Origin of the sequence: Labrys sp. LIt4 (assembly GCF_017813775.1) — a bacterium.
GTDB classification, from domain to species: Bacteria; Pseudomonadota; Alphaproteobacteria; order Rhizobiales; family Labraceae; genus Labrys; species Labrys okinawensis_A.
On the sequence record NZ_JAGIPY010000002.1, the window covers coordinates 230,687 to 343,140 of the forward strand.

At 64.2% G+C, this 112,454-nt stretch carries 103 protein-coding genes, 1 tRNA gene and 1 riboswitch (2 of these 105 running past the window's edge); of the genes, 57 read left to right on the forward strand and 47 right to left on the reverse strand.

Features of this window, described 5'->3' with window-relative positions; translation table 11 throughout:
• The 17 genes from J8I29_RS03990 to gmk form a co-directional block, all read left to right on the forward strand.
• Positions 1-797, forward strand: partial view of a DUF5691 domain-containing protein gene (locus J8I29_RS03990; RefSeq protein WP_209430720.1) — the 3' portion only. Its footprint begins 646 nt before the window's first position; only the last 797 of its 1,443 coding nucleotides appear in the window; the start codon falls outside the window, past its left edge; the stop codon is at positions 795-797.
• A 19-nt stretch (positions 798-816) separates the two neighbouring features.
• The gene (locus tag J8I29_RS03995; RefSeq protein WP_105861908.1) at positions 817-1,896 is read left to right on the forward strand and encodes an AAA family ATPase; all 1,080 of its coding nucleotides are present in this window, start codon (positions 817-819) and stop codon (positions 1,894-1,896) included.
• A gap of 73 nt (positions 1,897-1,969) precedes the next feature.
• Positions 1,970-4,258: a DUF5682 family protein gene (locus J8I29_RS04000; RefSeq protein WP_209430721.1), complete on the forward strand. Its 2,289-nt coding sequence runs from the start codon at positions 1,970-1,972 to the stop codon at positions 4,256-4,258.
• Positions 4,248-5,462, forward strand: coding sequence for a VWA domain-containing protein (locus tag J8I29_RS04005; protein WP_209430722.1), 1,215 nt, complete (start codon positions 4,248-4,250; stop codon positions 5,460-5,462). The genes J8I29_RS04000 and J8I29_RS04005 overlap by 11 nt, the downstream gene beginning before the upstream one ends.
• A 105-nt stretch (positions 5,463-5,567) precedes the next feature.
• A riboswitch (TPP riboswitch) is annotated at positions 5,568-5,680 on the forward strand.
• Between the two features lie 65 nt (positions 5,681-5,745).
• The gene (thiB, locus tag J8I29_RS04010; protein ID WP_245196640.1) at positions 5,746-6,747 is read left to right on the forward strand and encodes a thiamine ABC transporter substrate binding subunit; all 1,002 of its coding nucleotides are present in this window, start codon (positions 5,746-5,748) and stop codon (positions 6,745-6,747) included.
• Between the two features lie 37 nt (positions 6,748-6,784).
• Positions 6,785-8,341 (forward strand): ABC transporter permease subunit, encoded by a 1,557-nt coding sequence (locus J8I29_RS04015; protein ID WP_209430724.1) that lies wholly within the window; start codon positions 6,785-6,787, stop codon positions 8,339-8,341.
• Positions 8,325-8,957, forward strand: a complete 633-nt coding sequence (locus tag J8I29_RS04020) for an ATP-binding cassette domain-containing protein (protein WP_209430725.1) — start codon at positions 8,325-8,327, stop codon at positions 8,955-8,957. Before J8I29_RS04015 ends, J8I29_RS04020 begins: the two co-directional genes overlap by 17 nt.
• Before the next feature lie 161 nt (positions 8,958-9,118).
• Positions 9,119-10,822: an adenine deaminase gene (gene ade, locus J8I29_RS04025; protein WP_209430726.1), complete on the forward strand. Its 1,704-nt coding sequence runs from the start codon at positions 9,119-9,121 to the stop codon at positions 10,820-10,822.
• A 187-nt stretch (positions 10,823-11,009) separates the two neighbouring features.
• Entirely contained in the window at positions 11,010-11,606 is a 597-nt protein-coding gene (locus J8I29_RS04030) for an NAD(P)H-dependent oxidoreductase (RefSeq protein ID WP_209430727.1), read from the forward strand.
• 237 nt (positions 11,607-11,843) lie between these two features.
• Positions 11,844-12,788, forward strand: coding sequence for an ACP S-malonyltransferase (fabD, locus tag J8I29_RS04035; RefSeq protein WP_209430728.1), 945 nt, complete (start codon positions 11,844-11,846; stop codon positions 12,786-12,788).
• 104 nt (positions 12,789-12,892) lie between these two features.
• A complete protein-coding gene (gene fabG, locus J8I29_RS04040; protein ID WP_105861996.1) occupies positions 12,893-13,630 on the forward strand; it encodes a 3-oxoacyl-[acyl-carrier-protein] reductase in 738 nt (245 codons plus the stop codon).
• A gap of 243 nt (positions 13,631-13,873) precedes the next feature.
• Complete coding sequence (locus tag J8I29_RS04045; protein WP_068287214.1) at positions 13,874-14,110, forward strand: acyl carrier protein; 237 nt, start codon at positions 13,874-13,876, stop codon at positions 14,108-14,110.
• Positions 14,111-14,366: 256 nt separating this feature from the next.
• Complete coding sequence (gene fabF / locus J8I29_RS04050; protein WP_209430729.1) at positions 14,367-15,626, forward strand: beta-ketoacyl-ACP synthase II; 1,260 nt, start codon at positions 14,367-14,369, stop codon at positions 15,624-15,626.
• Complete coding sequence (locus tag J8I29_RS04055; RefSeq protein WP_209430730.1) at positions 15,623-15,991, forward strand: hypothetical protein; 369 nt, start codon at positions 15,623-15,625, stop codon at positions 15,989-15,991. Before fabF ends, J8I29_RS04055 begins: the two co-directional genes overlap by 4 nt.
• Before the next feature lie 79 nt (positions 15,992-16,070).
• Positions 16,071-17,501, forward strand: a complete 1,431-nt coding sequence (gene mltG, locus J8I29_RS30250; protein ID WP_209430731.1) for an endolytic transglycosylase MltG — start codon at positions 16,071-16,073, stop codon at positions 17,499-17,501.
• Between the two features lie 161 nt (positions 17,502-17,662).
• Positions 17,663-18,550, forward strand: a complete 888-nt coding sequence (locus J8I29_RS04065; RefSeq protein WP_105861998.1) for a YicC/YloC family endoribonuclease — start codon at positions 17,663-17,665, stop codon at positions 18,548-18,550.
• A complete protein-coding gene (gene gmk, locus J8I29_RS04070; RefSeq protein WP_105861918.1) occupies positions 18,547-19,212 on the forward strand; it encodes a guanylate kinase in 666 nt (221 codons plus the stop codon). The genes J8I29_RS04065 and gmk overlap by 4 nt, the downstream gene beginning before the upstream one ends.
• A gap of 8 nt (positions 19,213-19,220) precedes the next feature.
• Here gmk and rsmA read toward each other — a convergent pair whose 3' ends face one another.
• The 5 genes from rsmA to lptF all read right to left on the reverse strand — a co-directional run bounded on the left by rsmA (position 19,221) and on the right by lptF (position 25,976).
• Complete coding sequence (rsmA, locus tag J8I29_RS04075; protein WP_209430732.1) at positions 19,221-20,063, reverse strand: 16S rRNA (adenine(1518)-N(6)/adenine(1519)-N(6))-dimethyltransferase RsmA; 843 nt, start codon at positions 20,061-20,063, stop codon at positions 19,221-19,223.
• 106 nt (positions 20,064-20,169) lie between these two features.
• Complete coding sequence (gene pdxA / locus J8I29_RS04080; protein ID WP_209430733.1) at positions 20,170-21,219, reverse strand: 4-hydroxythreonine-4-phosphate dehydrogenase PdxA; 1,050 nt, start codon at positions 21,217-21,219, stop codon at positions 20,170-20,172.
• A gap of 70 nt (positions 21,220-21,289) precedes the next feature.
• The gene (locus tag J8I29_RS04085) at positions 21,290-23,734 is read right to left on the reverse strand and encodes an LPS-assembly protein LptD (protein ID WP_209430734.1); all 2,445 of its coding nucleotides are present in this window, start codon (positions 23,732-23,734) and stop codon (positions 21,290-21,292) included.
• On the reverse strand, positions 23,734-24,813 hold the full coding sequence (gene lptG / locus J8I29_RS04090; RefSeq protein WP_245196641.1) for an LPS export ABC transporter permease LptG: 1,080 nt from the start codon (positions 24,811-24,813) through the stop codon (positions 23,734-23,736). The genes J8I29_RS04085 and lptG overlap by 1 nt, the downstream gene beginning before the upstream one ends.
• Positions 24,810-25,976: an LPS export ABC transporter permease LptF gene (gene lptF / locus J8I29_RS04095; RefSeq protein WP_105861922.1), complete on the reverse strand. Its 1,167-nt coding sequence runs from the start codon at positions 25,974-25,976 to the stop codon at positions 24,810-24,812. The genes lptG and lptF overlap by 4 nt, the downstream gene beginning before the upstream one ends.
• Positions 25,977-26,152: 176 nt before the next feature.
• Here lptF and J8I29_RS04100 point away from each other — a divergent pair, with 176 nt between their 5' ends.
• From J8I29_RS04100 to J8I29_RS04130, 7 genes are all read left to right on the forward strand, one after another.
• Positions 26,153-27,649, forward strand: a complete 1,497-nt coding sequence (locus J8I29_RS04100) for a leucyl aminopeptidase (RefSeq protein WP_209430735.1) — start codon at positions 26,153-26,155, stop codon at positions 27,647-27,649.
• On the forward strand, positions 27,646-28,266 hold the full coding sequence (locus J8I29_RS04105) for a glutathione S-transferase family protein (protein WP_209430736.1): 621 nt from the start codon (positions 27,646-27,648) through the stop codon (positions 28,264-28,266). Before J8I29_RS04100 ends, J8I29_RS04105 begins: the two co-directional genes overlap by 4 nt.
• Positions 28,267-28,279: 13 nt before the next feature.
• Complete coding sequence (locus J8I29_RS04110; protein ID WP_105861925.1) at positions 28,280-28,726, forward strand: DNA polymerase III subunit chi; 447 nt, start codon at positions 28,280-28,282, stop codon at positions 28,724-28,726.
• Positions 28,727-29,028: 302 nt separating this feature from the next.
• Entirely contained in the window at positions 29,029-29,847 is an 819-nt protein-coding gene (locus J8I29_RS04115; RefSeq protein WP_105861926.1) for a transporter substrate-binding domain-containing protein, read from the forward strand.
• Between the two features lie 164 nt (positions 29,848-30,011).
• The gene (locus J8I29_RS04120; RefSeq protein WP_209430737.1) at positions 30,012-30,659 is read left to right on the forward strand and encodes an amino acid ABC transporter permease; all 648 of its coding nucleotides are present in this window, start codon (positions 30,012-30,014) and stop codon (positions 30,657-30,659) included.
• Positions 30,659-31,315: an amino acid ABC transporter permease gene (locus tag J8I29_RS04125; protein ID WP_105861928.1), complete on the forward strand. Its 657-nt coding sequence runs from the start codon at positions 30,659-30,661 to the stop codon at positions 31,313-31,315. Before J8I29_RS04120 ends, J8I29_RS04125 begins: the two co-directional genes overlap by 1 nt.
• Before the next feature lie 21 nt (positions 31,316-31,336).
• Positions 31,337-32,113, forward strand: a complete 777-nt coding sequence (locus tag J8I29_RS04130) for an amino acid ABC transporter ATP-binding protein (protein ID WP_209430738.1) — start codon at positions 31,337-31,339, stop codon at positions 32,111-32,113.
• A 90-nt stretch (positions 32,114-32,203) separates the two neighbouring features.
• Here the strand turns inward: J8I29_RS04130 and J8I29_RS04135 are convergent, their stop codons facing one another.
• Entirely contained in the window at positions 32,204-32,686 is a 483-nt protein-coding gene (locus J8I29_RS04135; protein ID WP_209430739.1) for an ester cyclase, read from the reverse strand.
• Positions 32,687-32,709: 23 nt separating this feature from the next.
• Complete coding sequence (locus J8I29_RS04140) at positions 32,710-34,569, reverse strand: ABC-F family ATP-binding cassette domain-containing protein (RefSeq protein WP_209430740.1); 1,860 nt, start codon at positions 34,567-34,569, stop codon at positions 32,710-32,712.
• Between the two features lie 262 nt (positions 34,570-34,831).
• Between J8I29_RS04140 and J8I29_RS04145 the strand changes: the two genes are divergently transcribed.
• From J8I29_RS04145 to J8I29_RS04170, 6 genes are all read left to right on the forward strand, one after another.
• Positions 34,832-35,254, forward strand: coding sequence for a VOC family protein (locus J8I29_RS04145; RefSeq protein ID WP_209430741.1), 423 nt, complete (start codon positions 34,832-34,834; stop codon positions 35,252-35,254).
• 357 nt (positions 35,255-35,611) lie between these two features.
• Positions 35,612-36,304, forward strand: coding sequence for an aquaporin Z (gene aqpZ / locus J8I29_RS04150; protein WP_105865220.1), 693 nt, complete (start codon positions 35,612-35,614; stop codon positions 36,302-36,304).
• A gap of 219 nt (positions 36,305-36,523) precedes the next feature.
• The gene (gene ndk, locus J8I29_RS04155) at positions 36,524-36,946 is read left to right on the forward strand and encodes a nucleoside-diphosphate kinase (RefSeq protein ID WP_105865221.1); all 423 of its coding nucleotides are present in this window, start codon (positions 36,524-36,526) and stop codon (positions 36,944-36,946) included.
• Between the two features lie 386 nt (positions 36,947-37,332).
• A complete protein-coding gene (gene tauA / locus J8I29_RS04160; RefSeq protein ID WP_209430742.1) occupies positions 37,333-38,346 on the forward strand; it encodes a taurine ABC transporter substrate-binding protein in 1,014 nt (337 codons plus the stop codon).
• 181 nt (positions 38,347-38,527) lie between these two features.
• Positions 38,528-39,310 (forward strand): ATP-binding cassette domain-containing protein, encoded by a 783-nt coding sequence (locus J8I29_RS04165; protein WP_348535978.1) that lies wholly within the window; start codon positions 38,528-38,530, stop codon positions 39,308-39,310.
• Positions 39,307-40,152, forward strand: a complete 846-nt coding sequence (locus J8I29_RS04170) for an ABC transporter permease subunit (protein ID WP_209430744.1) — start codon at positions 39,307-39,309, stop codon at positions 40,150-40,152. Before J8I29_RS04165 ends, J8I29_RS04170 begins: the two co-directional genes overlap by 4 nt.
• A gap of 80 nt (positions 40,153-40,232) precedes the next feature.
• Here the strand turns inward: J8I29_RS04170 and J8I29_RS04175 are convergent, their stop codons facing one another.
• The 17 genes from J8I29_RS04175 to J8I29_RS04255 all read right to left on the reverse strand — a co-directional run bounded on the left by J8I29_RS04175 (position 40,233) and on the right by J8I29_RS04255 (position 57,315).
• Positions 40,233-40,616: a DUF427 domain-containing protein gene (locus J8I29_RS04175; protein WP_209430745.1), complete on the reverse strand. Its 384-nt coding sequence runs from the start codon at positions 40,614-40,616 to the stop codon at positions 40,233-40,235.
• Between the two features lie 117 nt (positions 40,617-40,733).
• Positions 40,734-42,215: an MFS transporter gene (locus J8I29_RS04180; RefSeq protein WP_245196642.1), complete on the reverse strand. Its 1,482-nt coding sequence runs from the start codon at positions 42,213-42,215 to the stop codon at positions 40,734-40,736.
• Between the two features lie 95 nt (positions 42,216-42,310).
• Positions 42,311-42,892 (reverse strand): TetR/AcrR family transcriptional regulator, encoded by a 582-nt coding sequence (locus J8I29_RS04185; protein ID WP_209430746.1) that lies wholly within the window; start codon positions 42,890-42,892, stop codon positions 42,311-42,313.
• Between the two features lie 182 nt (positions 42,893-43,074).
• Positions 43,075-44,175, reverse strand: a complete 1,101-nt coding sequence (locus tag J8I29_RS04190; RefSeq protein ID WP_245196643.1) for an amino acid ABC transporter permease — start codon at positions 44,173-44,175, stop codon at positions 43,075-43,077.
• Complete coding sequence (locus J8I29_RS04195; protein WP_245196644.1) at positions 44,172-45,362, reverse strand: ABC transporter permease subunit; 1,191 nt, start codon at positions 45,360-45,362, stop codon at positions 44,172-44,174. Before J8I29_RS04195 ends, J8I29_RS04190 begins: the two co-directional genes overlap by 4 nt.
• A 118-nt stretch (positions 45,363-45,480) precedes the next feature.
• Positions 45,481-46,524 carry an amino acid ABC transporter substrate-binding protein gene (locus J8I29_RS04200; RefSeq protein WP_209430747.1) on the reverse strand — a complete coding sequence of 348 codons (1,044 nt, stop codon included), beginning with the start codon at positions 46,522-46,524 and terminating at the stop codon, positions 45,481-45,483.
• 291 nt (positions 46,525-46,815) lie between these two features.
• On the reverse strand, positions 46,816-47,655 hold the full coding sequence (gene cysE, locus J8I29_RS04205; RefSeq protein ID WP_209430748.1) for a serine O-acetyltransferase: 840 nt from the start codon (positions 47,653-47,655) through the stop codon (positions 46,816-46,818).
• A gap of 14 nt (positions 47,656-47,669) precedes the next feature.
• Entirely contained in the window at positions 47,670-48,419 is a 750-nt protein-coding gene (locus tag J8I29_RS04210; RefSeq protein WP_209430749.1) for an ABC transporter permease, read from the reverse strand.
• Positions 48,416-49,378 (reverse strand): ABC transporter ATP-binding protein, encoded by a 963-nt coding sequence (locus J8I29_RS04215; protein WP_209430750.1) that lies wholly within the window; start codon positions 49,376-49,378, stop codon positions 48,416-48,418. Before J8I29_RS04215 ends, J8I29_RS04210 begins: the two co-directional genes overlap by 4 nt.
• Positions 49,375-50,490, reverse strand: coding sequence for an ABC transporter permease (locus J8I29_RS04220; RefSeq protein WP_209430931.1), 1,116 nt, complete (start codon positions 50,488-50,490; stop codon positions 49,375-49,377). Before J8I29_RS04220 ends, J8I29_RS04215 begins: the two co-directional genes overlap by 4 nt.
• Before the next feature lie 101 nt (positions 50,491-50,591).
• Positions 50,592-51,467 (reverse strand): ABC transporter substrate-binding protein, encoded by an 876-nt coding sequence (locus J8I29_RS04225; protein WP_209430932.1) that lies wholly within the window; start codon positions 51,465-51,467, stop codon positions 50,592-50,594.
• A gap of 217 nt (positions 51,468-51,684) precedes the next feature.
• On the reverse strand, positions 51,685-51,978 hold the full coding sequence (locus J8I29_RS04230; protein WP_209430751.1) for a hypothetical protein: 294 nt from the start codon (positions 51,976-51,978) through the stop codon (positions 51,685-51,687).
• On the reverse strand, positions 51,975-52,742 hold the full coding sequence (locus tag J8I29_RS04235; RefSeq protein WP_105865233.1) for an ABC transporter ATP-binding protein: 768 nt from the start codon (positions 52,740-52,742) through the stop codon (positions 51,975-51,977). The genes J8I29_RS04230 and J8I29_RS04235 overlap by 4 nt, the downstream gene beginning before the upstream one ends.
• A complete protein-coding gene (locus J8I29_RS04240) occupies positions 52,742-53,761 on the reverse strand; it encodes an ABC transporter permease subunit (protein WP_209430752.1) in 1,020 nt (339 codons plus the stop codon). Before J8I29_RS04240 ends, J8I29_RS04235 begins: the two co-directional genes overlap by 1 nt.
• Before the next feature lie 9 nt (positions 53,762-53,770).
• Positions 53,771-54,790 (reverse strand): ABC transporter substrate-binding protein, encoded by a 1,020-nt coding sequence (locus tag J8I29_RS04245; protein WP_245196645.1) that lies wholly within the window; start codon positions 54,788-54,790, stop codon positions 53,771-53,773.
• A gap of 106 nt (positions 54,791-54,896) precedes the next feature.
• Positions 54,897-56,228 carry a PLP-dependent transferase gene (locus tag J8I29_RS04250; protein WP_209430754.1) on the reverse strand — a complete coding sequence of 444 codons (1,332 nt, stop codon included), beginning with the start codon at positions 56,226-56,228 and terminating at the stop codon, positions 54,897-54,899.
• Positions 56,229-56,271: 43 nt separating this feature from the next.
• Positions 56,272-57,315: an isopenicillin N synthase family oxygenase gene (locus J8I29_RS04255; protein ID WP_209430755.1), complete on the reverse strand. Its 1,044-nt coding sequence runs from the start codon at positions 57,313-57,315 to the stop codon at positions 56,272-56,274.
• Positions 57,316-57,601: 286 nt separating this feature from the next.
• Here J8I29_RS04255 and J8I29_RS04260 point away from each other — a divergent pair, with 286 nt between their 5' ends.
• From J8I29_RS04260 to J8I29_RS04270, 3 genes are read left to right on the forward strand one after another with little or no spacing between them, the layout of a single operon-like run.
• Positions 57,602-58,558, forward strand: a complete 957-nt coding sequence (locus J8I29_RS04260) for a sulfonate ABC transporter substrate-binding protein (protein WP_209430756.1) — start codon at positions 57,602-57,604, stop codon at positions 58,556-58,558.
• Positions 58,559-58,572: 14 nt separating this feature from the next.
• On the forward strand, positions 58,573-59,373 hold the full coding sequence (locus J8I29_RS04265) for an ABC transporter permease subunit (RefSeq protein WP_209430757.1): 801 nt from the start codon (positions 58,573-58,575) through the stop codon (positions 59,371-59,373).
• Entirely contained in the window at positions 59,370-60,173 is an 804-nt protein-coding gene (locus J8I29_RS04270; RefSeq protein WP_209430758.1) for an ATP-binding cassette domain-containing protein, read from the forward strand. Before J8I29_RS04265 ends, J8I29_RS04270 begins: the two co-directional genes overlap by 4 nt.
• Positions 60,174-60,254: 81 nt before the next feature.
• On the opposite strand, the gene J8I29_RS04275 is transcribed toward J8I29_RS04270, so the two are convergent.
• Positions 60,255-61,550 (reverse strand): NCS2 family permease, encoded by a 1,296-nt coding sequence (locus J8I29_RS04275; protein WP_209430759.1) that lies wholly within the window; start codon positions 61,548-61,550, stop codon positions 60,255-60,257.
• 988 nt (positions 61,551-62,538) lie between these two features.
• On the opposite strand from J8I29_RS04275, the gene J8I29_RS04280 reads away from it, so the two are divergent.
• The 11 genes from J8I29_RS04280 to J8I29_RS04330 all read left to right on the forward strand — a co-directional run bounded on the left by J8I29_RS04280 (position 62,539) and on the right by J8I29_RS04330 (position 74,024).
• Positions 62,539-62,766 carry a hypothetical protein gene (locus tag J8I29_RS04280; RefSeq protein WP_068287353.1) on the forward strand — a complete coding sequence of 76 codons (228 nt, stop codon included), beginning with the start codon at positions 62,539-62,541 and terminating at the stop codon, positions 62,764-62,766.
• A 14-nt stretch (positions 62,767-62,780) separates the two neighbouring features.
• Entirely contained in the window at positions 62,781-63,866 is a 1,086-nt protein-coding gene (locus J8I29_RS04285; protein ID WP_281062589.1) for a methionine ABC transporter ATP-binding protein, read from the forward strand.
• Positions 63,856-64,521 (forward strand): methionine ABC transporter permease, encoded by a 666-nt coding sequence (locus tag J8I29_RS04290; RefSeq protein WP_105865242.1) that lies wholly within the window; start codon positions 63,856-63,858, stop codon positions 64,519-64,521. Before J8I29_RS04285 ends, J8I29_RS04290 begins: the two co-directional genes overlap by 11 nt.
• Before the next feature lie 147 nt (positions 64,522-64,668).
• A complete protein-coding gene (locus tag J8I29_RS04295) occupies positions 64,669-65,481 on the forward strand; it encodes a MetQ/NlpA family ABC transporter substrate-binding protein (protein ID WP_105865243.1) in 813 nt (270 codons plus the stop codon).
• A 406-nt stretch (positions 65,482-65,887) separates the two neighbouring features.
• Complete coding sequence (locus tag J8I29_RS04300) at positions 65,888-66,397, forward strand: flavin reductase family protein (RefSeq protein WP_105865346.1); 510 nt, start codon at positions 65,888-65,890, stop codon at positions 66,395-66,397.
• Between the two features lie 21 nt (positions 66,398-66,418).
• Positions 66,419-67,657, forward strand: a complete 1,239-nt coding sequence (locus J8I29_RS04305) for an SfnB family sulfur acquisition oxidoreductase (protein ID WP_209430760.1) — start codon at positions 66,419-66,421, stop codon at positions 67,655-67,657.
• Between the two features lie 102 nt (positions 67,658-67,759).
• A complete protein-coding gene (locus J8I29_RS04310) occupies positions 67,760-69,019 on the forward strand; it encodes an SfnB family sulfur acquisition oxidoreductase (protein ID WP_105865245.1) in 1,260 nt (419 codons plus the stop codon).
• A 172-nt stretch (positions 69,020-69,191) separates the two neighbouring features.
• A complete protein-coding gene (ssuD, locus tag J8I29_RS04315) occupies positions 69,192-70,403 on the forward strand; it encodes an FMNH2-dependent alkanesulfonate monooxygenase (protein WP_245196649.1) in 1,212 nt (403 codons plus the stop codon).
• A gap of 139 nt (positions 70,404-70,542) precedes the next feature.
• Entirely contained in the window at positions 70,543-71,985 is a 1,443-nt protein-coding gene (locus tag J8I29_RS04320) for an LLM class flavin-dependent oxidoreductase (protein WP_209430761.1), read from the forward strand.
• 113 nt (positions 71,986-72,098) lie between these two features.
• Complete coding sequence (locus J8I29_RS04325; protein WP_105865248.1) at positions 72,099-72,548, forward strand: Rrf2 family transcriptional regulator; 450 nt, start codon at positions 72,099-72,101, stop codon at positions 72,546-72,548.
• Between the two features lie 108 nt (positions 72,549-72,656).
• Positions 72,657-74,024 (forward strand): FAD/NAD(P)-binding protein, encoded by a 1,368-nt coding sequence (locus J8I29_RS04330; protein ID WP_245196651.1) that lies wholly within the window; start codon positions 72,657-72,659, stop codon positions 74,022-74,024.
• Positions 74,025-74,311: 287 nt separating this feature from the next.
• On the opposite strand, the gene J8I29_RS04335 is transcribed toward J8I29_RS04330, so the two are convergent.
• From J8I29_RS04335 to J8I29_RS04345, 3 genes are read right to left on the reverse strand one after another with little or no spacing between them, the layout of a single operon-like run.
• Positions 74,312-75,322 carry a zinc-binding alcohol dehydrogenase family protein gene (locus tag J8I29_RS04335; RefSeq protein ID WP_105865249.1) on the reverse strand — a complete coding sequence of 337 codons (1,011 nt, stop codon included), beginning with the start codon at positions 75,320-75,322 and terminating at the stop codon, positions 74,312-74,314.
• A complete protein-coding gene (locus tag J8I29_RS04340) occupies positions 75,319-76,788 on the reverse strand; it encodes a mannitol dehydrogenase family protein (protein WP_209430762.1) in 1,470 nt (489 codons plus the stop codon). The genes J8I29_RS04335 and J8I29_RS04340 overlap by 4 nt, the downstream gene beginning before the upstream one ends.
• A 3-nt stretch (positions 76,789-76,791) precedes the next feature.
• Entirely contained in the window at positions 76,792-77,517 is a 726-nt protein-coding gene (locus J8I29_RS04345; RefSeq protein ID WP_105865251.1) for a GntR family transcriptional regulator, read from the reverse strand.
• A 212-nt stretch (positions 77,518-77,729) separates the two neighbouring features.
• On the opposite strand from J8I29_RS04345, the gene J8I29_RS04350 reads away from it, so the two are divergent.
• The 5 genes from J8I29_RS04350 to J8I29_RS04370 all read left to right on the forward strand — a co-directional run bounded on the left by J8I29_RS04350 (position 77,730) and on the right by J8I29_RS04370 (position 83,582).
• Positions 77,730-78,755: a sugar ABC transporter substrate-binding protein gene (locus tag J8I29_RS04350; RefSeq protein WP_105865252.1), complete on the forward strand. Its 1,026-nt coding sequence runs from the start codon at positions 77,730-77,732 to the stop codon at positions 78,753-78,755.
• A gap of 94 nt (positions 78,756-78,849) precedes the next feature.
• A complete protein-coding gene (locus J8I29_RS04355; RefSeq protein ID WP_209430763.1) occupies positions 78,850-79,884 on the forward strand; it encodes an ABC transporter permease in 1,035 nt (344 codons plus the stop codon).
• Positions 79,884-80,843: an ABC transporter permease gene (locus J8I29_RS04360; protein ID WP_209430764.1), complete on the forward strand. Its 960-nt coding sequence runs from the start codon at positions 79,884-79,886 to the stop codon at positions 80,841-80,843. Before J8I29_RS04355 ends, J8I29_RS04360 begins: the two co-directional genes overlap by 1 nt.
• Before the next feature lie 2 nt (positions 80,844-80,845).
• Positions 80,846-82,375 carry a sugar ABC transporter ATP-binding protein gene (locus J8I29_RS04365; protein WP_209430765.1) on the forward strand — a complete coding sequence of 510 codons (1,530 nt, stop codon included), beginning with the start codon at positions 80,846-80,848 and terminating at the stop codon, positions 82,373-82,375.
• A 169-nt stretch (positions 82,376-82,544) separates the two neighbouring features.
• Positions 82,545-83,582, forward strand: a complete 1,038-nt coding sequence (locus J8I29_RS04370) for an NAD(P)-dependent alcohol dehydrogenase (protein ID WP_209430766.1) — start codon at positions 82,545-82,547, stop codon at positions 83,580-83,582.
• Between the two features lie 191 nt (positions 83,583-83,773).
• Here the strand turns inward: J8I29_RS04370 and J8I29_RS04375 are convergent, their stop codons facing one another.
• The 8 genes from J8I29_RS04375 to J8I29_RS04410 all read right to left on the reverse strand — a co-directional run bounded on the left by J8I29_RS04375 (position 83,774) and on the right by J8I29_RS04410 (position 90,158).
• Positions 83,774-84,007: a hypothetical protein gene (locus tag J8I29_RS04375; RefSeq protein WP_209430767.1), complete on the reverse strand. Its 234-nt coding sequence runs from the start codon at positions 84,005-84,007 to the stop codon at positions 83,774-83,776.
• An 87-nt stretch (positions 84,008-84,094) separates the two neighbouring features.
• A complete protein-coding gene (locus J8I29_RS04380; RefSeq protein WP_105865258.1) occupies positions 84,095-84,379 on the reverse strand; it encodes a copper-binding protein in 285 nt (94 codons plus the stop codon).
• Positions 84,379-84,864, reverse strand: a complete 486-nt coding sequence (locus J8I29_RS04385) for a cupredoxin family protein (RefSeq protein WP_209430768.1) — start codon at positions 84,862-84,864, stop codon at positions 84,379-84,381. The genes J8I29_RS04380 and J8I29_RS04385 overlap by 1 nt, the downstream gene beginning before the upstream one ends.
• Before the next feature lie 21 nt (positions 84,865-84,885).
• The gene (locus J8I29_RS04390) at positions 84,886-86,274 is read right to left on the reverse strand and encodes a copper oxidase (protein WP_105865260.1); all 1,389 of its coding nucleotides are present in this window, start codon (positions 86,272-86,274) and stop codon (positions 84,886-84,888) included.
• A gap of 17 nt (positions 86,275-86,291) precedes the next feature.
• Positions 86,292-87,740, reverse strand: a complete 1,449-nt coding sequence (locus J8I29_RS04395; protein ID WP_209430769.1) for a TolC family protein — start codon at positions 87,738-87,740, stop codon at positions 86,292-86,294.
• On the reverse strand, positions 87,740-87,958 hold the full coding sequence (locus tag J8I29_RS04400) for a hypothetical protein (protein WP_105865262.1): 219 nt from the start codon (positions 87,956-87,958) through the stop codon (positions 87,740-87,742). The genes J8I29_RS04395 and J8I29_RS04400 overlap by 1 nt, the downstream gene beginning before the upstream one ends.
• Before the next feature lie 172 nt (positions 87,959-88,130).
• On the reverse strand, positions 88,131-88,463 hold the full coding sequence (locus J8I29_RS04405; protein ID WP_209430770.1) for a hypothetical protein: 333 nt from the start codon (positions 88,461-88,463) through the stop codon (positions 88,131-88,133).
• Between the two features lie 258 nt (positions 88,464-88,721).
• Complete coding sequence (locus J8I29_RS04410; RefSeq protein WP_209430771.1) at positions 88,722-90,158, reverse strand: MFS transporter; 1,437 nt, start codon at positions 90,156-90,158, stop codon at positions 88,722-88,724.
• Between the two features lie 122 nt (positions 90,159-90,280).
• On the opposite strand from J8I29_RS04410, the gene soxR reads away from it, so the two are divergent.
• Positions 90,281-90,724 (forward strand): redox-sensitive transcriptional activator SoxR, encoded by a 444-nt coding sequence (soxR, locus tag J8I29_RS04415; RefSeq protein ID WP_105865265.1) that lies wholly within the window; start codon positions 90,281-90,283, stop codon positions 90,722-90,724.
• A 107-nt stretch (positions 90,725-90,831) separates the two neighbouring features.
• On the opposite strand, the gene J8I29_RS04420 is transcribed toward soxR, so the two are convergent.
• The 4 genes from J8I29_RS04420 to J8I29_RS30375 all read right to left on the reverse strand — a co-directional run bounded on the left by J8I29_RS04420 (position 90,832) and on the right by J8I29_RS30375 (position 93,900).
• Positions 90,832-91,248 carry a VOC family protein gene (locus J8I29_RS04420; protein WP_209430772.1) on the reverse strand — a complete coding sequence of 139 codons (417 nt, stop codon included), beginning with the start codon at positions 91,246-91,248 and terminating at the stop codon, positions 90,832-90,834.
• 252 nt (positions 91,249-91,500) lie between these two features.
• Positions 91,501-93,123 (reverse strand): ABC-F family ATP-binding cassette domain-containing protein, encoded by a 1,623-nt coding sequence (locus J8I29_RS04425; protein WP_209430773.1) that lies wholly within the window; start codon positions 93,121-93,123, stop codon positions 91,501-91,503.
• Between the two features lie 171 nt (positions 93,124-93,294).
• Positions 93,295-93,371, reverse strand: a tRNA-Arg gene (locus J8I29_RS04430).
• 85 nt (positions 93,372-93,456) lie between these two features.
• A complete protein-coding gene (locus J8I29_RS30375) occupies positions 93,457-93,900 on the reverse strand; it encodes an HlyU family transcriptional regulator (protein ID WP_348535979.1) in 444 nt (147 codons plus the stop codon).
• A 51-nt stretch (positions 93,901-93,951) separates the two neighbouring features.
• On the opposite strand from J8I29_RS30375, the gene J8I29_RS29915 reads away from it, so the two are divergent.
• The 3 genes from J8I29_RS29915 to J8I29_RS04445 all read left to right on the forward strand — a co-directional run bounded on the left by J8I29_RS29915 (position 93,952) and on the right by J8I29_RS04445 (position 98,895).
• Positions 93,952-94,194: a hypothetical protein gene (locus J8I29_RS29915; RefSeq protein WP_245196653.1), complete on the forward strand. Its 243-nt coding sequence runs from the start codon at positions 93,952-93,954 to the stop codon at positions 94,192-94,194.
• A gap of 364 nt (positions 94,195-94,558) precedes the next feature.
• Positions 94,559-95,710 carry an efflux RND transporter periplasmic adaptor subunit gene (locus J8I29_RS04440; protein WP_105865269.1) on the forward strand — a complete coding sequence of 384 codons (1,152 nt, stop codon included), beginning with the start codon at positions 94,559-94,561 and terminating at the stop codon, positions 95,708-95,710.
• A gap of 11 nt (positions 95,711-95,721) precedes the next feature.
• Complete coding sequence (locus J8I29_RS04445) at positions 95,722-98,895, forward strand: multidrug efflux RND transporter permease subunit (protein ID WP_209430774.1); 3,174 nt, start codon at positions 95,722-95,724, stop codon at positions 98,893-98,895.
• A 332-nt stretch (positions 98,896-99,227) separates the two neighbouring features.
• Here the strand turns inward: J8I29_RS04445 and rpoD are convergent, their stop codons facing one another.
• From rpoD to J8I29_RS04465, 4 genes are all read right to left on the reverse strand, one after another.
• Positions 99,228-101,228: an RNA polymerase sigma factor RpoD gene (gene rpoD / locus J8I29_RS04450; protein ID WP_105865271.1), complete on the reverse strand. Its 2,001-nt coding sequence runs from the start codon at positions 101,226-101,228 to the stop codon at positions 99,228-99,230.
• Between the two features lie 513 nt (positions 101,229-101,741).
• Positions 101,742-103,649 carry a DNA primase gene (dnaG, locus tag J8I29_RS04455; RefSeq protein ID WP_209430775.1) on the reverse strand — a complete coding sequence of 636 codons (1,908 nt, stop codon included), beginning with the start codon at positions 103,647-103,649 and terminating at the stop codon, positions 101,742-101,744.
• Positions 103,650-103,918: 269 nt separating this feature from the next.
• A complete protein-coding gene (locus J8I29_RS04460) occupies positions 103,919-105,379 on the reverse strand; it encodes a porin (protein WP_209430776.1) in 1,461 nt (486 codons plus the stop codon).
• 303 nt (positions 105,380-105,682) lie between these two features.
• Entirely contained in the window at positions 105,683-106,639 is a 957-nt protein-coding gene (locus tag J8I29_RS04465; protein WP_245196655.1) for a LysR family transcriptional regulator, read from the reverse strand.
• A 56-nt stretch (positions 106,640-106,695) separates the two neighbouring features.
• On the opposite strand from J8I29_RS04465, the gene J8I29_RS04470 reads away from it, so the two are divergent.
• Positions 106,696-107,622 carry an NAD-dependent epimerase/dehydratase family protein gene (locus J8I29_RS04470; protein ID WP_209430777.1) on the forward strand — a complete coding sequence of 309 codons (927 nt, stop codon included), beginning with the start codon at positions 106,696-106,698 and terminating at the stop codon, positions 107,620-107,622.
• A 3-nt stretch (positions 107,623-107,625) separates the two neighbouring features.
• Here the strand turns inward: J8I29_RS04470 and J8I29_RS04475 are convergent, their stop codons facing one another.
• Positions 107,626-108,765, reverse strand: coding sequence for an alpha/beta fold hydrolase (locus tag J8I29_RS04475; protein WP_209430778.1), 1,140 nt, complete (start codon positions 108,763-108,765; stop codon positions 107,626-107,628).
• A 75-nt stretch (positions 108,766-108,840) separates the two neighbouring features.
• Positions 108,841-109,302 (reverse strand): GatB/YqeY domain-containing protein, encoded by a 462-nt coding sequence (locus tag J8I29_RS04480; protein ID WP_209430779.1) that lies wholly within the window; start codon positions 109,300-109,302, stop codon positions 108,841-108,843.
• 245 nt (positions 109,303-109,547) lie between these two features.
• Here J8I29_RS04480 and carA point away from each other — a divergent pair, with 245 nt between their 5' ends.
• A complete protein-coding gene (carA, locus tag J8I29_RS04485) occupies positions 109,548-110,747 on the forward strand; it encodes a glutamine-hydrolyzing carbamoyl-phosphate synthase small subunit (RefSeq protein ID WP_105865278.1) in 1,200 nt (399 codons plus the stop codon).
• A 20-nt stretch (positions 110,748-110,767) separates the two neighbouring features.
• Positions 110,768-111,832 (forward strand): extensin family protein, encoded by a 1,065-nt coding sequence (locus J8I29_RS04490; RefSeq protein ID WP_209430780.1) that lies wholly within the window; start codon positions 110,768-110,770, stop codon positions 111,830-111,832.
• A 67-nt stretch (positions 111,833-111,899) separates the two neighbouring features.
• Here J8I29_RS04490 and J8I29_RS04495 read toward each other — a convergent pair whose 3' ends face one another.
• The gene (locus J8I29_RS04495) at positions 111,900-112,142 is read right to left on the reverse strand and encodes a hypothetical protein (protein WP_209430781.1); all 243 of its coding nucleotides are present in this window, start codon (positions 112,140-112,142) and stop codon (positions 111,900-111,902) included.
• A gap of 132 nt (positions 112,143-112,274) precedes the next feature.
• Between J8I29_RS04495 and J8I29_RS04500 the strand changes: the two genes are divergently transcribed.
• On the forward strand, positions 112,275-112,454 hold the start of the coding sequence (locus J8I29_RS04500) for a LysR substrate-binding domain-containing protein (protein WP_209430782.1). 690 nt of this gene lie beyond the right edge of the window; only the first 180 of its 870 coding nucleotides appear in the window; its start codon is at positions 112,275-112,277; its stop codon lies beyond the right edge, outside the window.

The window sequence follows — 112,454 nt, forward strand, 5'->3', positions numbered from 1 at the left end:
GCCTGTCGGCGGAGGATGCGCCATTTCTGGAATCGCTTGCCACCGACAGGGCTCCCAGCGTGCGGGAGGCGGCGGAAGTTCTGCGTGGCCGGCTGCCGGGTTCAGCCGCATCCGCCAGGAAACTGCAGGACTGCATTAGCCGCATCAAGGTCCAGAAGACGGGCCTTCTGCGCCGGGGCCGCGCCTTGTCGCTCGATTATCCAGCGACGATCCGCCCATATCAGCAGTTGCCATGGGCGTTTCAAACCTTTGCCGGTATTGGCCTCGGCCAGTTGGCGGAAGGGCTCGGCATGTCCGTCGAGGAGGTTGCCAAGGGGGCGAACGATGCCGTCCTCGGTCTCGTCCTCGCCGCGCAGGCGGTGCGGGAGAGCCGCTGGCCCCTGCTCGCCGGCCTGAGCGAAGGGCGCAGCGATCTGTGGCCGATCCTCGACCAGGTGGAGGATGCCGATCTCGGTGAGGGGGCGGTGCCGGCCTTGCAGGCCGCCCTGATCCGGCCGGCCTTGTGGAGCGAATTGCCGGCGGCCGCGCAGTGGACGAAACTTTATACGGTGTTGCGCGCCCCGCTCAGCCCCGCCACGTTCAAATCGATCATGATGTCGAAGGCCTGGCGGGCGCTTCCCGCCGGGACGGACGACAGTCCCGCTGCCCCGACCGCCGCGATCCTTTCGGCAATGGCCGCCCTTGCTCCCGCCTCCGAACGAGGCGATCTGCGGGCCGCGTTGCGCTCGTTCGGCCCGGCGCTGACCAGCCGCGCCAACCAGGGCTTGAACCTTCTCGATTTGATCGATTCCGCTTGATTGCAGGGAGAATTCGCCGATGTCCGATATGTTGCGCCGCTCGGCCGAGGAGATCTTCGCCGAGGAACTGGCCGCTCTTGCCAAGGGGGATGATCGGGCCAGGCCGGCCAATTGGAAGATGTCCCCGCAGGCCGTCGTGACCTATCTGCTCGGCGGTAGCGCCGCGGACGGCACGCCGATCCAGCCCAAATATGTCGGCAATCGCCGGCTGATCGAAACAGCCGTTGCCACATTGGCTACCGACCGGGCTCTGCTGCTGCTCGGTGTGCCCGGTACAGCCAAATCCTGGGTATCCGAACATCTTGCCGCAGCGATCTCCGGCTCGTCGAAACGCCTGATCCAGTGCACTGCCGGCACGGACGAGAACCAGATCCGCTATGGCTGGAATTATGCCCAGCTCCTGGCCAAAGGGCCATCCCGGGACGCACTGGTGCCGACTCCGCTGATGCGCGCCATGGAGGAGGGTACCATCGTGCGGCTGGAGGAACTCACCCGCATGGGTTCCGATGTCCAGGACACGTTGATCACCGTGCTGTCCGAGAAGACCCTGCCGATCCCGGAACTCGACACGGCCGTCGATGCGCAGCGCGGCTTCAACGTCATCGCGACCGCCAATAATCGCGACAAGGGCGTCAACGAATTGTCATCCGCCCTCAAGCGGCGCTTCAACGTGGTGGTGCTGCCTTTGCCGGCTTCGCTCGACGAGGAAGCGGGAATCGTGGTCAAGCGCGTGCGCGACATCGGAACCAGCCTCGCACTGCCGCCGATTGCGCCGGCCGACAAGGAAATCGCCCGTATCGTCACGCTCTTCCGCGAATTGCGCGACGGCCAGACTCTGAACGGCAAGATGAAACTGAAGACGGTGACCGGCTCTCTGTCGACGGCGGAAGCGATTTCGGTGGGAGTCAGCGCCTGGGCCGAAGCCGGTCATTTCGGCAATGGAACCATCGACGCCAACGCCATGGCCGCCAACATCGTCGGCGCCGTGGTGAAGGACCCGGTGCAGGATACCGTCGCGCTGCAGGAATATCTCGAAAATGTCGTGCGCACGCGGGAAGGCTGGTCGGATCTCTACGTCGCCATCCGAGACGTGCTCTAACTTATTGTTTTGACGCGTTTTCTCGATCGGAAAGTCCATCGATTCTTCTGGAAAACGCTGTGGAGGTCCGGCCATGGACGAGCGCGTCCATCTCTTCGGTATTCGCCATCACGGCCCGGGTTCGGCCGCCAGCCTGGTCATGGCGCTCGACGCCTTGCAGCCTGCCATCGTGCTGATCGAAGGGCCGCCGGAGGCGGATGGTCTCATTGTCTACGCCGGCCTCGCCGGCATGAAACCACCCGTGGCCCTGCTTGCCTATGCGGCCGAGGATCCGGCCCAGTCGAGCTTCTTTCCCTTCGCCTCCTTCTCGCCGGAATGGCAGACCATGCGCTGGGCTGCGCGGCATGATCGGCCGGTGCGTTTCATCGACCTGCCGATCGGCGCTTCCCTGGCCGCGCGCATGCAGCCGGAGACGCCGGAAGAAGCAGCCGATGAGGGAGCGGCAGCAATCGAGGAAAGCCTGCTTCAGGGCGACCCGCTCGACCGCCTGGCAGAGATTTCGGGCCATGCCGATGGCGAGGCCTTCTGGAATGCGCTGGTCGAAAGCCGTGGGGCGGCCAGTGAGGTCTTCGCCGTCATCGCGGATGCCATGACGGAGCTGCGCGCCAGCTTTCCCGAGGATCCGGCGCGCTCGCCGGCGGCTTTGCGCGAAGCCCGGCGCGAAGCTCACATGCGCCTTCGTATCCGTGACGCTCTCAAGGAGACCACAGGCCCCGTCGCGGTGGTCTGTGGCGCCTGGCATGTGCCGGCCTTGGCCCGTAAGGTCGCGATCGCCGACGACAAGGCTCTGCTGAAGGATCTGCCGAAGGCGAAGGTCGAGGTCACCTGGATCCCCTGGACGGAGACCCGTCTTGCCGCTGCCTCGGGTTATGGCGCCGGCGTGTCTTCGCCGGGATGGTATGCCCATCTGTGGCGGCTTTATGAGGACCGGGCAGACAGCATGCAGCCGGATGTGTTCGCCTCCACCTGGCAGACACGCGTGGCCACACTGTTGCGTGAGGAGGGACATAGCGCTTCAACCGCCTCGGTGATCGAGGCGTCGCGCCTTGCCACGGGGCTTGCGGCGATGCGCGATCTCGCCGCGCCCGGCCTTGCGGAAATGCGCGACGCCACGCTGGCGGCGCTTTGCCACGGCGACGAAACACCCTTCCGTGTCGTCGAAAGGCGCCTGATCATCGGCGAGGCCGTCGGTGAACTCGACGAGGACGTGCCGCAAATGCCGCTCGCCGCAGATCTCGCTCTCTGGCAGAAACGGCTTCGACTGAAACCCGAGGCGGTGGCGCAGGAGGTGTCACTCGATCTGCGCAGCGAGGCCGGTCTCGCCAAGTCGACCCTGCTGCATCGCCTCGATCTTATCGGCGTCGGCTGGGGACGGCTGAGCGGCAGTGGCGGCGGGCGCGGCACCTTCCGCGAAATCTGGGTGCTGGCCTGGACCCCGGAACTGTCGGTGAAGCTTGCCGAGGCGTTGATCCACGGCGTGACCATCGAGCAGGCGGCCAGCGGGGCGGCCGTAGCGCGAGCCTCGGCTACGAAGGATGTCAGGGTGCTGGCCGATCTGGTGCGGCTCTGCCTGATGTCGGATCTGCCTCAGGCGGCCGAGCAGTGCATCGGCCTGTTGCAGGCGGCGGCAGTGGACGCGGCCGATGTGGTCAGCCTGATGCAGGCTGTGCCACCCCTGGTCTCCGTGCTGCGCTATGGTACGGCCCGCAAGATGCCGACTGAGGCGCTTGCTTCGCTTGCAAAGGCGATGGCCGTCGAGGTCAATGCCGGCCTGGGCCTGGCAGCCGCCAATCTCGATGACGACGCGGCGGCGGCCATGCGCAAGGCGATGGTGGAGTTCGACGATGCCCTCAATCTTCTGGACGATACCCATCTCAGCCGGGAATGGCTGCAGCGCCTGCGTGATCTCGGTGACGATGCGTCCGTCACGCCGCTCATCGCCGGGCTCGGCCTGAGGCGGCTTTATGATCGCTCCGCTCTGGGAGAAGACGAGGCCGCGACCGGCTTCGCGCGAGCGTTGTCGCCGGGCAACGCGCCCAAGGCGGCGGGGCAATGGCTGGAGGGCTTTCTCGGCAACAGCGCCGAGGTCATCCTGCAGGATCCGGCCTTGTTCGCGCTGGTGGACGATTGGCTCACTCAGCAAGAATCGACGGATTTCACCGAAGTGCTGCCGATGCTGCGCCGGGCCTTTTCGGGGTTCGGCGTCAGCGAGCGCCGGCGCTTGATGGCGGAGGTGGCGAGGGCAACTTCGGGACGGCATATAGCGCCGAAACGGTCGGGGGACGATCTTTCCGCCCCGGGCTTTGCTGCAGCCCTGCCGCTGCTCACCTCAATTCTGGGGCTCGACACCCATGTCCGATGAGAGGGACGACGACATCGAGGGAGAAGCGGCCGGTGCCGTAGGTTCCCCTGGCGAACGGCGCCGGCGCTGGCGCCTGGCTTTGGGCGGGGACGACGATGCCGATCTGTCGCCCGACGATGTCCGCATGGATCGCGCGCTTTCGGCCCTCTATGGCCGTGACGAGGGCGGCAAGGGCGCGCCCGGCCGGCGCGGGGGACTGGGCGGTTCGGCCCCGCGGGTGGCGCGCTGGCTCGGCGATATCCGCGAGTTCTTTCCCACCTCCGTGGTGCAGGTGATCCAGCGCGATGCCTTCGAGCGCCTCAATCTCAAGGCGATGATGCTGGAGCCGGAATTTCTCGCCACGCTCGAGGCGGATGTCCATCTGGTCGCCGATCTCATCAGCTTGCGCTCGGCCATGCCGGACAAGACCAGGGACACTGCCCGCATGGTGGTGAAGAAGGTGGTCGATGAGTTGATGAAGCGCCTCGCCCATGCCACGGCCGAGACCATCCGCGGCGCCGTCACGCGCGGCAAGCGGACGAGCCGGCCGCGCTACAACGATATCGACTGGCCGCGCACCATCACGGCCAATCTGCGTCATTGGCAGGAACAGTACAGGACCGTGGTGCCCGAACGGCTGGTGGGCCATGCCCGGCAGACAAGGACGAAGGCCGAACTCGATCAGGTCATCCTTTGCGTGGACCAGTCGGGCTCGATGGCGACGTCCGTCGTCTACTCCTCGATCTTCGCGGCGGTGATGGCTTCGCTGCCGGTGATCGAGACCAAGCTCGTCTGTTTCGATACCCAGATCATCGATCTGTCGGAGGACCTCGCCGACCCCGTCGAGGTGCTGTTCGGCGTGCAACTCGGCGGGGGTACGGACATCAACGCGGCGCTGGCCTATTGCCAGGGCCTCGTCTCCCAGCCGGCCAAGACCCATCTCGTCCTGATTACCGATCTCTATGAAGGGGGCAATGCCGCAGAGATGCTCGGGCGGGCGGCGGCGCTGGTGGCCAGCGGCGTCAATCTCGTCGTGCTGCTCGCCTTGTCCGACGATGGACGTCCGGGCTTCGATGCCAATCATGCCCAGAAATTCGCGTCGCTCGGCTGCCCGGTCTTCGCATGCACGCCCGATCAGTTCCCGGACATGATGGCGCATGCGCTCAAGCGCTCCGACCTGCAGGAATGGGCAGCCGGGCGGGACATCGCCACGGTTCGAGCCTGAGCGGGCGGCTCGGTCGCATCGGCGCATCTCCAGCGTGCCTTGTCTGGGAACGGCCGGCCTCCGCAAAACGGACTTTCCCTTGCTCCGGGAAAGCGCTAACACGGGAATCGTCTCATGGGGTGCCCGCGAGGGCTGAGAAGACGGTGGCCGTAAGCTGCCTCTAACCCATCGAACCTGATCCGGGTCGTGCCGGCGGAGGGATGAGCTTCGAAGCGTCCGGCTTCACCTCGATGTTCTTCGCCGCCGTCGTCCGTATCGAACCGTTTTCGACATGGAGGACGCTATGCTGAGGAAACTGCTCGCCGCTCTCGCACTGGCCACCGTCGCCACCACGGCCTCGGCGCAGGACAAGCCGGTGCTTACCGTCTACACCTATGAGAGCTTCTCCGGCGAATATGGTCCCGGAAAACCGCTGCAGACTGCCTTCGAGGCCAAGTGCAGCTGCAGGCTGGCCTATGTAACCGCCGATGACGGCGGCGCTCTCTTCGCCAAGCTGAAACTCGAAGGGGCCTCGACCAAGGCCGACGTCGTCGTCGGGCTCGATGACAACCTGATGGGTGAGGCGGAAAAGTCCGGGCTGTTCGCGCCGCATGGCGTGGCAGCCGAGAAGCTCTCCTTGCCCGAGCCTTGGACCAACAAGACCTTCATTCCCTATGACTGGGGCTATTTCGCCTTCGTCTATGACAGCGACAAGCTCAAGACCCCGCCGGCCAGCCTGAAGGACCTTGTCGACGACAAGAACGGCCCCAAGCTGGTGATCGAGGATCCGCGTACCTCGACGCCCGGCCTCGGCCTGCTCGCCTGGATCAAGGCCGTCTACGGCGATAAGGCCCCCGATGCCTGGAAATCGCTGAAGCCCCGCATCGTCACGGTCACCTCGGGCTGGTCGGAAGCCTATGGCCTCTTCCTGAAGGGGGAGGCCGACATGGTGCTCTCCTATTCGACCTCGCCCGCCTATCACATCGGCGCCGAGAAGAAGACCAACTACAAGGCCGCGATGTTCCCTGAGGGGCACCAGACCCAGGTCGAGGTCGCCGGTTTGATCGCGAGTTCCAAGCAGCAGGAACTCGGACGCCAGTTCCTCGCCTTCCTGCTTTCCGACGAGGCCCAGGCCGTCCTGCCCGAGACCAATTGGATGTATCCGGCGAGGACGCCGGCCGCCGGCCTGCCGGAAAGCTTCAAGGCCGTTGCCGTTCCAGCCAAGGCCCTGATGGCCGATCCGGCCAAGCTCGCCGAGAACCGCAAGGCCTGGATCGACGAGTGGCTGGCCGCCTTGGCGAAGTGAGGATGGATGTGAAAAGGCGCTTGCTGCCTCGTCCTCGATGCCCGGCCTGATTCTCCTCGGCGGCCTTGCCGCGCTCGTGCTTGTCGCGCTCGCCAGCCTGTTCCTCTCGGCTGGCGGCGATGCCTGGCAGGGCAATGTCGGCTATCTCGTCGCGATCGCCGGTTTCACCGTCTATCAGGCGCTGCTCTCCACCTTGCTCTCGCTTTCGTTCGGGGCGCTGGTCGCCCTGGCGCTGGCGCGTCGGCAATTTCCGGGGCGCCGGCTGCTGCTGGCCCTATTCGGGGTCGCGGCCGCGCTGCCCTCGATCGTCGCCGTGTTCGCCTTTGCCGGCATCTATGGCCGGGCCGGCATTGCCAATGCCGTGCTGGGCGCCATCGGCCTGCCGGCCATCTCGCTCTACGGGCTCGCCGGCATCCTGCTGGTGCACGTCTTCTTCAATGGCGCCTTTGCGAGCCGGATATTCCTCGCGGCGCTGGAAGCCGTGCCGGGAGAGCATTGGCGGCTGGCGGCCTCGCTCGGCATGTCGCCTGCCGCCATCTTTCGCCGCATCGACTGGCCGGTGCTGAAGCGGGACCTGCCGGCGCTGGCGCTCCTGATCTTCATCGCCTGCGCCACGTCCTTCGCCATTCCCCTCACGCTCGGAGGCGGCCCCGGCAGTGCCACGTTCGAGGTCGCGATCTACCAGGCCATCCATTCCGATGCCGATTTTGCCAGGGCCGCGGTGCTGGCCTTGCTGCAGATCGCCGCGATGGCGCTGCTGGTGACGCTTGCCGCGCCGCTGCTGGTGCGGCCGCCGGAAGCGGCGAGCGTCGGACGCAGACTGGAGCGGCCCGATGGGGAGGCTGGCTGGCTGCGGGTGGCCGATGCACTGGTCATCGGCCTGGCCCTGCTTCTGCTGCTGCCTCCCTTGCTGGCCGTCATCCATGCCGGCCGCTCGTTGCTGGCCGGGGTCGACCCGCAGGTGCCCAGGGCTCTTGCGACCAGCCTGGTGGTGGCATTGGCGGCCGCCTTGCTGTCGCTGGCGGCTGCCCTCCTGCTGTCGCGCTCGCGCCTGTCGTTGGCAGGGCAGGGCTGGCCGCGGCTAGCCCGGCTGATGGCTGCAGCGCCCCTGCTCACGCTAGCCGCTCCGCCACTCGCCTTCGCCGCCGGTCTTTACGTGATCGCCCGGGCCTTGGGGATAACCGATTTCGTCGCCATGCCCGCCCTCATCCTGGTCAACGCGATGATGGCGCTGCCTTTCGTGCACCGGCTCGTCGATCCGCCCATGGCGCTGGCGCAGGAACGCTATGGCCGGCTTGCCGACAATCTCGGCCTGACTGGCTGGGCGCGGCTGCGTCTGGTCGAATGGCCCTTGCTGGCCCCCTCGGCGACGGCGGGTTTCGCCCTCGCCATGGCACTTTCGCTCGGCGATCTCGGCGTGGTGGCCCTGTTCGGCTCGCAGAGCCTGGTGACACTGCCGGCCTTGCTCTATGCCAAGCTCGGCTCCTATCGTGTCGCCGAGGCGGACGGCATCGCCGCGCTGCTCGCCGGGCTGGTGCTGGTCCTGTTCCTGCTGGCTGGGCGGTTAGGAGGCCGGCATGCTCATCGTGGATGATCTCACCGTCACCATCGACGATTGGACGGGGCGTTACGACCTCACCGTTCCCCGCGGTGCGCTGGCGGCCATGGTCGGCCCTTCCGGCGGGGGTAAGTCCACCTTGCTGCACGCCATTGCCGGTTTCGAGAAACCCGCGAGCGGCAGGCTCAGCTTCGGAGGGGTCGATCTCCTGCCGCTGAAGCCGGCCGACAGGCCGGTGGCCATCGTCTTCCAGGATCATAATCTCCTACCCAATCTCACGGCCCTGCAGAATGCCGGTCTCGCCCTGTCGCCCTCCCTTCGGCTGTCGGCCGGCGATCGCCAGGCCATCTCGGCGATGCTCGACCATGTCGGTCTGGCCGGCATGGAATCGCGCCTTCCCTCCGAGCTCTCCGGCGGCCAGCGCCAGCGTGTCGCCCTTGCGCGCGCCATGCTGACCACGCGTCCGCTGCTGCTGCTCGACGAGCCGCTGACCGGGCTCGACCCCACCATGCGCGCCGGCATGATCGATCTCGTCGACAGGCTTCGTCGGGAGAAGAACCTCACCGTGCTGATGACGACCCATACGCCCGAGGATGTCGAGGGCAGGGCCGATCAGGTCGTCACGGTTGCAGATGGACGGGTGGTCGCCTGACAAGGCTTGAAACTCGGGGTAAGAGTCATCGAGCCTCTCGCCGTGGCGTCTTCCCTGGGAGCGCGGACGTCCTCGTCCGCACCTGAGAACGTCGCGACTGTGAGGGAGGAAGAGTGGACGAGGACGTCCGCGCTCCCACGACATTGGAAGGAATTGCCCGGATGGACGCCAGTGAACTCGCCCGATTGATCGCCCAGGGGCGGGGCACCGAACCGGCGGATCTGGTGATCAAGAATGTGCGCCTGCTCGACCTCGTCAGCGGCGATCTCACCGAGACCGATATCGCCATCGGCGGCGATCGCATCGTCGGAACCTATGCCAGTTATCGCGGCCGGCGGGAGATCGAGGGGCGCGGGCTCGTGGCCGTGCCCGGCTTCATCGACACGCATCTGCATGTCGAATCCTCGCTGGTCACGCCTCCTGAATTCGATCGCTGCGTGCTACGGCATGGCGTGACCACGGCCATCTGCGACCCGCATGAAATATCCAATGTCGTGGGCGCCGATGGCATCCGCTATTTTCTGGACGCGGCCGGTGAGACGGCGCTGGATCTGCGCGTCCAGCTCTCGAGCTGCGTGCCCTCGACCCACCTGGAGACTGCCGGTGCGCGGCTCGAGGCCCCGGATCTCGAGCCCTTCAAGAACCACCCCCGCGTGATCGGCCTCGCCGAGTTCATGAATTTCCCGGGCGTGATCAATGCCGATCCCGCCTGTCTTGCCAAGCTCCTGCCGTTCCAGGACGGCCATATCGACGGCCACGCCCCGCTTCTCGTCGGTACGGATCTGAATGCCTATCTCACCGCCCGCATCCGTACCGACCACGAGACGACGACGGCCAGGGAAGGCCGGGAGAAACTCGCCAAGGGCATGACGCTGCTGATCCGCGAGGGCTCGGTCTCCAAGGATCTGCATGCCCTTGCCGAACTGATCACGGTGAGGAACTCGCCCTATCTCGCCTTCTGTACGGACGACCGCAATCCCCTCGACATTGCCGAAGAGGGCCATCTCGATTTCATGATCCGCACCGCCATCGCCCTCGGCGCCGAGCCGCTGGCAGCCTATCGCACTGCGACGCTGTCGGCGGCCATGGCTTTCGGCCTCAGGGATCGCGGCGTGATCGCGCCCGGCAAGCGGGCCGATATCGTGCTCATCGAAGATCTCGATCATTGCGCCGTGCGCCAGGTGATCAGTGCCGGCCGGGTGGTGGAGGACGGCTTGTTCGAGGGGCGGACCCGCATTGCGCCGGTGGGGCTCGGCTCGATGAAGGCTCCTCGCGTTTCGGCCGCCGATTTCCGGGTGACGGCAGGCGGGCCGACCGGACCGGTCATGGGCGTGGTGCCCGGCAAGATCATCACCGAGCATCTGCGGTTGAGCCTTCCCTATGAGAATGGCCGCCGAAATATCGACCTCGACCAGGACGTGGTGAAGGTCGCGGTGGTCGAACGGCACGGCGTCAACGGCAATATCGGGCGCGGCTTCGTCAAGGGGTTCGGGTTGAAGCGGGGGGCGATCGCTTCCTCGGTCGGCCACGATTCGCACAATATCTGCGTCGTCGGTGCCGACGATGCCGACATGGCCCTGGCGGTCAACCGGCTCGGCGAGATCGGCGGTGGTTTCGTGGTGGCACGCGAGGGGGCCATTCTGGCCGAACTGGCGTTGCCGGTGGCGGGATTGATGAGTCTGCTGACTTTCGAGGACGTGCGTGATCGCCTGATTCCGTTGCGCGCGGCCGCCAAATCGCTTGGCGTCACCCTGGCCGAACCTTTCCTGCAGGTCGCCTTCCTGCCCTTGCCGGTGATTCCCCATCTCAAGATCACCGACATGGGGATGGTCGATGTCGATCGTTTCGAGTTGATTTCCGCTTGAGTTGTGCTCTTGACAGTGCTGTATAGTATTCTATCCCAATCACCTATGCAGAGTTCCGGGCCTCGATTTCCGGCTAAAGTATTTTGTGATTTGAATTAAAAACTTTAAATATTAAATATAAGTCGAATCAAAAACTACAATAAAAGTTCTTTTTAGCCAAAACGCACTTTGTTCCAGAGCGCCCGCGATGAAACTCCTCGTCGTCTATTGCCATCCATGTTCGGAGAGCTTCGGCGCTTCGATCCGGGATACCGCTTTGCGCGCCCTCGATAAGGCAGGGCATGAGGTCCGCCTGCTCGATCTTTATGCGCAAGGTTTCAATCCGGTGATGAGCGCGGAGGAGAGGCGCGGCTACCACGAGCCTGGCAGCAACGAGGCACCCGTGGCGGAGCATCTGGCCGAGCTTCGCTGGTGCGAAGGCCTCATCTTCATCCATCCGACCTGGTGGTACGGGCCGCCCGCCATGCTCAAGGGCTGGCTCGAGCGGGTCTGGGTACCGCATGCCACCTTCACCATGCCGGAGAACGGCAAGGCAATCGGTCCGGTGCTGACGCAGATCCGCCTGCTCGGCGTCATCTCCACATTGGGATCGCCCTGGTGGTGGTGGACCTTGTTCATGAAGGCACCCGGACGCCACATCCTCCTGCGTGGCCTGAAGAGCCTGTGCGCGCCACGCTGCCGCACGATGTGGCTGGCATTGCACCGCCTCGACGAAACCACCGAAAAGCAGCGCCGCCATTTTCTTGCGAAGGTCGAGAAGAAGCTGGCATCGCTTAAGAATTGAGAGGCGCCGGGGGTCAATATACCGGAATTCCGGGAGGATATTTGACCAATTCGAAACGCGAGGTCAGCTGACGCCGATGCGACTCGACCGACGGAATTGCCGGCGAGCTCTGCCGTGAGGTCCGCAAAGACCGAGTTTTGCCAAGATTGTGCAAGATGAAGGGTTATTCTTGCCCTTCGGACTTGACTTAGGCGGCAGCCTATTGTCTCAACGCGCCGTCTCAAACGGGGTTCTTGCATGAGTATCGCCTTCACGTTTCCCGGCCAGGGAAGCCAAAGCGTGGGTATGGGCAAGGCGCTTGCCGATGCCTTTCCCGTGGCCCGCGCCGTCTTCGACGAGATCGACGCTGCGCTTGGCCAGAAGCTGACGGCCGTGATCTGGGACGGTCCGGAGAACGACCTCACGCTCACCGAGAACGCCCAGCCGGCCCTGATGGCCGTCTCGCTGGCAGCCTTCCGCGTGCTGCAGGACGAGGCAGGCCTCGACCTCAAGAAGCATGCCAGCTTCGTCGCCGGCCATTCGCTCGGCGAATATTCGGCCCTGGCCGCCTCCGGGGCGCTGACGATCGCCGATACGGCTCGCCTGCTGCGCATTCGCGGGCGGGCGATGCAGGCCGCCACGCCGGTGGGCACTGGTGCGATGGCCGCGCTCCTCGGTCTCGACTATGAGCAGGCGGCTGCCGTTGCCGCCGAGGCGGCGCAGGGCGAGGTCTGCCAGGCCGCCAACGACAATGCGCCCGGCCAGGTCGTCATTTCCGGCGCCAAGGCTGCGGTCGAACGCGCGGTGGAGATCGCCAAGGGCAAGGGCGCCAAGCGCGCCATCCTCCTGCCGGTTTCGGCTCCCTTCCATTGCGCCCTGATGCAGCCGGCTGCCGATGCCATGGCCGAGGCACTCGAAAAGGTCGCCATTGCGGCCCCCGCCGTGCCCCTGATTGCCAATGTCCTCGCCCGGCCGATCTCGGATTCTTCCGAAATCCGCCGCCGTCTGGTCGAGCAGGTGACGGGAACCGTTCGCTGGCGGGAAAGCGTCGAATATCTTGCCGGGGCAGGCGTCACCAAGCTGGTGGAAGTCGGCTCCGGAAAGGTTCTGAGCGGGTTGGTCCGGCGCATCGCCTCCGGCGTGGAAGCGGTGAGCATCGGCACACCGGACGATGTGGCGGCATTCGCACCGACTTTGCGATGAAAGGGCCCACGGCCGTCAGCCTTGGGGCGGGTGGTCATTTCGGGTGAAGATAAACAATAAAGGGTGCGCCCGCAGCGGCCGGCAGCACTCGATTGGGGATGACGATGTTCGACCTTACCGGCAAGATAGCCCTGGTGACCGGCGCCACGGGCGGAATCGGAGCGGCTATTGCCGCAGCCCTGCATCGCCAGGGGGCCACGGTGGCGCTTTCCGGCACCCGCAAGGCGGTGCTGGAGGAACTGGCGGCCAAGCTCGGTGACCGCGCCCATGTCTTCGCCTGCGACCTGACCGACAAGGAGCAACTCGGCGCGCTGGTCCCGAATGTCGAGGCGGCCCTCGGCCAGCTTGACATCCTGGTCAACAATGCCGGCTTCACCCGTGACAATCTGATGCTGCGCATGAAGGACGAGGACTGGGACAGCGTCATCGCCGTCAACCTCTCGGCTGCCTTCCATCTGTCCCGCGCCGCGGTGAAGGGCATGCTGAAGCGCCGGACTGGCCGCATCATCAATATCGCTTCCCTGTCCGGTGTCATCGGCAATCCCGGCCAGACCAACTATGCCGCCTCCAAGGCCGGCCTGGTCGGCATGTCCAAGTCGCTGGCGCACGAGGTGGCGAGCAGGGGAATCACCGTCAATTGCATCGCGCCGGGCTTCATCGATACGGCGATGACGGATGCCCTCAACGAGAAGCAAATGGAACCGATCCTTGCCGCGATCCCGGTGCATCGGCTCGGTCATGTCGACGAGATTGCGGCAGCAGCCGTTTACCTTGCCTCCGCCGAGGCTGCCTATACCACCGGGCAAACTCTGAACATTAACGGCGGAATGGCAATGATTTGAACGAGTTAGAAGCAGATTCCACAGTGATTTTCACTGGTGGGATGCCCGCTGGCAATGGCATTTGAAGTGTGTTAATCACCGCCGAGGGACATTGCGTTGGCCCCTATGAATGTGATTGTCCGGGATAACTGGAGGCCGGTCGAAGGATTGGCCCCGGCTCAAGGAACTATCAAAACACCGACCGTCTAACGGCGGCGGAAGTAAATGCCGGCAGGCAGTCTTGGTTTATCAAAGGAACGAAAAATGAGCGATATCGCAGACCGCGTGAAGAAGATCGTGGTTGAACACCTCGGCGTCGATCCGGACAAGGTCACCGAGAATGCGAGCTTCATCGACGATCTGGGCGCTGACTCGCTCGACACGGTTGAGCTGGTCATGGCTTTCGAAGAAGAGTTCAACTGCGAAATCCCCGATGATGCCGCAGAGACGATTCTGACCGTCGGCGATGCCGTCAAGTTCCTGACCAAGGCTACGGCCTGAGACGATCGGGGAGCGAACGCTCCCCGATATCCATCCATCGACCGGCCGGGGGACGAGATTGCATCATTGCCGGGCACCCTGGAGTGACAGCAGGCATAGCGGCTGCCAGTTCAGCGTAAGGGCAATGCGTTCGAAGCATTGGACGGGATGGCCCGTAGGCCGTTCGTATTCGGTGCGCGCCTTGCGCCAGGCAATTTTTGCGATCAAACGGGTTTGAGTAGCCGGGGAGGGCGATTCCCCGGCCTTTGGAGGTTCTATGAGGCGCGTTGTCGTAACTGGTCTCGGCATGGTCAACCCGATGGGTGGCGACGTCGAAACATCGTGGTCCAATCTCCTTGCGGGCAAGAGCGGCATCGTCAAGATCGACCGTTTCGAGACGCAGGATCTCAAGGCCCGGATTGCCGGTCTCATTCCACACGGCGATGGCAGCAACGGCACCTACAATCCCGATCAGTGGATGGAGCCCAAGGAGCAGCGCAAGGTCGACGACTTCATCGTCTTCGCCATGGCTGCGGCCACCCAGGCCCTCGATGACGCCGACTGGCATCCGGTCTCGCAGAAGGATCAGGAAGAAACCGGCGTCCTGATCGGTTCGGGCATCGGCGGTCTGCAGGGCATCGAGGACGCCGCGATCACGCTTCGCGATCGCGGCCCCGGCCGGATCTCACCCTTCTTCATTCCCGGCCGCCTGATCAACCTGGCGGGTGGCCAGGTTTCCATTCGCCATGGCCTGAAGGGGCCGAACCATGCGGTGGTCACGGCCTGCTCGACCGGTGCGCACGCCATCGGCGATGCCGCTCGCCTGATCGCGCTCGGCGATGCCGAGGTGATGGTGGCCGGCGGTACCGAATCCCCGGTCTGCCGCCTCGCCCTGGCGGGCTTTGCCGCTTGCCGCGCGCTGTCGACCGCCTTCAACGACGAACCTGCGCGCGCCTCGCGCCCCTATGACCGCGACCGCGACGGTTTCGTCATGGGCGAGGGCGCCGGTTGCGTGGTGCTGGAAGAGTATGGGCACGCCAAGGCGCGTGGTGCCAAGATCTATGCCGAGGTCATCGGCTATGGGCTTTCGGGCGATGCCTATCACATCACTGCGCCATCCGAGGACGGTGACGGCGCCTTCCGCAGCATGCAGATGGCGGTCAAGCGGGCAGGCATCTCCGTCGGCGAGATCGACTACATCAACGCCCACGGTACCTCGACCATGGCCGATACGATTGAGCTCGGCGCCGTTCAGCGCCTGCTCGGCAATGCATCCGCCACGGCCTCGATGTCGTCGACCAAATCGGCGACCGGCCACCTGCTCGGTGCCGCCGGCGCGATCGAAGCGATCTTCTCGATCCTGGCTCTTCGCGACCAGATCGTGCCGCCCACCATCAATCTGGAGAATCCCGAGGTGGAGACCCCGATCGATCTGGTGCCGTTGCAGGCGCGCAAGCGCGAGGTGAATGTCGTGCTCTCCAATTCCTTCGGGTTCGGCGGCACCAATGCTTCCTTGATCCTGCGCAAGGCCGATTGATCGTCGCCAAGCGTGCCGCAGGTATTGGGCAACCGGCCGGCATTCTGCCATATTCGCAGGGCATGCCCGCTGGAGCAGACGTGATACGACCTCCGGTTCAAAGCGATCGGGGGCCGCCTTATTGTTCGTATTTTGATGCATTTTCGCCGAAACATACTGGTATTTGTGCGGCAAAGCGCGTTCTGGCAAAAACAGTCTTTTGCTCTAACTCTTTGTTTCGACGCGTCTTTGCGAGTTTTGGCGATTCTGTCGAAACACACGGCGCCACGGGCATGGCACAACAGGGCGCGCCGGTTGCCAGGCTCTGCGGCCGCGGCGTCAAACCGGGCAAATATGTAGGCGTACGAGGTTTTTATGGTCGATGATCGGGACGATTCGGGACTAGCGAACGAACGCTCGCGCTCCTTCGGGAAAGGTGCTGCCGGCTCGCGCGGATCCCGCAACATGATCCAGCCCGATGCCGTCGCCAAGCCGCCGACACGTTCGAGCGCGGTGCGCAATCCCTTCGTGGTGGCGGGCAACGCCGTCTTCGTCCTGCTGATGCTGATCGCCATCGGCGGTTATTTCGGCCTGCGCCAGTTCACTTCGCCCGGGCCGCTGACGGAAGCCAAGACGGTTTATGTGCCCAAGGGCAGTGGCCGCGACGAGATCGCCGATTCCCTCGAGCGGCAGGGCGTCATCGACAGTGCCACCATCTTCACCACCGGCGCGTTGATGCTTGGACATAGCAATCTCAAGGCGGGCGAATATGCTTTCAAGCCCGGCGCCTCGATGTATGACGTCATGAACATCCTGGTGGACGGTAAGGTAATCCAGCATTCGATCACCATACCCGAGGGCCTCACCAGCCAGATGATCATCGACCGGCTGAACCAGGACGATCTGCTTACGGGCGATGCTCCGCCGGTGCCCCCCGAAGGGGCGCTGTTGCCCGACACCTACAAATATGAGCGCGGCACCACCCGTTCGGCCATGGTCCGCAAGATGCAGGAAGAGCAGAAGGCCCTGGTCGATCAGATCTGGAAGCAGCGCGCCCCTAATCTTCCGCTGAAGAGCCCGGCGGAAATGGTGACGCTCGCCTCGATCGTGGAGAAGGAGACGGGCCAGGCGGATGAACGTCCCCATGTCGCCAGCGTCTTCATCAACAGGCTGCAGAAAAACATGCGCCTGCAATCCGATCCGACCGTGATCTATGGCATGGTCGGAGGCAAGGGAAAGCTCGACAGGGCTTTGACCAGCGCCGATCTCTCGCAGCCGACGCGCTTCAACACCTACACCATCACCGGCCTGCCGCCGTCCCCCATTGCCAATCCCGGCAAGGCCGCGATGCAGGCCGTGGCCACTCCCTTGGCGACCAAGGACCTCTATTTCGTCGCCGACGGTACGGGCGGGCACGCCTTCGCCTCGACCCTGGACGAGCACAACAAGAATGTCGCCAAATGGCGGCAGTTCCAGCAGCAGGGCGGCAATGCCGCAGCCGCGCCGTCCCAGCCTGCGCCGGCTCCAGTACCGGACGACGCAGCCCCGGCGCCGGCACCAGCCCCGGCCGAGGCTCCTGCAGCCAAGCCGCCGGCCAAGCCTTGCAAGAAGGGCAGCAAGGCCTGCAAGCAGCAGACCGAGGCGGAGGCGCCACCGCCTGCGGCCGCGCCATCGACGCCGCCGGCAGCCGATATCCCGCTGCCTGCCCCGCCGGCCGCGTCGGCATCGCCGAACCCTTCTGCGCCTCCGCCTGCGGAGACGCTCGCCGCCCCCAATGACCCGGCCCAGGCTGCAAAGCCCAAGAAGGGGGGCTTTGACGATCCTGTCGCCAATACCGACCATGATCCGCTGCTGGACAAGACCTTCGATCTGAACTCGCCGCAGTCCGTGCAGTAGACGGGCTGCGAGCGAGCCGCTTGAGCGCAGGGCCTCGGGGCTCTATCCTCCATCTGGCTCTATTCGAAGTGTGGTGGCGCATCGGGAGCGAGCGCTCAGTTCCGATTGCCGGTGAAAACCATCCGGTCGGGTGCTGAAATCACCGTATGGAACATTGGAAGATGTCCGTTGTCAGCATGACCGGCTTTGCCCGGGTGGAAGGACAGACCGGCGCGAACCGCTGGGCCTGGGAAATCAAGACCGTCAATGGCAAGAGCCTCGATGTCCGCTTCAGGTTGCCCCCGGGCTTCGACGCGCTCGAGGCGTCGGCACGCGCCGCTTTGGGTGCGGCCTTTGCGCGTGGTTCGTGCCAGATCGGCCTGTCGCTGAAACGCGAGGCCGTGGCGCCGGTGGTCCGCATCAACCAGGCGGTGCTCGATGCCATCGTCTCGGCGATGGCCGAGGCCTCGCAGAAGGTGGATGCTGCGGCTCCGCGCCTGGATGGCCTCTTTGCCATCAAGGGCGTGCTGGAGGTCGAAGAACAGGAGGAAGACGAGGCGGGGCGTGCGGCGCTGCAGGAGATTCTGCTGGAGGGCTTCGCCAAGGCCCTTGCCCAATGCGCCGAGATGAGGCGGCGGGAAGGGCAGGCGCTCGCCCGCGTCCTGCTCGGCCGCATCGATGAAATCGAGACCCTCACCCGCGAGGCGGACGCCAATCCGGCACGTCAGCCCGCCGCCGTGCGCGACCGCCTTGCCGCCCAGATTGCCGCCCTGCTCGACGCCTCGTCGTCGCTCGATCCCGACAGGCTGCACCAAGAGGCGATCCTGATGGCAGCCAAGGCCGACATACGCGAGGAGCTCGACCGGCTGCACGCGCATATTGCCGCGGCCCGCGATCTCCTGGCCAAGGGCGGCCCGGTGGGACGGCGGCTCGATTTCCTCGCCCAAGAATTCAACCGGGAAGTCAACACCCTTTGCTCCAAGGCGAATGATGTCAGCTTGACCGCGACCGGCCTTTCTCTCAAAGCAGTGGTCGAGCAATTCCGCGAACAGGTTCAGAATATCGAATGAGTAGCACTGCGTCCGTTCCCCAGCGCCGGGGCCTCCTGCTGATCGTTTCCTCGCCCTCCGGTGCCGGCAAGACCACGCTGACGCGCCTTCTTCTGGCCGAGGACAAATCGATGCATCTGTCGATCTCGGTCACCACCCGTCCGCGCCGGGGCAGCGAGATCGACGGGGTCCATTACCGTTTCATCGACGCCGGCACCTTCGAGACCATGCGCGAAAGGGGCGAATTGCTGGAATCGGCCAAGGTGCATGGCAATTACTACGGCACGCCGGCGGGGCCGGTGGAAGAGGCTCTGGCTGCCGGCCGCGATGTCCTGTTCGATATCGACTGGCAGGGCACCATGCAGATCTACAACAAGATGAGGCCGGACATCGTCTCCGTCTTCGTCCTGCCGCCGTCTGTGGCCGAGCTCAAGGCGCGGCTCGAGAGGCGGGCCGAGGATAGCGCCGAGATCATCCTGCAGCGCCTGCAGAATGCGCGCGTCGAGATCAGCCACTGGACGAAATATGACTATGTGCTGGTCAACACCGACCTGCAGACTACCTATGCCAAGCTCAAGGAAATCCTCGACGTCGAACGCATGAAGCGGCAAGACAAGTCTCAGGTCGGCCAATTGGTCGATACCTTGAAAGCCGATCTCGATGCGCTGACGCGCGGGCGCTGACGCAGGTTCTATTTCAGGGCGTTCGCCAGCGCGACGAAAGCGGGGACCGGGACCTCCTCGGCGCGCATCTCCGGGCGTAGGCCCGCATCGGCGAGCGCGGCCGTCAGGTCGCCGCCAAGCCCCTTGAGGCTCTGGCGCAGCATCTTGCGCCTCTGGCCGAAGGCCGCCTGCGTGATCCGTTCCAGAGCGGCCGGGGTACAGGGCAGGGGCGCCGGCCGCGGGCGCAGATGCACCACCGAGGAGGTAACCTTGGGAGGCGGCACGAAGGCGCTTGGCGGCACGTCGAAGACGATCTCGGCTTCCGTCCGCCATCCGGCCAGGACGCCGAGACGGCCATAGGCCTCCTCCGCTTCAGTGGCCACGATGCGCTCGGCAACCTCCTTCTGAAACATCAGCGTCATCGACTGGAACCAGGGTGGCCAGGGCTCAGTCTTCAGCCAGCCGATCAACAGAGGGGTCGCCACATTGTAAGGCAGGTTGGCGGTGATGCGGACGGGCCCTTCCAGTCCGGCGATCAAGGCTGGCCAATCGGCTTCGAGGGCGTCGCCGGCATGCACCGTCAGGCGGCCGGGATAATGAGCCGCGATTTCGGCAAGGGCCGCCAGACAGCGCTCGTCGCGCTCCACGGCGACGACATGCCGGGCGCCGCAAGCCAGGAGTGCCCGTGTGAGGCCGCCGGGGCCGGGGCCGACCTCCACCACATTTATGCCTTCCAGCGAGCCGCCGGCCCGCGCGATCTTGGCGGTGAGATTGAGATCGAGCAGGAAATTCTGGCCAAGGGATTTCTTGGCCATCAGCTCATGCTGGCGGATGACCTCGCGCAGCGGGGGAAGAGTGTCGATCTGCGCCATGACAGGCCTTGAAGCGTTCGCGATTTGACGCCGTTGCCCAGTATAACAAAGGCACATCAAAACAAGGAGTTAGAGCAAAGTGTCGTCGATGGAAGCGCGCTTTGCCCTAGCGGGACATTCTGTCGGCCAGCGACAGGCTGGCGAGAAAACTGGATGGATTGGCTTTGCCCGTGCCTGCCAGGTCGAAGGCCGTGCCGTGATCGGGCGATGTGCGCACGAAAGGCAGGCCCAGGGTCACGTTGACGGCCTCGTCGAAGGCCAGGGCCTTGGCCGGCGCCAGGGCCTGGTCGTGATACATGCACAGGGCCGCGTCATAGGTCTGGCGTGCCCGGGCATGAAACATCGTATCGGCGGGCAGGGGACCCCGGGCATCGATGCCCTGCGCCCTGAGCCTGGCGATGGCGGGTGCGACGACGGCGCTGTCCTCGCTGCCCAACGCGCCGTTTTCGCCGGCATGGGGGTTGAGGCCCGCAACCGCGAGCCGCGGCGCAGCGATGTTGAAACGGGCCTTGAGGTCCCGCGCCGTGATCAGGCCGGTCTCGTAGATCAGGTCCTCGGTAAGGGCGGCGGGTACCCTGGACAAGGGGATGTGAATGGTGACCGGCACCACCGCGACCGTTTGGGACCAGATCATCATCACGGGCCTGAACGGCGTCTCCCGATCTTGCCCGCCGGTGGCAAGACCCTGCGCGGCGCCGTCCTGCCAATGACGGCAGGCAAGTTCGCCGAGGAACTCGGTGTGGCCGGGATGGCGGAAGCCGGCGCGATAGAGCACTTCCTTCATGATCGGGGGTGTTACCACCGCACGGGCATGTCCACGCCGTACGGACAGTACGGCGCGTTCGATCGACTCGATGACCGCGGCGGCGCCGGCGACATCGGGCCTGCCCGGCCGATCCGGGGCGGCATTGGCCAGAGGAATGACAGGAAGGCCGCGCGTGAAGGCTGCCAGCGTGCCGGCTTCGTCAGTCTCGACGATGGTCAAATCCAGGCCGATGCGCCGAGCGCGTGCCGACAGCAGGCCGGCGTCGCCATAGACGAAGAAGGGCGCGGCCTCGTGGCGGGCCGAGGCTGCCATCACGATCAGCTCCGGGCCGATGCCCGCCGGTTCCCCCATGGTCAAGGCAATCGGCAGGGAGGGGTGTTCGGTCGGCATGATCAGGTCAGATGGGCTCGCTTGCACGAACGGGCCTGTCATGGGACAGGGCAGGCCCGTTCGCCTCGTTTCAGAAGGTCTTCAGATTGCCGTAGCGGTCGGTATAGCTGCTCGGCTTGGTGACGTTGAGATTGTCGAAGTCGTTGTTCCAGATCTTGTCGGTGAATTCCTTCGGGCTGCCGCTGACGCCCAGGCCGCGCAGCTGCAGCTGGAACTGCACCGTGGTATCGTATTTCAACGACGTGGTGTCATAGGAGCGCGAGACGCTCATGCCGAGCGCGATGCAGGCGTCGACATAGGTCAGCCCGGCATAGCTCGACGAGAACTTCTTGGTCCTCATATCGTAGAGAGCGCCTGCGCTGGCGATCCAGTTCTCGCTCAGCTTGAAGGCGGCCTTACCATTGATGCCTTCACGATCATCGAGCCCGAGCAGCGGCTGGGCATCGTAGCGTGCGTAGATGATGTCGGCCTTCAGGCGCCCGATCGTGCCGAGGGCACCGACCTCGAACTGCCGCATGTCCCAATTCTTCTGATCGAAGCGGGCACCCGACAGGATCGCGAAATTGTTCACCGGCTGCAGATAAACGCGCGCGACATAGTCGGAGATATTGCGATCCAGGCCCGACTGCAGGCCGGTATTGGCCATGTCGCCCCTGGTGAAGGAATTGGTGCCGCCGAAGGAGTAGGACTGGCCGAACATGGCATTGTAGTAGCCACCGCCATTGGTCGTCAGCGAATATTGCAGGCCGGCATTGACGCGAGAACCGTCCTCGACCCGGTCATAGCCGGAATATTTGTCCCAGTCGAACAGGTTGGTGTCGTCGAAGATCAGGCTCTGAGCATCTTCATTGGGGAAGACGCCGCTCTGCATCGCCTTGGGACGCAGGATGACCTGGGCGATCGGCTCGATGATCTGCGTGCCCCAATCGGACTGCGAGATAAAGGGGTAGCGATAGTCGAGGCCGATGGCCGGCACCAGGCGCGCGGCCGTATCGTTCTTCTTGTTGCTGACGAACTGGTCGGCAGGGTTGCCGTCGAGCTGGGTGAAGCCGAGATCGCCGCGGACATAGGCGAAGGGCGTCCACTGCTGCCCGTAGGTGTCGGTGAAGGTCTTCTTCCAATAGGCGTTGATCGAAGCGCGCGTATAGGTACCGTCGATGCCGCGCTGCAGGCAGTTGACCCGGGTCTTCGGCGTGAGATTGTCGCAGTTGTAGCCCAGGATATTGTCGAAGGCCGCCTGCTGGCGCGTAAGGCTGGTCAGGTTGACGTTCCAGCCGAGTTCGCCGCCGAACACCGGGCGGTCGACGATGTAGTCATAGTCGACCACCGGCGCGACCACGGGCAATTGCTTCTGCACGTCGGCGGTGGTCAGGCCCTGGAAATAATAAGCGCGCAGATCGAACCAGGATTTGGTGCCGACACCCGTCAGGTAGACGGTGGAGGTGGCCTCCGTCTTGCCCCTGAGATTGTCGAGCCGGTAGTCGCGCCAGTAATATTTGTCGCTCAGCAGCGAGCCATCCCAGCCGAAGCGCCATTTGTCGTTCAGCCAGAATTCGCCCTTGGACGAAATCGAACCGCGCCAGTTCGGCCGGCCGATATCCTCGTTGGCGAACTTGTCCGGATCGCTGATGAAGGCACCCGATGCCATCACCGAATAGGCGCCGTTCAGCGTCCGATGACGCCATTCGATCTGGCCGGTCGGGCCCTGGCTGGTAGCATAGCCGGGCGTGATGGTCAGATCGTAATTGGGAGCGAGGTCGATGAAATAGGGCAGTTCGAGGCCGTAGCCGATCCGCGAGGAGTGGAAATAACGCGGCGTGATGAAGCCGCTCTTGCGGGTGACGGACGGGTCGGGGGTCGACATATAAGGCAGGTAGGCGATCGGGAAGCCGAAGAACTCGAAGCGAGCATCTTCGAAATAGATCATCTTCTCCTGCTGGTTGTGGATGACCTTGACGGCCTTGATCTGCCACAGAGGCGGCTTCTGAGGATTGTCGGCACAGGGCGAACAGGCCGAATAGACGCCGTTCTGGAACACGGTGACATTGCCGCCGGTGCGCTCGGCACGGTTGGAGGCAACATAGAGCTCGTCCGCCGTCACCATCTTCAGCGAATTGACGAAGCCGTCTCTGAAATCGTCGGTGAGATCGAAATTGTCGGCGTAGGTCTTGGTGCCGTCGGCTTCGGTGATGACGACATTGCCGTTCGCCCGCACGCGCTTGGCCTTGCGGTCATAGACCACACGGTCTGCCTGCAGGGCGCGGCCATTGTAATAGATCTGCACCGTGCCGATGGCGGTTACGACCTCGTTGTCCTGGTCGTACTGCATCTCCCTGGCCTTGAGGACCATGTTGGAGCTGCCCTGACCTCCGGCACCATCGGAACGCGCACCCAAGGGCCCGAGCAGGTTTTCCTGGGCGTGAACTTTTGACGGCAACAACGCAAACGACAGCGCTGCAACCGCAACGGTGGTGCACAGCATGGTCGTAAGGAAGTGGCGAGCTGATACGCGCATCAGCCATCCTCCTGGTTAAGCAACACGGTAAATCCGATCAGGGCCGCAATGGCAGCCGGAGTCCAAGCGGCGACGGCTGGCGCAACCAGCCCCGCAATGCCCAGATCCTTGGCCATTTTGGTTACGACATACAGCAAGAAACCCGCCCCGATTCCACTCAAGATCATCACACCAATACCGCCAAGGCGTGCAAACCGTAGCGAAACCGTCGCGGCGATCAGCACCATCGCCACGAGCAGCAGGGGACGAGCTAGAAGCGTCTGATATTGCAGCCGGTAATCATTTGCATCAAGTCCCGCGGCGCCCTGTTGTGCGATTGATGACGGGAGTCTCCAGAAAGACACGCTGTCGGCGGACACCGCAAATTTCTGATCGACCTGCGACTTGGTCAAATTGCTAGGGAATTCAACGCTTTCCGACGTTTTGACCGGCTGGTTGGGGATGAATTCCTGGACGTTGGATAGATGCCAGGCGCCCTTGTCAAGTTTTGCGGTATCGGCTTCCAGTCGCCTGACAAAGCGACCGTCGGCATCGAGCGCATAGATGGTAACGCCCGTCAGCGCGCCGTCGTCGCTATTTTCGGCCGACGTATGAATGACGGCCTGGCCGTCGCGGATCCAGCGGCTCTTGTCGTCGTCGCGGATCTGGCGGGCGCCGAAAACGCGGGTATCGAGCAGGTCGCTTCGAGTCTTTAGCGCCGCCGACAGCGGGTTGAAGGCGATTGCGGCCAGGATGCCGAGGACGACGGCGCAGACGACCGGCGGCGCCAGGAATTGCCAGACCGACAGGCCGGCTGCACGCATCACCACCAACTCGAGCCGCAGGCTGAGATTAACGAAGCAGATGATGGCTCCGAACAGGAAGACGAAGGGCAGGGTCTGCTCGATGATGGACGGCGTTCGCAGCAGGGACAAAGCCGCGATCGAGCCCACGGATACGCGCGGCAAGTCGCTGGCGCGCCGGCTGGTCTCCGCGAAATCCAGCAGGAAGATCATGACGAACAGAAAGGCAAGCACGCCGAAAATGGCGATGAGGAAGCGCTTACTGAGATACCGGCCGAGAGTGGATGTCAGAATCATGCGCTCGCCGTCCTGTTGGCGAGGCGTGAAGTCAGATCATTGTACCAATTCGTCAATGCGCGCGGCAGCGACAGTCGCAGATGGCCGGCGATGACGGCAAGGCAGATCAACGAGGTCAGGATCGGCACGCCGAATGCAATATAGACGCCGCCGGCCGAATGCACGCTCAGGCTCTGCGTGGCGATGAAGCCGAGAATGCGCACCACCAGCACGCTCAGAATGGCAAAGCCGATCGCGCTGGCCCGGCCCTGGCGCGTGGTGCGCGCCTGGCCGAGAAAGGCAAGGGCGACCAGCATGAAGGCAATCGGATAGAGCGGGGCGGTAAACCGGTCCACCAGTTCGCCGCGAATGCGGCCGCGCTCGGCCGGTCCCTTCATCTCGGATGGCCGGGTGTTCCACAGTTCACTGGTGTAGCGGTCCCGCGGTTTGTAGTTGATGGCATCGTTGTCATCGCGGGCAAGCTGCGAGAGGTCGAACTGGTATTGCTCGAAGGTGACGATCGAGGCATCGGAGGAAGCGCCGCCTTCCTGCTGCTGCAGCGAGCCGTTGTTGAGGACCAGCACGAGCCCGGTCGGCGTGTCGACGATCTTGCCTGTTCCGGCGATATAGGTCTTGGTCTTGCCCTTGTCGCGGGCATCCTGCACGAAAATGCCGAGGAGCGTACCGTCGGGCTGGCGCTCGCGGATATGGAAGGTGAAGCCGCGCAGGGCGGTGAACTGGCCTTCCTTGAGGAAGTGCTGCACCACGTCGGCCGCCGCGGCCACGCGCCAGGCGGTTAGCTCATGCTGGCTGGCTGGCTGTATATAGAGGGTGACGGCGGCAATGCCCGCTGCGACGAGACCGGTAATGCCGGCAAAGGGCGGGATCAGCCGGGAAGGTGAATAGCCCGCCGCATTGAGGACGACGAGTTCCGAGCCGGCATTGAGACGCTGCAGCAGCCACACCGCCGCCAGGAAGACCGCCAGCGGCGCGACAACCACCACCAGTGCCGGCAAGGCGAGCGAGCTGATGGCGAGGAAAACCAGCACGGACTGGCCTTGTGCCGTCATGACGTTGAATTCGCGCAGGGCGCCGACCATCCAGGCCAGAAGCGTCAGCACGACGAGGCAGACCAGAAAGGCAAAGCCAAACTGTCTGGCAATATATCGGCTGACGAGGTTCATTGCCTTTTCGGGTCTCCTACCCGTTGCTTGTAGCCTCCTGCTAGGCGGCAGGCGAGACGTTTGTATGGCAGGACCGGGGCCGGGAGCGGATTGTTGTAGACATGGTTACGGATTGACATGCAAAAGTCCCAACAAGCCGTCAACCGCGCGGCAACTTCCTAGAATGGGCATCAATTATGGTTTCCGAATTGAAACTGTCTTTTTCAAAAGTCGAGAAAATTGGCGACGGCATTGCCGTCATATTCACAAATATCGATTTGGCGGTATCGCCTGAAACGGAAGCTGCTCTACCGGGTATCGGCAGTCTGGTCAAACGTGCGGCTTCCGCCGATAATTTCAAGGGGAAGGCGCTGACCTCCCTCGACATTCTTGCGCCTTTGGGCTTGGGAGTGGATCGGGTCATCGTGATTTCGCTCGGCAAGTCCGAAGAAAGCGCCCGCACCGATTGGGTCAAGGCCGGAGGCAGCGCGATCGGGAAGCTGCCGGCCTCGGCTAGGTCGGCGACCGTGGTGCTGGACCTCCCGGGTATTGCGGTGACCGCCGAACAGGTGGCGGACTTCGCCCTCGGCGCCCGGCTGAGAGCTTACAAGTTCGAGCGTTACAAGACTCGCAAGCAGGACGATGCGGCGCATAAGGTCCTTGAATTGACGATCGCCAGCGCGGCGGAAGGAGCGGCCAAGAAGGCCGCCAAGTCCCGCGAGGCGATCGCCGGCGGAGTCAGGCTTGCCCGCGATCTCGTCAACGAGCCGCCGAACGTGCTCTATCCCGAAGCCTTTGCTAAGCGGGCGGCCGAATTGGAGGAACTCGGCGTCGAAATCGAGATTCTCGACGTCAAGGCCATGAAGAAGCTCGGCATGGGCGCATTGCTCGGCGTCGGCCAGGGCTCCGAGCATGATAGCCGCCTTGTGGTGATGCGCTGGAACGGCGCCAAGAATCGCGAGGCCAAGCCGGTCGCCTTCATCGGCAAGGGGGTGACCTTCGACACCGGTGGCATTTCCATCAAGCCCGCCTCGGGCATGGAGGACATGAAGGGAGACATGGGCGGCGCGGCCTGCGTGGTCGGGCTCATGCATGCGCTTGCCGCCCGCAAGGCCAAGGCCAATGTGATCGGAGCCATCGGCGTGGTCGAGAACATGCCTGACGGCAAGGCCCAGCGTCCGGGCGACATCGTCACCTCGATGTCGGGCCAGACCATCGAGATCATCAACACCGACGCCGAGGGCCGGCTCGTGCTGGCGGATGTGCTCTGGTACATCCAAGACAAGTACAAGCCGCAATTCATGATCGATCTCGCCACGCTCACCGGTGCCATCATGGTCGCGCTTGGCCAGGAATATGCCGGTCTCTTCTCCAACAATGACGAACTGGCGGGACGCCTGTTCATGGCGGGGCAGGCGACGGGCGAGCGGGTCTGGCGCATGCCGCTCGGCTCGGAATACGACAAGCTGATCGATTCCAAATTCGCCGACATGAAGAACACGGGCGGCCGCAATGGCGGCTCGATCACCGCGGCCCAGTTCCTGCAGCGCTTCGTCAACGAGACGCCCTGGGCGCATCTGGACATCGCCGGCACCGCCATGGGTTCGCCCGCCAGCGACGTCAACCGCAGCTGGGGCTCGGGCTGGGGAGTGCGCCTGCTCGACCGGCTGGTGGCGGAGCATTACGAAGGGTGAGAATCACGCTGTTCGGTACGCCTGACAGCGTCTACACACGGATCATCCGGCTGATTCTCGAGTTCAAGAATGTCGGTCATGACTTTGTCGTGGCTGACATTTTTGACGATGGAGGTCTGCCGGATGACTATGAGCGGCGCCATCCGTTCCGGCGTATTCCATGCATCGAGATCGATGGACTGGTGGTCTATGAGACCGATGCCATTGCCCATTATCTCGAGGCGCTGCTCCCCGAGCCTTCGCTGATACCCGCCGATGCCCGCACCGCGATGCGCATGCGCCAGATCATGCGCGTAGTCGACAATTACGCCTATCGGCCGCTCGTCTGGGGTATCTACGTGCCGCAATGGGGGCGCGATGGCACGATGCCGGCCCTGGAGACGCTGACGGAAGCCGAGACGGCATTGCGCGCCCTCCAGGAATTGGTGGGCGAAGGGGGCGTCGGGCTTTCTCCCAACCTGGCTTGGTGCTACCTCGCACCCGTCCTGGCCGTTGCCGACAGCGTGGCGGCTGGAAGCGAATTGATCGATCGCGTGCCGGCATTGAAGGAATGGTGGCATTGTGTCCGAAGCGCATCTGTCATGGTGCGGACGCGATCATCGGAAAGCCGCTATTGAGAAAGGCGAGGCGATGACGGAATTGCTTTTCTATCATCTCCAGCGGGCCCCGCTCGAACGGGTACTGCCGGGCCTTCTGGAAAAATCCCTGCAGCGCGGTTGGCGCTGCGCGGTGCAGGGACCACAGGAGCGCCTGCGCTCGCTGGACGACATGCTCTGGACCTATAATGATGAAGCCTTCCTGCCGCATGGCCTGGAGAGCGATGATGGCCCCGCGCAACCGATCGTGCTGGTGACGCATGAGGGCAACCCCAACGGGGCCGCTATCCGTTTCCTCGTCGATGGTGCTCCCCTGCCGCCGGATGCGCCGAGCTATGAGCGCATCGTGCTGATGTTCGACGGCAACGACGCCGAGGCCGTGCAGGGTGCACGGGATCAATGGAAGCAGGCCAAGGAACTGGGCTTTGCCGCAACCTATTGGCAGCAGAGCGAGGAGGGGCGCTGGGAGAAGAAGGCGTAATCCCGCTGCCCAAGCCATCGCTAGAGCAAAGCGCGTTCAAGCGTGAACGCTTATTTGCTCTAACTCATTGTTCTGAAGCGTCTTTGCGATTCTAGGTGACTCCGTCTAATCGCAAAACGCTATAGCGCCCGGCATCGCTGGATGGGGACGAAATACAGGCCAACCGGCTTCTAAAGCCGGAGCGCCCCGCTCCTGCCGGGCGGCAGGCTGATACCGCAGAAGGCGGGTGGAACACGAAATCCTCTCTCGACGGTGTGAAAAAAAGCAGGTTCAATCCGACGGCCATCCAGGTGGAGAACATAATGAAAATTGGAACCCTATTGCGCGGCGCGCTGCTGGGGCTTGCTTTCGGCGGGCTCACGGGTACGGCGTCGGCCGATCAGCTGGCCAACGTCAAGAGTGCCGGTAAAATCGTGACTGCGACGGATATGCACTATGCGCCGTTCGACATGGTCGTCGACGGCGCCTATCAAGGCATGACCAAGGACCTGTTCGACAATGTCGCCAAGGAGATCGGCGTCGAACCCGTCTATCAGGACTTGCCCTGGACCTCCCAGCTTCCAGGCCTCGAAGTGTCGAAATTCGACATCGTCATCGCGCCGGTGACGATCACGCCGGAACGGCTCGAGCGCTATACCTTCACCCCGCCGATCGCCGACGCGACCGTCGGCATCGTCAAGGCCGCCGCCAACAAGGATATCAACAAGCCGGAGGATATCGCCGGCAAGACAGTCGGCGTGCAGCAGGGCACGGCGCAGTTCAAGCAGCTGCAGGAATTCGGCGCCAAGGTCGGCAATGTCACCATCAAGGAGTATGGCACCACCGACGAGGCCTATGCCGATCTTGCCGCCGGCCGCCTCGATGCCGTGGCGGGCTCGGCACCCAATCTTGCCTATCTCGTCAAGCAGCGTGGCGACGTGTTTGCCTTGCCTGAAGTTTCGACTTTCGGCAGGCCGACTTATTTTGCCTGGGTGCTCCGAAAGGGTGACGACAGCGCGAGCTTTGCCGGCGCCATCAAGGACGCCATCGCCAAGATGACCAAGGATGGGCGCATCAAGGCGATCCAGGAGAAGTGGCTCGGCAAATACACCGAACTGCCGCTCGACGTGCCGGCCAAATGAGTCAGGCCAAGTGACTGAGCCAAGTGATTTGGGCCAAGTGATTTGGGCCAGGTGATTTGGGCCAGGTGATTTGGGCCAGGTGATTGGACCAAGCGACTTAGGTAAATAACCTGGAAGGTGCGGCGCCCCGCTGGCGCCGCACTCCGACCGCCGCCCTGGTGTGCATGTTCTCGCTGAATGCCTTCATCAAGAGCTTCCACGCGCTTGCGCTGGGAGCGCCCTATACGCTGATCGTCTCCGGACTGGGGATTGTGATCGGGCTCGCCGTCGGCGCCCTGATCTGCGCCGGTGCGCTGTCGCCTTCGCGCGCCCTGAAAACGGTCGCTGCGGTGTGGATCAGCTTCTTTCGCGGCGTGCCTCTGATGGTGCAGCTGCTGTTGGTGTTCTATCTCCTGCCGGTGATCGGCATCAACGTGCCGCCGATCGTGGCGGCGGTGCTGGCGGTCGGCTTGTGCTCCAGTGCCTATGTCGCCGAGATCTGGCGCGGCGCCATCAATGCGTTGCCGGCCGGGCAGGGAGAGGCGGCAACGGCCATCGGCATGCTGCCGCAGACGATCTGGACACGGATCATCCTGCCCCAGGCGGTGCGCCTGTCGCTGCCGGCCCTGGTCAATGAACTCATCCTGCTGGTCAAGGCCTCCTCGCTGGTCTCCCTCGTCGGCATCTGGGAGATCACGCGTGCCAGCCAGGCGGAGGCCGGCGCAAGCTATCGCCCGCTCGAAGCCTATGTCGCGGCGGGATGCCTCTATCTCGTGATCAATCTGTGTCTGGCCGCGCTCGGCCGATACCTGGAACGAAGGATGGCGGCTTGATGGAGCTGATCGCTCACTACGGGCCGGCGCTGCTGCGCGGTTTCGGCATGACGGTGCTGTGCTGGCTGGTCGGCACCGCCTGTTCCGTCGTCCTGGGCCTCGTCATCGCGCTGGCGCAGCGTTATGGGCCGGCACCGTTGCGCTGGCTGCTCGTCGTCTATGTCGAGGCCATTCGCGGCACCCCGTTCCTGGTTCAGCTCTATGTGCTCTATTATGGCGGTCCCGCCTTCGGCTTGAGGTTGGAAGCCCTGTCGGCCGGGCTGATCGGCCTGTCGATCTATGGCAGTCCCTATTTCGCCGAGATCTTCCGCTCGGGCTTCAACGCGGTACCACTGGGGCAGATCGAGGCGGCGCGTACCATTGGCATGAGCGAGTTCGCCATCATCAGGCGCATCCTGCTGCCGCTCGCCTTGGTGTCATCCCTGCCGGCGCTCGTGAATTTTGCCATCATCCTGACCAAGGAGACGGTGGTGCTCTCGACCATTACGGTGCCGGAGCTGCGCTATCAGGTGGACCGGATGATCACCGAGACCTTCCGTTATTTCGAGGCCACCCTGGCGTTGGCCCTCTTCTTCTGGGGTCTGGTGGAGTTCGTCTCCCGGCTTGGCCGCTGGCTGGAGAGCCGCGTGACCCACTACATGATCGAAAGACGCTGACCATGATCGAAAGAAACTGACATGGAGCAGGCCTCCTCCGTCGAGATCCGCAAGGTCGACAAGTTCTACGGGCCGTTCCAGGCGCTGAAGCAGGTCTCGGTCTCGGTCCCTCCCGGCAAGGTCACCTGCCTGATCGGCCCGTCCGGATCGGGCAAGTCGACCCTGCTGCGATGCATCAACTTCCTCGAGGAGTATGATGCCGGAGAGATCCGCATCGACGGCCGGCTGATCGGCTATGAGAGTGCGGGCGGCAAACGCATGGCCTCGGGCAAGCTGCGCGACATGCGCCGGCGCATCGGCATGGTGTTCCAGCAGTTCAATTTGTGGCCGCATATGACAGCGCTGCAGAACGTCGCCGAAGGGCTCGTCCAGGTGCGCGGCTTTTCCAAATCCGAGGCCCAGGCCCGTGTGGCGGAGGCGCTGCGCAAGGTCGGGCTGGCGGACAAGATGATGAGCCATCCCGGCCGGCTTTCCGGCGGGCAGCAGCAGCGCGTCGCCATCGCCCGCGCCATCGCCATGGAACCCAAGCTGATGCTGTTCGACGAGCCGACCTCGGCGCTCGATCCCGAGCTGGTCGGCGAGGTGCTGAACGTGATGAAGCAGCTTGCCGCCGAGGGGATGACCATGGTGGTTGTCACCCACGAAATGGGTTTTGCCGCCCATGTCGGCGATCAGGTGGCCTTCATGGAAGCGGGTGAACTGGTCGCCGTCGATACGCCGGCGGCGATCTTCCACGATCCGGCCGACAAGCGCATCCAGTCCTTCCTGCGCACCTATAACGAGCGCAACAGTTTCTAATCGGGATGACGGGCCAATTCCGGCAGGCCAGTCAGACCTGATGGGAGGTCGTGTGAGGCCGCAATCCCAAGACGTTTTGGGATTGCAGAACTATCCCTTCAACTGCGCCATAACGCCGGCGATGTCCCCCATGCCCCAATGCTCGGCGATCAGGCCGGCCTTGATGCGGAAGATGTCGCAGGAGGTGAAGCGCAGGTGCCTGCCGGTGGGAGCGATGCCGAAATAGGGGCCCTTGTGCGTGCCGCTATAGACGAAGCTGGCCGCAACCTTGTCGCCCTGGCTCACCTGCGTCTCGATCCCCACCTGCAGGTCCGGCATGGCGGCGAGGCGGGCCTGGAAGAAGGCTACGGTCGCCTGCTTGGCGCTCAGCTCTTTGCGAGCCGGAGCGGCGGCACTGGCCTGGTTGTTGATGTAATCATCGGCAAACAGGGCAGCGAAGCCGTCGATGTCATGGGCATTCAGCCGGGCCGCGAAGCGCTCAGCCACGTTGGGTTCCTGCGCCAGCGCCGGCAGGTTCATGCCGCCTGCCAGGGCAAGCCCGCTCAGGATCGTCAGTCTGCGTCTACAATCCATATCAGGCCTCCTCCAGTCGTTGATTAGGAAGACGCCTCCTCCAGGGCGGCACTGGCTTCGAGCCAGGCTTCCTCTGCCAGGAGCAGCCTTTCCTCGGCGGTTGCGCGCGCCTTGGCCATCTCGGCCGCCTTGTCGGGCGAGCGTTCGAACAGGCCGGGACGCGAAAGCTTCTCGTCGAGATCCGCGATGATGGCCTGCAGCTTTTCCATCGCCGCTTCGATCTGGCGGACCTTTTCGCGGTCGGCCGCGGTCTGTGCCCGCCGCGCGGCATTGGCCTGGCGCTGCGTCGGTTCGCCGGCGCGCTCGTTTTTCTCCACGGTGGGCTTGGCCAGCACGAGGCGGCGATAATCCTCCATATCGCCGTCGAAGCCCTTGACGGTGCCGTCCGCCACCAGCCAGAGCCGGTCGACGCACGCTTCGAGCAGATAGCGGTCATGGCTGATCAGGATCACCGCGCCGGGATAGTCGTTGAGTGCCTGGATCAAGGCCTGGCGGCTGTCGATGTCGAGATGGTTGGTCGGCTCGTCCAGGATGAGCAGATGCGGGCCGCCGAAGGTGGCCAGACCCATCAGCAGGCGTGCCTTCTCGCCGCCGGAAATGTTGGAAACCGGCGTGTCGGCCTTGTCGGCCCCGAAGCCGATCTGGGCGGTGCGGGCGCGGATCTGCGCTTCGGTGGCGCCGATCATCATCTCGGCGACATGGTCGCGGGCCGAGGCCTGCGGATTGAGTTCGTCGAGCTGGTGTTGGGCGAAATAGGCCACCTTCAGCGCCGAGGAGCGGCGCATGCGGCCGGCCATTGCCGTCAGGCGCCCGGCCAGCAGCTTGGCGAAGGTCGACTTGCCATTGCCGTTGGAGCCGAGCAGGCCGATGCGATCCTCGCTGTCGATGGAAAGGTCGAGCCGCGACAGCACCGTGCGCTCGCCATAGCCGACGCTGGCGCCCTCGAGCGCGATGATGGGAGGCGAAAGCGGCTTGGCGGGCGGCGGAAAATCGAAAGGTCTGACTTCCTCGTCGACGAGAGCCGCCACCGGCTCCATGCGCGCCAGCATCTTCATGCGCGACTGGGCCTGGGCGGCCTTGGTGGCCTTGGCCTTGAAACGGTCGATGAAGGACTGGATGTGGCGGCGCTGGTCTTCCTGCTTCTTCCTGAGCTTCAGGCTGAGCGCCTGCTTTTCCCGGCGCTGCTTTTCAAAGCCGTCATAACCGCCGCGATAGAGCTCGAGCCGCCCCTCTGTGAGGTGCAGGATGTAGTCGACCGAGGCGTTGAGAAGGTCGCGGTCATGGCTGATCACCACCACGGTGTGGGGGTAGGAGGCGAGATAGTCCTGCAGCCAGAGCGTGCCTTCGAGGTCGAGATAGTTGGTCGGCTCGTCCAGCAGCAGGAGATCCGGCTCGGTAAAGAGCAAGGCGGCCAGCGCCACGCGCATGCGCCAGCCGCCGGAGAATTCCGAGCAGGAGCGGCTCTGCGCGGCATGGTCGAAGCCCAGGCCCGCAAGGATGGTGGCTGCGCGGGCCGGCGCGGCGTGGGAATTCTTGTCGGCAAGGCGGGTCTGGATCTCGGCGATGCGGTGGGGGTCGCTGGCCGTCTCTGCTTCGGCCAGTAGGGCCGTGCGCTCCTCGTCGGCCGCCAGCACCACCTCGATCAGGGTTTCCGGCCCACCCGGCGCTTCCTGGGCGACACGGCCGATGCGCATGCCGCGCGGCACCGAGACGCTGCCGAGATCGGGCGAGACCTCGCCCATGATCATGCGGAACAAGGTGGTCTTGCCGGTGCCGTTGCGTCCGAGAAAACCGACGCGCGCATCCGGCGGCAGCGCCACGGTGGCGTTGTCGAACAGGACGCGCGGTCCCAGGCGATAGGTAAGGCCGTTCACATGCAACATGGCCGGGCTTTTGGCATGAGCCGGCCGGCAGGGCAATCATCCAGAGCCAAAGGTGTCGCCTCGCTCCTCCAATTTGACCTTTTTTGCTCTCATCTTGCCGCCATCCAGTGCCGACGACCCGCCGGGAAGGGGCAATCTCCCGGCAAATGGCCGAGTTCCTCGAGGCAGGCGTGCTGCATGACGCTTCACCGGAAAGAGGGCACTTTCGCGCCGGCGTGGCTGTCGGAGGTTCCTGCAGTACATCGAACAAGGAGTTTTCGCGATGAAACCGCTTATCAGCGTCTTGAGCATCGGCGTGGACGATCTGGAAGCCGCCGTCCGATTCTACCGTGACGGCCTCGGCCTGCCGACGGAGGGGATCATCGGCCGGGAATTCGAACATGGCACCGTCGCCTTTTTCGACCTGCAGAACGGCTTGAGGCTCGCACTATTTCCGCGCGCCAACATCGCCCATGACGCCGGCATTGCGCAGTCGGCGCGCAGCCCGACCGAATTCACCCTCGGTCACAATGTCGGCAGCGAAGCCGAGGTCGACGCGGTGATGCGTCAGGCGATTGCCGCGGGTGCGCGCCCGGTCAAGCCTGCCCGGAAGACCTTCTGGGGTGGCTATGCCGGCTATTTCCAGGACCCCGACGGCCATCTGTGGGAGATCGTTTTCAATCCGGATTTTCTGCCGCCAGCCTGAGAGCATGGTGTTTGAGCAGCGAGGCGCAGCTTCCACTTTTATAGTAATCCGTCCGGAAAACTATCTCGTCTTTCCGTTGCGTGATGTTAGGGTTTGGTCTTGTCGAATCGCGCGGCGGCCTGCCGCCGTTTTTAACCAATTGCTGAGACTCCACTCGCGATTCCGGCATTTGAACCATGCTGTTGCGTTAGAATCATGATATTTCATCTATCCGTGCGATTGGGGAGGTAGAATATTAATTCATTCCCCAACGTCAATTTAGGATGCCGGGCGACAGCAAAAACCGGTCCATGAAGATGAGTCATTCACGGCATGGACCGAGCAACCTCACGTAAGACAAGCCCAAATGGATGAGACATGATTAAAAAACTCGCGGCAGAGTTCTTTGGAACGTTCTGGTTGGTTTTCGGTGGCTGCGGCGCCGCCGTGCTTTCGGCGGCTTTCCCGGAATTGGGCATCGGCTTCGCAGGTGTAGCCCTGGCTTTCGGCCTGACCGTCCTGACCATGGCTTTCGCGGTCGGCGGTATCTCCGGCGGTCATTTCAACCCGGCCGTCTCGCTGGGCCTGGCTGTCGGTGGCCGGTTCAGCTGGGCTGAGCTGGTGCCCTACTGGATCGCGCAGGTCGTCGGGGGGCTCGCTGGCGCGGCGGTGCTCTACGCCATCGCCAGCGGCAAGCCGGGCTTCGAAGTCGGCGGCTTTGCCTCCAACGGCTTCGGCGATCTTTCACCCGGCAAATACGGCATGATCGCCTGCCTGATCGCGGAGATCGTGCTCACGGCAGCCTTCCTCGTCATCATCCTGGGCTCGACCTCCAAGGTGGCCCCGGCCGGCTTTGCGCCGATCGCAATCGGTCTTGGCCTGACGCTGATCCATCTGATCTCGATCCCGGTCACCAACACCTCGGTCAACCCCGCCCGTTCGACGGCTGTCGCCTTCTTTGCGCAGACCGGCGCCGTGAACCAGCTCTGGCTGTTCTGGGTTGCGCCTTTGGTCGGCGCCATCGTTGGCGGCCTGATCTGGAAGGTGCTGCTGGAACCCGAGCAGGCCTGAGCTCCTCTGCAGGAAGATAGGAAGACAAGCGGCGATCGGCCCTCCGGTCGCCGCTTTTGCTTGGCCGCAAGGAAACGGAGTATTGCCGGATACGGCTGGGATTTCGCGGAATCACCCGGGAGGCGTTTTCATCAAGACGCGCTTTTGCTCTGGGGGTTGAAGCCGGGCAGGGCCATGGCTATAAGCCGCTCACCTCAACCCAAAGAAACCAGGACGATCATGGCTCTCGAGCGCACCTTTTCGATCATCAAGCCCGACGCGACCAACCGCAACCTCACCGGCGCCATCAATGCCGTGTTCGAGAAAGCAGGCCTGCGTATCGTCGCCCAGAAGCGCGTCCGCATGACCCGCGAGCAGGCCGAGACCTTCTACGCCGTGCACAAGGAGCGTCCCTTCTTCGGCGAGCTCGTCGAATTCATGATCTCGGCCCCCGTCGTCGTGCAGGTGCTGGAAGGCGAGAATGCCGTCGCCAAGCATCGCGAAGTGATGGGCGCCACCAACCCGGCCAACGCTGCCGAGGGCACCGTCCGCAAGCTCTATGCGCTGTCCGTCGGCGAGAACTCGGTGCATGGCTCGGACTCGCTCGACAATGCCAAGATCGAGATCGCCCAGTTCTTTTCGGGCAACGAGATCGTCGGCTGAGACGACCGGCAACTGCAGAGCTGATTGTGTAGCGCGCGTTCAGCTCGCGCGGCCTTGCCCCGCGGCGGGCAGACACCTTTCAAGGCGGATCCTTCGGGTCCGCCTTTCTTTATTTCTAATTTTCTACTAAATCTATAGAAAATAATTGACATATGCGGGCCGCCGTCGCACCTTTCGACCATGACGAGCGGGCAGCCCTGATTTCCCCGCAAGCCGAACCTGTGGAGGGGATCGCATGACCAATTGTTGTTGCTGCTGAGTCCTTTGCATTCGGGCGCCGGACCGGCGTTGCACCTCCTACACCCTTCATCACCGCATCGACGTTGCCGAGCGTTTTACAATGCTCCTGTGCAGCGCATGGCGGATCGCGTCTTCAAGGATCTCACATGACATCGCTCAATCGCCGCCTGTTCCTGGCCGCTGGCCTGGCTCTCGGCACCGCGTTCGGCGGGGCCGCCCATGCGGCCGACAACAAGGTGACCATCGGCTTTCAGACCGGGGTCGACCCGGCCAAGGCCGCGCAGGCCGCGGGCGCCTATGAAAAGGCGACGGGCTGGCAGATCGCCTGGCGCAAATTCGACTCCGGCGCCGACGTGATCGCGGCCATCGCCTCGGGCGACGTGCAGATCGGTTATGTCGGTTCGAGCCCGCTCGCCGCGGCCGCCAGCCGCCAATTGCCGATCGAGACGATTTTCGTCGCCGCCCTCCTGGGCGATTCCGAGGAACTGGTGGTGCGCGACACCATCAAGGACCCCAAGGATCTCGCCGGCAAGAAGATCGGCGTGCCCTTCGTCTCCACCTCGCATTACAGCCTGCTGGCGGCGCTCAAGCATTGGGGCATCGCGCCCAAATCGGTGCAGATCCTCAATCTGCGTCCGCCTGAACTGGCTGCGGCCTTTGAGCGCGGCGATATCGACGGCGGCTATGTCTGGGATCCGGCCTTGGGCAAGCTGAAGGAAAAGGGCAGGGTGCTGGTATCCTCGGCCGACGTCGCCAAATGGGGCGCGCCGACCTTCGATGCCTGGATCGCTTCGAAGGACTTTGCCAAGGCGCATCCCGACGTGGTGACCTCCTTCGTCAAGGTTACTGGCGAGGCCTACAAGACCTATCGGGACAATCCGGAGGCCTGGAGCGTCGACTCCGATCAGGCCAAGGCGATCGCCCGGCTCACCGGTTCCAAGCCCGAGGATGTGCCGGGCCTTCTGAAGGCGAATGTCTGGCCGCTTCTGGCCGAGCAATCCTCGCCCGACCTTCTCGGCGGCGCCACGGTCAAGGCGATCGCGGATACAGCCGGCTTCCTCGCCGAACAGAAGAAGATCCCGGCGGTGCTGCCCGACTATTCCGCCTATGTGAACAAGGCCTTCGCCGCACAGGCCCTGACGAAGCTTTCCTCTCAATAGGCTTTCGTCGGCTCGCCCGCCCCGGGATCTCCTCCCTCCCGGGGCGGGCCTTATTCGATGCATTGAAACGGTGGCCCATCGTCATTGCGAGCGCAGCGAAGCAATCCAGTCTTGCCTCGCCCAGGGCCTGGATCGCTTCGCTGCGCTCGCAATGACGTTCCAAGGGCTGAAAGGGGTTCCCGTGTCCGCTTTGTCCGCCCGTGACGTCAACGTCGTCTATTCCGGAAGAGGAGGGCGTTCCGTCACCGCCCTCAGCAATGTCTCCCTCGCCATCGAATCCGGCGAGTTCGTCGTGGCGGTCGGGGCGTCCGGCTGCGGCAAGACCACCTTGCTCAAGCTCCTTGCCGGGTTTCTGCCACCGAGTTCGGGAACGATCAGCCTTGGCGGCAAGCCGGTGACGGGGCCTGGCGGCGAGCGCGGCGTGGTGTTCCAGGACGACGCCCTTTTTCCCTGGCTTTCGGTGCGCGGCAATATCGAGTTTGGCCCCAGGCTTGCCGGGCTCGATAGGGCCGTGCGCAGGGAGCGCTGCGGACGCATCATCGATCTGGTGGGTCTTGCCGAGTTCGCCGATCACAGGATCTGGGAATTGTCCGGCGGCATGCGCCAGCGTGTCGGCATGGCGCGCGCACTCGCCAACGAGCCCGAAATCCTGCTGATGGACGAACCGCTGGGCGCTCTCGATGCGCTCACGCGCGAGAAGATGCAGGAACTGCTGATCCGCTTGTGGGACCGCACGCAACGCAGCGTCTTCCTGATCACGCATAGTGTGGAAGAGGCGATCTTCCTTGCCACCCGCATTGTGGTGCTGTCGCCGCGCCCGGGGCGCATCACGCGCGAGTTCCATACCGATTTCTCACGCCGGGTCCTGGCCGGGGAGAGCAGCCGGTCGATCAAGTCCGATCCTGCCTTCATCGCCCTGCGCGAGCAGGTGCTCGCGGCCGTGCTGAAGGGAGCGGATGCATGAGCGATCTCGCCAATTCCGTCAGTCTGGATGATGTCGAGGAGCAGAACGGCAAGAGCGGCTCGCGCAAATCCGCTTCGCCGCTCGGCGCGACGCCGGTGCGCGTCCTCACCATCCTCGGCCTGCTGCTGCTCTGGTCGGTTGCCAGCTATTTCGAATGGCTGCCGGCCTTTTATTTGCCGTCGCCGCGCGCGGTGGTCGAACAGCTCGTCACGGTCGCCACGGAGGGCTATGCCGACGCGACCCTGCTGCAGCATTTCGACGCCAGCCTCTGGCGCATCCTTGCCGCCTTGCTGATCGCGCTGGTGACGGCCGTGCCGGCCGGCATCGCCATCGGCCTCAGCCCGATCGCCCGTGGCGTTCTTGATCCGATCATCGAATTCCTGCGCCCGGTGCCGCCGCTTGCCTATCTGCCGCTGATGGTGATCTGGTGCGGCATCGGCGAGACCACCAAGGTACTGATCATCCTGATTGCGATTTTCGCGCCGGTGGCCATCACCACGGCGGGCGGGGTCGCTACCGTGCCGCCGGACCGGGTGGACGCGGCGCGAGCGCTGGGGGCGCGGCGCTGGCAGGTGCTCTGGCATGTCATCCTGCCCAACGCGTTGCCGTCGATCCTGACGGGCATCCGCATCGGGCTCGGCGTCGGCTGGTCGACGCTGATCGCGGCCGAACTGGTTGCAGCCTCCCAGGGGCTCGGCATCATGATCAAGACGGCTTCAGATTTCCTGCAGACCGATATCGTCGTTCTCGGCATCTTCGTGATCGCCCTGGTGGCGATCGGCTTCGAATGGCTGGTTCGCCTGGCCGAAAGGCTGCTGGTGCCCTGGCATGGCAAGGCTTGAGGCCGGCTAGCCGGTTCGGATTTTCTTCTTGTCGGTTTTGCGCTGCCCCTCAAGCAAAGTGAGTGGCTAACGAAACGCTTCTACGCGATCGGCAGCAGCTCGATGGCGTCGACCCGGTCCGGATAGAAGGCGAGGTGGTCCTTGATAGCCGCCACCGAGGGGTAGGGGTCTTCATAGCTCCACACGGCGTTGACCCCGCGCTGGCCGGTCGCCGGCAGGTTGAAATAGGAGCAGTCGCCCTTATAGGGGCAATAGGTGGCGTGGTCGCTGCGCGTCAACGCGCTCATGTCGACATCGTCTCGCGGAACATAGAGCACAGCCGGATAGGAGGCTTCCTGCAGCCGGAGAGCCTTCAGGCTGTCCGCGATCACCCGCCCGCCGGCCCGGACGACGATGCGCTCCCGGCTGGGTTCGACGGTGATCGGGTGGTCGGGGCCCGGGATCTTGATGACCTTATCCGTCATTGCATGGCTGTCCTTCGTTTGAGCAAAGTGCGATTTCTTTGAATCGAACTTTGCTCTCCAACTCTTGTTTCGACGCGTTTTCTTAATCGAAAAGTCTATCAGCTGTTCTGGAACGCTTCAGTCCGCGACCGACGGAAGCGCCCGGCAAGCTACCTTGCGCTGGCCCAGGCCGGCGGCGAGATAGGCTCCGCCCACATGGAAGGCGGCGATCGCCAGCAAGGTCCAGGCGAAGGCGGTGCCGATGCCGCCCGCATCGGTACGTGCGCCGAGTATGGTAAAGAACAGCCCGCCCAGAACCGCCACGCTGATTGCGGCGCTGACCTGGAGAGTGGAGTTCACGATGCCGCCGACCAGGCCGGCATGATGGGGCCCGACACGTTCGACGATCGCTCGCATCATGGTCGGCATCGAGGTGCCCATGCCGAGGCCGATGAAGCCGAGTGCGGGGGCCATGAGCAGAAGAGGCGGCATCGTGCCGGGCGGGAAGGCCAGCACCAGCAGGGCGGTCGCGGCGGCGCCGAAGGCCGAACTGCTGAAGCCGAAAGCCGGCGCGAAACCGCCAGTAAGGCGGCTGATCGCCGGACTGAAGGTGGATCCGGCCAGGAAGCCAGCCGAGAAGGGCAGGATGGCCAGCCCCGCCTGCCAGGCGCTGAAGCCAAGCGCGCCCTGCAGATAGATCGAATAGGTCAGGAAGAAGGTCGCCATGGCGTAGAGCGTCAGGATGGCGGCGATGCCGCGAACCAGACCCGGCAGGCGGAAGATGCTGAGATCGATCAGCGGGTCGCCGCCCGCGCGGGCAAGACTGAGCTCGTAGCGGCGGAAGAGTTCGACGAAGACCGGCGTTGCCAGCAACATCAGGACGGACCACCAGGGCCAACCGCGTTCACGGCCCTCGACAAGGGGCACCACCAGACTGCTGAGTGCCAGGCTCGAGAGAACGACGCCGCCGAGATCGAGACGCGGCCGCTTTTCGCTGCGGGTTTCGCGCAGCAGCGGAATAGCGGCGAGAAAGGCAACGAGTGCGATGGGAAGGTTGATCAGGAAAATCAGACGCCAGCCGAAGCCGTCGAGGTCCGCGCCGACGAGGGCGCCGCCCAGCAACTGGCCGACGATGGAGGACAGGCCGAGCACCACGCCATAGATGCTGAGCGCCCGCCCGCGTTCATGCGCCGGGAAGAGGGCGTGGACGGAGGCGAGTGCCTGGGGCGCCATGGCTGCTGCGGCGAGGCCTTGCAGCATTCGCGCCGCGATCAGCACGGCCGGCGACCAGGCGAGGCCGCACAGGGCCGAGGCGACGGCAAAGCCCGCCAGGCCCGCCATGAAGATTGCCTTGCGGCCGAAAATATCGCCGAGCCGTCCGCCCGTGATCAGGAAAACCGCATAGATCACGGCATAGCCCGATATCACCAGCTGCACGTCGGCGGCGGTGCTGTGGAGGCCGGTCGTGATGGCCGGCATCGCGACATTGACGATGAAGAAGTCGAGAGGGGCCAGAAAGGCGCCGGTCAGCAGAATGGCCAGAGCCGACCAGCGGCGGGGATCGGGCGATGGGCTGATCGGCCGGGTAATATCGGAAACGCTGAGTGCCGAGTCTGGCATTGCAGGACCTCGTTCTGAAAAATATTAAATACGTACGAGCGTATTATTTCGGGATGATGATGCGCGTTCGAAGTTAAGCTTGAGTCCAGCAGGTCTCAACGCAGGATGGAAGCAAACAGGAATTTCTTGAAACGCTCGACCGGTTCGGGGGTGCGTTCCGTCTTCGCGGCCAGGAAGGCTCCCTGCAGCGAAGAGAGGATGAAGGCGGCAGCCTCGTGACAGTCGAACCCTTTCGGCAGCTTGCCGAGCCGGACGGCAGCCTCCAGGCAATAACTCATGGCGCGCCGGCTCTCGGCGAAGATATCGAGCAGTTTGAGGCGGATCGCCTCGCTGTCGCTGCTGGATTCGGCCGCAAAATTGCCGAACATGCAGCCACAACGCATGCCGTTCTGCTTGAAGCGCTCCGTCCTGGCGTCGATATAACCTCGAATGCGCTCGAGAGGCGGCTGGTTGTCGTCGAGCAGCGTCTTGTGGGCATCCTCGCGCTTTTCGGCGCGATAGAGACCCAGTACCTCCAGGCCGAAAGCTTCCTTGGAGGTGAAATGGTTGGTGAAGCACCCCTGCGGGACGCCGGCCGCACGCACGACGTCGCGCACACTGGTAGCGTTGTAGCCATGTTCATGGATCAGGCCGAGCCCGGCGATAAGAAGCTTTTCACGGTTCGATGCGCGTGCCATTCGTTCAATATGTACGACCGTATTATTTTGTCAAGATATTATCATAGAGTGGGAGGGCGACGAGTTCGGGTTGACGTCGCGCCGTACTTTGCCCTCCCCATCGAGGGGAGGGTCGTTGCGCCTCGCATTCACCTGACCCGTTGCCCTCTGGGGAGCGAGCCTGAAGACCCGCACCCCAGGCTCTAGCCATTCTTTGCCTGATGGCTGGTGGAGGCCTTCAGGCGGCGTTCGAGCCACAGGCTGTAGCGCGAAGCCGGGAAGCAGATCAGGAAATAGACCAGGGCGGCGAAGGCATAGGCTTCCGGATAGGAATGCGGCCAGATCTGCTCATTGGTGGCGGCCGTGTTCCTGACGGCGGTGAGAAAGTCGATCATGCCGATGAAGCCGATCAAGGGGGTACTGAGCAGGACGCCGATGCCCAGATTGACCAGAGGCGGGATGATGGCGCGCAGGGCCTGCGGCAGGATCACCAGGCCGGTCGTCTGCCAGTAGCTCAGGCCCAGGGCCCGGGCCGCCTCGCCCTGGCCGGCCGGCAGGGCCTGCATGCCGGCCCGGATCACCTCCGCCAGATAGCAGGCGATGAAGAGGGTCAGGGCGACCTCGACGCTGAAGAACAGGTTCACGTCGAAATAGGGCAGGGCCATCGGTACGATCAGGCTGGAGACATAAAGCACCACCAGCATCGGCATGCCGCGCACGATCTCGATGAAGCTGGTGCTGACCAGACGCACGCCGCCCATGCTCGAACGGCGCCCCAGGGCCAGCGGAATGGCGATCAGGAAGGACGAGGCATAGGCGATCGTCCAGATCAGCATGGTCAGCGGCAGGCCACCCCAATCATTGGTCGAGACGATGACGCCGGAGAAGTAGCCGCGCAGCAGCAGGCAGGTGACCAGGGGCACCGCGATCCAGGCGAGGATCAGGCCCCGCCCCCAGAAGCGCGGAATGGTGCTGAGGCCGGCCAGGCCGAACATCAGGACCAGGCTGAGAATCGGACGCCAGAGGAGGTCGGACGGGTAGGTCCAGAACAGCATCAGCTTGAGATTGACGCCGACGAAAGCCCAGCAGGCGCCGCCATTGACCTGGCAATCCTGCGCGGTACCTGACCAGGTCGCCCGGATGAAGGCCCAGTCGATCAGATGCGAACCGACCCAGGCGATCAGGGCCAGCACCACGAGCGTAATGGTCGTGTTGAGGGGGGAGGAAAACAGGCCGGCCTTCAGCGTTTGCCAACGCCGGCTCGAGCGTATCCGCGCTGCATCGGGTAGGGACATCGAACTCATTTGGCGATGATCCCTCGCTTGGCCAGGCTGCGATTATAGAGGTTGATCAGGTAGGAGGTCGGCATGCTCACGGCCAGGAAGACGGCGACGAGCACGATGATGGTCTCGACCGCGTTGCCGGTATTGTTGGCGCTGGTCTTGATGATGGCGGTCACCTCAGTAAAGCCGATCAGGATGCCGAGCGTGGTGTCCTTGGTGAGGTCGAGATAGCTCGACGTCATCAGGGGCGTGATCACACGCATCGCCTGCGGCATCACGATGAGGCGCATGATGCGCCCGCGCGGCAGGCCGATCGCCCGGCCGGCTTCCCACTGGCCGATATTGACGGATTCGATGCCGCTGCGCACGCTTTCGGAGATACTGGCGGAATAGTAGATCGTCAGCCCGACGAGCATGGCGGCGAATTCCGGCGTGAGGGTGATGCCGCCGCGGATGTTGAAGCCCTGCAGCACGGGCAGATCCGGCGTGAAGGTGATACCGGCGAGCCAGATCCAGGCGAGGGCGATGGCGGGAAAGAGGGCAAGTACGCCAAGAAGGCCGAACGCCGAGAGGGGATGCTGCAGGCGGCGGATGAAGGCCCTGACCGCGACGGCGAGCAGCACCAGCACCGCGGCCAGCAGCCACAGGCTCTGGCCATTGCCGACCTCGACCCAGGGCAGGAAGATGCCGCGCACCGACAGGAAGGTCGAACCGAAAGGCTGCAAGGCCTGCCTGGTGGGGGGCAGGGCCTGGGTCAGGGCGATCCAGAAGAACAGCTGCAGGGGCAGGGGCGTGTTGCGGATCAGTTCGACATAGGCCTGTACGAGGCGGGAGAGCAGCAGATTGCCGGACAGGCGGGCAATGCCGAGTGTCGTGCCGAGGATGGTGGCGAACAGACAGCCGAGCACGGCGAGCTTGAGCGTGTTGAGCAGGCCGACCGCGATGGCGCGTCCATAGCTGTCGCCGGCCTGATAGACGAGCAGGCTCTCGGTGATGTCGAAATTGGCCGGCTGCCAGAGATAGTCGAGCCCGGGCGCCATGCCGAGACGGTGCATGCTGGCCAGGATGTTATGGCAGATGAGGCCAAGGAACAGCGCCAGGGCAGCGATCAGCAGGAGCTGGCCATAGGGATGGGCGCCCCACCACCGGCGGATCCTGCCGATGGGGCCGGGAACATCGGGGGAAGCTATGCTGATCGTGTCGGCCATCGAGGGATCCCAAGGGGGGCGGACCCGGAGTGTCGACCTTCAGGTCGACACCTGTTCGGCAGGGGTCGCGTGAGGAGAATGCCGGTCCGAAGACCGACACTCCGATTCCGGACTGTCCTCAACGGAAGGGAGGCGAATAGATCAGGCCGCCCTTGGTCCACAGATTGTTGAGGCCGCGATCGAAGCCGATCTTCGTGCTCTTGCCGAGATTGCGCTCGAAGATCTCGCCGTAATTGCCCACTTTCTTGATGATGTTGTAGGCGAATTTCGGGTCGAGGCCGATGGCCTGGCCGAGGGACGGATCGACGCCGAGGAAGCGCTTGATGGCCGGATCCTCGCTGGTGAGGAACGTATCGACATTCTGGCTGGTGATGCCGAATTCCTCGGCCTGGATGGTGGCGTAGACGGTCCAGTTCACGATTTCGAGCCAGCGGTCGTCGCCGCCCAGAACCGCCGGCGCCAGGGGCTCCTTGGACAGGCGTTCGGGCAGCAGCACATATTCGTCCGGGTTGGGCAGGGCGGCGCGGCGCAGGCCGAGGTCGGTGCCGTCCTGCGTCAGCGCGTCGACGCGGCCGGAGGTCAAAGCCTGGGTGAAGGTGGCGGTATCCTCGATCACCACCGATTTGTAGGTCTTGCCGGTCTTCTTGAAGAAATCGGCGATGTTCTGTTCACCGGTGGTGCCGCTCTGCACGCCGATGGTGGCGCCGTCGAGTTCCGAGGCCTTGTTCACGCCCAGCGACTTCTTCACCAGGATGCCCTGGCCGTCATAGAAGACCACCGGCCCGAAGTGGAAATTGAGCTTGAAGGCGCGCGTGATGGTCTGGGTCACAGCCGAAAGCAGGATGTCGAACTGGCCGGCCTGCAGGGCGGGCAGACGCTGCTGGGGCGAGGAATTGGTGAACTCGACCTTGTCGGGATCGTTGAACACGGTGATGGCGAGCGCCCGGCCGAAATCGACGAAGAACCCCTGCCAGCGGCCATTGGCGTCGGGCGCGAAGAAGCCGGCCTGGCTGCCGACGCCGACCTTGATGACGCCGCGCTCCTTGATCTTGTCGAGCGTGGGGCCGGCCTGGGCCGGCGCCGCGGCGATGAAGCCGGCCGCGAGTGCTGCGACGGCGAGGCCGGCGCCGCGCGTGAAGCCGCGTTTGACTGTGTTCAGCATGGAAGTCCCTTTCATTCCCCGCATGGTCGATATCCACGACAGGGCGCCCCGTTTCTCTCTCATCTCACAGGCCCGGCGGCATGCGCCGGCGCCTGTGGTTTCGGAAGGATGTCACTGCTTCCAGGCATGATCGGGCGATTATACCGCGATAGCAAGGTCGGCAGCGGCGCCCCCGATCTCTGTCAGCTGTTTCATCCATTCAGCAGAGCATGATCGTAAAATGAATTATTACACACTGTCCACTGGTTTATAAGTCAATTCACAAGCTGAAATTGGGTGTTACGCCTCGCTTCAAAGGCCGACATCGAAGAAGATCTGATCCATGGTCCGTCCCGGCTCGGCGCCCGGCGTGTCGCCGATGATGCGGGCCGGCACGCCCGCCACCGTCTTGTGCGGCGGCACCGACGCGGTCACCACCGAGCCGGCGCCGACGCGGGCGCCTTCGCCGATCTCGATATTGCCGATCAGCTTGGCGCCCGAGCCGATCAGCACGCCCTTGCGGATCCTGGGGTGGCGCTGGCCAGACTGTATGCCGCTGCCGCCCAGCGTCACCGATTGCAGGATCGAGACGTCATCCTCGATCACGGCCGTCTCGCCGATGACGATGCCGGTGGCGTGGTCGAAGAAGATGCCCCGTCCGATCGGAACGGCGGGATGGATATCGACCTGCAGCACCTCGGAGACCCGGCTTTGCAGATAGAGGGCGAAATTGCGCTGGCCGTTCCGCCACAGCCAATGGGCAAGACGGTGCAATTGCAAAGCATGGAAGCCCTTGAAATAGAGCAGCGGCTCCAGATAGCGTTGGCAGGCCGGATCACGCTCGAGCACGGCCTGGATGTCGGCCCGTATGCCCAGGCAGATGCCGGGATCGGCGGCGATCGCCGTGCGGAAGGCATGGCGCAGCACCGAGGCCGGCATGTCCGGATGCTCGATGCGCTGGACCAGGCGCTGGATCAGGGCATCTTCGAAGGAAGTATGATCGAGCACGCCGGCATAGAATTGAGTGGCGAGTTGCGGCTCGGCGGCGATTGCGGCCTGCGCCTCGTCGAGCAGCCGGTCCCAGATGAGGTCGGATACGGCGCCAGGCCTTCCGGTCCGGCGCGAGAGCTTGCGGCTGTTCGAGGCGTTCATGGCGGCCCCTCCGATCAGCGTGCGCCGGCTGTGCCGGTACGCTTGGCGAGTGAACGCTCGAGGCTGCCGAGCGCATCATAGATGAGCACGGCCAGGAGCGCGACGATGATGCCGCCCTGCAGGATGTAGGCGGTGTTGGTGGTGGTGATGCCGGCCATGATCACTTCGCCGAGGCTCTTGGCGCCGACGGTGGAGCCGATGGTGGCCGTGCCGAGATTGACCACGAAGGAAAGGCGTACCCCGGTCAGGATCACCGGGAGGGCGAGCGGCAGCTCGACCTTGGTGAGGCGCTGCCAGCCGGTCATGCCCATGCCGCGGGCTGCGTCGAGAGCCGTGGCCGGAACGCTCTTCAGGCCCGCCATGGTGTTTTCGAAGATCGGCAGCAATCCATAGAGCGTAAGGGCGAGCAAGGTCGGCTCCGCCCCGAAGCCGAGCGAGGGCACCGCGATGGCGAGCACGGCGATCGGCGGAAAGGTCTGGCCGATATTCACGATGGTCCGCGACAGCGGCAGGAACTCGGCGCCCGCCGGCCGCGTCACGAAGATGCCCGCCAGCAAGGCGAGCGCCCCGCCGATGAAGGTGGAGACGGCGACCAGGCCGAGATGGCTGAGGGAAAGGAACAGAAGGCTGCCCTGGCGATAGACCGCCGGCGCCCCATTGTCGTTGAGGCCGGCCAGGATCGGCGCGAACAGCTCGGTGTCGAGCAGCAGGAGCAGCAGCAGGATGAGGGCGAGCGCCCTGGCGCCGTAACCGAGCCATTTCATGCCGGGCTATCCTCGACGCGATGCGCATCGGCCCCGGCCAGGTCGAGGATGGCCGGCAGGGTGATGCGTCCGCGCGGCGTGCCGTCCGCCGCCGTGACGGGCAGGGCCTGCACCCGAGCCCACAGCAATTCGGAGAGCGCGTCGCGCAGTGTCGCATTTTCCTGCACGGGCTTGCCCTCTGCGGTGCCCGGCTGCACGGAATCGGCCACCCTGAGCAGGGAGAGCAGGCGCAGCGAACGGTCGGGTCCGCCGATCAGGCGCTCGACGAAACCGGGCGCCGGATGGGTGAGGATCTCGGTCGGCGTGGCGTATTGCAGGAGCTTGCCGCCATCCATCACGCCGATGCGGTTGCCCAGCAGCATGGCCTCTTCCATGTCGTGGGTGACGAGGACCACGGTGATGCCGAGCCGGCGCTGCAGGGCGAGCAGGTCCTCCTGCGCCTTGGCGCGGATGATCGGATCGAGCGCCCCGAAGGGTTCGTCCATCAGCAGCACGGCAGGCTCTGCTGCCAGGGCTCGGGCGACGCCGACGCGCTGCTGCTGGCCGCCGGACAATTGATGCGGCAGTTTTTCGGCATAGAGGGCCGGGTCGAGATCGAACAGGCGGAGCAGTTCGTCGACCCGCTTGGCGATCCGCCCCTGGTCCCAGCCGAGCAGGCTCGGCACGGTGCCGATATTGCGGGCCACCGTCCAATGCGGGAACAGGCCGTGCCCCTGGATGGCATAGCCGATGCCGCGCCGCAGTTCCTCGCCCGACAGGCCGGAGGTGTCCTGGCCGTTGATCAGCACGGTGCCCGTGGTCGGCTCGATCAGCCGGTTGATGATGCGCAGCAAAGTGGACTTGCCGCTGCCTGAGGTGCCGACCAGCACGGTGATCGTGCCGCGCTCGATGGTGAGCGAAACATTGTCGACGGCCAGCTGGGAGCCGAAACGGCGGCTGACTTGCCTGACTTCGATCATGCGTGCCGTCCTTTGAGTGTATCGACGATGGCATCGAGGATGATGGCCGCCGAAAAGGCGAGGGCGATGGTGGGGATGGCGCCGAGCAGGACGAGATCGATGGCGGTGGCGCCCATGCCGTTCTGCACATAGACGCCGAAGCCGCCGCCGCCGATCCAGGCCGCGATCGTGGCCAGGCCGATATTCTGCACCAGCACGATGCGCACGCCCGTCAGGATCACTGGAAAGGCCAGCGGCAGTTCGACCTGGAACAGGCGCTGCCACTGCGTCATGCCCATGCCGCGGGCGGCATCCACCACATTGGGAGAGACCGAATCCAGGCCGATCGCCGTGTTGGAGACCACCGGCAGCAGGGCATAGAGGAAAAGCGCGATCAGGGCCGGGGAGGAGCCGGTGCCGTGCACGCCGATGGCCTCGACGACGGGATAGGTTTTGGCCAAGTAGGTCAGCGGCGCGATCATCAGCCCGAACAGCGCCAGGGATGGGATCGTCTGGATCATGTTCAGCGCCGGCAGCACCGCGCCGCGCAGCCCCTGGTGGCGCTGGCAGAGAATGCCGAGCGGCAGGCCGACGACGAGGGCGCCGAAAAGCGAAGCCAAGGCGAGTGTGACATGCACCACGGCGTTGGCGGCGAAGCCGGAGCCGTTGGTGGCGTATTCCTTCATGATCGACAGCCCGCTCCAATGGCCGGAGAGCAGGAAGGCCAGGAAGACCGCCAGGGCGAGAACCAGGGCGACGACCCTCTGGAGCGGACGCAGCGCCAGCTTGACCAGCGCGTCGGTGAGCAGGATGGCAAAGGAGAAGGAGAGCAGCCAGAAGCCCGAGGCGGGACCGACCCGCGGCCGGGCACTGCCGGGTGGGATCAGGACTTGGGGGACCAGGCCGATCAGGATGGCAAGGAGCACCAGTGCACCGGCAGCCAGGGCGAGACGCAGGCGCGGCGAACTCCGGCGCAGGAGAGCGGCCAGGCAGAGGAGGAGCAGGGCGAGGCTGGCCCAGGCAAGCCCCGTGGGAAGCGCCTGGATGAAGCCGATGCCCTGGGCCTGGCCGATGCGGCTCGGCCGGAAATTGGCGAAAGGCAAGGCCAGCGCCGCGGCCGCGATCACAGCCATGACGGCGCCGAGCTTGTCGAAGGCCAGGGCATTTTTGCCCGTGGCGACGGGCGGCGCCGGGAAAGCGCTGTTGTCGGCCTGTACTTCCCCGGCGCTTGAACTCACTTCACCAGGCCCTTCTTCTTCAGATAGTCGGCCGCCACATCCTTGGCCGCCTCGCCATCGACCTGGATGCGGCCGTTGAGCTCCTGCAGCGTGGTGAGGTCGAGGCTGGCGAAGACCGGCTTCAGCCATTCGGCAATTTCGGGATGGGCCTTGAGCACGGATTCGCGAATGACCGGCGCCGGGGCGTAGACGGGCTGGACGGACTTGTCGTCGTCGAGCACCACGAGATTGCCGGCGGCGATGCCGCCATCCGTGCCATAGACCATGGCGGTGTTGACGCCGTCGGTCTGCTCGGCCGCCGCCTTGATGGTGGACGCGGTGTCACCGCCGGAAAGCACCACGAGCTGGTCGGAAGAGAGTTTGAAGCTATAAGTCGTCTGGAAGGCGGGCAGGGCGCCGGCGCTGTTGACGAACTCGGCCGAGGCGATCAGCTTCACCTTGCCGCCGCCCGTGACGAACTTGCCGAAATCGCCGAGCGACTTCAGCTTGTTGGCATCGGCCAGGTCCTTGCGGACGGCGATGGCCCAGGTGTTGTTGGCGGGAGCAGGATCGAGCCACACCAGCTTGTTGGCGTCGTAGTCGAGCTTCTTGGCCTCGGCATAACCCTTGGCGGCGTCCTTCCACAGGCTGTCGTCGGCCTTGTTGAAGAAGAAGCCAGCATTGCCGGTATATTCGGGATAGAGATCGATATCCCCGGCCACCAGCGCCTTGCGCACGATCGGCGTGGTGCCGAGCCCGACCCGATTGTTGACCGACAGCCCATGGGACTCCAGGACCTGCACGATCAGGTTTCCGAGCAGATTGCCCTCGGTGTCGATCTTGGAAGCAACGGTGACGTCGGCGGCCTGGGCGGCGCCGGCGGCCGCCAACATGGCCGCGGCGGCGGCCCAGGATGTCAGCCGTGACACTCTCTTGCCGAAGAGGGAGCGCAGGGGGGATGAGAATGGCATTTGTGGTCCTCTTGATGTCCTTTGAACGACCCCGGAAGCAGGAAGGACTGTGCCGACGGTCGATGATTCAGATTCTGAAGTTGAGGGAGACCCCGTATGTGGTTGATCCGACTCCGGAACTCGGGCCGGCCGTCATTGTTCAGGCATCTCGTGCCGTCCCCGTCGCGAGGCTGGCGCAGAGCGCCGCGACACCGATCCACAGGCTGGCCGACCAATAGGTGACGATCGCCAGAGGATGGGTGCTGCGGCACAGCGATCTTGCAAGCTGGCAAATATCGCTGTTGCTGACAAGGCAGAGACTGGCATCGGGAAGCGAGAGATAGTTGTAGCCGATCACATCCCGGTAGGTCATCCACCACCAGGCGAAGGACAGCGCGACGATGACAGCCCCGAAGATCTGCAAAAGGCGGGTGAATACGGGCAGGGCACTCATGAAAGGCTCAGCCCGAGCGCCTGCAGGATCTCCCGGCGCAGATGAACCAGTTCCGTATCGTCGCGGTGGCGCGGATAGGGCTTGTCGACGGCAAATTCCGCCTTGATGCGCGCGGGCCTGTCGGAGAACACGATCACGCGGGAGGCGAGCAGCAGGGCTTCCTCGACATCGTGGGTCACCAGCAGGGCGGTGAAGCCCGTGCGCTGCCAGAGCGACACCAGTTCGTCCTGCAGGGCGAGGCGTGTCAGGGAATCGAGCTTGCCGAGGGGTTCGTCGAGCAGCAGCAGGGACGGGTCGTGCACCAGCGCCCGCGCCAGCGAGGCCCGCTGCGCCATGCCGCCGGAAAGCTGGTGGGGATAGGCGTCGGCGAAGCGCTCCAGGCCGACCAGCGCCAGGGCCTGGCCGATGCGGTGGCGCTCGCGGGCGAGCACGCCGCGCGCCTCCAGCCCGGCCGCGACATTCTTGCGGACCGTCAGCCAGGGAAACAGGGTCGGGTCCTGAAAGACCAGGATGCGGGAGGGATCGGGGGCCATGACCGGCTGGCCGTCGGCCAGGATGGCGCCGGCGGCAGGCGGTTCGAGCCCGGCGATCAGACGCAGCAAGGTCGACTTGCCGCAGCCCGAGGGACCGAGCAGGGCGACGAACTCGCCGGGCTCGACCTTGAGGTCGACGCTGTCCAGCACGGGCAGATCTGCGCCGGAGAGATCGAAATGATGGCTGACGGCATGCACGTCGATGCCGATGCTGTGGCTCGATGCAGCCATCAGATGAAGCCCTTCTGCCAGGTAAGGAGGCGATCGCGCAGCACGAAGAGCAGCTTCACGATGCCGGCGCAGATGACGGACATGATCAGCAGCGTGGCATAGACATTGGCATAGCCCGAATAGGCGGTCTGGAACTGGATGTACCAGCCGAGCCCGTATTTGGCGCCGAGCATCTCGGCGACCACCAGCACCGCGAAGGAATAATAGAGCCCCATGAACAGGCCGACGAAGACATGCGGCAGGGAGGCGGGGATGGCGATGTTGCGGATCAGGTACCAGCTCCCGGCGCCGAAGATGCGGCTGACGTCGTAGAAGGCCCGGTTGACCGAGGCGACGCCGGAGGCTGTCAGGATGGCGACGGGTATGCCGGAGGCCAGCGCCACGATGAACACGCTCGCATCGAAGGTATTGGGGAAGAAATAGAAGGTGCAGGGGATCCAGGCCGTGGCCGGGACCGGGCCGATCAGCTTGAGGACGGGCATGCCCCAATAGCTGAAGCGCTTCGACCAGCCGAGCGCCACCCCGAGTGCATAGCCGACGGCGATGCCCGAGAGAAAGCCGGCTGCCCACAGGCGCAGCGAATAGGCGATGCAGATCAGGAGGCGCTGGCTCTCGGTGACATAGACGTGGAGCAGGCCGTGCGGCGGCGAGAAAAACGGCTTGGGCAGCCATCCGGTCTTGGCCGTCGAGAGTTCCCACAGCGCCAGCCAGATGCCGGTCGCCGCGAACCAGGGGCCGTAATGCAGGAGCGTGCGCCCCAGCCCGCCGAGGCGCTGGATGGTGAGGGCCAGCACGAGGAAGGCCAGCGAGGCCGTGCCGGCCAGGGCGGCGAACAGCCCAGCGCTACCCCAGGGCACCACGTCGGGCAGGCCGATGGTGATCGCGGCCGTGGCCGCGAATGTTGCCGAGGCCAGGAGCCCATGTTTCCACACGCGGTTCCAGAGCGCGGGCAGGGCGGCCCGTGACGGCGGCGTCGCCTCGAGGATCCCGGGAGGGGGTGCGCGCAGGGTGTCGCTCATCGCAAGGCCTCAGGCGAGCAGGTTGATGGTGACCCGCTCGGCGAACTCCTTGGGATCGGTGGTGGGATCGAGCACCTTGACCAGCTTGAGGTCCTCGGCGGCGAGGCGGATCTGGTCCACCAGAGGCTGGCCGATCGGATGGTTGTGATAGACCAGCGTTCCCAGGATTTCGGTGAGCTGGGCGGCCGTCAGGCCGGCCGGCTTCAGCGTTTCGAAATACCACTGCGCCACCTCGTCGGGATGGCTGGCGGTATATTCGTGGATCTCGATATTCGCCTCGGCGAGGCGGCGCAGGGCGTCCTTGTTGGCATCCAGGAAGGGCCCGCTGGCGCCGAGGACGCAGCAGGTGTGGCCCTCGTAGAAGCCGGTCTGGGTGTCGGCGATCTTGGTGAAGCCGAACTGCTTTTCGATGGCCCAGGCCCAGGGGTCGAGATGGGCCGCGAGCTCGACGTCGCCCCGGTTCAGCGTCTCGCCGACGAGTTCGAACGGCACGGCCTTCCAGGTCACGTCGGTTTCAGGATCGAGCCCGGCCTTGGCGAAGCTGACCTGGAAGGCGACCTGGGGCGGGGCGCCGATGCCATAGGTGGCGATGGTCTTGCCCTTCGCGTCGGCCAGCGTCTTGATGCCGGAATCCTTGCGCGCCAGCAGGCGTTGGCAGCCGCCATGCGAGCCGACGAACAGCTTGACGTCGAAGCCCTGTTCGAGCGGTTTCAGCCAGTCGCCGATCAGCCCGGCGCCGGCATCGGCCTTGCCGGTGGCAAGGGCCTGGATCAGCGTCTGGCCGCTGGCGCCCTGATAGAACAGCTCGACGTCGAGATTGTGCTTGGCATAGATGCCCTTGGCCACGCCGAAGCCGAGCGGCGAATGGCAGGCGGCCACCTCCGTCCAGGCCAGGCGGATCTTGGGCGCGGGCGCCGCGATGGCAGGCGAGAGGATCCGTCCGCCGACGGCGCCGAGGGAAGCGAGGGCACCGGCCGCTCCGGCCAGTTTGAGCGCCTTGCGGCGCGAGAAAGCGGGAAGTCTGGACATGGGTTCCATCCGGGGCCGGTGGGATGTGAGGAGCACTGTCATCCCCGGCGAGCGAAGCGAGGGAAGGGGATCCAAAGGATGACAGGCGCTATTCTCGAGCGATGTTTTAGGCCGCCTTGCGTTCTGCCGCGTCATGCTCGCCTTCGGCGGCGGCCAGGGCCTGCGTCAGGTCGGCGATGATGTCGTCCGGGTGCTCGATGCCGATGGAGAGGCGCACATAGCCGGGCGTCACCCCGGTCGCGAGCTGGTCCTCGGGCGTCAGTTGTTGATGGGTGGTCGAGGCCGGGTGGATGGCGAGCGAGCGGGCATCGCCGATATTGGCAACGTGGTAGAGCAATTTGAGCGCATCGATGAAACGCTTGCCGGCCTCTGTGCCGCCCTTGAGCTCGAAGCCGACCAGGGCGCCATAGCCGCCCTTGAGATATGCCTCGGCGCGGCGGCGATTCTCGTCCGACTGCAGGCCGGGGAAGATGACATGGCTGACACCGGGGTGCTTGGCGAGGAAGTCCGCCACCTTGACGGCATTCTCGTTGTGCTGGCGCAGGCGCAGCGGCAGGGTTTCCAGCCCCTGCAGCAGCTGGAAGGCGTTGAAGGGCGACAGGGCCGCGCCGACGTCGCGCAGGAGCTTCACCCGCACGCGCAGAATATAGGCGATCGGCCCGAGCGGCTTGGCGGCCTCGGTCCAGATCGCGCCGTGATAGGCCTCGTCCGGCTGCGTCAGCAGGGGGAAGCGGTCGGCATGGTCTTCCCAGGGGAAATTGCCGCCGTCGACGATCAGCCCGCCGATCGAGGTGCCGTGGCCGCCGATATATTTGGTTGCCGAATAGACCACGACGGCGGCGCCATGTTCGAGCGGGCGGGCGATCAGCGGCGCGGCGGTGTTGTCGACGATGAGGGGGATGCCCAGCGAGCGGCCGATATCGGCGATCTCGCGGATCGGCAGCACCTGCAGCTTGGGATTGGGCAGCGTTTCGGCGTAGAAGGCGCGGGTCTTGTCGTCGCTCGCCCGGCGGAAATTCTCCGGATCGGAGGGATCGACGAAGCGGACCTCCACGCCGAATTGCTTGAGCGTCGAGGCGAACAGGGTCCAGGTGCCGCCATAGAGGTCGGTGGAGGAGACGATGTTGTCGCCGGCCTGGGCCAGGTTGAGGATCGAATAGGCCGAGGCCGTCTGCCCCGACGAGACGGCCAGTGCCGCCGCACCGCCTTCGAGGGCGGCTATGCGCTGCTCCAGCGCGTCGGTCGTCGGGTTCTGCACGCGGGTATAGATGTTGCCGAGTTCCTCCAGAGCGAAGAGGCGGGCGGCATGGCCGGTATCCTGGAACTGGTAGGAGGTGGTCTGGTAGATCGGCACCGCGACGGCGCCGGTGGCCGGGTCGGCACGATAGCTGCCGCCATGCAGAGCGAGGGTCTCGAAATGTCGGGAATCGGTGGTCATGCCAAGGGCTCCTGAAGCGTGGCTTTGAAGATCGAACCGAAGATCAGTAGGCGGAGGCGACCTGCGCCGGCTTGCTGGCGTCGATGAGGTCGGGATGGTGGCGGCGGGCGACGTCGGGGTGGGAGCGCAGGCGACTCTTGAGATAGTTGCGCCCGGCCTCGCGGAAGAGCGGATTGAGCGGGTCCTGCGTCAGGCCGCGCGCCTCGACTGCCAACTCCGGTGCAAGCGTCAGCAGCGGTACCTCGGCGTCGAGATTGGCACCGAGGAAGAAGGGCACCGACAGCCGGTCGGTACCGGCCGGCGGAGAAACCACGCGATGGACGTTGGCGCGCAGATAGCCGTTCGACGCCAGTTCAAGGATCTCGCCGATATTGACGACGAAAGTGCCGGGGATGGGCGGGGCGTCGATCCAGCCCTGCTCGCCTTCGACCTGAAGGCCGCCCTGCACATCCTGCAGCAGCAGGGTCAGGAAGCCTGAATCCTTGTGGGCACCGACGCCCTGGTCGCCTTCGCCGGCATCGCGGCCGGGATAGCGCACGATCTTGAGGAGCTGGTTGGGCTCGGGCGTGTAGATCGGCTCGAAGGCATCGGCCTTCTGGCCCAAAGCGAGCGCGAAGGCGCTGAGGACGCGAATGCCGAGCTGGGTGATTTCCTGGAGATAGCGCAGCGTGATGAGCTGCAATTCGGGCAGCGCTTCCGGCCATTGATTGGGGCCTTGCAGGCGATGCCAGGCCGGCGCGCTCGGATCAAGGGCTCGAGCTCGCTTCTCGGCGCCGATGTCGACCTGCTCACGCCAGTCGGGCTTGCCGCGTGTATGCTCGAAGCCGGCCCGGTTATAGCCGCGGAAATGGGGGGAGTTGATCATCTCGATCGCCAGCTTGTCCCGTTCGGGCAGGTCGAAGAAGCGCCGAGACAGGCGCAGGACATCGTCGATCAGCTGCTGGGGAACGCCGTGGCCGGTGAGATAGAAGAAGCCAGGGCCGCGGGCCGCCGCGCGCAAATCCTTCAGGAAGGCCGCGCGTTCCGCCGTTCCGGTGTCGAAGCGGCGGAAATCGAGGATGGGCAGGCTTTCGGCTGACGTCGTCATGGCATTGGACCGTCTGGTTGAATCTCTGTGTGAAATCGACCATGGCGATATTTATAAGTCAACTGATTTTATAGACTATATAGAATTAAGGTGGCGATCTGCGGAGATAACAGCGTTACAACAGAGGGTTAGCTGCCGGTTCGGAATCACGCCGCGAGCCACCCTCACAGGGAGGAGCGGCGCAGGTCGTGGCTAAAATCACGCAGCTGAAAGAGACGAATTAATTATTGACTAAATCTATCAACTATTGGGATTATGGCGGCGGATATCCCTGAAGGAAGAATTGATGACTGCACTCTGGACCCGCCGCACCCTGCTTGCTGCCGCGCCCGCTCTCGCCGTGACCGCCGCCCTCGGGCCCGCGCGAGCCGCGACGAAGACGATCCGGGTCGGTTATCAGAAATACGGCACCTTCCTGCTGCTCAAGGCGCGCGGCAATCTGGAACGCAAGCTCGAACCTCTCGGCTTCGGCGTGACCTGGACGGAGTTTCCCGGTGGTCCGCAATTGCTGGAGGCCCTGAACGTCGGCGCCCTGGATTTCGGCATTACCGGCGAGGCCCCGCCGATCTTCGCCCAGGCGGCCGGCACTCCGCTGGTTTATGTCGCCAACGAACCGGCCGCCCCCCTCAGCGAGGCGATCCTGGTGCGCAAGGACAGCCCGCTGCAATCGGTGGCGGAACTGAAGGGCAAGAAGGTCGGGCTCAACAAGGGATCGAACGTTCACTACCTCCTGGTCAAGGCGCTGGAGAAGGCAGGAGTGGCCTATGGCGACATCCAGACGGTGTTCCTGACGCCCTCGGATGCGCGCGCCGCCTTCGAGCACGGCGACATCGATGCCTGGGTGATCTGGGATCCCTTCCAGGCGGCGGCCGAGATTGCTATCGAGGCGCGCCAGCTTGCCAATGGCGAGGGCCTTGTCGCCAACCGGCAATTCTATCTGGGCGAGCGCGCTTTCACCGAGGCCAATCCGGCCGCGATCGACGCTGTGCTGGCCGCCATCAACGAGATCGACCAATGGGCCAAGGACCATGTCGACGAGGCGGCGAAGGAACTCGCGCCCGCTGTCGGCATTCCTGCGCCGGTGCTCAAGCTGGCGCTCGGCCGGCAGTCCTGGAACGTGCAACCGATCACGGCCGAGACGGTGGCTGCCCAGCAGCAGATCGCCGACACCTTCCACAAGCTCGGCCTCATCCCCAAGGCGATCAAGATTTCTGACGCCTTGCGGCCCGGCGTGACGCTCTGACCGGGGAGGGGACAATGGCGTCGCGACGCATGAATGGGATGGCCCAACGCCTGATTCCCTGGCTGCTGCCGGTGCTGTTGCTGGCGGGCTGGGAGATCGCTGCCGATCTCGGCTGGCTGCAGGCCAGGGTGCTGTCGGCACCGAGCGCAGTGGCGCTCGCCTTCCGGCAGACCCTCCAGGACGGCACCCTCCTGCACAATGTCGGTGTCAGCGCCGGGCGCGCGCTGCAGGGCCTGGCCATTGGCGGCCTCATCGGCTTCGCGCTCGGTGTCGCCAACGGGGTGTGGCGCCCGGCCGAATTGCTGCTCGACTCCACCCTGCAGATGCTGCGCAACGTGCCGCATCTGGCCATCATTCCATTGGTGATCCTGTGGTTCGGCATCGGTGAGAGCGCCAAGATCTTCCTGGTCGTTCTCGGCGTGCTGTTTCCCGTCTACATCAATACCTATCATGGCATCCGCACCATCGATCCGCATCTCACCGAGATGGCCCGCGTCTATGGGTTGGGACCGGTGGCGAGGTTCTGGCGGGTGATCCTGCCGGGCGCCCTGCCGTCGGTCTTCGTGGGATTGCGCTATGGACTCGGCATCATGTGGCTGACGCTGATCGTAGCCGAAACCATCTCGGCTTCGTCGGGCATCGGCTACATGACCATGAACGCCCGCGAATTCCTGCAGACCGATGTCATCCTGCTCGGCGTGATCATCTATGCGGTGCTCGGCAAGCTTTCCGACACGCTGGTGAAGCTGCTCGAGCAGGCCGCCCTGCAATGGCATCCCACCTATGCGCGACCCCGCCGGGAGGCTCTGGCATGACCAACGCTCTGCTCCATGTCGAAGATGGCTATTTCGTTCCCGAACGGACCCGCAACAGCTTAGCACCTCCGGGTCGTTCCGTATCGCCGCCGCCGCCCAAGGGACTGTCGATCGAGCTGAAGGGGGCATCCAAGGCCTTCGATCACCGGGTCGTGCTCGACAGGCTCAATCTCGCCATCGAGCCCGGCGAATTCGTTGCCGTCGTCGGGCGCTCGGGCGGCGGCAAATCCACGCTTCTGCGCCTGATTGCCGGCCTCGACCGCCCTAGCGCCGGCGAGGTCGCGGTGGGCGGAGCCGCCGCGCAGGGAGCTCATCCCGCCGCCCGCCTGATGTTCCAGGATGCGCGGCTGCTGCCCTGGCAGCGGGTGATCGGCAATGTCGGCATCGCCCGTGGCCCGAACTGGCGCGACCTGGCCCAGGCCGCGCTCGACGAGGTGGGATTGGGTGACCGGGCCAATGAATGGCCGAGCGTTTTGTCTGGGGGGCAGAGGCAGCGTGTCGCCCTGGCGCGCGCTTTGGTCAGCCGGCCCGACATCCTGCTGCTCGACGAGCCCTTCGGCGCACTCGATGCCATGACGCGGGTCGAGATGCATCAATTGCTGTCGCGCATCTGGCGTGAGCATGGCTTCACCGCCATCCTGATCACCCATGATGTGTCGGAGGCGGTGGCGCTGGCCGACCGGGTGATCGTGCTGCGCGAAGGCGCTGTCGCGCTGGATCTGGCAGTCGACCTGCCGCGCCCACGCCGCGACGAGGACCGCAATTCGCAATTGGCGAGCCGTATCCTCTCCTATGTCTGATCCTGCCGCCGGTGCGAAAAAGGCTAGGGCAGCGCCGCTGACCTAGCCTTTTCATGTGTGCTGCACTCGATGTGCGGAGGCTCAGCCGCCGGAGAAGAAGGCGAAGCGCACCACGAACAATGCGGCGACCAGCCAGGTTGCCGGATGGACTTGCTGCGGGCGGCCGGTCAGGGTCTTCATGGCGCAATAGCTGATGAAGCCGAAGGCGAGGCCGTTGGCGATCGAATAGGTGAAGGGCATCATCAGCGCGGTCAGCGCGGCCGGAGCGGCCTCGGTGATGTCGTCCCACTCCACCTCGAGCAGTTCGCGCATCATCAGGCAGGCCACATAGAGCAGGGCCGGAGCGGTAGCGTAGACCGGCACGGAACCGGCGAGCGGCGAGAAGAACAGCGCAGCCAGGAAGAGGATGGCGATGACGATGGCGGTGAGGCCGGTGCGCCCACCGGCTTGCACGCCGGATACGCTTTCGACATAGGCGGTTGTGGAGGAGGTGCCGAGCAGCGAGCCGGCGAGAATGGCGGAGCTGTCGGCCAGCAGGGCGCGGCCGAGGCGGTTGGGCTTGTCGGGCTGGATCAGGCCGGCGCGCTTGGCGACGCCGATCAGCGTGCCGGTGGCGTCGAACACCTCGACCAGCACGAACACCAGGATGACGTGCAGCAGGCCGGCATGCATCGCGCCCACGAGGTCGAGCTGCAGGAAGGTCGGCAGGATGGAGGGCGGCATGGAAATGACGCCGCCGAACTTGCTGACGCCGAGCGCAATCGAAAGCGCGGTGATGACGAGAATGCCGATCAGGATGGCGCCGCGGACCTTCAGCACGTCGAGGGCGGCGATGATGAAGAAGCCGAGGATGGCCAGCAGCGTGCCGGTTTCCTTGAGCGAGCCGAGGGTCACCAGCGTGGCGGGGCTGGCCACCACGATGCCCGAGCTCTTGAGCGCGATGATGGCGAGGAACAGGCCGATACCGGCCGCGATGGCGGATCGCATCGAATGCGGAATGCCGGCGATCAGCCAGCTGCGCACGCCGGTGACGGTCAGCAGCAGGAAGATACAGCCGGAGATGAACACCGCGCCCAGCGCCTGCTGCCAGGTGAAGCCCATGGTGGCGACGACCGTGAAGGCAAAGAAGGCGTTCAAGCCCATGCCCGGCGCCATGCCGATCGGCCAGCGGGCGATCAGGCCCATGATCAGCGAGCCGAGGGCGGCGGCCAGGCAGGTCGCGACGAAGACCGCATTGCGGTCCATGCCGGTGGTCGACAGGATCTCCGGATTGACGAAGATGATATAGGCCATGGTGAGAAAGGTGGTGATGCCGGCGATCACCTCCGTCCGCACCGAGGTGCCCTGTTCTTTCAGTTTGAAAAACGCGTCCAGCACGTCTTGCTTCCTCTCTTGCGGCACCCGCACGACCAAAGTCGCGCGCCTGACCCTTCCCGGTGCAGCGATTGCGATCGCAGCCCCGAGCCTGGCCTCTGCCGAGCGTTATGACTCCCCTTGCGGAATCTTCGGCTTCATCGCTCGGACGAAACCAGGAAGTACCCGCATTTTCTCAAGATACAAGCAGATGATTTCGAGCAGGAAGCACGTTCCAACCTAAAAGCATTTGCTCGATCGGCCGCTTTTGCCATCCCGGACAGGGTGACGGCCACCGATCGTCTGACGTGGCAAGGTGCCAGCTTCAAACCATTATAATCTCTGCTGCTTTGTCTCGTGACACAAGGGATTCGGCAGCCGGCTAAGCTGGAAGGTCTTTCGCAAATATCTGTGAGAAGGGTGCAGTCGGAAAAGGGAGCCTGCCCCGCAAGACGAGAATTTCCTGCCAGGGCACCGTCATCGCGCCAGTGAAGGGCGCCGGCAGACCAATGCAGGGTCCTTCGTCGTATCTTGTCGACCGAAACCACGTAACTATGCCCGATATACGTCGGGTCTGCAATTTCGACTACTGGCCCGATGCACTGCCGCCCCAGTTCTGCGCCGATTGTCTGAACATTACGGCGGTTGAGTTCTGTCGCGCAGCGGTTTATGGAGGGCCGCAACGCTGTTCGGATGCTCGGTTGTGGACATCGAAAAAATCGCCGAACAACAGTTGACTAATTTTGTGGACTATTTATTTTTGTGTCATCGGCTTCTCAGGGAGTCGGTCGCGGGGATTTGAGCGAGCAGCTTGCGCCGCGTCATCAAACGCTAAAGCGCCACGGCTGATGTCGTGGGCTCCAGACAGGAAGTGACCCATGATCGTTGTCAGCGGAATGGATATCGAAAAACCGGACGGAAAGATGTGTCGCGGCTGCTGTTGTTGCTGAAGCCGGTCTGAACACATGTATTCCCTGTCATTTCGGAGCGCCACCAGGTGGCGGCTTTATCCATGTCCCATCCCTCCAATTCCGAATCCTATGTTATCGAGATCTCCGGTGCCGCGGTCGGCATCGTGGTGCGCGAACCGCAGGCGCGCCGCTTTGCGTTTCATGCCGCCAGCCGGCGCTTCAGCCGGTTCGACGGCATGACCTTCGTGGGTCCGCGTGATGCCGAACGCTATCTCTCAGGCCAGGTGGCCCGGCGCCTGCACTCCCTGCTGGAGGAGCTGGTCGCGTGAACGCACCTGTGAGAGTGGAAAGCCTGGCCTTGCCTGGTAAGGCGGAGGCCGGCGAGCCGATCGTGCGCTTCGAGCGCGTGTCTCGTTCTTTCGCCGCGCGCAAGGGCAGTGCGGCCGTGTTCGCGCTCGACGATCTCAGCCTGGAGATTCCGCGCGGCGAGATCTTCGGCGTGATCGGGCGCAGCGGTGCCGGCAAGTCGACGCTGTTGCGGTTGATCAACGGGCTTGAGCGGCCGACCGGTGGCCGCGTCGTCGTCGACGGTATCGAGGTCAATGCGCTCAGCGAAAGCGAATTGCGCCCGGTGCGCCGTTCCATCGGCATGGTGTTCCAGCATTTCAACCTGCTGTCCTCGCGCACGGTGTTCGAGAATGTGGCGCTTCCCCTGGAAGTGGCCGGCATCGGCGACGCTGAAATCCGCGATCGCGTCGAGCCGCTGCTCGACCTCGTGGGGCTGGCCGACAAGCGTAACCGCTATCCGGCGGAACTGTCCGGCGGGCAGAAACAGCGCGTCGGCATTGCCCGCGCCTTGGCGACCCGGCCCAAGATCCTGCTCGGCGACGAGGTGACCTCGGCGCTCGATCCGGAGACGACGGCTTCCATCCTGGCGCTGCTCGCCGATATCAACCAGCGTCTCGGCGTCACCATCGTGCTGATCACGCACGAGATGTCGGTGATCAAGGAAATCTGCCACCGGGTCGCGGTGCTGGAGGCCGGCAAGCTGATCGAGACGGGGCGGGCCTTCGAGGTGCTGACCCAGCCGCGTCACGCTACCACGGCCAGTTTCGTGCGTGGCGTTACCGGCGTCGAGCTGCCGGCCGATCTTGCCCGACGCCTCTCGGACCAGCCAAGCCCGGGAAGCCAGGCGGTGCTGCGCATCACCTTTACCGGCTCGCATGCCACGGCACCGGTGGTCAGCCGTCTCACCACCATTCTCGGCATCGACATCAACATTCTGGCAGGCCGCATCGACACCATCGGCGGCGAGCCCTTCGGCGCGCTCCTGGTGTCCGTCCCCGGCGACGAGGCGACCCGGCTTGCCGTGGTCTCGGCGGTGGAGCGGCTCAACCTGCAAGGGGAGGTGATCGGCTATGTCGCCTGAAATCCTCAAGGTCATTTGGAGCGCGACCGGCGATTCCCTGATCATGGTCGGCGTCTCCATCCTGTTCGGAACGATTTTGGGTCTGCCCCTCGGCATCTTCCTGGCCACGAGCCGGCGCGGTGAATTGCTGGCCGCTCCCAAGGTCAATGCCGTGCTCGGTGCGATCGTCAATGCCGTGCGCTCGGTGCCCTTCATCATCCTCATCGTCGCGATCATTCCGTTCACGCGGCTGCTGGTCGGCAGTTCGATCGGCCTGAAAGGCGTGATCGTCCCCTTGACCATCGCGGTGGCCCCCTTCATCGCGCGCATCGTCGAGAGCGCCATTCGCGAGGTCGATGCCGGGCTGATCGAGGCGGCGCGCTCCTTCGGAGCCACGCCGTTCCAGATCATCAGAAAGGTTTTGTTTCCAGAGGCCTTGCCGGGTCTGGTTCTCGGCCTCACGCTCACCACGGTGAGCCTGATCGGCTATTCGGCCATGGCCGGCGTGGTCGGCGGCGGCGGCCTGGGCGACGTCGCCATCCGCTATGGCTATCAGCGCTTCATGCCCGAAGTCATGGGGGCGGTGGTTCTCATCCTCATCCTGCTCGTGCAGGGCGTTCAGTCGGCGGGCGACCTGGCCGCGCGGAAGGTCAATAAACGCGTGCGACAGGACTGATATCATGTCTCGACGATGCCGAGCATCCGAGACCTGAATACCTCGCAATTTATCGAGCGAATGCAATAATTTGCGAGACGAAATCGGGAGTCATTGCCAATGCCTCCCGACAGGATTCAATATCTATCTAAAACAGGAAAGACTCTCATGTCCGCCTATACTCTGACGCGTCGCCGCCTTGCCGGCGCTGCCCTGGCCCTGGTCTTCGCCCTGGCTCCCGCCGGCGCGGCCTTTGCCGCCGAGAAGCTCAAGCTCGGCGTGATGGGTGGCGACGAGGAGCGCATCTGGGAAGTGGCCAAGAAGATCGCCGCCAAGGATGGCCTCGACATCGAACTGGTTTCTTTCTCCGATTACGCCATTCCCAACGAGGCGCTGGAGAAGGGCGATTTGGATGCCAACGCCTTCCAGCACAAGCCCTATCTCGACAGCCAGATCGCCGCCCGCGGCTACAAGATCGTGCCGATCGGCTATACGCTGGTGCAGCCCATCGCCCTCTATTCGAAGAAGCTGAAGGCTTTTGCCGATCTGAAGGAAGGCGCCGTCATCGGCATTCCCAATGATCCTTCCAATGGCGGACGGGCTCTCAAGCTCCTGGAAGCCAATGGCCTGATTAAGCTGAAGACCGCCGAAGGCCAGGTGCCGAGTGTGCTCGACGTCACCGACAATCCCAAGAAGGTCGAATTCAAGGAAATCGAGGCCTCGCAGCTCGCCAATCTGCTGCCTGACCTCGACGCCGCGGTGATCAACACCAATTATGCGCTTGGCGCCGGCCTGACGCCGGCCAAGGATGCATTGATCCAGGAAAGCCGCACCAACAATCCCTATGGCAACTTCATCGCCGTGCGCGAGGCCGACAAGGACAAGCCGATCTTCAAGAAGCTGGTCGCTTCCTACCAGAATCAGGAAGTGGCCGATTTTATCAACGCCAATTTCAAGGGCGCGATCCAGCCGGCCTGGTAAGGGCAGGGGGCGGCGGAAACCAAACCGAGGTCGAGCCGCCCCTCACCCGTCCCCTCTCCCCATAAAAACGGGGCGAGGGCGGCCTCGATGGCGAGTTCCATCTTGAAACGACCTCATCTCGCCCAACCGTCGGGCGAGATGAAAAGTATGAGTATAAACAGCGACGCTTGTGCCCCTCGCCCCGTTCTTACGGGGAGAGGGGACGGGCGAGGGGCAGCATGACGCCAAGGAGCGATGCGCGCCCGCAAAAGCGAGAGCCGAGGCTCTCATTTTTTCACCCATAAATTCTACAAAATCTATAGACATAAGATTTTTACTGTTGCACCATCCGCCCACGACGCGCCGTTGGGTGCCAGCGAAAGGGGAGGCCGAGCCTCCGCTGCTTTTTCGGATGACGGATACGAACATGAATATCGCCGTGAAATTGCCGCCGGTTACGGGGCCGAATCTGCGCGATGCCATGCGGCTGGTTGCCGGTGGCGTCAGCGTGATCACCGCGGGTGAGGGGGACGAGCGGACCGGCCTCACGGCGACCTCGGCGGTGTCGCTGTCGGTCGAACCGCCGACCATGATCATCTGCGTCAACCGCGACGCCTCCGCCTGGCCGGTCATCCGTCGCTACGGCCATTATTGCGTGAACATCCTGGCCGACCATCAGCGCCATGTCGCCGATCGCTTTGCGGGGCGGGGCGGCATCAAGGGAGCGGCGCGTTACGAGAACGCCAGCTGGCGCCGTCTGTTCACCGGCGCGCTCGCGCTGGAGGGAGCGCTCGCCTCCGTCGATTGCGAGGTCGAGGAGTTCATCGACCGCCACAGCCATTCCATCATCATCGGGGCCGTACGAGGCATCCGCACCGCCGATGGCAGGCCGCTCGTCTATGCCCAGGGCGGCTATGGCGGCTTCCATCCTGCCTGACTCAAGAAGACCGGGATCATCATGACCATTTCCGTTGCGCCGCCGCTCACCTCCGCGCCGCCCCAGTTCGACCTCGAGCCCCAGGCCCATGTCATCGCGTCCGACGCCGAGGCGATCGAGGTCGCCAAGACTTTGGCGGCTGAATTCGCGGCCGGGGCGGCGTTGCGCGATCGCGAACGCATCCTGCCGGCCGCCGAACTCGACCGTTTCTCCAAGAGCGGGCTTTGGGGCATCACCATTCCCAAATCCTATGGCGGTGCCGGCGTTTCCTGGGTGACGCTGACGGAGGTGATCAAGCTGATCTCGGCGGCCGATCCTTCCATCGGCCAGATCCCGCAGAACCACCTTGCCGCCGTGGATGTGATCAGGGCCACCGCTTCGGAAGAGCAGAAGAAATTGTGGTTCGGCCGCGTGCTCTCGGGCTACCGGTTCGGCAATGCCTTCTCCGAGGCCAAATCCAAGCATGTCGGCGCCTTCGAGACCACGCTGACCCCCGATGGTGACGGCTACCGGGTGAATGGTGAGAAGTTCTACGCCACGGGGGCGCTTTTCGCGCATTACATTCACATCGGTGCCGTCGATCCGGCCGGCAAAGTGAACCTCGCCATCGTGCCACGCGACGCCGAGGGCCTCGACATCATCGACAATTGGTCGAGCTTCGGGCAGCGCACCACCGCGAGCGGCAATGTCCGCATCGACAATGTCCGCGTCGAGCCCGAAGGCGTGATTCCGGCCTATCTCGGCGGGGAGAACCCCTCGACCAATGGCGCGGTCTCCCAGATCATCCAGGCTGCGGTCGATGCCGGCATCGCGCGCGGCACCATCGAGGACACCATCCAATTCGTGCGCAACAATGTCCGCCCCTGGATCGATAGCGGTCAGGAGCACGGCTATGAGGATGTCTTCACCATCGCCCAGATCGGCGACCTCAAGATCAAGCTTCATGCCGCGGAGGCCCTGCTCGAGAAGGCCGGGCGAGCGATCGATGCGATCGTGGTCGAGCCGACCGAGGAGGGGGTGACGGCGGCCGCTATCACCGTTGCCGAGGCCAAGGTCTTGACCACCGAGATCGCCATCCTCGCCACCAACAAGCTGCATGAACTGGGCGGCACGCGGTCGACCCTCGGCCAGTACAATCTCGACCGGCATTGGCGCAACGCCCGCACCCACACGCTGCACGATCCTGTGCGCTGGAAATTCTACCATGTCGGCAATCACGCTCTGAACGGGGTGAGCCCGCCGCGTCATCCCTGGAGTTGATTTCTCCAGGTGCGCGGGCGTCTCGCCCGCTCTTCTTTGCCGCCAGTGTTGAGTTTCCAAATTGCGGACGAGACGTCCGCGCACCCGGAATAGGACTTAGTTATGCCAACTGCCGCCGCCCTGACCGCCGATACACCACCCGAGCGCCTGGTTGCGTTCAGGGCACCGCCCTTGCGGGCCGGCAAGGCCCACATCATCAAGGACGATGCGGAGGCGCTCGCCGCTGCGCGCGCGGTCGCCGCCCGCATCGCCGAAACCGCGATCGAGCGTGACCGAGAGCGGCGTCTGCCCTATGAGGAGCTCGACTGGCTGTCGGATGCCGGCCTTCTCGCCATCACCGTGCCGAAGGCCTATGGGGGCGCCGAGGTGTCCTCGGGCACGCTGGCCGAGGTGATCGCGCTTCTTTCCGCCGCGGACGGCTCGATCGGCCAGATCCCGCAGAACCACTTCTTCATCCTGCATGCCCTGCGACTGGAAGGCAGCGAGGAGCAGAAGCGCTTCTTCTATGGCCGCATCCTGGCCGGGGAGCGCATCGGCAATGCCCTGTCCGAGATCGGCACCAAGACCGCCCAGGATCACAACACCCGTCTCAGCAAGGACGGACCGGTGCTGCGCCTCAACGGGCGTAAGTTCTATTGCACCGGCGCCTTGTTCGCCCATTGGGTGGCCGTTGTCGCCAATGACGACGAGGGGCGTTCGACCATCTCCTTCGTACCGCGCCAGACCCCCGGCCTCGAGGTCATCGACGACTGGGCCGGTTTCGGCCAGCGGGTCACCGGCTCGGGCACCACCACGCTCGACAATGTCGAAGTGCATCCTTTTTCGGTGATTTCGTTGAAGGCCGTGTTCGACCGGCCCACTTCGATGGGGCCGGTGGCGCAGATCATGCACGCCGCTGTCGAAGCCGGCATCGCGCGGGCCGCGCTCGCCGAGACGCTGAGCTTCGTGAAGAAGCATGCCCGCCCCTGGAAGGACAGCGGCCTCGATCACGGCTACGAGGATCCCTACACGATCGCCGGCATCGGTGAAGTGAAGATCCGCGTGGCCGCCTCCGATGCGCTGCTGGAGCGGGCAGGGCGCTTTTCCGACATCGCCGTGGCCGACCCCACTGTGGAGACGGTGGCAGCCGCTTCGGTGGCCGTTGCCGAGGCCAAGGTTGCCTCCACCGAGGCTTCGCTGCTGGCCGGCAGCAAGCTGATCGAATTCGCCGGCTCGCGCGCTACCCAGGCCCAGTTCGGCTTCGACCGTTTCTGGCGCAACGCCCGCACCCACACCGTGCACGATCCCGTGCGCTGGAAATACCGTGCCATCGGCGACTACTGGCTCAACGGCATCAATCCGCCGCGCCACGGCGCCATCTGACGAGGAGCCTATTGATGAATACGCGAGCCGAATTGGGCCGACCTCCATAAGCGCAGACTTTACGGCCGAAGGCGCCGGAGCATGGAGGGTCGATTTCCAGATCGACCGTCTTCGCGCTCCATCCCGTCCCGCGTTTTCAAGATGGTTGATCAGGAGATCGACCATCCAATCTATGACCAGAGACTTTACCATGCCCTATGATCTCGACCTGCCCCCGCCCGCCCAGGAAACCGATGTGCTCTGGTTCCTGCCGACCCATGGCGACGGGCGCTATCTCGGCAGCGAGCAGGGGGCGCGGCATGTCTCGCTCGGCTATCTCTCGCAGATTGCCAAGGCCGCCGACGACCTCGGCTATTTCGGGGTGCTGCTGCCCACCGGGCGCTCCTGCGAGGACAGCTGGGTCATCGCCTCCGCTATGGTGCCGCTGACCAAGCGCCTGCGCTTCCTGGTGGCGATCCGTCCCGGCCTGACCACGCCTGCCTTCGCGGCCCGCTCCGCGGCAACCCTCGATCGCCTGTCGGACGGGCGCCTGCTCATCAATGTCGTGACCGGCGGCGATCCCGTGGAATTGAAGGGCGACGGCGTTTTCCTCGACCATAAGGAGCGCTACGAGGTCACCGACGAGTTCCTCGACATCTGGCGCGAGCTCCTCCAGGGCGGCAAGGTCACCCGCGAGGGCAAGCATCTGCGCATCGAGGACGGCGTGCTGCTCTATCCGCCGGTGAACCAGCCCTATCCGCCGCTCTATTTCGGCGGGTCGTCGGATGCAGGCAACGAGGTCGCCGGCAAGCATGTCGATGTCTATCTGACCTGGGGCGAGCCGCCTCAGCAGGTGGCGGAGAAGATCGCCAATGCCAAGGCGGTGGCCGCCAAATATGGCCGCACGCTCTCCTTCGGTATCCGCCTGCATGTGATCGTGCGCGAGACCTCGGCCGAGGCCTGGCGCGCGGCGGATGAGTTGATCTCCAAGCTCGACGACGAAACCATCGCTACCGCCCAGAAGGTATTCGCGCGCATGGATTCGGTAGGGCAGAGCCGCATGCGGGCGCTGCATGGCGGCTCGCGCGACAAACTGGAGATCAGCCCCAATCTGTGGGCCGGCGTCGGTCTGGTGCGCGGCGGCGCCGGTACGGCCCTGGTCGGCAACCCGGACGAGGTTGCCGAGCGCATGAAGGAATATATGGCGCTCGGCATCGACCGCTTCATCCTCTCCGGCTATCCGCATCTGGAGGAGTGCTATCGCTTCGCCGAACTGGTCTTCCCCAAGCTCCCGCTGAAGAAGACCACCGGCAATGATCTCGGGCCGGCCCGCAATGCCGGCCCCTTCGGCGAGGTCATTGCCAATGTCGTCGCGCCCTCCCATCGCAAGACGGCGGCGGGATAGGTTTCTTACCCTCCCCTGGAGAGGGAGGATCGACACGCAGTGTCGGGGTGGGGTGAGAACTCTACCCGTGCTAGGTTTCCACCCACCCCGGCCTTTCAGGCCGACCCTCCCCCTGCGGGGAGGGTAAAGAAGCCGAGTGATGTCCAAACCCATCCGCTTCAACGCCTTCGAGATGAATTGCGTGGCGCACCAATCCCCGGGGTTGTGGCGCCATCCCCGGGATCGTTCGCGCAGCTATAACCGGCTCGACTATTGGCTCGATCTCGCCCGCATCCTGGAGCGGGGCCTGTTCGACGGGCTGTTCCTGGCCGACGTCTTGGGCGTCTACGACGTCTATGGCGGCAATGGCGAGGCCGCCCTGCAGCATGCCACGCAGATCCCGGTGAACGACCCCCTGCTGCTCGTGCCGGCCATGGCTGCGGTGACGCGCCATCTTGGTTTCGGCGTCACCGTCAATCTCAGCTACGAGCCGCCTTATGGTTTTGCGCGCCGCATGTCGACGCTCGACCACCTGACCGAGGGGCGTATCGGCTGGAACATCGTCACCGGCTATCTCGACAGCGCGGCCCGAGGCGCAGGCAGGGACAAGCAGACAGCGCATGACGATCGCTATGCCATCGCCGAGGACTATATGGCGGCCGTTTACAAATTGTGGGAGGGAAGCTGGGATGATGATGCCGTGGTCGCCGATGCCGAAGCCGGTGTCTTCACCGTTCCCGGGCGGGTGCGCAAGGTGCAGCATGACGGCCCGCATTTCCGCATCAATGCCCTGCATCTGAGCGAACCCTCGCCGCAGCGCACGCCCGTGCTCTACCAGGCGGGGACCTCGCCGGCCGGCCTCGGCTTTGCGGGCCGGCATGCCGAATGCGTCTTCATTTCGGGGCCGAGCCGCAAGGTGATCGCCGGCCGGGTGGCGGCGATCAGGCAGGCGGCTGCACGCCTTGGACGCAACCCCGCCGATATCCTGATCTTTACCCTGCTGACGGTGATCGTGGCGCCCACGGATGAGGAGGCGGCGGCCAAGTTCGCCGATTATCGCGGTTATGGCGATCATGAAGGGGCCCTGACGCTGATGTCCGGCTGGACGGGCGTGGATTTCTCCCGGCTCGATCCCGATGCGGTCGTGGAGCATGTTCAGAACGAGGCCGGGCGCTCGGCACTCGAGAACATCACCCGTGCCGATCCCGATCGCCGCTGGACTGTGCGTGAGGTCGCCGAGCATGTGGCGATCGGCGGCATCGGGCCGGTGGTGGTCGGCTCACCTGCCGGCGTGGCCGACGAGCTCGAGGCCTGGGTCGACGAAACGGGCATCGACGGCTTCAACCTGGCCTTTGCCGTGCGCCCGGAGACCTTCCGCGATGTCGCCGATCTGCTGGTGCCGGAGCTGCAGCGGCGGGGACGCTACAAGACGGCCTATGCCGAGGGCACCTTGCGCGAGAAACTGTTCGGCGGTTCCGCGCGTCTGCCGCAAAGTCATGCGGCAGCGGCTTATCGACATAGCGTCCTGCGATCCGACGGGATCGCGCCGGATCACCAAGACAACTCCAAACAAGAAGCTGGAGCTAAGAACGTTCACGCCTGAACCCGCTTCGCTCAAGTTTTGGCAGGCTTTGGAGACGGCATGAGTAGCAAATCAATCCTTTTGCTATTACCAGAAGGCTGAAGTGGATTTCCGAATCGCAGTCCGGGGGCCGCATGCTGACGAAAAAGGGCAAATACGGCCTCAAGGCGATGGTGCATCTGGCCGGCGCCGAGCCGGGCAAGCCATGCCTCGTTTCCGACATCGCTGAACAGAACGGCATTCCCAAGAAGTTCCTCGACACCATTCTAGGTGAACTGAAGAATGCGGGTTTCCTGCATTCAAAAAAGGGCAAGGGCGGCGGCTACGTCCTGGGCCGGCCGGCAAGCGAGATCCGCGTCGGCCATATCGTGCGCGTGCTCGACGGGCCGCTCGCGCCCATTCCCTGCGCCAGCCGCACGGCCTATCAGCGCTGCGACGACTGTTCCGACGAGAGCCAGTGCGCCGTGCGCCTGATGATGCTGGAAGTACGTCAGGCGATTTCCACCGTGCTCGACAACCGCACGCTTGCCGAAATGCGGGCGCTGGCCGATCTCGACGACCTGACCCTGATGTACCATATCTGACTGCGGCTCCGGCAGCGGGTTGGTTTGCGCGCGATCGGCTGATCGGGACAGCTTGCCGGCTGCACCTGTTTGATCTATCAAAAAGGTAGATTAATTGAAGCATGTGGCATGTCGACCAACCCGTCCGTCTCCTCCAGGCATATCATCGTCGTCGGAGGCGGAGCGAGCGGCGTCCTAATGACGGCTCATTTGCTGCGTCATCGCCATCCGGATCTGCGGGTGACCCTGGTGGAGAAAAGCCGGGAGCTTGGTGCCGGCATCGCCTATGGCACCAGCCATCCCGACCATCTCCTGAACGTACGCGCTGCCAATATGAGCGCCTATCCCGACGACCCCGACCATTTCTGGCGCTGGGTCGGCGAGCACAGCAGCATCCATTGCCCGGACGCTCAGTCCTTCGCCCCCCGGCGCCTCTATCGCGACTATCTCGCCGATCTGCTTTCGCCGCATCTCGTGCAGCGGCCGGGCAGCCGGCGCCTTGCCATCGTGCAGGACGAGGCGGTCGGCATCACCGAGACCGGGGAGGGCGCCGCCGTTCATCTGAGCGGGGGCGGGCGGCTCAATGCCGATATCGCCATTCTCGCCACCGGCAATGAAGGCCCCAAGCTGCCGCCGGCCCCCTGGCGTTTCGACGGCTGGTTCGATGCGGGGCCGGCAGCCTTTTCTTCCGATGCCGACGTCGTCATCGTCGGGACCGGCCTCACCATGGCCGACCGGGTCCTGTCGCTGCTGCATGCCGGGCATCGGGGCCGGATCACCGCCATTTCCAGGCGCGGCCTCAGCCCGCATGCGCACAGGCCGGTCCAGCCGCTGCGTCTCGATGCCGCCGACATTCCCTATGGCACGGGCATCACCTATCTCACGCGCTGGTTGCGCCGGCTCGTTGCAGAGCACCAGAGGGCAGGGGGCGATTGGCGGGCAGTCGTCGACGGGCTGCGCCCCTACACGCAGCCTCTCTGGCGCAGCCTGTCGCAGGAGGCCCGCCGGCGCTTCCTGCGGCACGCCCGGGCCTGGTGGGACATTCATCGCCATCGCATGGCGCCGGATGCCGCGGCGCGGATCGAGGCGGCGCGCCGGACGGGGCAACTCGCTATCGTAGCAGGGCGCGTCACCGGCTTCGATCCGCGGGGAAGCCGTGTGACGGTGCGCTACACCGCCCGCACCGGCGCGTCCGAAAGGCGGATCGACGCCGATGCCGTCTTCGAGTGCCGCGGCCGCGCGGCCGACGTCACGGCGACCGAGAATCCTATTCTGCGCCAATTGCTCGCCGAGGGCCTGGTGCGCCCCGACAGCCTCGGACTCGGGCTGGATGTCGGCCTCGACTGCGGCGTGCTGCGGGCCGACGGTACGGCCTCGCACCGGCTCTTCGCCGTGGGGCCGATCACTTCGGGCACGTTCTGGGAGATCGTGGCCGTGCCGGACATCCGCCAGCAGGTCGCCAAGCTGGCGCGCAATCTGCTGGAGGCGTCGCCTTAGAAATCTGTGACCTGTCACCGCTCTTGGCCACGGCAGGCAAGGCATCAGGGCTACCCACATTAGCCACTTTTCCAGGTGGTGCCGCCCCTCACCCTCTCCCCGTAAAAAACGGGGCGAGGGGGGCTTCGACCGCTCGTTTCATGCCGAGACAGTCCTATCTCGCTCAACCGTTAGACGAGACTGGGAGGCCGGAGGATCAATCGCGACGTCTGTGTCCCCTCGCCCCGTTTTTACGGGGAGAGGGTAAGGGTGAGGGGCGGCGTGACCTTGAAAAATCAAACGATGCCCTAAACGGTCAGGATCGCCTTGATCACGCCGGCCTCCGGCCTGGACCATTCCGGGATCAGGCCCGGCGCATCGTCCAGGCTGCCTTCATGGCTGGCGAGCGCGCGCAGGGGCACCTTGCCGTCCCGCATGGCCTGCAGCACGGTCTCGAAATCCTGCCGGACGGCGTTGCGGCTGGCATAGAGCGTGGTCTCGCGCTTGTGGAACTCCGGATCGTTGAAGGCGATGTCGGCGCGCACCAGCGACAGCAGCACATAGGCGCCGCCATGGCCGACGAGATCAAAGCCCTTCTGCATGGCGCCGGGGCTGCCTGTAGCGTCGACGACGCAATCGAAAAAGTCGCCGTCCGTCGCCTGTCCGAGACGGTCCCGGATATCGGCCGAAGCCTCGAAGACGGCGTCCGCCCCCAATTCGTCGGCGCAGAAGGCGAGGCGGCGGGGGTTCATGTCGACGACGCTGACATGCGCGCCCGCCACCTTGGAGAAGACGGCGGCCGCGATTCCGATGGGGCCGGCGCCGACGATGGCCACGCGCTGTCCCGGCCCTATGCCGCCGCGCGCCACGCCATGGGCGCCGATGGCCAGGAATTCGACCATGGCCGCCTGGCTCGCCGTCAGGCCGTCGGCCGGAATGACATTGGCTTCGGGCACCGCGATATAGTCGCAGGCACCGCCGTCGCGATGTACGCCCAGGACTTCCAGGTGCTGGCAGCAATTCGTCTTGCCCATCCGGCAGGCGCGGCAATGGCCGCAATAGATCGTCGGCATGATCGAGACGATCTGGCCGGTGCGCAGGGCCGATCCCGCCGGCGCGGCGACGACTTCGGCGCCGAGCTCGTGGCCGATCACCCTGGGATAGCTCAGATAGGGCTGGTTGCCATGGAAGATGTGGTAGTCGGTGCCGCAGACGCCGACATGGCGAATGCGCACCAGCACCTCGTTTCCGGCGGCGCGAGGCTCGTCACGCCGGATGATGCTCAGCTTGCCGGGTTCGTCGCAGCTCAGGGCTCTCATTTCTGCCTCCAGGATTGGGCGGCGTTCAGGACGCCTTGGGTGGCGATCGCCCGATAGGCCGCCTGCAGATCGTCGACAAAGCCCGCATCGCGCGGCAGGTCCTCCCCGAAAACCGCGGAGAGGCCGAGAAAAGCCTCGATGACCGCCTGCGGCGGGACATTGCGCTGGTCGGGCTGGCTGGTCCAGGCTTCGAAGGTCGGGTCGTTGAGGGGCAGGGGGCGGCCCTGGTCGTCGCTGCCCCCGCAGGAGCGGATCCAGGCGGCGACGGCGAAGACGAGCGGGCCGCAGGGCAGTCCCTTGGCGCGGCAATCGCGCAGGGGCGACAGAATGCGCTGGGGCAGTTTCTGCGAAGCGTCGGAGGCGATCTGCGCGGTGCGGTGATGCAGCGAGGTGTTCTCGTAACGGCCGAGAAGCTGCCTCGTATAGGCGAAGGCCCGGTCGACGGGGATGGCCAGGGTCGGGATCGCACATTGCCAATAGCGCTCGATCAGGTCGCGGATGACGGGATCGGCGATCGCCTGCGCCACGAAGTCATGGCCGGCCAGCCGCCCCACGGCGGCGATGGTGGAATGCGTGCCGTTGAGCAGGCGCAGCTTCATATGTTCGAAGGGTTCGACATCGTCTGTGAACTCCACCCCGCTTTCCTCCAGCCGCGGCCGGCCGGCGGCGAAGCGATCCTCGATCACCCACTGGCTGAACGGCTCGCCCAGCACCGGCCAGGCGTCTTCGAGCCCGAGCGAAGCGGAAATGGCCGCGCGATCGACATCGGTCGTCGCCGGTACGATGCGGTCGACCATGGAGGAGGGGCAGGGGATCTCGCCGGCGATATAGGCTGCCAGGTCCTTGTCCCGCAACGCGGCGAATTCCGTGAGCACGCGCTTCAGGGTGCGCCCGTTTTGCGGAAGGTTGTCACAGGACAGGACGGTGAAGGGGCGACTGCCGTCGCGGCGGCGACGCGCGATCGCCTCCACCAGGAAACCGAGGGCCGAGCGGGGCAGCTGCGGGTTGGCGAGGTCGTGGACGATGTCCGGATGGTCTTGCCTGAGGCCGCCGCTGCCGAGATCGACCGCATAGCCCTTTTCGGTGATCGTCAGCGTGACGATCCGGATGGCCGGGTCCGTAAGCTGGTCTAGGAGGGTGGTCGGATTTTCCGGCGCCACGGTAACGCCGAGCACCGAGCCGATCACGCGCAGCTCCTCGCGGCCGCTGTCACGGATGGCGAGCGCGTACAGGCCGTCCTGGGGGGCGAGGGCATCGCGCGTCTCTCTGCCGCGCAGCGAACTGCCGAGGATGGCCCAGTCCGTCTCGCCGCGGGCCAGGCTATCGTCGATGGCGACGGCCTGGTGCGCCCGATGAAAGGCGCCGGTGCCCAGATGCACGATACCGGGCCGAATGGCAGCCCTATCATAGCGTGGGTTGGCGATACCAGCCTTGAGCTGGGCGAGCGTGCTGTTGGTGAGCCGCATCGGTTACTCCGTTACATAGGGGCCATACTCGTCCGGCAACTGGGCAAGCATGGTGAAGATCATGTCGAGATGCCGTTCGAGCCGCTCGGCGGCCTCATTCGTCCTGCCGTCGTCGAGCGCATCGAGAACGGCCAGGTGCTCTTCCAGCACCAGGGGCAGGCGGGCCGGCGTGCCGAACAGCCGCACGAAGCGGGCGAGGCGGGCCCGGACCTGCACGATCGTCGGCCATACGCCTTCGCGCTCGGCAAAGCCGGCAAAGGCGTAGTGGAAACGCTCGTCCTGTTCGAAGAAGCGGTCCTTGTCGTCGGCGAGCATGGCCTGGCGCTGCGTCTCCACGATGGCGCGCGCCTCGGCGCTCTTGGCCGATGTCCAGCGGGCCGCCGCCTCGCGCAGCAAGGCCAGTTCCAGATGCTTGCGGATGAAATGGCTGTCGCGCACTTCCGCGAGACGAATGGGGGAGACGAAGCTGCCCTGCTGGGGATAGACGTCGATCAGGCCGTCCTCGCTCAGCCGCACCACCGCCGAACGCACTGGCGTGCGCGAGACGCCGAAATGGCGGCAGATGCGATTCTCGCTGATCGAGGTGCCCGGCAACAGCCGGACCGTGATGATGGCTTGCTTGAGTGCCTCGTAGATCTGGTCGCCGACGGGTTGCTTGCGGTTGAGGTCGACGGCAAAGCCCAGTCCGTCCTCGTCCGGCCCCGGCTGTTTACTGGGCAAGGCAGACATGAGCCGGCTCCTTCAAAAACCGCAGTGATCGCAACTGTGTGGCGCTCCATCCTGAATCGGGGTGGCAGGGGGGAAAAGCCAGCCTCACCACCATGATGTCGCAAACACTGTTGCATATGTCGAGCTTGGATCCTAGTATCCATGCCTGTCAAGCGGGCCGAGCGACACGAGGAGCGCCCGCGGCAGATCATGCCCCAGAGGGAGGGAATTTCATGTTCGTTCGACGTCAGCTCTTTGCTTGTGCAGCTGCGGCTGTCCTGTTTGCCGGCACCCTGCCGGCCTTGGCCGCGGACGATACCAAGGTGGCGTTGGTGCCCGGCGGCCCGCATCCCTATTTCGCCGCCTGGGACCAGGCCGGCAAGGACGCGGCCAAGGATTTCGGGCTCGGGGCGGCCGACTACAAGGTTCCGCAGAAATGGGAGCTCAGCCAGCAGAACGAACTGCTCGAAAGCCTGGTCACGCAAGGCTACAACGCCTTCCTGGTCTTCCCGGGCGATCCGGTCGGCTCGGTGGCGACCGCCAATGAGCTGGCCGATACCGGCGCACCGGTGATGGCGCTGGCCGGCTGTCTGAAGGACCCCTCCAAGGCTGCCTTCTGCCTCGGCACCGATACCGGCAATTCGGCCTATCTCGGCACCAAGGAACTGTTCAAGGCAATGGGCGGCAAGAAGCGGATCGCCCATTTCACCGGCTTCCTGGTCGATCCCAACACCCAGCTCCGCATCGACGCGGTGAAGAAGGCCGCCGAGGAAGAGGGCGGGCAGGTGGTGCAGGTCATCGCCGACATCGACGCCCCCGAGCCGGCGGAAGAGAAGATCAACGCCTATCTTGCCGCCCATGCCGGCGAGATCGACGGCATCGTCACCACCGCCTGGGTGCCGGCGGTGGTCGCCTCCAACGCTTTGCGCAAGATCGGCGACAAGCGCATCAAGATGGTGGGCATCGACCATGATGAGGTGGTGCTCAAGGCGATCAAGGACGGTTTCGTCAGCGGCACCATGCTGCAGAACCCCTATGGCCAGGGCTATATCGGCTCCTTCGCCGCCGACAAGCTGCGCAATGGCTGCACGGTGAAGGCCGATGCGCCCTGGAAGTCCAATGCGCTGACCAGCCACTTCATCGATTCGGGCACGGTCTTCGTCGATGCCTCCGGCGTCGACAACTACATCTCGGCCATGCAGGGCATCACCAAGACGCTGCTGGCGAGCTTCGAGAAGACCTATCTGACCTGCAAATAATGGTACTGGGCCGAGGCCTGCATCCCGTCCCGCAATACGGAGATGGAGTCTCGGCCCATTCCGACCTGTGTTTCTACGGAGCTCGAGACCGCCGATGGCCGGTGACGAATCCCCAACCGCAACGCTCGCCCCGGCGACCGGCAAGCCGATGCAAAGCGGCACGGTGCGCTTCTACCTGACCAACGAGTTTGGGCTTCTGGTCCTGATCGTGGTGTTCGCCTGCCTGTTCGGCCTTGCCACCAAGGGCTTCTTCTCCCCTTTCAACCAGTTCACGCTGGGTCGCGTGGCCGCCGTCAACATCATGGTCGGCCTGTCCATGATGGTTGTGATCGTCACCGGGGGCCTGAACCTGGCGGTCGGCGCCATCGGCGTCTGCGCCGCCATGGCCTTCGGCGCCCTGGTAGAGCTGGTGGGCCTGCCCTGGCCGGTTGCCGCGCTCGGCGCCATCGCCCTGGCGGCGGCGCTCGGCTGGATCAACGGCTTCGTCGTGGTGCGCTCCGGCCTCCACAGCTTCATCATCACCCTGGCCAGCATGAGCATCTTCTTTGGAACGATGATCTATTTGACCAAGGCTCAATCCTTCCGCGGCATACCGGCCGATTTCTCCAATTTCGGGCGGCTGCGCCTGTTCGGCCTGGTCTCGCCGCTTCTCGTCGTCGCCCTCCTCGTGGCGGTGGCGCTCGGCGTGCTCTATCGCTTCACCGTCCTCGGCCGCGAGATGCTGGCGGCCGGCGCCCGTCCCGAGGCCGCCGAGCTTTCCGGCGTGCGCGTCGGGCGTGTCTTCATCCTCTGCCACATGCTGTCGGGGGCGCTCGCCGCCATCACGGCCATGCTCGTGGTGGCGCGCACCGGCGCCGCCATTCCCTCGATGGCCGGACAGCTCGGGCAGGATTGGCTGCTGCCCGCCTTTCTCGGCCCGGTGCTGGGGGGCACGCTGCTCAGCGGCGGCCGTGTCTCCGTCAGCGGCACGGTGCTCGGCGCCATCCTGGTGACGATGCTCACCAACGGGTTGCTGCTGCTGCAGATCGGCGAGTTCTGGGTGCAGGCCTGCCTCGGCTGCCTGCTGCTCACCGCCGTGCTGATCGACAAGGCGCGCCGTTCCTATCTCGCCCATCGGAGGATGGTGTGATGCCCCGTTTCATGCAGACAGACTGGTTCGGCCCCCTGGCAATCGCGGTGGTGGCCATCGCCCTCATCGGCAGCTTCAACCCGTCCTTCCTGTCGCCGCTCAACATCCAGGTGCTGCTGCTCGCCATCACCGTGAACATGCTGATCGCCTTCTCGCAGATGATCATCATCGCCATCGGGCAGATGAACCTGGCGGTCGGCGCCATCGGCGGGCTCGCCGCGATCTCCTTTGCCGGCATGATGCAGGTCTGGGGCTTGCCGCCGCCGCTGGCCGCGCTGCTGGCGGCGGGGATCGGCCTCCTGGCCGGTATCGTCAACGGGGCCTTCATCGCCGGCACCGGCATCTCGGCCTTCGTCATCACCCTGGCCACCCTGTCGGTGTTCAAGGGTGTCAACCTCGCCATCACCAAAGCACAGCCCTTCTATGGCGTGCCGCAAAGCGTCAAGGATTTCGGCAACACCACCTTCCTGGGGCCGCTGCCCTGGCTGGTGATCCCGGCGGCAATCGTGTTCGCGGCGATGTGGTATCTGCTCAATCGCCTGCCGCTCGGCCGTTTCATCCTAGCCGTGGGCGGCAATGCCCATTCGGCCGAACTGTCGGGCATTTCGGTGTCGCGGACGGTGATATCGGCGCATGCCATTTCGGGGCTTCTGGCGGCCCTGGCCGGCATCGCGCTGGTGGCGCGGCTGGAGATCGGCCAGCCGACCATCGGTGATGATTGGCTGATCCTCTCCTTCGCTGCGCCGGTGATCGGCGGCGCCGTGCTGGCCGGCGGTCACGTCTCCAGTTTCGCCACGCTGCTCGGCGTGATCATCGTCGCCATCATCACCCAGGCGCTCGTGCTCTTCCATATCGACCCCTTCCTGGTGCAGGTCGTGCTCGGTGCGCTGATCCTGTGGGCTGTCGGCATGAACCGCTGGCGCGAGATCCGCGTTAACAGCGGCCTCAAGAGGATCTGAACATGGCGGCTCAGACTTCGGCACCGGTCTTCCAGGCGCGCGGCGTCAGCAAGTTCTTCCCGGGCGTGAAGGCGCTGGAAGGCGTCTCGATTTCGCTGCGCCCGGGCTCCATCCATGCTCTGCTGGGCGAGAACGGCGCCGGCAAATCCACGCTGATCAAGCTGATCACCGGCGTGCTCAGGCCCGACGAGGGCGAACTGGTGGTCGACGGACAGCCCGCCCATTTCGCCTCGACGCGCGACGCCATCGCCAGGGGCATCGGCGTCGTGCATCAGGAGCGCAACCTCATCCCACGCTTCTCGGTGGGCGAGAACATCATGCTGGAGCGCCTGAGCGCCAGCCTGTTCAAGCCGATCGACTATGCCGCGGTGAATGCCGAGGCGCGGCGCTGGCTCGACGTGCTCGGGCTCGACCTCGACCCGGCCACCCCGGTCTCGCAGCTCAGCGTCGCCAAGATGCAACTCGTGGAGATCGCCAAGGCGCTGTCCCTGCGCTCGCGCGTACTGCTGCTCGACGAGCCGACGGCCTCCCTCACGCCGCATGAGACCGTCGCCCTGTTCGCTTTGCTCAAGAAGCTCAGGAACGAGGGCGTGAGCATGCTCTTCGTCAGCCATAAGCTGGAGGAGGTGCAGGAAATCTGCGATCAGGTCACCGTGCTCCGCGATGGGCGCAATGCCTGCGACAGCCGCTCGATGGAGGGGCTCGGACGCCAGGACCTGGTGCGCCTGATGATCGGGCGCAGCGAGCAGATCCCGGACTGGAAGCCGCGCGACCATGCCGGGGCGGCGCCCGTTCTGCAGCTCGAAAAGGTAGCCACCCCCTTCGGCCATCGCGACATCGATCTCACCGTCCGCCGCGGCGAGATCGTCGGGCTCTATGGCCTGGTCGGAGCAGGGCGCACCGAGCTCGCCAAATCGATCATGGGGCTGCAGCCGGCGACGTCGGGCACCATCCGGCTTGACGGCAAGGAGGTCACCATCACCAGTGTCGGCGAGGCGATCCACACCCACCGCCTCGGCTATGTCAGCGAGGACCGCAAGCAGGAGGGGCTCATCCTCCTGCATTCGGTGCTGGACAATGCCGGCATTGCGATCTGGCGCAGGCTCGCCGGCTTTGGCGGCATGCTCACTGATCGCGCCGTGCGCAAGGCTACCGAGCCCTATATCCGCAAGCTGGAGGTGCGGACGCCCTCGCTGGGGCAGCTCGTCGGCAATCTCTCCGGCGGCAACCAGCAGAAGATCAGCGTTGCCAAATGGCTGGCCGCCGGGGTGCGGCTCCTGATCATCGACGAACCCTCGGTTGGAATCGACATCAAGACCAAGGCCTATCTGCATGAATTGATTCGCGAACTGTCGGATGCCGGTACCTCGATCCTGCTCATCACCTCAGACATGCCGGAGATGATCGCCCTTGCCGACCGCATCGTGGTGATGAACGGCTACCGTGTGGCCGGAGACCTGCAGAACAGCCGCGACTACGGCGCCATGAGCGAAGGCATCATGGACCTGATCCACAAGCTCGATGCGGCGTGAAGACCGGTTTGCGGTTGATGCACCGATCGGCATCGATAGCTGGTAACATGTCGGCCAGCTTGCTGTCGCCGGTTGCCCGACTTGGTTGATTGTCGCAACAAACTGGCGATAATGCCCGATGAATGCTTGCCGGTGCTCCGGCGATAGAAGCCTTGAACGGAGGAATTCCATGCGCGCCCTTGTCCTTGAACGCCAGCACGAATTGTCGTTGCGCGAGATAGATCTCCCGCTCGAGGTAGGGCCGACCGATGTGAAGATCGCGTTGCACACCGTCGGCGTCTGCGGCAGCGACGTGCACTATTACACCCATGGGCGCATCGGCAATTTCATCGTCAACGCACCGATGGTACTGGGCCATGAAGCGGCCGGCACCGTAGTCGAGGTCGGCTCGAAGGTGACCAATCTCAAGCCCGGTGACCGCGTCTGCATGGAGCCCGGCATTCCGGATCTGAGCTCGCGGGCTTCCAAACTCGGCATCTACAACGTCGATCCGTCCGTGACCTTCTGGGCGACGCCGCCGGTGCATGGCGTACTCACACCCTTCACGGTGCATCCGGCGGCCTTCACCTACAAGCTGCCCGACAATGTCTCCTTCGCTGAAGGCGCGATGGTGGAGCCTTTTGCCGTCGGCATGCAGGCTGCGGCGCGCGCCCGCATCGCGCCTGGCGACGTCGGGGCGGTGATCGGAGCCGGACCGATCGGTATCATGGTCGCGCTCGCCGCCCTGGCCGGCGGTTGCAGCAAGGTGCTGATCTCCGATTTCAGCAAGGAAAAGCTCGAGATCGCCGGCCGCTATGACGGCATCATTCCCGTCGACCTCACGAAGGAAACCTTCGCCGCCGCCATTGGGCGGGAGACCGACAAATGGGGCGCCGACGTGGTGTTCGAGGCGAGCGGCAGTGCCAAGGCCTATACCGGCATTTTCGACCTGGTGCGGCCCGGAGGCGCGCTGGTTCTGGTCGGCCTGCCGGTGGATCCGGTCAATTTCGACGTGCCCGGCGCCATCGCCAAGGAAGTGCGCATCGAGACGGTGTTCCGCTATGCCAACATCTATGATCGTGCGATTGCGCTGATCGGTTCCGGCAAGGTCGATCTCAAGCCGCTGATCACCGGCACCTATGCCTTCAAGGATTCCATCGCGGCCTTCGAGCGGGCTGCCAAGGCCCTGCCCACGGACGTCAAGCTGCAGATCCTGATGGAGGATTGACGGGCGAAAGGCCAATGCAGTTCACTTAAGCGTTTCGGGGTGCTCGACCTTTGTCATTGCCGGGCTTGACCCGGCAATCCAGCTCCCCGACGGTTCGTCCGTGCGGCTTCTGGGTAGCCGGGTCAAGCCCGGCTATGACAAATTCGGAGCGGTTCCTGCTTAAGTGAACCGCATTAGGGCGAAAGGCGAGGTTATTCAGCCTCGCCATACGTATCTCCCCGAAGCAGAAGGCGGCACCCTGCGGTGCCACATTCCACCTCGATGATGCGGTGGGAGGTGCCGCCGCAATTGGCTTGGAACACCGATGTGGATGCGGCGCGGTAGACCTTGGTGACCTTCGCCTCGACGCAGCCATTGCGCACCAGCACGCCGGCAAGCGCGCCGTCGCCGGCATTCGCGTGCGTGGAAGCAAGACCGGCGAACATTCCGGCTATCAAGAGAACTCTGCGCATTCCAAAACCTGCAGTGGTTCAGCGGCCCCCTTCGAGGGAAGGGGGCCGGTCGAGCCGGCGTTACTTCGCCTTCTCGATCTTGGTCACCGTCAGGCGCCCATTGACGCGGTCAGCCTCGAAGGAAACCTTATCGCCGGGCTTGACCGTCTTGAGCATGGCCGGATCGGCCACGGCGAACACCATCGTCATCCCTTCCATGTCGAGATTCTTGATCGGGCCGTGCTTGAGGGTGATCTTGCCCTGGGCCTCGTTGATCTTGGTGACTTCGCCCTTGACGGGCGCTGTTTGCGCCAGTGCCGATGTCGCGAGGACGGAGAAGGCGAGGGTGAGGAGGAGTTTGCGCATCAGAAGGCTCCTGTCTTCGCGGTGACGACGATCGTGCCGGTCATGCCGGCTTCGCGGTGGCCCGGGATCAGGCAGGAAAAGTCGAACTCGCCGACCTTGGTGAATTTCCAGATCATTTCGCCGGTTTTCTTGGGGTTGAGGCGCCGGGCGTTGGGATCGTCATGCTCCATATCCGGATTCTTCTGCATCTCGGCGCCGTGCTTGAGGTTTTCGGCCAGGGTGGCGAGTACGATCTCATGATCGATCTCGCCATTGTTGCGCAGGACGAACTTGATCTGCTCGCCCTGACGCACTTCGATCTTGCTGGGGATGAACATCATCTTGCCGTCGGTCTCGCGCATGGTGATGGCGATGGTGCGCGCCGGCTTTTTGGCATCGCCCGGCTCGCCATAGGCGCGCGCCTCGCCATGCGCGTGCCCGGCATCGGCCAGGGCCGGCCCGGCCGCGAGGGCCAGTGCGGCCGCAAATAGGATTTTCGAAAACATCCATGCTCCTTTCATCGGGAATCAGTGCTGATCGTGGTTGGAGCGCCGGCCGGGCTTGATCACGCGGACTTCGGCGGTGCTGCTACGGTTCTCGGGAGCGGAGGGCGCGTGGAAGGCGTTCTTCGACGCGCCGGTCCATTCATAGGAGACCGTGCCTTCCGGGTGCTTGAACCAACCCGGATCCTTGTAGTCCCCGGCGGCCAGGCCCTGGCGAACCTTGACGACCGAGAACATGCCGCCCATTTCGACCGCGCCGAACTGGGCGAAGCCCGTCATCATCGGCAGGGTGTTGTCGGGCAGCGGCATTTCCATCTCGCCCATGTCCGCCATGCCGGCGGAGCCCATGGGCATGTAGTCGGGCACGAGCTTGCGGATCTTGGCCGCGACAGCCTTCTTGTCGACGCCGATATAGTTGCGGACGTCGTGGCCCATGGCGTTCATGGTGTGGTGCGACTTGTGGCAGTGAATGGCCCAGTCGCCCTCGGCGTCGGCGGTGAAGTCGAAGGCGCGCATCTGCCCGACCGCGCAGTCGATGGTCACCTCCGGCCAGGCGGCTGCTTCGGGCACCCAGCCGCCATCGGTGCAGGAGACCTTGAAGTCATAACCATGCATGTGGATGGGGTGGTTGGTCATGGTGAGGTTGCCGAAGCGCACTCTGACCTTGTCGCCCTTGCCGCAGACCAGGGGATCGATGCCCGGAAAGGCCCGGCTGTTCCAGGTCCACAAATTGAAGTCCGTCATCTCCGCCACCTTGGGCACATAGGAGCCCGGCTCGATGTCGTAGGCGTTGATGAGGAAGACGAAATCCCGGTCGACGCGCCGGAAGGCCGGGTCGCGCGGGTGCACGACGAAGAAGCCCATCATGCCCATCGCCATCTGCACCATTTCGTCGGCATGCGGGTGGTACATGAAGGTGCCGCTCTTGCGCAGCTGGAACTCGTAGACGAAGGTCTTGCCGGGCTTGATATGCGGCTGGGTCAGTCCCCCGACGCCATCCATGCCATTGGGCAGCAACTGCCCGTGCCAGTGGATGGTGGTGTGCTCGGGCAGCTTGTTGGTGACGAAGATGCGCACCTTGTCGCCCTCGACGGCCTCGATGGTCGGGCCCGGCGATTGTCCGTTGTAGCCCCACAGATGGGCGACCATGCCGGGGGCGATCTCGCGCACCACCGGTTCGGCGACCAGATGGAATTCCTTCCAGTCGCCATTCATGCGCCAGGGCAGCGTCCAGCCGTTGAGCGTGACCACGGGGTTGTAGTCGACGCCGCTGGTCGGCACGAGCGGGGGCTGCATGCCGGCTTCCTTCATGGTGGGCGCTTCCGGGATGGCGGCGGCCTGGGCGCGGCTGGAGATGGTGCCGGCGCTGATTAGGGCCGCGGCACCGAGAAAGGAACGGCGGGATACCGTCATGAGGTCAGCTCCTGTGATCAATGCGCGGCGCCGGCAGCGGGCGCGGTGGCCATGGCGGTTTCCCCGCCCGATGACGGGGCCGAGCCGCCGCCGATGAGGGCAGCCTGGAAGTCCACGCCGGCGATGAGGAAATCCCGTTGTGCGCCGATTGCAGCCACGCTGACGTCGAGGCTTTCGCGCGTGGTGGTCAACAGGTCGAAGACGTCGATCAGCATGCCGCTATATTCGAGCACGGCCTGCTGGTTGATGGTCTTGCGCAAGGGCAGGATGCGTGCGCGGTACTGGCGCCAGATCTCGTGCCGGCCGCGATAGGTGAGAAAAGCGGTCCTTGCCTCGGAGCGCACCGTGACGGCCTTGTCCACCAGCCGGTTGACCGCCTGCATATAGGTCTCGCGCGCGTGCCTTACCCCGGTCTCGCCGAGATCGAAGAGCGGGATCTGCACTTCGAGCTCGAAGCCGCGCGGATAGTTGCGCTTCTTCGCGCCGTCCTCGCTGGCGCGGGTGTAGTTGGCCAGGCCCGTGAGATCGAGCAGGGAAACATAGCGGCTCGCCTGGGTCAGGCCGAGCTCGGCGGCCATGGCGTCGAGATCGAGCCGGGCTGCGATCAGGTCGACGCGCCTGCGGACGGCCTGCGCCTCGATTTCGCTCGAGGACGGCAACTTTCCAGCCGTGGCCGGCAGAACTCCCGGCAATTTATAGTCGGTTTCGTTCCCCCACAGGCCGAGCTGGCGGATCAGGGCCTCCCGCTCGATACCGGCCTGAAGCCTTGCTTCGGCGAGGCGGTTCGAGACCTCGGCATAAAAGGAGGCCGATCGCGCCTGGTCGAGCTTGGTGGCGCCGCCGGTTTCGCCGAGCTTGCGCGAGAGATCGCCGGCAGCTTCGGCGGAAAGCCGGGCCTTCTGCAGCAGGCCGACGGTCTGGCGGGCCGCCACCGCGCGATAATAGGCCCGGCGCGTATCCGCGGCGAGGCGGAAGGTCGCCTCGATGGCCCGGTAGCGGGCCGCCTCGAACTGGGTCTTGGCGATGTCGCGGCGAGCCGGCAGGGTCAGCAAGGAGAGGACGCTCGCCACCAGCCGGCGCTCAATGTCCAGCTCGCCGCCGGCCGCCACGCGCTCAAGCTGGAAGGTCGGACTCGGCGGCAGGCTTGCCGCGACATAGGCGGCCTCGGAAATGCCGAGGGTGTTGTAGTCGGCCTGGAGGCCGCGATTGTTCAGAAGCGCGATCTGCACGGCGCTGTCGGCCGTCAGAGGCCGGGCAAGCAGGTTGGTGATGCGGGCTTTGGCCTGGGCTGCCTCGGTCGGCGAGGTGATCTTGACGGCTTCCTTGCCGAGTTCGGATGCGACGCGTCCCTTGACGGGCATCATGCCGCCATCGGGTGTGAAGCTGGCGCAGCCCGCCAAGCCGAAGGCGAGCACGGTCAGCACGGCTAGCCGATTGGACCGGGCGATGAGAACTGGCAGGGCCATTATTGTCCCTCCCGCTTGGGAGCGACCCTGTCGTTCCTTTCAACCCAGGGCCTGGGCTCGACGGGGCGGAAATCGAGGGTGCCTGAGGTCACCGGCGTATAGTGCAGGCGCGGCACCGGCGTATCGGGATTGGACGGGTCAGGGCCGACGGCAAGCTTGGGCGGTGGCGCGCAAGCGGACAGGGCGACGGCGAGAGCCGTCGGAATGGCGATTTTCATGATGCTTCTCGGGCAGCAGCGTCCGGCCGCCTTCAAGGCAGCCGCAGGCGCACAGGTTTTGGAGACAAGGCAGAGTGCGAGGCGTCAATCGCCTCGAATTGCGACCGGTCGGCCGAGCCCGCGGGAGTTCCGGCGACGCAGGGGCGCCGAACGGAAGGCAGAAGGGGGACGATCAGCCGGCGGACGCGTCGGCCCGCCTGGGCGGTCTGTCGAGCAGGGACAGCATCGCCATCGGCAAGCCCGGTTCCATGAAGGCGAGCTTGATGGCGATGATGAAGGTGCGGGCGTTCAAGAGGGGAGCATCGGGTTCCACGGCGACATGACAGGCAAAGGCGCAGCAAGTGGAAGCGGCTTCACCAGCACCGTCCTCATCGCTGCATGGCGCCGGCGGATGACAGGACATCTCACCTGTCATCGTCGCCTGGTCATGATGCGGCGCGTCGGCCTTCTTGCCGGCAGCGTGATGGCTCGTGGCGAGATCGCCGGGCATGCGTGTGCTCGCCATCGCCCAGCCCACGGACGTCACTGCGAAAAGCAATGCGAGCATCAGGCACAGGAAAGGGCGAAAAAGGCGAATCATCGGGACCCTGTATGAAGGTTCCCATATGGGAAGGACAAGCAGCCATTTCGAGAGCTCGGACAAGCCGCTTGCCTGCAGGGGAGGCCGGCGGCAGCGACGGCGGCGCGTCGGCAGCGCCTCTCTTGAAGAGAAAACGCTCCGATCTCTCATGCCGTGCTTGACCCTATGCGAGCCTCATTGGCCTCATGCCAGACATTCGCGCGGCTCTTCCTTTTCTCGGAACAACTGCGGTGCCAGTTTCAGCGCGGCGAAGAAGCCGGGCAGGGCGATCGCGATGGCCAGGATGAACACGGTCAGCATGGCTTGCTGCAGTTGCGGGCCCGTGGTGGCAGAGCCCGCGCCATTGGCGTTGGCCACGAAACCGAGCACGGCGGCGCCGATGGCATAGGCTGCCGATTGGAGCGTGGGCAGCAGGGCCGATGTGCGGTTGCGCTCCTCCACCGGTGAGGCCTCCATCAGGCCCTGGCTGAGATAGCCCCAGCTCGCGCCGAAACCGGCGCCGATCAGGACCTGCCCGCCGACGAGCAGCACGATGTCGGTTTTCCAGAGCGCGGTGATGATGGCGACGAGTCCCAGCACCAGGAACAGCGGTCCCAGCCAAATCAGCCGGCGGCGGATCCTCTGCGAGGCCACGCTGGCCACGGCGATGGCGACGAGGCTCCAGCACACGGCCATCACCGCGTTGAGCGCTCCCGCCAGCGTCGCGCCATAGCCCCATAGATGCTGGATCAGGTAGACGAGATAGACCGAGGCGGCCGAATGCGCCATCGGCATCAGGAAGACGATCCACAGGCCGAGGCCGATGGGCTGGCCGAGCCGGAAGGCATCCTTGGGGAACAGCCGCGCAGGCGAGCGCCTGTCGCTGTAGACGGCACCGGCATAGAGCAGCGCGGCAAGCACCAGCAGCAGGATGGCGCCACTGCCGGCGCCGGCCATGTCGGCGATCATCACCGCCGCCATGCCGGCTCCGATGGCGCTGAGCTGGACGAGCGGAAGCGCCGCTGCCGTTTGCTGCCGGTCCGCATGCGGCACGACCTTGAGGACCAGGGCGATGAAGATCAGGGAGAGCGGCACGTTGACCAGAAAGGCGGCCCGCCACGACACGGTTTCGCTGATGATGCCGGCAACGGCCGGACCGCCGAAGGCCGCCGTGGCCCAGACCATCGCTTCGGCGCCGAATACCCTGGGAACCAGCCGGGAGGGGAATATCTCCGGGATCAGCGCATAGCAGATCGCGGCGATCAGGCCTTCGCCAAAGCCCTGCAGGGCGCGGCCGACCAGGAGCACGGCCATGGCCGGGGCCAGGCCGGCAAACAAGGTGCCGGCCGTGAACAACAGGGCGGCCCCGATCAGCGCAGCCCGCGCGCCATAGCGGGCCTTGAGGAGTGCCGCGATCGTGCCCCCGAGAATGGCGAAGATCAGATAGAGGCTGACGGACCAGGCGATCAGCGAAGCGCCGCCGAGTTCGTCGATCGCCGAGGGCAGGGCGGTCGAGACCAGGAAGCTGTTGAAGGCGAACAGGGCGACGCCAAGGCAGAGCGTGGCTGTCGCGCCGGCATAGCGGCCGACCGCAATCTCCCGCCAATGGGCTTGGGTTCCCGTGCTGACTTGCGCATCCATCTTCGACTCCAACTCGCGGCATCCATCTCGAACAAGGCCCGGCGCCATTTCGGCATCGCGACTTTGTCTGGCCTACAACCTCTACTTAAGTTAAGGTCAAGAGGTTTTCTGGGAGACGATCCATGGTTGAGATGAGCGTCGGCGATCTGGCTCATCGCAGCGGCGTATCGGTGACGGCGCTGCATTTCTACGAGCGCAAGGGGCTGATCCGCAGCCGGCGCAGCCAAGGCAATCAGCGGCGCTACGATCGGGCCGTGCTGCGTCGCGTGGCCCTGATCAAGGTGGCGCAGGAACTCGGCTTTTCGCTGGCGGAGATCGGGGCGCGCCTTGCCGAGCTTCCGGACGATCGTCCGCCCTCGCGCAGCGATTGGGAAATGCTCGCCACGCACTGGGCCGGCGAACTCGACCACCGCATCGCCCTGATGCAGAATCTGCGCAGCGAGCTGACGGGCTGCATCGGCTGCGGCTGCCTGTCGATGGAGCGCTGCACCCTGCTCAATACCGATGACCGCCTCGCCGGTGCGGGAAACGGGCCGGTCAGGCTGATGCAGGAGGCGGAGGCGTAGCCGGTCTTGAGTAAAATACGATTTTCCGAAACGTACTTTACTCACTCATTCTTTGTTTAGACGCGTTTTCTTAATCGAAAAGTCCATCAGCTTTTCTCGAAAGCGCTCTACTCCGCCGGCTCGAACGGCAGGTTGATCTGCCATGAGACGCCGAAACGGTCGGCGACCCAGCCGAACCGGCGGCTGAAGCCGTAGTCGTCGAGGGCCATGAAGACCGTGCCGTCCTGCGACAGGGCCGCGAAGAGGCGATCCAGCTCCTCTTTCGTCGCGCAATCGATGAAGAACGAAAAGGAGGGGGTGAAGGTGAAATTGTGCTGCACCGGGCTATCGATGCAGATCACGCTCTGGCCGGCGATGCTGAAGCGCGCCTTCTTGATCGAGCCCGGCAGTCCCATCTCGCCGGGGCCATAGCGCTCGACATCGAGGATCTCGCCATCGGGGAACAGGGAGACATAGAGGTTCATGGCGGCATCCGCCTGGCCGTGCCCCTGGAACATCAGGAAAGGCTGGACCGTCAGTTTCATCGGCATGTCCTCCAGGCGGTGGGCGTCCTCTTGCGGCATATTCAAGGATAAGGGCTTCTTTCGGCCCCGTCATGCTGCGCCCTTGCCCACTCTCCGTGAACGGCATGGGTGCCAATTTTGAGGCCAATGGGCAAGTAGCCGAAGTGCCGATCGCCTGATCGGCATCTTTTTCAGTGAGGCGATGGCGCCCGCCGGCTATGCCGATCTGGAGATCGGCGCGCCTGATCCGGTTTCAACTCCGGCAGGGCCGTCTCAACTATGAAGCCCCGGCGCCTCGTGGCCGGTGCGGGCGACATATTCGGTATAGCCGCCGCCATATTGGTGGATGCCGTCCGGCGTCAGTTCCAGCACGCGGTTGGAGAGGGCGGCCAGGAAGCGCCGGTCATGCGAGACGAACAGCATCGAGCCCTCATATTGCGACAGGGCCGCGATCAGCATCTCCTTGGTGGCGAGGTCGAGATGGTTGGTGGGCTCGTCCAGCACCAGGAAGTTCGGCGGGTCGTAGAGCATCTTGGCCATGACCAGCCGAGCCTTTTCGCCGCCCGAGAGGAAGCGGCATTTCTTCTCGATGTCGTCACCCGAAAAGCCGAAGCAGCCGGCCAGCGTCCGCAGCGAACCCTGGCCCGCCTGGGGAAATGCATCCTCGAGCGTCTCGAAGATACTGCGGTCACCGTCGAGCAGGTCCATGGCGTGCTGGGCGAAATAGCCCATCTTGACGCTGCCGCCCTGGACGACCGTGCCCTTGTCGGGCTCGGCGGTGCCGGCGACGAGCTTGAGCAAGGTGGATTTACCCGCGCCATTGATGCCCATCACGCACCAGCGCTCCTTGCGGCGGACCTGGAAGGTGAGACCTTCATAGATGCTGCGGTCGCCATAGGCCTTGTGCACGTCCTTCAGGCTGACGACGTCGTCGCCCGAGCGGGGAGCGGGCTGGAATTCGAAGGCGATGCTCTGGCGCCGGCGCGGCGGTTCGATCTTGTCGATCTTCTCCAGCTTCTTCACCCGGCTCTGCACCTGGGCCGCGTGGGAAGCGCGCGCCTTGAAGCGCTCGATGAACTTGATTTCCTTGGCCAGCATCGCCTGCTGGCGCTCGAACTGCGCCTGCTGCTGCTTTTCGTTGAGGGCGCGCTGCTGCTCGTAGAACTCGTAATCGCCCGAATAGCTGGTCAGCGTGCCGCCATCGATCTCCACCACCTTGGAAACGATGCGGTTCATGAACTCACGGTCATGCGAGGTCATCAAGAGGGCGCCCTCATAGCCCTTGAGGAACTCTTCCAGCCAGATCAGGCTCTCGATGTCGAGATGGTTGCTCGGCTCGTCCAGCAGCATCGCATCGGGGCGCATCAGGAGGATACGGGCCAGCGCCACGCGCATCTTCCAGCCGCCGGAGAGGGCACCGACATCGCCGTCCATCATGGCTTCGCTGAAGCTGAGCCCAGCCAGGACTTCGCGGGCGCGGCCTTCGAGCGCGTAGCCGCCCAGCTCCTCGAATCGCCCCTGCACCTCGCCATAGCGCTCGATGATGGCATCCATGTTGTCGGCCTGGTCCGGGTCGGCCATCGCCGCCTCGAGCTCCCTCAACTCGGCCGCGACCTCGCTGACCGGCCCGGCCCCGTTCATCACCTCGGCGACGGCGCTGCGGCCCGCCATTTCCCCGACATCCTGGTTGAAGTATCCGATGGTGACGCCGCGGTCGACCGAGACGCGACCCTCATCGGGCTCCTCCTCGCCGGTGATCATGCGGAACAGCGTCGTCTTGCCAGCGCCGTTCGGGCCGACGAGCCCGACATTCTCGCCCTTCTGCAGGGTGGCCGAGGCTTCGATGAACAGAATCTGGTTGCCGTTTTGCTTTGAGATGTTTTCGAGACGGATCATGGTGCGGTGCGGTCAATGCCTAGGGAACCGCGCTCTTACGCGATGCCGGGAATTTGAGAAAGGCCTCATCGCCTGGAGAGGAAAGGACGACGCGTCATCCTTGCTCGAGCATGAGACAGCACATCGGCTCATGCCCACAAGCAACTGACAATGTGAAGGAAAAGGAGAGAATGGCGCGCCCGAAAGGATTCGAACCTCTGACCCTCAGATTCGTAGTCTGATGCTCTATCCAGCTGAGCTACGGGCGCGCTGGGAAGCGACCGGCGCTTCCATGGGCGGTCTGATAACCAAGCCAAGCAGGGGATGCAAGCCCCCCTCGCGCTTTTTTTCACATTATCGAAACAAACCCTCGCCCTGCTCGTCGATCAGCTGCTTGCCTTTGGTCAGCGAAAACTGCACGGCATCGTCCAGACTGGCGAAACGGTCGGCCCGGATGAACTTATGGCTCTTGAGTTCGCCGCCGATCTCTTTTTCCACATAGCCGCAGGTCTGGTACTGGCCACCCTCCTTGTAAGGGGCGGGGCGGACGGTAAAGCCGTTATATTCCTCGCCATCCCCCTTGGGTGCCGGCTCGCCATCCGATTCGCGTTTGCCTCCGAACAGGGAGGAGAGGGATTTAAGGAAGGAGGCCACGGCAAAGTCCCGGTCTGATTGATCAAGGCCCGCACGATAGCTGCATTGACGCCTGTCGCCAATGGGCGCATCTTCCGCCCGGTTGTGGGAGGACGAGCTTTCGCGCGGAGGCTGCGGGGATTTGCTCCCGCCGGCGTGCTTCACTAGAATTTGCCGGCCGCAATGGGATGCGGCAGCGATTCCTGGGACACAGACATGAACAAGCTCATTCTCGCCAGCATGATCGTGATGGGTGGGTTCTATGCTGGGACAGGTACGGGACAGGCGGCCTCCCGCCCTCAAGGCGAGCGCTACGCCGACAATGCCAGGATCGAATGCATCCTGCCCTGGTACCGCTTCTTCGGTGCCTGCGACGAGGCGATCCAGGATCCGCCCGACGGCAAGAACGGGCACGAATGGGAGCATCGCGGCCATCGGCATCGCGGCTGGCGCCGCTAGAACATTGTGCCGAAAACGGAATTCCGGTTTTCGGCACAGCCGATGCGTTTGTAGAAAAGCCCCGGGCAGGCGTTGCCCCCGAACCTCGGCGCACCTCTCCAAAGCGCGGGTTCGCGTTTTTTTCCGCATCGGTCTCCATCCGGTGGCCTTGAAATTGCCGCGGGAAGACCAAAATCAAGGAGCCCCACAAGACGGCGGGAGCCGCGGGGGATTTCATTTTTCAGTTTTGCCGGACAAGGGAGCCGGCATCGGGATGGTCGATGGACCCGGCAGACGGGGCCCTCGGCATGCCTGATGTCGGCTCTCGTTGAACTATTGATTTTTCACCAGGGTCCACAAAGGGGCAGCAATGCGTGAAGGTAAAATGATACTAGAAAATTTGCGTGGCCGCGAGGGCGTCATCGGCACCCTGTTGGCCTTGGGGCTCTCGACCGCAGCGCTCGCCCAGAACGCGCCGCCTCCTGCCGTGTCCGTCGCCAAGCCCGTGGTGAAGGAAGTCGTCGAATATGACGACTTCATCGGCCGCTTCGAGGCTGTCGACCGGGTGGATGTCCGGGCTCGCGTCTCGGGTTATGTCGACAAGATCCATTTCGTCGACGGCGCCATCGTCAAGGCGGGGGATCCGCTCTTCACCATCGACCAGCGTCCCTACCAGGCTGCCCTCGAGGAGGCGCAGGCCGGCGTGGAGGCCGCCAAGGCGCGGGTGGATTTCGCCGCCGGCGACGTCAGCCGTGCCGAGAACCTGCGCAAATCCGGCAACATCACCGGTCAGATCTATGACGAGCGCACCCAGACCCTGGCCACCGCCAAGGCTGACCTCAACCGGGCGCAGGCAACCCTAAACCGCGCCAAGCTCGATCTGCAGTTCACCGAGATCAAGGCGCCGATCGCCGGGCGCATGTCGCGCCGGCTGGTCTCGCTGGGCAATCTCGTCAACGCGAACGAGACCGTCCTCACCAATGTGGTGTCGATGGATCCGATCAATTTCTACTTCGACGTCGACGAGCGTTCCTATCTCGCCTACCAGAAGCTCTCGACCGGATCGCTGCGCGTCTCGAGCGACGGCAATCTCAACGAGGTTCTGGTCGCCACCTCCAACGAGCGCGAGCCCATCCACAAGGGCCATATGGACTTCACCGATAATCGCCTGGATGCCGCCAGCGGCACCATGCGGGCCCGCGCCGTGTTCGAGAACAAGGATCTGGCCCTGGTGCCCGGCCTTTTCGGCCGCATCCGCATTCTCGGTTCCGACAAATACAAGGGCGTGCTGGTGCCCGAGGACGCGCTCGGTTCCGACCAGGACCGGCGCGTCGTCTATGTCGTCGGCGCCGACAATACGATCTCGCTGAAGCCGGTGCGTGTCGGTTCGCGCGTGGACGGCTACCGCGTCATCCGCGAGGGGCTCAAGGGTGACGAGACCATCGTCGTCAACGGGCTGATGCGGGTGAGACCCGGCATCAAGGTCGATCCCAAGCTGACGACCCTGCCGGCGACCGCCGTCGCAGCCGCCAACTGAGAGAGCGGTCCATGCGGTTTGCCCATTTCTTCGTCGACCGGCCGATCTTTGCGTCGGTTCTGGCGGTCGTGATCACCCTTGTCGGCGCCATCGCCTTTCTCGGCCTGCCGGTCGCGCAATATCCCGAGATCGCGCCGCCCACCATCGTGGTGCGCGCCAGCTATCCCGGCGCCAATGCCCAGACCGTCGCGGCCACCGTGGCCACGCCGCTGGAGCAGCAGATCAACGGCGTGGAGAACATGCTCTACATGTCCTCCTATGCCTCCAATGACGGCTCGATGTCGCTGACCATCACCTTCAAGCTTGGCACCGATCTCGATACAGCGCAGGTGCTGGTGCAGAACCGGGTCGCCATCGCCACGCCGCGCCTGCCCGACGATGTCAGGCGCCTCGGCGTCACCACGCTGAAATCCTCGCCCGACCTGATGATGGTCATCCACATGTTCTCCCCGGATGACCGCTACGACCAGCTCTACGTCTCAAACTACGCCCGCAACAATGTGCGCGACGACCTCCTGCGTCTCGACGGCGTCGGCGACCTCACCATCTTCGGCGAGCGCCAATACAGCCTGCGCGTCTGGCTCGATCCGGACAAGCTCGCCAGCTACGGACTGACCTCTTCCGACGTGGTGCAGGCGATCCAGGCCCAGAACGTCCAGGTTTCGAGCGGCGCCATTGGCCAGGAACCGACCACCTCGGGCGGGGCCTTCCAGGTCACGATCAACACCCAGGGGCGCTTCCAGGATGTCGCCCAGTTCCGTCGGGTCATCGTGCGTTCGACCCCGGACGGGCAACTCGTTCGGGTCCAGGACGTGGCGCGCGTGGAACTCGGCGCGCAGGACTACGTCACCAATTCCTACCTCAACGGCAAGCCGGCGGTGGCGCTGGCGATCTTCCAGCGCCCCAACACCAACGCGCTGCAGGCGGCCGACGAGATCATCAAGAAGATGGAGGAACTCAAGCAGTCCTTCCCGCCGGGAATCGCCTATTCGATCGTCTACAATCCCACCCAGTTCATCGCGGAATCGGTCAACGCAGTCTACCACACCCTCGGCGAGGCCGTGGTGCTGGTGGTGGTGGTGATCATCATCTTCCTGCAGAGCTGGCGCACGGCGCTCATCCCGGTGATCGCCATCCCGATTTCGCTGATCGGTACCTGTGCGATCATGGCCGCCTTCGGCTTTTCGCTCAACACGCTGACCCTGTTCGGCATGGTGCTGGCGATCGGCATCGTGGTCGACGACGCCATCGTGGTGGTGGAGAATGTCGAGCGCAACATCAGCCTGGGCATGTCGCCGCGCGATGCGGCGCACGAAACCATGGACGAGGTCGGCACGGCGGTTATCGCCATCGCCCTGGTGCTGGGCGCGGTCTTCATTCCCACCGCCTTCATCCCCGGCATATCGGGCCAGTTCTACCGGCAATTCGCCCTGACGATCGCGGTCTCGACCTTCCTCTCCGCCTTCGTCTCGCTCACATTGTCGCCGGCGCTCGCCGCGATCCTGCTCAAGCCGCACAGCCATGAGCCGCCGCGCAATCCCCTGACGAGGCTCGGCAAGAGGCTGGCCGGCGGCTTCAACCGCAGCTTCGACAGCCTGTCCAACGGCTATGCTTCCAGCGTGAACCGCGTCGTCCGGCGAAAGATCATCATGCTGCCGCTCTATGCGGGACTGCTGGCCGGCACGGTCTGGGCGGTGCAGAAGGTGCCGCAGGGCTTCATCCCCACGCTCGACCAGGGCTATGCCATCGTGGTGGTGCAGCTGCCGGACGGTGCCGCGCTCTCGCGTACCGATGCCGTCACGCGGCGGGTTTCCGAAATTGCGCGGGCAACGCCCGGGGCGCAGGATGCGGTGGCCTTTGCCGGCTTCTCCGGTGCCACCTTCACCAATGCCACCAATTCGGCCGCGGTCTTCGTGCCGTTCAAGCCCTTCGAGGAGCGTCTCAAGGAAGGGCTGACGGCGGACAAGATCATCAAGGACCTGTTCGGGCGCATGCAGGTGATCGAGGAGGCCTTCATCATCGCCATCCCGCCGCCGCCGGTGCGCGGTATCGGCAATGCGGGCGGCTTCAAGCTGCAGGTGCAGGAGCGGCTGGGCTCGGACATCCAGCGCATTCTCGCCTCGACCTATGAGATGATGGGCAAGGCGCGCCAGAACCCCAAGCTGTCGGGCGTGTTCACCACCTTCTCGGCCAACTCGCCGCAGCTCTTCCTCAATATAGACCGGCAGAAGGCCGAGATACTGAACGTCCCGATCACCAATATCTTTGACACGCTGCAGCAGAATCTCGGCACGGCCTATGTCAATGATTTCAATGCGTTCGGGCGTGTTTACCAGGTGCAGGCCCAGGCCGACCAGCGCTTCCGCAACGATCCCGAGCAGATCGGCGGCCTGCGTGTGCGTTCGGCGTCGGGAGCTCTGGTGCCGCTCGGCACGCTGGTGGAGGTGAAGGAGGTTTCCGGCCCGCAGCTGATCCAGCGCTACAACATGTACCCGTCCGTGCCGCTGCAGGGCAATGCCGGCCCGGGCGTCTCCACCGCCCAGGCCCTGGACGAGATGGAGGCTCTGGCCAAGGCAACCCTGCCGCAGGGCACCAGCTTCCAATGGACGGACCTGGCCTTCCAGGAGCGGGCGACCGGCAATACCGCGATCTTCATCTTCGCTTTGTCGGTTCTGTTCGTCTTCCTGGTGCTGGCTGCCCAGTATGAAAGCTGGTCATTGCCGCTCGCCATCATCCTGATCGTACCGATGGCCGTGCTCTCGGCTCTGCTTGGCGTGATGGCGCGTGGCATGGACAACAACATTCTCACGCAGATCGGCCTGATCGTGCTGGTAGGCCTTGCCGCCAAGAACGCCATCCTGATCGTGGAGTTCGCGCGCGAGGCGGAAGCGCGGGATGGAAAGAGCCCGATCGAAGCAGTGGTGGAGGCCTGCCGCCTGCGCCTGCGCCCGATCCTGATGACGGCCTTTGCCTTCATCCTGGGCGTGGTGCCGCTGCTGATCGCCACCGGCCCAGGCGCCGAAATGCGCCAGGCTCTCGGCACGGCCGTGTTCTTCGGCATGCTGGGCGTCACCTTCTTCGGCCTGTTCCTGACGCCGGTGTTCTACGTGACGCTGCGCATGCTTGCGCCAGGCAAGAAGAAGAAGGAGGCCAAGCCGGCCGAAGCGGTGCCGGCGGCAGAGTAGCGCCTGGAGTCTTTGCGCTTTCGCAGGCAAGAGGGCTTCCCGACCGTGGTTGGGAAGCCCTTTTTTGTCGCTTGCCCATGTGGTGCGGGAAGCGCAGGACCTGGGACCGCAGACGTGCCGTCCGCTTCTTCCCATCCCCAAGCGGGACGCTTCCAAGAGCGGACGAGACGTCCGCGGTCACAGCCGGCTGCCGCGCCGACCGGTCCTCGCAAGCAACCCTTGCCCTGACAAACGAAAAGCCCTCCATGCCGGGCACGGAGGGCTTTTCGTCTCCAAGAGGCGGACATCGCGACATGCAGGCATGTCGCTGAGACGTCCGCGCTCGCAGGACATCAATTGTCGAGGAAGCTCCTCAGCTTGCGCGAGCGGCTCGGATGCTTGAGCTTGCGCAGCGCCTTGGCCTCGATCTGGCGGATACGTTCGCGCGTCACCGAGAACTGCTGGCCGACTTCCTCCAGCGTGTGGTCGGTGTTCATGCCGATGCCGAAACGCATGCGCAGCACGCGCTCCTCGCGGGCGGTCAGCGACGCCAGCACGCGCGTGGTGGTCTCGCGCAGGTTGGACTGGATGGCCGCGTCGATCGGCAGGATAGCGTTCTTGTCCTCGATGAAGTCGCCGAGATGTGAATCCTCCTCGTCGCCGATCGGGGTTTCCAGGGAGATCGGCTCCTTGGCGATCTTGAGCACCTTGCGCACCTTTTCGAGCGGCATGGCGAGCTTCTCGGCCAGTTCCTCCGGGGTCGGCTCGCGGCCGATCTCGTGCAGCATCTGCCTCGACGTGCGCACGATCTTGTTGATCGTCTCGATCATGTGCACGGGGATGCGGATGGTGCGGGCCTGGTCGGCGATCGAGCGGGTGATCGCCTGCCGGATCCACCAGGTGGCGTAGGTCGAGAACTTGTAGCCGCGGCGGTATTCGAACTTGTCGACCGCCTTCATCAGGCCGATATTGCCTTCCTGGATCAGGTCGAGGAACTGCAGGCCGCGATTGGTGTATTTCTTGGCGATGGAAATGACGAGGCGCAGATTGGCCTCCACCATTTCCTTCTTCGCCTGGCGAGCTTCGCGCTCGCCCTTCTGCACCATATGCACGATCTTGCGGAACTCGGTGATCTCGAGGCCGGTCTCGGTGGCGAGGTTATGGATATCCTCGCGCATCGTCTTGATGGTCTCGAGCTCGTGGGCCACGAACTCCTTCCAGCCCTTGGAACCGAGCTTGGAGACGCGCAGGATCCACTTGGGATCGAGTTCGGAGCCCTGATAGGTCTTCAGGAAGTCCGACCGGTCGACGCGATAGCTCTCGGCCAGACGCATCAGGCGGCCTTCATAGCTGATCAGGCGCTTGTTGATGTCGTAGAGCTGTTCGACCAGAGCATCGATGCGGGCCTGGTTGAGCGAGAGGCTCTTGACGTTGACGACGATCTCTTCCTTCAGCTTCTTGTATTTGCGGTCCTGCGAAGGCGAGAGCGAACGGTTCTGCAGCCGGCTCTCGACATTCACATCCTGCAGGCGGCGCAGCTTCTTGTAGTCGTCGGCGATGCGGTCGAAGGTCTCGAGCACCTTGGGCTTGAGCTCGGCTTCCATGGCCGAGAGCGACACGTTGTTCTCCATGTCGTCTTCGTCCATCTCGCCGTCCATCGGCGGCAAGGCGTCGTCGTCCATCTGCTGCTGCTCGGGCTCCCCGCCCTCGGCATCGCCATCGCTCGCCACTGCCGGCGGGTTCTTGCCGTCGGGGCCGGCATAGGTCGCCTCGAGATCGATGATGTCGCGCAAGAGAATCTTGCCATCATTGAGCTCGTCGCGCCAGATGATGATGGCCTGGAAGGTGAGGGGGCTTTCGCACAGCCCGGCGATCATCGCCTCACGGCCGGCCTCGATGCGCTTGGCGATGGCGATTTCGCCTTCGCGTGACAGGAGCTCCACCGTGCCCATCTCGCGCAGATACATGCGCACGGGATCGTCGGTGCGGTCGGTCGGCTCCTTGGCCGTGGTGGTGGAAGCGATCGCGCGCGTCGAAGTGGCCTCGACGAGGTCGCCGCCTTCGGCTTCCTCCTCCTCGCCCTGAGCAGCCTCCTCGGACTCCTCGTTCTCTTCGTTCTCGACGACATTGATCCCCATTTCGGAGAACATGGCGAGCACGTCCTCGATCTGGTCGCCATCGACCTGATCGGAAGGCAGGACGTTGTTGATCTCTTCATGCGTGACATAGCCACGCTTCTTGGCGCGCTTGATCAAGGCGCGAACCGCGGCATCCGACAGATCGAGCAAGGGGCTGTCCTGGCTCGGCGCTTCGGTGTCCGGCGTTTCTTCCTTGTCAGCTTCCTTTTTCGCCATCGTTGCTTTCCCTCACTCGCTCAAGCAGGATTTCGCAGCTCGCCCCGCCGGGTAGAGCTCTGAAATCCCGCATCACGTCCCTGCCGGTCCGAAGCCGACAACTGTCAACTCACCCGGGCCACAGATTTTGGCCCGCAAGCACTGGCGCATCCGTGCACCCTGTGCCAAACCCGATGCGGAATTTCCTAGATTCGCCTGTCGGCGCGTCCAAGCAATTCCAAACAACTTCAAGGCTTTGGTGCATGGTCCTCGCCTCGATTGGGGACCCCGACCCAAAACCCGCACCCGGCAGGAGATTCCCGCCAAGGCCGACTGTTTGCCAACACCAAAAAGGGCAGCATCCGGTACCCGGAGCCACCCGACTTGTCGCCGCCTTGCTCCAGCGTCCTGGGAAAGACCTTCGATTCGTCTGCGTAACGCCTTGCAGCAACTGCCAGAATCGAAATTCCAGTTCCAGGAACTGGCGCTATCACTACCCGGGCAATGGCTAATCCGCCGTTAACCCTGCTAGTCCTACACGGCTCGCGAAGTCCGCCCGGACGAAGCTCCAAACCCCTCGATCATCGCCTCGGTTCCTTCCATCGCGGCGATCTGCGCCTTGATATTGGTGAGCCGAGCCCAATTCTCTTCGGTGAAGTCCTGGTCCATGGCCGCCTGGGCGAGCCTGAGTTCCTTATGTAGCGTGCGATTCTTATGATGCAAGGCCACTGCATGCACGAATCCGTCCCGAACGTCGGGAAACGCGGCGTCCCGTCGCACCCAAAAGTGGGTTGGACTGCTCAAAGCGGCGATATGCGCGAGCAAACGTTCGAATCCCTGGGTCATCAACTCGGCCTCGACCGCAACTGATTCGCGCAGCCCATGCGCCACGCAATCGATCAAGGCCTGGCGCAGGCGGCTCGCCTCGACATTCTCGAACTCGAGCCCCGCCAGCAATTCGCAATGGTCGTCCAGCAGATAGGGATGGGCCACCACGACGGCCAGGATGAGGGCCTCGCGCGCGGGAATGCTGCCATGGCCGCCCCGCATGCGTGCGCTTTCCCTGACCGCCGGCGTCACCAGATGCGTGGTTTGCGATGTTTCGCGCCGGCTGCCGCCCTGGCGCCAGGCCCGCTGCGGACCGCCCGCAAAGCCGGACTGGGCCGTCCGGGCCGGGGCAAAGAAGCTGCGCAGGCGGTTATCCATTTCCGCCCGATAATGCTTGCGCACCGTCTCGTCGCGGATCGGCGCCAGCGCATCCATCAGCTTGCGTTCGAGCGCGGCGCGCCGCTCCGGCGTGGAGAAGTCGCCGCTCTCCGTCTCGCGAGCCCAGAGAATGTCGGAAAGGGGCAGAGCGCCCTGCAGGACTTCCGACACCGCCGTGGCGCCAGAGCTGCGCACCAGTTCGTCCGGATCCTGCCCGCCCGGCAGCAGCGCGAATTTCAAGGTCTTGCCGGGGCCGATCTGCGGCAGGGCCACGTCGACGGCTCGATAGGCGGCGCGCCGCCCAGCCTTGTCTCCATCGAAGCACAGCACCGGCTCCTCGCTCATGCGCCAGAGCAGATTGAGCTGGTCTTCGGTAAGGGCCGTGCCGAGCGGCGCGACCGTATGCCCAAAACCCGCCACGCTCATCATGATGACGTCGACATAGCCCTCCACCGCGATGACGCCGCCCTTTTCATGGGCGGCCTTGCGGGCGCGATGATGGTTGTAGAGGCAGGCGCCCTTGTGGAAGAGCGATGTCTCGGGCGAGTTGAGATATTTGGCGGATGCCTCCTTGTCCATGGCGCGGCCGCCGAAGGCGATCACCTTGCCGCGTACATCATGGATGGGGAACATGATGCGGTCGCGGAAGCGATCATAGGGGACCTGGATGTCTTCGCCATGGATGAGAAGGCCCGCTTCGATCATGGCGTCGCGGTCGACGCCCTTGCCGGCGAGATGGTCGCGCAGGGCGAATTTCTCGTTCGGCGAATAGCCGATGCCGAATTCGGCCTGGATCGCCGGCGTCAGCCCGCGATCGGCGAGATAGCCGCGGGCGGCTGCGCCTTCCCGCGCCTGCAGGCGAGACTGGAAGAAGGCGGCGGCAAGTTCCATCACCTCATGCAGCGAGGCACGCTGCTCTTCGCGGCGGACATCCTCCACCGTCATCTTGGGCAGGGTGACACCCGCATCGTTGGCGCAACGCTCCACCGCTTCGGGAAAGGAAATGCCCTCCACCTCGCTCAGGAAGCGGAAGATGTCGCCATGCTTGCCCGAGGAGAAGCAGTGATAGAAGCCCTTCTGGTCGTTGACATAGAAGGACGGCGTCTTCTCGGCATTGAAAGGCGAGAGGCCGCGCCACTCCCGGCCCTGCTTCTTAAGCTTCACGCGCCGGCCCACCACCTCGGACACAGGCAGCCGGGCACGGATTTCGTCGAGCAGGGAGGGCGGGTATTTCATGGGCTCTTATGTGAGGACGTTGGCCACCGACGCAAGAGCCCTAGTCTAGCACGAAAGGCGTGAGTCGAATCTTTCCCCGTTGTCCTCAGGACGGCGAGATAGGCGCAATTTCCGGGTGCGCGGACGTCCCGTCCGCTTCTTGGACGTGCAGCGATTGATTAAGGAAAAGCGGACGAGACGTCCGCGCACCCGGGAGGACAACGGCCGGTATAAGAAAAGGCCCGGCATGGGCCGGACCTTCCCTCGTGCATCAACAGTTCGCGCGCAGATCAGAAGGTGCGCTTGATACGCACGCCGCCCATCCAGAAGTCCGACTTGGCGTCGCGGGCGATCGCCGCAACTCCGGCCGTCGGCACATAGGACAGGTTGTCGATGGTCTGGTGCGTGTAGGTGACTTCGCCGGTAACGGTCAGGCCTTTGACGATCGTGTAGATCACGTTGCCGGTCAGCGAGTATTCCTTGACCTTGCGGTCGCCCAGATTGCTGAACTTGTCATAGGTGGTGTCGATATAGGCGCCGACCAGGTTGGCACCCCATTGCGGTGCGAAATTGCCGCCGAGTTCGGCCGTCACCGACCAACCTTTGCCGCCGTCGAAGCCGCCATTGCTGTTGAAGAAGTAGTCCTGGCCCTTGAGCTTGCTGGAGCCAATGCCGAGATAATCGAGCGCACCATCGGCATACTGGCCTTCGATCACGAAGTGACCCTTGTCGATGACCGGGATGTTGACGAGCAAAGTGCCGCCGACCGCGTAACCCCACTTGTTTTCGCGCGGAACAATCGTCTCGGCCGTACGGTATTGATGGGCGGCTGCCTGGACGGCCACCGAGCCCCAGTCCTGCTTCAAGCGGATCTGGCCGACCACGTCTGGAATCTGCTGGCCGCCCTGCTGATTCTTGGCGAAGGCGTTCTGGCGATGGTCACGGCCATCTTCGATCGAGAGGGTCGCTGTGAAGCCGCTACCGAAATCAGCCGTATAGGCCAACAGGTTCACGACGTTGGACTGGGCATAATAGGGACCCCAGACCGTGTTGCCGAAGTCAAGGTCGTAAAAGCCGAAGAAGGAATGGGCGTAACCAGCGGTCAGGCCACCGAATTGAATGTAGGCATATTTGATCGAGAAGGTATTGCCGGAGGTATCCTTAGTAGAATCCCAGTTGATGGGATGGCTGATGCCTCGAATCTGGAAGAAGGAACGCAGCAGGCCAAACTCGGTCTGAGTGCGCGCATCGAAGGAAATGCGAGCCTCGGTATTGAAGGCGCTGGAGTGGATGTCACGATTCTGTTTGTAGAAGTCAGATCCGAAGTCGTTCTTGGTATTGGCCTTAATGCCATCGCCACTCTGGTTATAGAAGCGATAGTCGGCGCGGATTTCGCCGGCGATCTTGAGGCAGGTATCGCTGCCGGGGATGTAGAAGAAGCCGGGGCCGAAGGCGGAGCAGACCTTCACATATTCGACGGCTTCCCCCTTGGTCATGGGGAGGTCGGCGGCCTGAGCGGCAGCGAGAGCGGTGAGGCTGGCCGCGGCGCCGAGCAGAAGAGATTTGATCGTCATCAGATAGCTCACTGAGCAAATTGGGTTGGGTACATCGGGCTGGTTCGTTTCAGTGCCGAGCCCGACCTGTCGCCTTTTGAGGGCAATTGTGGCCGGATGCTCGTGAAGCGAGAGCCGAGGTGTCTTTGCGCAATTTTCTGAATATTCACAACATTGATGGAGAATAAATACTGACATGACATTCTTATAACTAATAACTGTCTCCGAAAAGCCACATTGAGATTTATAACAATTTCATGACGATATAGTTATATTTTATGAAGAATGAGAATAAACGTTGAGTGTGGAGACTTGTGCGGAGGAGATGATAATAAATTCCTCCGTGCTGGTGCCGTTGCTGACGATGGCGAATAACTGTGCTTGGCATCCGCCGATCATCAAGGCGTGCAAAGGGAGTGCGATGATAGTTCGGGTTCTCGTTTTATCTGCGCTTCTGAGGAAATGCCTCCACAAGTTGTGGAGGCATCATGCGCGAGATCATCAGCCGCGTGGCGGCACCTGATCGGCGACACCGCTCGCGACCTGCCTGAATACGCCCCTCAGCCAGGCGAGCAGGCGATCATGTTTGCGCGCAGCATGCCAGACCATGGTGATCTTCAGGACGGCTGGCTCGAGCGGGGGTTCCAGCAGTACGAGGTCCAGGGCTTCGGCGAACTGCCGAGCGAAGGCATGAGAGAGCACGGTCACCATGTCGGTCCGGGCAACAGCCATCAGGGCCGAGGTGAAATGGGGTGTGGTCAGGCCGATGCGCCGTTCCAGCCCCGCCGCTGCCAGCGCTGCATCCGCCTCCGTGCTGCCGTCCCCGAAGACGGATACGGTGACATGGGTGAGGGCAGCATAGGCGGCGAGGCTGAGCGGCCCGTTCCGAGCGGCCGGATGATCGCGCCGCATGATCAGCGCAAGGCGGTCATCCATCAGCGTCTCACTGTGAGTTCCGGCCGCGAGCGGGTAGTTGGCGAGGGCGAAGGTCAGGTCGATATCGCCGCTTTGCAGACGACGGGCGATGTCCGCTGAGATCGGCACCGCCCTGAGGTCGACATGCGGCGCTTCCTCGAGCAGTCGCACCATTACGCCGGGAAAGAGCAAGGTTGTCAGCGAATCGACCGCTGCGATCCGCAGCGTGCGATGCTCGGAGGACGGATCGAAACGCGGTTCGGCGACGAGGGCACGGATATCGGCCAGGATCTCCTGCACCTGCGGCGCCAAAGCCTCGGCGCGTGCCGTCAGCACCATGCCCGCGCCCGAGCGCAGCATCAGTTCGTCGCCGAACAGATGACGCAGGCGATCGAGTGCCCGGCTCATCGCCGGCTGGCTGAGGCCGATCTCGCGCGCCGCGCGGCTGACGCTGCGCTGGGAGAGCAGGGCGCCGAGCGCCGTCAGCAGGTTGAGATCGATCGCCTTCAAATGCACATCGCGCATATATTGAATATAAAGCATGCATTGGAGTTATGATAGGGCGCTTGCTAGCGTCTCCTCATCAAGGAGAACGCACTATGTCTGCCAAGATCATGATCCTGGGATACGGTCCCATCGGCCGCGCCATCGCACGGCAGCTTTCGGATGCGGGCCGAGAGGCGCTTGTCGCCCAGCGGCGCGAACCCGCTGATCTGCCGTCCGGCACGCGGTTCCGTGCCTGCGATGCCCTCGACCGAGCCAGCCTGACCGCCGCGCTGAAGGGGCACGACGTGCTGATCTGCACGGTCGGTCTCGCCTATGACGCCGCCATCTGGGAAAGGGACTGGCCCCGGCTGATGACCAATATGCTGGCGGCCTGCGCCGCGAATGGGACACGTCTGGTCTTTGTCGACGATCTCTACATGCACGGTCCCCAGCGCGGGCCGCTGCATGAGAACACGCCCCTGGACGCGTCCGGCCGCAAGGGCAGGGTGCGCGCTGCCATCACGCGTCAATGGCAGGCTGCCGGCGCGGTGAAGACCGCGGCCTTGCGGGTGCCGGATTTCTACGGTCCCGGCGTGATGCTGTCGGTGCTCGGCGAAGAGGTGATTGGCCGCCTGGCCGCCGGCCGCGCTGCGCGACTTGTCATCGCTGCCGACGAGCCGCATGCCTTTGCCTATGCGCCGGATGTGGCCGCGGCTGCGATCCTGCTCGCCGACGCTCCGGACGACGCCTATGGCCGGGCCTGGGTCATGCCCTGCGCGCCGGCGCGCACCCCGCGCGAGGTGATCGGCATGGCCGCCGCCACGCTCGGTGTGAAGCCGAGCTTGCAGGTGCTTCCGGGTTGGCTGCAGAGATTGATTGGGGCGTTCGTGCCGTTTCTAAGGGAGTGGAGCGAGACGTCCTATCAGCACGATCGTCCGTTCCTGGTCGATGGCAGCAGTTTCGAGCGTTATTTCGGCTTCCGGCCGATGCCGCTCGAACGCGGAGTTCAGGCCACCGCGGCCAGCTTCATCAAAACTTGAAGGCTACTGCCCGACGATCGCCTCGCCCAGCCGCAACGGAGTCTGCAGCAGCGTGCCGGCCGTGTTGACGACAAACAGCCCGGTTCGTGAGATCGGATTGCCGCGTGCTGCCGCCGCATCGCTCTTCGCCATCTGGTGCAGGGAAGGCAGCAGGCCGACGAACTTGCTGTGATTCATCGAATCCAGGCTCTTGGCATCCGACATGTCGATGACCCGCAGCCCGTAATGGGCAATGGCCTGCTGAGCCTCCTTGTTGTTGATGAGGACATTGCCGACACGCGGCACATCGCCCGCCAGCCGCTGCGAGAAGCCGAGCGCGCGATCGTCTCGCGAAATCGCCACGGTGATGGGCTGGTTGAGCTTGCCGATGGTGTCGAGCTGGGTGCGGAAGACGTCGATGTCGATATCTGGCGACATCAGGAAGACTTCGCCGAGCTTGGGAAGGAAAGCTGAGTTGCCGCGGATCCTGGCTTGACGGAGAGCCTCCACCGCCAGCCAGTTGCCCATGGAATGTGCGATGATGTGGATGCGCTTGACGCCCGGGGTGCGGGCGAGACCGTTCAGCGTCGTCTCCAGATAATCGCGCGAATAGGTGGTGCTCTCGCGATCGGCGACATAGCCGGTCAAGGTCCCGAGCGAGGGCCAGGCGAAGGCGACCACGGCACCGGGGAAGCCGCTGTCCTTCTCGAGCTGGGCAACCCGATAAACGGCTTCCTGATAGTTGGTGTTGTAGCCGTGCACGAACACGATGACTTCGCCGGTACCCTTGGTGTCCTTCACCACCGCCGCATCGAAGCGAGCCTGGTCGAGGGGGGCCGAACTGGTCACCACGAAGTTGACGGCCGGATTGCCGGGCGGCTTCTTCGGCCATTCGATATTGCCGGCAACATGGTTCGGCGGCACCGAGATCGTATAGGCTTCGTAGCTCAGGCCGAAATTGCGCTTGGCCGTGAAGTCGCGCTTGTCGATTTCGGAACGCTGGCGGGTGGTGGCGACCAGAATGTTGACCGGCGTGCCGACACCTGCCGATATCGAGACCGGATGCAGCATCAACGCACCGGGCCGGTCGGCGCAGGACGCCAAGCCGGCCAGGGCGAGCAGAACCACCGAAAACCGAACCAGGAAGCGTGGTGAAGGCGCCATGCCGGCCTCATCGTTGCAGCGGCCGGCAATCTAGCGGGCGCATCGGTCTCGGAAAAGCGCGGAGTTTGGACGTCCTTAACCGCCGAGTGCTTCCTTGACCAGCGGGCTGGTCTTGCCGAAGTCCATCTTGCCTGCGAAGCGCTCCTTCAGGACGGCCATGACCTTGCCCATATCCTTGACGCCGGCAGCGCCGATTTCGCCAACCACGGCGGCGATGGCCGCCTTGGTCTCGGCCACGTCCATCTGCTTGGGCAGGAAGGAGGAGAGGATCTCGATCTCGGCCTTGCTGGCCGCTGCCATTTCCTCGCGGCCGGCCTTGAGCGCGGTCTCCAGCGTCTCCTCGGCCTGCTTGATCATCTTCTGCAGCATGGACAGGATCTCGCTTTCCGGGATCTTGCCGTCATGCTCGCCGCCGCGGGCGGCGATATCGCGATCCTTCAGCCCAGCCTGGATCATGCGCACGACCGACAGGCGGGCCTTGTCGCCGCTCTTCATGGCGTCCTTGACGGCAGTGGTAAAATCGTCGCGCAGAGACATGATGCCCTACCTTTCCTGGAATCAAAATTGTTCACCGGGCGGCACGCGGCAGCGAAATATTTGGTGGGCTTGTCTCAAATCATTGAAATATCTTATGATTTTGAGCATCGCCAAGGGTTGACGGCAAGCCGTCCGCCCCCTACTTTCCGCCGCGTCTGCCGGGCGGAGCCGAGTATGCCGCCGCCATTCATCCGGCACTTAAGATGAAAATGACCGTCACACAAGCGAGCGCGAAGGACAGAGACATGGAAAATGGCTGGGCGGAACCCAAGGCAACCGCGCTCCTGGTCCTCGCAGACGGCACCGTGATCGAAGGCACCGGGCTCGGGGCTGTGACGAAAGCGGCGGGCGAACTGTGCTTCAACACCGCGATGACGGGATATGAGGAAATCCTCACTGATCCCTCCTATGCCGGGCAGATCATAACCTTCACCTTCCCCCATATCGGCAATGTCGGCGTCAATGACGAGGACATCGAGACGGTCAACATGGCCTCTTCCTCCGGCGTCAGGGGCGTGGTGCTGCATGCGCCGATCACCGAGCCTGCGAATTACCGCGCCAGCCGCCATCTCGACGCCTGGCTCAAGGCCCGCAACATCGCTGGCATTGCAGGCGTTGATACCAGGGCGCTGACCGCCCGGATCCGCGAGGGCGGCATGCCAAACGCGGTGCTCGCCTTCGATCCCGACGGCAATTTCGATGTCGAGGGCCTGAAGCGCGAGGCAGCCGGGCTTCCCTCGATGAACGGCCTCGACCTCGTGCCGCCGGTGACCACGGCGCAGCGTTTCGATTGGGACCAGACCACCTGGGAGTGGTCGCAGGGCTTCGGCAAGCAGGAGGCGCCCCAATATAAGGTGGTCGCCATCGACTACGGCGTGAAGCGCAACATCCTGCGCCTGCTGGCGGCGGCCGGCTGCGCCGTCACCGTGGTGCCCGCCACCACGCCGGCCGAGGAGATCATCGCTCTCCAGCCCGATGGGATTTTCCTTTCCAACGGCCCGGGCGATCCGGCGGCCACGGGCGAATATGCCGTGCCGGCGATCAAGACCCTGCTTGAAAAGGACATCCCGATCTTCGGTATCTGCCTCGGCCATCAGATGCTGGGCCTCGCCCTCGGCGCCCGTACGGCCAAAATGAAGCAGGGGCACCACGGCGCCAATCACCCGGTCAAGGATTTCACCACCGGCAAGGTCGAGATCGTTTCGATGAACCATGGTTTCGCGCTCGACCGCGACAGCCTGCCGGCCGGCGTGGTGGAAACCCATGCCTCGCTGTTCGACGGTTCCAACTGCGGCATCGCCGTCACCGGCAAGCCGGTATTCTCCGTGCAGCACCATCCCGAAGCTTCCCCCGGTCCACAGGATAGCCACTACCTCTTTAAGCGGTTTGTCGAAAACATGGCATCTCGCCATGGTGTTGCCGCAGTTGCGCAACACAACGCCTGATCGCAACCGGAGCAGTGTGCATGCGAGCAAGCGTCGCCTGTCTCTTCCTGATGGTTTCTTGCGTCACTGCTTCGGCGCAATCGGCAGATGGGACGCTGGTTCCTCTGCCGGATTACTTTCAGAAGAGCATCGCCGCGGCGAACGCCAAGCCGTTGCCGCCTCTCCAGCCCAAGCCCAACCAGATGCGAGCCATCAGGGCTTCGACGGGGCTGGAGGGCCTGCCGGACCTCATCGTCCATGGCGGCGTACCCACGCCGCCGGAGCGTCCTCGCCCCAATAATTCCACGGTGGTATCGGCTTATGCCGCCGACACGCCGTTGCCGCCGGAGCGGCCTGATACCGATATCGACATGGCAGGGCCGGAGCCCGAAGGGACGTCGACGCAAGCCGACGCCGCGCCGAATGCCAAGCCCGACGCGGCCTTGCCGCCGGGCACCCTGTCACATGCCTTCGTGCCTCTGCCCGTGCGCCGCCCCGGCGGTATCGACGACCGCATGACCACCAATCCGGGCTTCAATGCGCCGCCGCCGGAGACCAAGGTCGCCATGCTTGGCGGGTTGCCGGGCGCGGGCATCGCCATCAACAATCTGGCGCGCGCCGTGCCGGAAGCCGCCATCGTGAAGGGGGCCTGCAGCGTCGCGCAGCCTTATCGTCTGATGGCCTTGGGGCCGAGCAGCCGCACCACGCTGGTGCCGGCCGCCACCGTCGATTACGCCATGGTCAACGGCCTGGTGCGCTGGGAGGCCGGCATGCAGGCCGCCGCCAAGCAATATCTCGGCGAGAACGTCGTCGCCATCAAGGTGGCTGCCTCCTATGTCTGCCGCGGCATGAACAATATACGCGGCGCCAAGCTCTCCGAGCATGCCAAGGGCAATGCCATCGACATTTCCGGCTATATCACGGCCAGCGGCAAGGAAATCACCGTCCGTCATGACTTCAAGGGCGGGGGGGCCAAGGCTGCCTTCCTGAAGCAGGTTCATGGCGTGACATGCGGTGTATTCCAGGTCGTGCTGGGTCCTGGCTCGGATGGCTATCACGAGGACCATTTCCACATGGATCTCGGTCGCTGGAAGAGCTGCCGGTAAGGCCGTCTCAGACAGGATCGGTACTCCGCGTTTGGCGTGCCCTCGTCGGGCAGGTTTTGGGTTCATCTCAACGCGCAAATCCAGCGGTGCTGCGCTTTTTCGGCGGACGCGAGTTGAACTTGCTCCACGCCATGGCCAGAATGCCGGCTACACGGCCGGGGTTTGATACTTTCGCCGGCTCGCCGCATTCGCCCGCTTCCTCGCGGAGCTGCCCGCCCGCCATCCGTTCCGCGTCATCGGTTGCGACCAGGGGCGACAACGCAAGGCTAAGGCCCCTGGTCAAGCCGGCGGTTAGATAAGAATCCATCATGAAAATACCTCCTCACCAATTGCGTGAATCCGGTGATCTGATGGCTATTTTCAGAAAGTGTGAGCCGTTCGACAAACGAGTTCGGCTTGAATATAATGCACTACTTATAAGTTTTTCTTGTGAGTGGGACATATGGAGACGCTGCCGTCCCTGCCGGCTCTACGTGTGTTCGCCGTCGCGGGAAAGGCGCTCAGCTTCACCCGGGCGGCGCAGATGCTGAACGTCACCCAGGCGGCGGTGTCGCATCAGATCCGGGTGCTGGAAGACCAGCTTCGCGTGAAATTATTCCAGCGCACGACGCGCAGCCTGCAG

What these genes read in the sequence shown, in the direction of transcription:
- J8I29_RS04225 (WP_209430932.1), bottom strand. Translation starts at nt 51,467, where the DNA reads ATGTTGGCGGCCGCCGGCGCCGCCCAGGCCGCCGACGTCACCGTTGCT.
- J8I29_RS04360 (WP_209430764.1), top strand. Translation starts at nt 79,884, where the DNA reads ATGCCCCGTTTCATGCAGACAGACTGGTTCGGCCCCCTGGCAATCGCG.
- J8I29_RS04465 (WP_245196655.1), bottom strand. Translation starts at nt 106,639, where the DNA reads ATGCTTTATATTCAATATATGCGCGATGTGCATTTGAAGGCGATCGAT.
- J8I29_RS04175 (WP_209430745.1), bottom strand. Translation starts at nt 40,616, where the DNA reads ATGACGGATAAGGTCATCAAGATCCCGGGCCCCGACCACCCGATCACC.
- J8I29_RS04280 (WP_068287353.1), top strand. Translation starts at nt 62,539, where the DNA reads ATGTCCCATCCCTCCAATTCCGAATCCTATGTTATCGAGATCTCCGGT.
- J8I29_RS04220 (WP_209430931.1), bottom strand. Translation starts at nt 50,490, where the DNA reads ATGGCTGTGATCGCGGCCGCGGCGCTGGCCTTGCCTTTCGCCAATTTC.
- J8I29_RS04115 (WP_105861926.1), top strand. Translation starts at nt 29,029, where the DNA reads ATGAAAATTGGAACCCTATTGCGCGGCGCGCTGCTGGGGCTTGCTTTC.
- thiB (WP_245196640.1), top strand. Translation starts at nt 5,746, where the DNA reads ATGCTGAGGAAACTGCTCGCCGCTCTCGCACTGGCCACCGTCGCCACC.
- J8I29_RS04420 (WP_209430772.1), bottom strand. Translation starts at nt 91,248, where the DNA reads ATGAAACTGACGGTCCAGCCTTTCCTGATGTTCCAGGGGCACGGCCAG.
- pdxA (WP_209430733.1), bottom strand. Translation starts at nt 21,219, where the DNA reads ATGCCGACCGAACACCCCTCCCTGCCGATTGCCTTGACCATGGGGGAA.
- J8I29_RS04325 (WP_105865248.1), top strand. Translation starts at nt 72,099, where the DNA reads ATGCTGACGAAAAAGGGCAAATACGGCCTCAAGGCGATGGTGCATCTG.
- J8I29_RS04045 (WP_068287214.1), top strand. Translation starts at nt 13,874, where the DNA reads ATGAGCGATATCGCAGACCGCGTGAAGAAGATCGTGGTTGAACACCTC.
- J8I29_RS04125 (WP_105861928.1), top strand. Translation starts at nt 30,659, where the DNA reads ATGGAGCTGATCGCTCACTACGGGCCGGCGCTGCTGCGCGGTTTCGGC.
- ade (WP_209430726.1), top strand. Translation starts at nt 9,119, where the DNA reads ATGGACGCCAGTGAACTCGCCCGATTGATCGCCCAGGGGCGGGGCACC.
- J8I29_RS04265 (WP_209430757.1), top strand. Translation starts at nt 58,573, where the DNA reads ATGGCGTCGCGACGCATGAATGGGATGGCCCAACGCCTGATTCCCTGG.
- J8I29_RS04295 (WP_105865243.1), top strand. Translation starts at nt 64,669, where the DNA reads ATGTCCGCCTATACTCTGACGCGTCGCCGCCTTGCCGGCGCTGCCCTG.
- J8I29_RS04335 (WP_105865249.1), bottom strand. Translation starts at nt 75,322, where the DNA reads ATGAGAGCCCTGAGCTGCGACGAACCCGGCAAGCTGAGCATCATCCGG.
- ndk (WP_105865221.1), top strand. Translation starts at nt 36,524, where the DNA reads ATGGCTCTCGAGCGCACCTTTTCGATCATCAAGCCCGACGCGACCAAC.
- dnaG (WP_209430775.1), bottom strand. Translation starts at nt 103,649, where the DNA reads ATGAAATACCCGCCCTCCCTGCTCGACGAAATCCGTGCCCGGCTGCCT.
- J8I29_RS03995 (WP_105861908.1), top strand. Translation starts at nt 817, where the DNA reads ATGTCCGATATGTTGCGCCGCTCGGCCGAGGAGATCTTCGCCGAGGAA.
- carA (WP_105865278.1), top strand. Translation starts at nt 109,548, where the DNA reads ATGGAAAATGGCTGGGCGGAACCCAAGGCAACCGCGCTCCTGGTCCTC.
- J8I29_RS04405 (WP_209430770.1), bottom strand. Translation starts at nt 88,463, where the DNA reads ATGGCGAGCACACGCATGCCCGGCGATCTCGCCACGAGCCATCACGCT.
- fabF (WP_209430729.1), top strand. Translation starts at nt 14,367, where the DNA reads ATGAGGCGCGTTGTCGTAACTGGTCTCGGCATGGTCAACCCGATGGGT.
- J8I29_RS04250 (WP_209430754.1), bottom strand. Translation starts at nt 56,228, where the DNA reads ATGACCACCGATTCCCGACATTTCGAGACCCTCGCTCTGCATGGCGGC.
- J8I29_RS04470 (WP_209430777.1), top strand. Translation starts at nt 106,696, where the DNA reads ATGTCTGCCAAGATCATGATCCTGGGATACGGTCCCATCGGCCGCGCC.
- J8I29_RS04180 (WP_245196642.1), bottom strand. Translation starts at nt 42,215, where the DNA reads ATGCCAGACTCGGCACTCAGCGTTTCCGATATTACCCGGCCGATCAGC.
- J8I29_RS04305 (WP_209430760.1), top strand. Translation starts at nt 66,419, where the DNA reads ATGACCATTTCCGTTGCGCCGCCGCTCACCTCCGCGCCGCCCCAGTTC.
- J8I29_RS04490 (WP_209430780.1), top strand. Translation starts at nt 110,768, where the DNA reads ATGCGAGCAAGCGTCGCCTGTCTCTTCCTGATGGTTTCTTGCGTCACT.
- J8I29_RS04355 (WP_209430763.1), top strand. Translation starts at nt 78,850, where the DNA reads ATGGCCGGTGACGAATCCCCAACCGCAACGCTCGCCCCGGCGACCGGC.
- J8I29_RS04290 (WP_105865242.1), top strand. Translation starts at nt 63,856, where the DNA reads ATGTCGCCTGAAATCCTCAAGGTCATTTGGAGCGCGACCGGCGATTCC.
- J8I29_RS04120 (WP_209430737.1), top strand. Translation starts at nt 30,012, where the DNA reads ATGTTCTCGCTGAATGCCTTCATCAAGAGCTTCCACGCGCTTGCGCTG.
- J8I29_RS04140 (WP_209430740.1), bottom strand. Translation starts at nt 34,569, where the DNA reads ATGTTGCATGTGAACGGCCTTACCTATCGCCTGGGACCGCGCGTCCTG.
- J8I29_RS04475 (WP_209430778.1), bottom strand. Translation starts at nt 108,765, where the DNA reads ATGGCGCCTTCACCACGCTTCCTGGTTCGGTTTTCGGTGGTTCTGCTC.
- J8I29_RS04365 (WP_209430765.1), top strand. Translation starts at nt 80,846, where the DNA reads ATGGCGGCTCAGACTTCGGCACCGGTCTTCCAGGCGCGCGGCGTCAGC.
- J8I29_RS04460 (WP_209430776.1), bottom strand. Translation starts at nt 105,379, where the DNA reads ATGTCAGTATTTATTCTCCATCAATGTTGTGAATATTCAGAAAATTGC.
- J8I29_RS04065 (WP_105861998.1), top strand. Translation starts at nt 17,663, where the DNA reads ATGTCCGTTGTCAGCATGACCGGCTTTGCCCGGGTGGAAGGACAGACC.
- ssuD (WP_245196649.1), top strand. Translation starts at nt 69,192, where the DNA reads ATGACCAGAGACTTTACCATGCCCTATGATCTCGACCTGCCCCCGCCC.
- J8I29_RS04135 (WP_209430739.1), bottom strand. Translation starts at nt 32,686, where the DNA reads ATGGATTGTAGACGCAGACTGACGATCCTGAGCGGGCTTGCCCTGGCA.
- tauA (WP_209430742.1), top strand. Translation starts at nt 37,333, where the DNA reads ATGACATCGCTCAATCGCCGCCTGTTCCTGGCCGCTGGCCTGGCTCTC.
- J8I29_RS04440 (WP_105865269.1), top strand. Translation starts at nt 94,559, where the DNA reads ATGATACTAGAAAATTTGCGTGGCCGCGAGGGCGTCATCGGCACCCTG.
- J8I29_RS04245 (WP_245196645.1), bottom strand. Translation starts at nt 54,790, where the DNA reads ATGTCCAGACTTCCCGCTTTCTCGCGCCGCAAGGCGCTCAAACTGGCC.
- J8I29_RS04005 (WP_209430722.1), top strand. Translation starts at nt 4,248, where the DNA reads ATGTCCGATGAGAGGGACGACGACATCGAGGGAGAAGCGGCCGGTGCC.
- J8I29_RS04350 (WP_105865252.1), top strand. Translation starts at nt 77,730, where the DNA reads ATGTTCGTTCGACGTCAGCTCTTTGCTTGTGCAGCTGCGGCTGTCCTG.
- J8I29_RS04400 (WP_105865262.1), bottom strand. Translation starts at nt 87,958, where the DNA reads ATGAAAATCGCCATTCCGACGGCTCTCGCCGTCGCCCTGTCCGCTTGC.
- J8I29_RS04085 (WP_209430734.1), bottom strand. Translation starts at nt 23,734, where the DNA reads ATGCGCGTATCAGCTCGCCACTTCCTTACGACCATGCTGTGCACCACC.
- J8I29_RS04230 (WP_209430751.1), bottom strand. Translation starts at nt 51,978, where the DNA reads ATGAGTGCCCTGCCCGTATTCACCCGCCTTTTGCAGATCTTCGGGGCT.
- J8I29_RS04100 (WP_209430735.1), top strand. Translation starts at nt 26,153, where the DNA reads ATGGTTTCCGAATTGAAACTGTCTTTTTCAAAAGTCGAGAAAATTGGC.
- J8I29_RS04370 (WP_209430766.1), top strand. Translation starts at nt 82,545, where the DNA reads ATGCGCGCCCTTGTCCTTGAACGCCAGCACGAATTGTCGTTGCGCGAG.
- J8I29_RS04110 (WP_105861925.1), top strand. Translation starts at nt 28,280, where the DNA reads ATGACGGAATTGCTTTTCTATCATCTCCAGCGGGCCCCGCTCGAACGG.
- aqpZ (WP_105865220.1), top strand. Translation starts at nt 35,612, where the DNA reads ATGATTAAAAAACTCGCGGCAGAGTTCTTTGGAACGTTCTGGTTGGTT.
- J8I29_RS04385 (WP_209430768.1), bottom strand. Translation starts at nt 84,864, where the DNA reads ATGTTTTCGAAAATCCTATTTGCGGCCGCACTGGCCCTCGCGGCCGGG.
- J8I29_RS04130 (WP_209430738.1), top strand. Translation starts at nt 31,337, where the DNA reads ATGGAGCAGGCCTCCTCCGTCGAGATCCGCAAGGTCGACAAGTTCTAC.
- J8I29_RS04000 (WP_209430721.1), top strand. Translation starts at nt 1,970, where the DNA reads ATGGACGAGCGCGTCCATCTCTTCGGTATTCGCCATCACGGCCCGGGT.
- cysE (WP_209430748.1), bottom strand. Translation starts at nt 47,655, where the DNA reads ATGAACGCCTCGAACAGCCGCAAGCTCTCGCGCCGGACCGGAAGGCCT.
- J8I29_RS04310 (WP_105865245.1), top strand. Translation starts at nt 67,760, where the DNA reads ATGCCAACTGCCGCCGCCCTGACCGCCGATACACCACCCGAGCGCCTG.
- J8I29_RS04340 (WP_209430762.1), bottom strand. Translation starts at nt 76,788, where the DNA reads ATGCGGCTCACCAACAGCACGCTCGCCCAGCTCAAGGCTGGTATCGCC.
- J8I29_RS04020 (WP_209430725.1), top strand. Translation starts at nt 8,325, where the DNA reads ATGCTCATCGTGGATGATCTCACCGTCACCATCGACGATTGGACGGGG.
- J8I29_RS04260 (WP_209430756.1), top strand. Translation starts at nt 57,602, where the DNA reads ATGACTGCACTCTGGACCCGCCGCACCCTGCTTGCTGCCGCGCCCGCT.
- J8I29_RS04330 (WP_245196651.1), top strand. Translation starts at nt 72,657, where the DNA reads ATGTCGACCAACCCGTCCGTCTCCTCCAGGCATATCATCGTCGTCGGA.
- J8I29_RS04015 (WP_209430724.1), top strand. Translation starts at nt 6,785, where the DNA reads ATGCCCGGCCTGATTCTCCTCGGCGGCCTTGCCGCGCTCGTGCTTGTC.
- J8I29_RS04270 (WP_209430758.1), top strand. Translation starts at nt 59,370, where the DNA reads ATGACCAACGCTCTGCTCCATGTCGAAGATGGCTATTTCGTTCCCGAA.
- J8I29_RS04320 (WP_209430761.1), top strand. Translation starts at nt 70,543, where the DNA reads ATGTCCAAACCCATCCGCTTCAACGCCTTCGAGATGAATTGCGTGGCG.
- J8I29_RS04145 (WP_209430741.1), top strand. Translation starts at nt 34,832, where the DNA reads ATGAAACCGCTTATCAGCGTCTTGAGCATCGGCGTGGACGATCTGGAA.
- lptF (WP_105861922.1), bottom strand. Translation starts at nt 25,976, where the DNA reads ATGAACCTCGTCAGCCGATATATTGCCAGACAGTTTGGCTTTGCCTTT.
- J8I29_RS04185 (WP_209430746.1), bottom strand. Translation starts at nt 42,892, where the DNA reads ATGGCACGCGCATCGAACCGTGAAAAGCTTCTTATCGCCGGGCTCGGC.
- J8I29_RS04255 (WP_209430755.1), bottom strand. Translation starts at nt 57,315, where the DNA reads ATGACGACGTCAGCCGAAAGCCTGCCCATCCTCGATTTCCGCCGCTTC.
- J8I29_RS04395 (WP_209430769.1), bottom strand. Translation starts at nt 87,740, where the DNA reads ATGGCCCTGCCAGTTCTCATCGCCCGGTCCAATCGGCTAGCCGTGCTG.
- J8I29_RS04425 (WP_209430773.1), bottom strand. Translation starts at nt 93,123, where the DNA reads ATGATCCGTCTCGAAAACATCTCAAAGCAAAACGGCAACCAGATTCTG.
- J8I29_RS04210 (WP_209430749.1), bottom strand. Translation starts at nt 48,419, where the DNA reads ATGAAATGGCTCGGTTACGGCGCCAGGGCGCTCGCCCTCATCCTGCTG.
- J8I29_RS04240 (WP_209430752.1), bottom strand. Translation starts at nt 53,761, where the DNA reads ATGAGCGACACCCTGCGCGCACCCCCTCCCGGGATCCTCGAGGCGACG.
- J8I29_RS04235 (WP_105865233.1), bottom strand. Translation starts at nt 52,742, where the DNA reads ATGGCTGCATCGAGCCACAGCATCGGCATCGACGTGCATGCCGTCAGC.
- rsmA (WP_209430732.1), bottom strand. Translation starts at nt 20,063, where the DNA reads ATGGCGCAGATCGACACTCTTCCCCCGCTGCGCGAGGTCATCCGCCAG.
- J8I29_RS04170 (WP_209430744.1), top strand. Translation starts at nt 39,307, where the DNA reads ATGAGCGATCTCGCCAATTCCGTCAGTCTGGATGATGTCGAGGAGCAG.
- J8I29_RS04200 (WP_209430747.1), bottom strand. Translation starts at nt 46,524, where the DNA reads ATGCTGAACACAGTCAAACGCGGCTTCACGCGCGGCGCCGGCCTCGCC.
- J8I29_RS04300 (WP_105865346.1), top strand. Translation starts at nt 65,888, where the DNA reads ATGAATATCGCCGTGAAATTGCCGCCGGTTACGGGGCCGAATCTGCGC.
- J8I29_RS04495 (WP_209430781.1), bottom strand. Translation starts at nt 112,142, where the DNA reads ATGATGGATTCTTATCTAACCGCCGGCTTGACCAGGGGCCTTAGCCTT.
- J8I29_RS04480 (WP_209430779.1), bottom strand. Translation starts at nt 109,302, where the DNA reads ATGTCTCTGCGCGACGATTTTACCACTGCCGTCAAGGACGCCATGAAG.
- lptG (WP_245196641.1), bottom strand. Translation starts at nt 24,813, where the DNA reads ATGATTCTGACATCCACTCTCGGCCGGTATCTCAGTAAGCGCTTCCTC.
- J8I29_RS04375 (WP_209430767.1), bottom strand. Translation starts at nt 84,007, where the DNA reads ATGTTCGCCGGTCTTGCTTCCACGCACGCGAATGCCGGCGACGGCGCG.
- fabG (WP_105861996.1), top strand. Translation starts at nt 12,893, where the DNA reads ATGTTCGACCTTACCGGCAAGATAGCCCTGGTGACCGGCGCCACGGGC.
- fabD (WP_209430728.1), top strand. Translation starts at nt 11,844, where the DNA reads ATGAGTATCGCCTTCACGTTTCCCGGCCAGGGAAGCCAAAGCGTGGGT.
- J8I29_RS04390 (WP_105865260.1), bottom strand. Translation starts at nt 86,274, where the DNA reads ATGACGGTATCCCGCCGTTCCTTTCTCGGTGCCGCGGCCCTAATCAGC.
- J8I29_RS04410 (WP_209430771.1), bottom strand. Translation starts at nt 90,158, where the DNA reads ATGGATGCGCAAGTCAGCACGGGAACCCAAGCCCATTGGCGGGAGATT.
- J8I29_RS04195 (WP_245196644.1), bottom strand. Translation starts at nt 45,362, where the DNA reads ATGGCCGACACGATCAGCATAGCTTCCCCCGATGTTCCCGGCCCCATC.
- rpoD (WP_105865271.1), bottom strand. Translation starts at nt 101,228, where the DNA reads ATGGCGAAAAAGGAAGCTGACAAGGAAGAAACGCCGGACACCGAAGCG.
- J8I29_RS29915 (WP_245196653.1), top strand. Translation starts at nt 93,952, where the DNA reads ATGAACAAGCTCATTCTCGCCAGCATGATCGTGATGGGTGGGTTCTAT.
- J8I29_RS04445 (WP_209430774.1), top strand. Translation starts at nt 95,722, where the DNA reads ATGCGGTTTGCCCATTTCTTCGTCGACCGGCCGATCTTTGCGTCGGTT.
- J8I29_RS04030 (WP_209430727.1), top strand. Translation starts at nt 11,010, where the DNA reads ATGAAACTCCTCGTCGTCTATTGCCATCCATGTTCGGAGAGCTTCGGC.
- gmk (WP_105861918.1), top strand. Translation starts at nt 18,547, where the DNA reads ATGAGTAGCACTGCGTCCGTTCCCCAGCGCCGGGGCCTCCTGCTGATC.
- J8I29_RS04380 (WP_105865258.1), bottom strand. Translation starts at nt 84,379, where the DNA reads ATGCGCAAACTCCTCCTCACCCTCGCCTTCTCCGTCCTCGCGACATCG.
- J8I29_RS04190 (WP_245196643.1), bottom strand. Translation starts at nt 44,175, where the DNA reads ATGAGTTCGATGTCCCTACCCGATGCAGCGCGGATACGCTCGAGCCGG.
- J8I29_RS04345 (WP_105865251.1), bottom strand. Translation starts at nt 77,517, where the DNA reads ATGTCTGCCTTGCCCAGTAAACAGCCGGGGCCGGACGAGGACGGACTG.
- mltG (WP_209430731.1), top strand. Translation starts at nt 16,071, where the DNA reads ATGATCCAGCCCGATGCCGTCGCCAAGCCGCCGACACGTTCGAGCGCG.
- J8I29_RS04215 (WP_209430750.1), bottom strand. Translation starts at nt 49,378, where the DNA reads ATGATCGAAGTCAGGCAAGTCAGCCGCCGTTTCGGCTCCCAGCTGGCC.
- soxR (WP_105865265.1), top strand. Translation starts at nt 90,281, where the DNA reads ATGGTTGAGATGAGCGTCGGCGATCTGGCTCATCGCAGCGGCGTATCG.